Origin of the sequence: Streptococcus halichoeri (genome assembly GCF_009870755.1) — a bacterium.
GTDB classification, from domain to species: Bacteria; Bacillota; Bacilli; order Lactobacillales; family Streptococcaceae; genus Streptococcus; species Streptococcus halichoeri.
In genome coordinates this window covers 1-98261 of record NZ_WLZU01000004.1, presented here as the reverse complement: position 1 = coordinate 98261, position 98261 = coordinate 1, and the positions used below count along the sequence as shown (strand labels likewise).

Annotated in this window: 84 protein-coding genes, 3 tRNA genes, 1 other RNA gene, 3 pseudogenes and 1 riboswitch; of the genes and pseudogenes, 78 read left to right on the top strand and 13 right to left on the bottom strand. The window is 40.5% G+C overall.

Annotated elements, in window-relative coordinates:
- The 4 genes and pseudogenes from GWD08_RS02200 to GWD08_RS02185 all read left to right on the top strand — a co-directional run.
- Positions 1-176 (top strand): annotated as a pseudogene (locus tag GWD08_RS02200) (phosphopentomutase); the annotation flags it as partial.
- Between the two features lie 452 nt (positions 177-628).
- Positions 629-1441 (top strand): purine-nucleoside phosphorylase, encoded by an 813-nt coding sequence (locus GWD08_RS02195; RefSeq protein ID WP_159564038.1) that lies wholly within the window; start codon positions 629-631, stop codon positions 1439-1441.
- 464 nt (positions 1442-1905) lie between these two features.
- Positions 1906-2619: a purine-nucleoside phosphorylase gene (gene deoD / locus GWD08_RS02190; RefSeq protein WP_159564037.1), complete on the top strand. Its 714-nt coding sequence runs from the start codon at positions 1906-1908 to the stop codon at positions 2617-2619.
- Positions 2619-3384: pseudogene (locus tag GWD08_RS02185) on the top strand (LytR family transcriptional regulator). The gene deoD and the pseudogene GWD08_RS02185 overlap by 1 nt, the downstream one beginning before the upstream one ends.
- A 76-nt stretch (positions 3385-3460) precedes the next feature.
- On the opposite strand, the gene GWD08_RS02180 reads toward GWD08_RS02185, so the two are convergent.
- Positions 3461-4369 (bottom strand): LysR family transcriptional regulator, encoded by a 909-nt coding sequence (locus GWD08_RS02180; RefSeq protein ID WP_159564036.1) that lies wholly within the window; start codon positions 4367-4369, stop codon positions 3461-3463.
- 875 nt (positions 4370-5244) lie between these two features.
- Between GWD08_RS02180 and cps4B the strand changes: the two genes are divergently transcribed.
- From cps4B to GWD08_RS02125, 11 genes are all read left to right on the top strand, one after another.
- The gene (gene cps4B / locus GWD08_RS02175) at positions 5245-5991 is read left to right on the top strand and encodes a capsular polysaccharide biosynthesis protein Cps4B (protein WP_159564035.1); all 747 of its coding nucleotides are present in this window, start codon (positions 5245-5247) and stop codon (positions 5989-5991) included.
- Between the two features lie 263 nt (positions 5992-6254).
- On the top strand, positions 6255-6455 hold the full coding sequence (locus GWD08_RS02170) for a holin (RefSeq protein WP_159564034.1): 201 nt from the start codon (positions 6255-6257) through the stop codon (positions 6453-6455).
- 149 nt (positions 6456-6604) lie between these two features.
- Positions 6605-7150, top strand: a complete 546-nt coding sequence (locus GWD08_RS02165) for a hypothetical protein (protein ID WP_159564033.1) — start codon at positions 6605-6607, stop codon at positions 7148-7150.
- 320 nt (positions 7151-7470) lie between these two features.
- A complete protein-coding gene (gene pyrF / locus GWD08_RS02160; protein ID WP_159564032.1) occupies positions 7471-8163 on the top strand; it encodes an orotidine-5'-phosphate decarboxylase in 693 nt (230 codons plus the stop codon).
- Between the two features lie 36 nt (positions 8164-8199).
- Positions 8200-8829 (top strand): orotate phosphoribosyltransferase, encoded by a 630-nt coding sequence (gene pyrE / locus GWD08_RS02155; protein ID WP_159564031.1) that lies wholly within the window; start codon positions 8200-8202, stop codon positions 8827-8829.
- Positions 8830-8982: 153 nt separating this feature from the next.
- Positions 8983-10452: an amidase gene (locus GWD08_RS02150; RefSeq protein WP_159564030.1), complete on the top strand. Its 1470-nt coding sequence runs from the start codon at positions 8983-8985 to the stop codon at positions 10450-10452.
- 123 nt (positions 10453-10575) lie between these two features.
- Positions 10576-11442 (top strand): transporter substrate-binding domain-containing protein, encoded by an 867-nt coding sequence (locus GWD08_RS02145; RefSeq protein ID WP_159564029.1) that lies wholly within the window; start codon positions 10576-10578, stop codon positions 11440-11442.
- Between the two features lie 9 nt (positions 11443-11451).
- Entirely contained in the window at positions 11452-12132 is a 681-nt protein-coding gene (locus GWD08_RS02140; protein ID WP_159564028.1) for an amino acid ABC transporter permease, read from the top strand.
- 91 nt (positions 12133-12223) lie between these two features.
- A complete protein-coding gene (locus tag GWD08_RS02135) occupies positions 12224-12877 on the top strand; it encodes a uracil-DNA glycosylase (protein WP_159544096.1) in 654 nt (217 codons plus the stop codon).
- A gap of 76 nt (positions 12878-12953) precedes the next feature.
- Positions 12954-13337, top strand: coding sequence for a DUF1398 family protein (locus GWD08_RS02130; protein ID WP_231700349.1), 384 nt, complete (start codon positions 12954-12956; stop codon positions 13335-13337).
- Positions 13338-13358: 21 nt separating this feature from the next.
- Positions 13359-14627 (top strand): dihydroorotase, encoded by a 1269-nt coding sequence (locus GWD08_RS02125; RefSeq protein WP_159564027.1) that lies wholly within the window; start codon positions 13359-13361, stop codon positions 14625-14627.
- Between the two features lie 80 nt (positions 14628-14707).
- Here GWD08_RS02125 and plsY read toward each other — a convergent pair whose 3' ends face one another.
- Positions 14708-15352 (bottom strand): glycerol-3-phosphate 1-O-acyltransferase PlsY, encoded by a 645-nt coding sequence (gene plsY / locus GWD08_RS02120; RefSeq protein WP_159564026.1) that lies wholly within the window; start codon positions 15350-15352, stop codon positions 14708-14710.
- 136 nt (positions 15353-15488) lie between these two features.
- Here plsY and parE point away from each other — a divergent pair, with 136 nt between their 5' ends.
- From parE to GWD08_RS02035, 17 genes are all read left to right on the top strand, one after another.
- Positions 15489-17438: a DNA topoisomerase IV subunit B gene (parE, locus tag GWD08_RS02115; protein ID WP_159564025.1), complete on the top strand. Its 1950-nt coding sequence runs from the start codon at positions 15489-15491 to the stop codon at positions 17436-17438.
- Between the two features lie 183 nt (positions 17439-17621).
- A complete protein-coding gene (locus GWD08_RS02110; protein ID WP_159549174.1) occupies positions 17622-18428 on the top strand; it encodes a phosphate ABC transporter ATPase in 807 nt (268 codons plus the stop codon).
- Between the two features lie 222 nt (positions 18429-18650).
- Positions 18651-21113 (top strand): DNA topoisomerase IV subunit A, encoded by a 2463-nt coding sequence (gene parC, locus GWD08_RS02105; protein WP_159564024.1) that lies wholly within the window; start codon positions 18651-18653, stop codon positions 21111-21113.
- Positions 21114-21191: 78 nt separating this feature from the next.
- The gene (locus tag GWD08_RS02100; protein ID WP_159561532.1) at positions 21192-22214 is read left to right on the top strand and encodes a branched-chain amino acid aminotransferase; all 1023 of its coding nucleotides are present in this window, start codon (positions 21192-21194) and stop codon (positions 22212-22214) included.
- A gap of 63 nt (positions 22215-22277) precedes the next feature.
- The gene (locus GWD08_RS02095; RefSeq protein WP_159544086.1) at positions 22278-22508 is read left to right on the top strand and encodes a DUF2969 domain-containing protein; all 231 of its coding nucleotides are present in this window, start codon (positions 22278-22280) and stop codon (positions 22506-22508) included.
- A 60-nt stretch (positions 22509-22568) separates the two neighbouring features.
- Positions 22569-22649: transfer RNA gene (locus GWD08_RS02090), tRNA-Tyr, on the top strand.
- Positions 22650-22788: 139 nt separating this feature from the next.
- A tRNA-Gln gene (locus GWD08_RS02085) sits at positions 22789-22860 on the top strand.
- Between the two features lie 127 nt (positions 22861-22987).
- Positions 22988-24190: a 30S ribosomal protein S1 gene (rpsA, locus tag GWD08_RS02080; protein WP_159544084.1), complete on the top strand. Its 1203-nt coding sequence runs from the start codon at positions 22988-22990 to the stop codon at positions 24188-24190.
- 463 nt (positions 24191-24653) lie between these two features.
- Positions 24654-25460 (top strand): MurR/RpiR family transcriptional regulator, encoded by an 807-nt coding sequence (locus GWD08_RS02075; protein WP_159544081.1) that lies wholly within the window; start codon positions 24654-24656, stop codon positions 25458-25460.
- A 6-nt stretch (positions 25461-25466) separates the two neighbouring features.
- Complete coding sequence (locus GWD08_RS02070; protein ID WP_159544079.1) at positions 25467-26186, top strand: N-acetylmannosamine-6-phosphate 2-epimerase; 720 nt, start codon at positions 25467-25469, stop codon at positions 26184-26186.
- Positions 26187-26188: 2 nt separating this feature from the next.
- On the top strand, positions 26189-27106 hold the full coding sequence (locus tag GWD08_RS02065) for a dihydrodipicolinate synthase family protein (protein ID WP_159549183.1): 918 nt from the start codon (positions 26189-26191) through the stop codon (positions 27104-27106).
- Positions 27107-27154: 48 nt separating this feature from the next.
- A complete protein-coding gene (locus GWD08_RS02060; RefSeq protein WP_159549186.1) occupies positions 27155-28693 on the top strand; it encodes a sodium:solute symporter family protein in 1539 nt (512 codons plus the stop codon).
- A 19-nt stretch (positions 28694-28712) separates the two neighbouring features.
- Positions 28713-29183 (top strand): NanQ anomerase/TabA/YiaL family protein, encoded by a 471-nt coding sequence (locus GWD08_RS02055; protein ID WP_159544073.1) that lies wholly within the window; start codon positions 28713-28715, stop codon positions 29181-29183.
- Entirely contained in the window at positions 29173-31245 is a 2073-nt protein-coding gene (locus GWD08_RS02050) for a sialidase family protein (protein ID WP_159549189.1), read from the top strand. Before GWD08_RS02055 ends, GWD08_RS02050 begins: the two co-directional genes overlap by 11 nt.
- Before the next feature lie 27 nt (positions 31246-31272).
- Complete coding sequence (locus GWD08_RS02045; protein ID WP_159549192.1) at positions 31273-32382, top strand: Gfo/Idh/MocA family protein; 1110 nt, start codon at positions 31273-31275, stop codon at positions 32380-32382.
- Positions 32383-32677: 295 nt separating this feature from the next.
- A complete protein-coding gene (locus GWD08_RS02040; RefSeq protein ID WP_159564023.1) occupies positions 32678-33565 on the top strand; it encodes an ROK family protein in 888 nt (295 codons plus the stop codon).
- Between the two features lie 222 nt (positions 33566-33787).
- Positions 33788-33859 (top strand) — tRNA-Arg (locus tag GWD08_RS02035).
- 256 nt (positions 33860-34115) lie between these two features.
- On the opposite strand, the gene GWD08_RS02030 is transcribed toward GWD08_RS02035, so the two are convergent.
- Positions 34116-34736: a DUF3862 domain-containing protein gene (locus GWD08_RS02030; RefSeq protein ID WP_159544065.1), complete on the bottom strand. Its 621-nt coding sequence runs from the start codon at positions 34734-34736 to the stop codon at positions 34116-34118.
- Between the two features lie 207 nt (positions 34737-34943).
- Between GWD08_RS02030 and GWD08_RS02025 the strand changes: the two are divergent.
- A pseudogene (locus GWD08_RS02025) lies at positions 34944-35219 on the top strand (tyrosine decarboxylase); the annotation flags it as partial.
- 455 nt (positions 35220-35674) lie between these two features.
- Here the strand turns inward: GWD08_RS02025 and GWD08_RS02020 are convergent.
- Both GWD08_RS02020 and ssrA read right to left on the bottom strand, forming a co-directional pair.
- Complete coding sequence (locus GWD08_RS02020) at positions 35675-37057, bottom strand: MFS transporter (RefSeq protein WP_159549201.1); 1383 nt, start codon at positions 37055-37057, stop codon at positions 35675-35677.
- Between the two features lie 495 nt (positions 37058-37552).
- Positions 37553-37902, bottom strand: a transfer-messenger RNA (tmRNA) gene (gene ssrA, locus GWD08_RS02015).
- Positions 37903-37990: 88 nt separating this feature from the next.
- Here ssrA and GWD08_RS02010 point away from each other — a divergent pair.
- Positions 37991-38602: a TVP38/TMEM64 family protein gene (locus GWD08_RS02010; protein WP_159564022.1), complete on the top strand. Its 612-nt coding sequence runs from the start codon at positions 37991-37993 to the stop codon at positions 38600-38602.
- 31 nt (positions 38603-38633) lie between these two features.
- On the opposite strand, the gene GWD08_RS02005 is transcribed toward GWD08_RS02010, so the two are convergent.
- Genes GWD08_RS02005 through GWD08_RS01995 form a run of 3 tightly spaced genes read right to left on the bottom strand, consistent with a single transcriptional unit; the run spans position 38634 to position 40493 of the window.
- Entirely contained in the window at positions 38634-39416 is a 783-nt protein-coding gene (locus tag GWD08_RS02005; protein WP_159549204.1) for an ABC transporter permease, read from the bottom strand.
- 9 nt (positions 39417-39425) lie between these two features.
- Positions 39426-40124 carry an ATP-binding cassette domain-containing protein gene (locus tag GWD08_RS02000; RefSeq protein ID WP_159544055.1) on the bottom strand — a complete coding sequence of 233 codons (699 nt, stop codon included), beginning with the start codon at positions 40122-40124 and terminating at the stop codon, positions 39426-39428.
- The gene (locus GWD08_RS01995; RefSeq protein ID WP_159544053.1) at positions 40125-40493 is read right to left on the bottom strand and encodes a GntR family transcriptional regulator; all 369 of its coding nucleotides are present in this window, start codon (positions 40491-40493) and stop codon (positions 40125-40127) included. It lies immediately after the preceding gene.
- 180 nt (positions 40494-40673) lie between these two features.
- Between GWD08_RS01995 and GWD08_RS01990 the strand changes: the two genes are divergently transcribed.
- From GWD08_RS01990 to GWD08_RS01950, 9 genes are all read left to right on the top strand, one after another.
- Complete coding sequence (locus GWD08_RS01990) at positions 40674-43778, top strand: DNA polymerase III subunit alpha (RefSeq protein WP_159549207.1); 3105 nt, start codon at positions 40674-40676, stop codon at positions 43776-43778.
- Between the two features lie 78 nt (positions 43779-43856).
- Positions 43857-44870, top strand: a complete 1014-nt coding sequence (gene pfkA, locus GWD08_RS01985) for a 6-phosphofructokinase (protein ID WP_159544049.1) — start codon at positions 43857-43859, stop codon at positions 44868-44870.
- Between the two features lie 63 nt (positions 44871-44933).
- Complete coding sequence (gene pyk / locus GWD08_RS01980) at positions 44934-46436, top strand: pyruvate kinase (RefSeq protein WP_159544047.1); 1503 nt, start codon at positions 44934-44936, stop codon at positions 46434-46436.
- Positions 46437-46994: 558 nt separating this feature from the next.
- The gene (lepB, locus tag GWD08_RS01975; protein ID WP_159544043.1) at positions 46995-47552 is read left to right on the top strand and encodes a signal peptidase I; all 558 of its coding nucleotides are present in this window, start codon (positions 46995-46997) and stop codon (positions 47550-47552) included.
- A gap of 725 nt (positions 47553-48277) precedes the next feature.
- Positions 48278-50092: a glutamine--fructose-6-phosphate transaminase (isomerizing) gene (gene glmS, locus GWD08_RS01970; protein WP_159549210.1), complete on the top strand. Its 1815-nt coding sequence runs from the start codon at positions 48278-48280 to the stop codon at positions 50090-50092.
- 734 nt (positions 50093-50826) lie between these two features.
- Positions 50827-52605 (top strand): PTS mannitol transporter subunit IIBC, encoded by a 1779-nt coding sequence (locus GWD08_RS01965; RefSeq protein WP_159549213.1) that lies wholly within the window; start codon positions 50827-50829, stop codon positions 52603-52605.
- Positions 52606-52629: 24 nt separating this feature from the next.
- Positions 52630-54582: a BglG family transcription antiterminator gene (locus GWD08_RS01960; protein ID WP_159549216.1), complete on the top strand. Its 1953-nt coding sequence runs from the start codon at positions 52630-52632 to the stop codon at positions 54580-54582.
- Position 54583: 1 nt separating this feature from the next.
- Positions 54584-55024: a PTS mannitol transporter subunit IIA gene (locus GWD08_RS01955; RefSeq protein WP_159564021.1), complete on the top strand. Its 441-nt coding sequence runs from the start codon at positions 54584-54586 to the stop codon at positions 55022-55024.
- Positions 55025-55048: 24 nt separating this feature from the next.
- Positions 55049-56200, top strand: coding sequence for a mannitol-1-phosphate 5-dehydrogenase (locus GWD08_RS01950; protein ID WP_159564020.1), 1152 nt, complete (start codon positions 55049-55051; stop codon positions 56198-56200).
- Positions 56201-56473: 273 nt separating this feature from the next.
- On the opposite strand, the gene GWD08_RS01945 is transcribed toward GWD08_RS01950, so the two are convergent.
- Positions 56474-57718, bottom strand: coding sequence for a cation diffusion facilitator family transporter (locus GWD08_RS01945; RefSeq protein ID WP_159564019.1), 1245 nt, complete (start codon positions 57716-57718; stop codon positions 56474-56476).
- A 108-nt stretch (positions 57719-57826) separates the two neighbouring features.
- Positions 57827-59158, bottom strand: coding sequence for an alanine/glycine:cation symporter family protein (locus tag GWD08_RS01940; RefSeq protein ID WP_159564018.1), 1332 nt, complete (start codon positions 59156-59158; stop codon positions 57827-57829).
- A 110-nt stretch (positions 59159-59268) separates the two neighbouring features.
- Positions 59269-59357, bottom strand: a riboswitch (glycine riboswitch).
- Positions 59358-59844: 487 nt separating this feature from the next.
- Between GWD08_RS01940 and pcrA the strand changes: the two genes are divergently transcribed.
- The 28 genes from pcrA to GWD08_RS01800 all read left to right on the top strand — a co-directional run bounded on the left by pcrA (position 59845) and on the right by GWD08_RS01800 (position 86752).
- A complete protein-coding gene (gene pcrA / locus GWD08_RS01935) occupies positions 59845-62124 on the top strand; it encodes a DNA helicase PcrA (RefSeq protein WP_425280423.1) in 2280 nt (759 codons plus the stop codon).
- Between the two features lie 269 nt (positions 62125-62393).
- Positions 62394-62642: a GlsB/YeaQ/YmgE family stress response membrane protein gene (locus GWD08_RS01930; protein ID WP_159564017.1), complete on the top strand. Its 249-nt coding sequence runs from the start codon at positions 62394-62396 to the stop codon at positions 62640-62642.
- 238 nt (positions 62643-62880) lie between these two features.
- A complete protein-coding gene (locus GWD08_RS01925) occupies positions 62881-63126 on the top strand; it encodes a GlsB/YeaQ/YmgE family stress response membrane protein (protein WP_159564016.1) in 246 nt (81 codons plus the stop codon).
- Positions 63127-63177: 51 nt separating this feature from the next.
- Positions 63178-63759, top strand: a complete 582-nt coding sequence (gene amaP / locus GWD08_RS01920; RefSeq protein WP_159544020.1) for an alkaline shock response membrane anchor protein AmaP — start codon at positions 63178-63180, stop codon at positions 63757-63759.
- Positions 63760-63769: 10 nt separating this feature from the next.
- Positions 63770-63958, top strand: coding sequence for a DUF2273 domain-containing protein (locus GWD08_RS01915; protein ID WP_159544018.1), 189 nt, complete (start codon positions 63770-63772; stop codon positions 63956-63958).
- 44 nt (positions 63959-64002) lie between these two features.
- Positions 64003-64545, top strand: coding sequence for an Asp23/Gls24 family envelope stress response protein (locus GWD08_RS01910; RefSeq protein WP_159549530.1), 543 nt, complete (start codon positions 64003-64005; stop codon positions 64543-64545).
- A gap of 41 nt (positions 64546-64586) precedes the next feature.
- Positions 64587-64799: a CsbD family protein gene (locus GWD08_RS01905; RefSeq protein ID WP_159544014.1), complete on the top strand. Its 213-nt coding sequence runs from the start codon at positions 64587-64589 to the stop codon at positions 64797-64799.
- A gap of 1 nt (position 64800) precedes the next feature.
- Positions 64801-65289, top strand: a complete 489-nt coding sequence (locus GWD08_RS01900; RefSeq protein WP_159549524.1) for an Asp23/Gls24 family envelope stress response protein — start codon at positions 64801-64803, stop codon at positions 65287-65289.
- Between the two features lie 160 nt (positions 65290-65449).
- Positions 65450-66094, top strand: coding sequence for a GntR family transcriptional regulator (locus GWD08_RS01895; RefSeq protein ID WP_159544010.1), 645 nt, complete (start codon positions 65450-65452; stop codon positions 66092-66094).
- Positions 66095-66799: 705 nt separating this feature from the next.
- On the top strand, positions 66800-67501 hold the full coding sequence (locus GWD08_RS01890; RefSeq protein ID WP_167547761.1) for an ABC transporter ATP-binding protein: 702 nt from the start codon (positions 66800-66802) through the stop codon (positions 67499-67501).
- Positions 67502-67513: 12 nt separating this feature from the next.
- Positions 67514-70000, top strand: a complete 2487-nt coding sequence (locus tag GWD08_RS01885) for an ABC transporter permease (protein WP_159564015.1) — start codon at positions 67514-67516, stop codon at positions 69998-70000.
- Between the two features lie 119 nt (positions 70001-70119).
- Entirely contained in the window at positions 70120-70716 is a 597-nt protein-coding gene (locus tag GWD08_RS01880) for a restriction endonuclease subunit S domain-containing protein (protein WP_159549518.1), read from the top strand.
- Between the two features lie 27 nt (positions 70717-70743).
- A complete protein-coding gene (locus tag GWD08_RS01875; RefSeq protein ID WP_159564014.1) occupies positions 70744-72075 on the top strand; it encodes a DUF2130 domain-containing protein in 1332 nt (443 codons plus the stop codon).
- A gap of 132 nt (positions 72076-72207) precedes the next feature.
- Complete coding sequence (gene truB, locus GWD08_RS01870) at positions 72208-73092, top strand: tRNA pseudouridine(55) synthase TruB (protein ID WP_159544001.1); 885 nt, start codon at positions 72208-72210, stop codon at positions 73090-73092.
- 11 nt (positions 73093-73103) lie between these two features.
- Positions 73104-74036 (top strand): bifunctional riboflavin kinase/FAD synthetase, encoded by a 933-nt coding sequence (locus GWD08_RS01865; RefSeq protein ID WP_159564013.1) that lies wholly within the window; start codon positions 73104-73106, stop codon positions 74034-74036.
- Positions 74037-74078: 42 nt separating this feature from the next.
- Positions 74079-74483: a Spx/MgsR family RNA polymerase-binding regulatory protein gene (locus tag GWD08_RS01860; RefSeq protein WP_159543997.1), complete on the top strand. Its 405-nt coding sequence runs from the start codon at positions 74079-74081 to the stop codon at positions 74481-74483.
- Position 74484: 1 nt separating this feature from the next.
- Positions 74485-74763 (top strand): UPF0223 family protein, encoded by a 279-nt coding sequence (locus GWD08_RS01855; RefSeq protein ID WP_159543995.1) that lies wholly within the window; start codon positions 74485-74487, stop codon positions 74761-74763.
- Positions 74753-75523, top strand: coding sequence for an inositol monophosphatase family protein (locus tag GWD08_RS01850; RefSeq protein ID WP_159564012.1), 771 nt, complete (start codon positions 74753-74755; stop codon positions 75521-75523). The genes GWD08_RS01855 and GWD08_RS01850 overlap by 11 nt, the downstream gene beginning before the upstream one ends.
- A 5-nt stretch (positions 75524-75528) precedes the next feature.
- Entirely contained in the window at positions 75529-76833 is a 1305-nt protein-coding gene (locus tag GWD08_RS01845; RefSeq protein ID WP_159564011.1) for an RsmF rRNA methyltransferase first C-terminal domain-containing protein, read from the top strand.
- Positions 76834-76963: 130 nt separating this feature from the next.
- Positions 76964-77830: a phosphate ABC transporter substrate-binding protein PstS family protein gene (locus GWD08_RS01840; protein WP_159543989.1), complete on the top strand. Its 867-nt coding sequence runs from the start codon at positions 76964-76966 to the stop codon at positions 77828-77830.
- 10 nt (positions 77831-77840) lie between these two features.
- On the top strand, positions 77841-78776 hold the full coding sequence (gene pstC, locus GWD08_RS01835; protein ID WP_159543987.1) for a phosphate ABC transporter permease subunit PstC: 936 nt from the start codon (positions 77841-77843) through the stop codon (positions 78774-78776).
- Positions 78766-79653: a phosphate ABC transporter permease PstA gene (gene pstA / locus GWD08_RS01830; protein ID WP_159543985.1), complete on the top strand. Its 888-nt coding sequence runs from the start codon at positions 78766-78768 to the stop codon at positions 79651-79653. The genes pstC and pstA overlap by 11 nt, the downstream gene beginning before the upstream one ends.
- A gap of 16 nt (positions 79654-79669) precedes the next feature.
- A complete protein-coding gene (gene pstB, locus GWD08_RS01825) occupies positions 79670-80473 on the top strand; it encodes a phosphate ABC transporter ATP-binding protein PstB (protein WP_159543983.1) in 804 nt (267 codons plus the stop codon).
- A gap of 11 nt (positions 80474-80484) precedes the next feature.
- Positions 80485-81243, top strand: coding sequence for a phosphate ABC transporter ATP-binding protein PstB (gene pstB, locus GWD08_RS01820; protein WP_159544128.1), 759 nt, complete (start codon positions 80485-80487; stop codon positions 81241-81243).
- A 34-nt stretch (positions 81244-81277) separates the two neighbouring features.
- Complete coding sequence (gene phoU, locus GWD08_RS01815) at positions 81278-81931, top strand: phosphate signaling complex protein PhoU (RefSeq protein ID WP_159543981.1); 654 nt, start codon at positions 81278-81280, stop codon at positions 81929-81931.
- Between the two features lie 66 nt (positions 81932-81997).
- Positions 81998-84532: a M1 family metallopeptidase gene (locus GWD08_RS01810; protein ID WP_159564010.1), complete on the top strand. Its 2535-nt coding sequence runs from the start codon at positions 81998-82000 to the stop codon at positions 84530-84532.
- 248 nt (positions 84533-84780) lie between these two features.
- Positions 84781-85455: a response regulator transcription factor gene (locus GWD08_RS01805; RefSeq protein WP_159543977.1), complete on the top strand. Its 675-nt coding sequence runs from the start codon at positions 84781-84783 to the stop codon at positions 85453-85455.
- Complete coding sequence (locus GWD08_RS01800) at positions 85448-86752, top strand: sensor histidine kinase (protein WP_159543975.1); 1305 nt, start codon at positions 85448-85450, stop codon at positions 86750-86752. Before GWD08_RS01805 ends, GWD08_RS01800 begins: the two co-directional genes overlap by 8 nt.
- A gap of 465 nt (positions 86753-87217) precedes the next feature.
- On the opposite strand, the gene rpsT is transcribed toward GWD08_RS01800, so the two are convergent.
- Together rpsT and coaA are read right to left on the bottom strand one after the other, a co-directional pair.
- Complete coding sequence (gene rpsT / locus GWD08_RS01795) at positions 87218-87466, bottom strand: 30S ribosomal protein S20 (RefSeq protein ID WP_167547760.1); 249 nt, start codon at positions 87464-87466, stop codon at positions 87218-87220.
- 53 nt (positions 87467-87519) lie between these two features.
- Positions 87520-88440: a type I pantothenate kinase gene (gene coaA, locus GWD08_RS01790; protein ID WP_159543971.1), complete on the bottom strand. Its 921-nt coding sequence runs from the start codon at positions 88438-88440 to the stop codon at positions 87520-87522.
- A 295-nt stretch (positions 88441-88735) separates the two neighbouring features.
- Here coaA and GWD08_RS01785 point away from each other — a divergent pair, with 295 nt between their 5' ends.
- The 7 genes from GWD08_RS01785 to GWD08_RS01755 all read left to right on the top strand — a co-directional run bounded on the left by GWD08_RS01785 (position 88736) and on the right by GWD08_RS01755 (position 95857).
- A complete protein-coding gene (locus tag GWD08_RS01785) occupies positions 88736-89335 on the top strand; it encodes a class I SAM-dependent methyltransferase (protein ID WP_159564009.1) in 600 nt (199 codons plus the stop codon).
- A 525-nt stretch (positions 89336-89860) separates the two neighbouring features.
- A complete protein-coding gene (deoC, locus tag GWD08_RS01780; RefSeq protein WP_159564008.1) occupies positions 89861-90523 on the top strand; it encodes a deoxyribose-phosphate aldolase in 663 nt (220 codons plus the stop codon).
- Complete coding sequence (locus GWD08_RS01775; protein WP_159564007.1) at positions 90510-90899, top strand: cytidine deaminase; 390 nt, start codon at positions 90510-90512, stop codon at positions 90897-90899. Before deoC ends, GWD08_RS01775 begins: the two co-directional genes overlap by 14 nt.
- Positions 90900-90986: 87 nt before the next feature.
- The gene (locus tag GWD08_RS01770) at positions 90987-92039 is read left to right on the top strand and encodes a BMP family lipoprotein (protein WP_159564006.1); all 1053 of its coding nucleotides are present in this window, start codon (positions 90987-90989) and stop codon (positions 92037-92039) included.
- Between the two features lie 270 nt (positions 92040-92309).
- On the top strand, positions 92310-93842 hold the full coding sequence (locus GWD08_RS01765; RefSeq protein WP_159564005.1) for an ABC transporter ATP-binding protein: 1533 nt from the start codon (positions 92310-92312) through the stop codon (positions 93840-93842).
- Positions 93835-94899, top strand: a complete 1065-nt coding sequence (locus GWD08_RS01760; protein ID WP_159543957.1) for an ABC transporter permease — start codon at positions 93835-93837, stop codon at positions 94897-94899. The genes GWD08_RS01765 and GWD08_RS01760 overlap by 8 nt, the downstream gene beginning before the upstream one ends.
- A 1-nt stretch (position 94900) precedes the next feature.
- A complete protein-coding gene (locus tag GWD08_RS01755; protein WP_159543955.1) occupies positions 94901-95857 on the top strand; it encodes an ABC transporter permease in 957 nt (318 codons plus the stop codon).
- A 320-nt stretch (positions 95858-96177) separates the two neighbouring features.
- Here the strand turns inward: GWD08_RS01755 and GWD08_RS01750 are convergent, their stop codons facing one another.
- Positions 96178-97899 (bottom strand): phospho-sugar mutase, encoded by a 1722-nt coding sequence (locus tag GWD08_RS01750; RefSeq protein WP_159564004.1) that lies wholly within the window; start codon positions 97897-97899, stop codon positions 96178-96180.
- Positions 97900-98261: the final 362 nt, after the last annotated feature.

Sequence of the window (98261 nt, the reverse complement as noted above, 5' to 3'; positions counted from 1 at the left end):
ATGTTGGTACGGATCATACCCGTGAGTACATCCCTTTGTTGGCTTACAGTCCAGCATTTAAGGGCAATGGGGTATTGCCAGTTGGTCATTTTGCTGATATTTCTGCGACCATTGCTGAGAACTTTGGTGTGGAGACTGCCATGATTGGCCAGTCATTCTTAGCTGACTTAAACTAATGTCTGTAAGGTGTTTTCATAATGGAGACGGTTACGATTTATCATCTCAATCATGAGACATGGTAAACTGTTTTTACCCTTTTTGCGAGATGCAGGACTTACTATAAATGTTAGTGAATATTTAAAGCTTCTCCAAGTAAAACAAGTCTACTTCAACTGCTAGCAGAAATGGCTATGCTATACAATAGTAATCAAAAAATGTACTAGGACTATGCGCAGCCCGGTTTAGAAAATCTAACGAAAACGGTTGAGGACATGGTTGAGGAGATTAACGAAGCGATGAGGGTTGGTATCATTTTAATTCATCGTCGTTATATGAAAATACCTAAAAGCTTGGCTCTTTGTCGCCTTGTGGAGAGAGTTCTTATGATTTGGCCTGTGCCGCTTCCAAAACCTTTTGTCAAAGAGGTTGGCGAAGTGGTTAAGCCACTGGAATATAAAGGAGTGCGTGGATGTCATTGATGTCAAAAATAAAGGAAACTCAAGCCTTTTTAAATACCAAAGGAATTACAGAACCTGATTTTGGATTAATTTTGGGTTCAGGGTTGGGAGAATTAGCAAGTGAAATTGAAAATGCTGTTGTAGTGGACTATGCAGAAATCCCAAACTGGGGTCGCTCGACAGTTGTTGGGCATGCCGGTAAATTAGTATATGGTGATTTAGCAGGCCGTAAAGTGATGGCATTACAGGGCCGCTTTCATTTTTACGAAGGCAATCCAATGGAGGTTGTGACCTTTCCAGTTCGAGTGATGCGAGCCCTTGGTTGTAAAGGGGTTATTGTAACCAATGCAGCAGGAGGAATCGGTTATGGTCCAGGTACCTTGATGGCGATTACGGACCATATCAATCTAACGGGCCAAAATCCATTAATTGGCGAAAATCTAGAAGACTTTGGTCCGCGTTTTCCAGACATGTCGGATGCCTATACTGCAGATTACCGTCAAATCGCTAATAGGGTAGCAACATCATTGGGGATTAAGCTTGAAGGTGGTGTTTATCTAGGGGTAACTGGTCCTACCTATGAAACGCCAGCAGAGATTCGGGCATTTAAAACCATGGGAGCAGATGCAGTTGGGATGTCAACAGTACCAGAAGTGATTGTCGCTGCGCATTCTGGGATGAAGGTGCTAGGAATCTCAGCGATTACTAACTTTGCTGCTGGTTTTCAATCTGAGCTCAATCATGCAGAAGTAGTTGAAGTTACAGAACGCATCAAAGAGAACTTTAAAGGCTTGGTTAAGGCTATTTTGGCTGAACTACCCTAGTTTTCCTTATATTATTATTCGAAAAAATAAGAAATATTGTCTAAAAAATTAGGTTAAAGGGATTTTTTTCTGTGCCTCTTTGTCACCTAATGCTTAACTTAATCTCATAGCAAGGTTAGGAGTGAGAGTTCTGATGATTTGAACTGGGACTCTGGCTTTTCAACACTAACGTAATCAAAGGAAAGGAAGAGAGTTGGTTCTTTTTGATGGGAACTTGAACGAAAAACTTGGCAAAACGAGGAATTGTCTAAGAAATCAGGATTTCTTGTTAATTTCCTATTTTTCAGTTGTTTTTCTGGTCGCTCTCTCATTTTCTTCAAAACAAAACGAAAGGGAGGGTTAACTGTATTTTGAATTGAATACAGGCAAAGAACTGTGTAAAAAAGATAAACTGTCTAACATCTGAGATGCGTCATCAGTTTCCTCTTTTTACTTTGTTCTTTGTACCCTTTGTATCTTAACTAATGTCTATTCATATTTCCGCCGCTAAGGGTGATATAGCTGATAAAATTTTACTTCCGGGCGATCCCTTGCGTGCAAAATTCATTGCGGAGCATTTCTTAGAAGGTGCCAGCTGTTTTAATGATATTCGCAATATGTTGGGTTACACTGGAACTTATAAGGGCCAACGCGTTTCTGTCATGGGAACAGGTATGGGAATGCCATCGCTCTCCATCTATGCTCGCGAGTTGATTGTTGATTACGGCGTCAAAACACTCATCCGGGTTGGCACTGCAGGAGCAATTGACCCTAATGTTCATGTGCGTGACTTGGTATTGGCCCAAGCTGCAGCAACCAATTCTAATATTATCCGCAATGATTTCCCAGAGTTTGATTTTCCTCAAATTGCCGACTTTGGTTTGTTAGATAAGGCCTACCATATTGCTAAAGAGCTTGGCATGACAACACATGTCGGTAGTGTCTTATCTTCTGATGTCTTTTATTCCAATATGCCAGAACGGAATATGGCTCTGGGCAAACTTGGTGTGAAAGCCATTGAAATGGAGGCGGCAGCCCTTTATTATTTGGCTGCTCAGCATAAGGTTAAAGCTTTAGGAATTATGACGATTTCTGATAATCTTAATGATCCTAGCGAAGATACCAGCGCTCAGGAGCGTCAGACAACGTTTACTGACATGATGACAGTTGGCCTTGAAACATTGCTTGCAAATGATTAATGCGCCAGAAAACAATAGACATCCTTTTGGATGTCTATGTTTCTAATCATGCCTTGAAAATAGCTAAGCCCAAGCAGCATAAGATGCCTGCGGATGCTATTTTTCTTATTGAGGCAATGAAGGAAGGTAGAAGAGTTAAATGTGGCATTCCTATTTGAGCATGCACGGGAGTGTCAGCAGATTGAGACTAAATACGGTCTAGCCCTGCTAATGCACCAAGAGGAGAGGGCTGAGCAGTTGGCGAATGATATCCTTGATTTGCAAGTGAAGGTTAAGAATGCTGAAATGATTGATTTTGTGAGAGCTGTGTCGCCAATTCTCTATCATCTATATACACGGCTCATGCGAGAACAATTGCCGCAGCTGGATCATTTTATCACTAATGCTAAAAATGATCAGTATGATAGTTGGAATTTTCTAGCCATGCAAGCTAGCTCTGAGTCCCTAGTTAAAGCGTTTTTATCATCGCCGCGTGCAAAGAATGTGATAACAAGTAGTTTAGTTGAGTTTCTTGAGCTGACCTTGTGGCTGCAAGACATCAAAGCAAGTATCCGCCAATTGCGACAATTTGAAAAATCAGTCTGCAATCCCATTGCTCACCTCATTAAAGCATTTGATGAAGAAGAGCTGTATCGAACAACACGCTTTTCTTCGGAGCTTTTCTTAGAACAGATCATTGCCTTGGCCCAGTTTTTGAGTGTTCAGTATCCTAGTAGCCCCTTTTATTTTGATCAGATTGATGCTGTTATTAAGCAAATCGTATAAAAAAAGAAGCCCAATTTAAGCTTTGGCTTACTCCAACGGTTAGACATTATTCCTAACGATTGGGGTGTTCCTGCCTTTAAGCCTTAAATTGGACTTCTTTTTTGAGGTAACCGATGAATGCTTCGCCCATTTTAGAGAGGTTGGCTTTTTCATGCTTGAGGTAGACGATTTTGATGGTATCCTCAGTCTTTAGTGGGATGGCCACAATATGGGCATCATTTAGTTTAGCGTTTAACACCCCTGTAGCAACGGTATAGCCATTTAGGCCAATCATCAGGTTAAAGAGGGTCGCTCGGTCACTGACAACAATTGATTTGGGGTGATGTACCTGCGCCAGCATTTCTTCAGAAAAATAAAAGGAATTATGGAGACCCTGATCATAACTAAGATAAGGAAAAGCTTCTAAGTCCTTGAGCTCAAGCACAGACTCTTTTGCTAATGGATGGTCTTTACTGATAAAGACATGTGGTTTGGTAGTAAAGAGGGGGGTGGCTTGCAGATGATTTTCATCCAAGAGTTTGGTCAAGACATCACGATTGTAGTCATTGATAAAAAGGACACCGATTTCTGATCGGAAGTTTTTGACATCATCAATAATTTCCCAGGTCCTTGTCTCTCGAAGAAAGAGTTCGTATTGCGTCATGTCCGTATCTTCAAATAGCGCGACAAAGGCATTGACAACAAAAGCATAGTGCTGTGAGGAGACACTAAAAAGCTCCCGCTGGGTGTTTGGTGCTTTGTAACGTTCCTCAAGTAGGCTAGTTTGCTCAATGACCTGCCGTGCATAGGATAAAAACTCCATACCATCCTTGGTTAAGGTAATTCCTTTGGGATGCCGATTGAAGATTTGGATGCCCATTTCATTTTCTAGGTCCTTAACAGCATTTGATAAGCTAGGCTGGGTGATAAAGAGTTGCTTGGCTGCCACGTTGATGGAGCCAGACTCGACGATTTTGATAATGTAGCGCAATTGTTGTAATCTCATAAGCCCAGTTTATCTTATTAAGTCCGATTCTTCAAGTCTCTCCTCTTTTTCTGATTTGCTTTGTGGTCATTTTTGCTAGCATGTTCATTTAAAAAAGAAGTGTGGCATTGCTGATCTGCAGGTTAAGTTGGATTTAGCTAATGATAGAAGTTTAAGCATTGCGGAGACTGATTTGCTTGAAACGCCCAAGTAATGGACTCACTATTAAATAGGATATAAATTGAAATGGGGTTGTAAACATGCTATAATTGGAAAGGCAAATTTGACTAATATGCTGCTAAGCTAAGATAAATGCGATTAACCAGTAGTGTGTAAGACAAGAAATGTTCGGGCTTTTTAGGATTACGAGTGCTTGACTGATTTAAGCCTTGTAAACTATATTTACGTCTGACAGGGTATTTTTCATAACCATCTAGGCTCTTTACTGTAAGAGTGTGATTCCAGGTTCTACCATTTGGGAGATGATTTAACTTCTTGTTTTATGGCTTGCATGTGCTATTGCTAAGCGCCGGACATTACTGATCTTGTTTGTTGGCACTGTTTTAAACCTAGTATTGGGTTTTATTTTATTTTTGAGGAGCCAAAGGAGTCAAAGCAAGTCTTGGGCAATCATGTGGCTGGTTAATGAGTCACGTCGTTTTTGAGAAGAAGCACTGCTTTTTACATGCAGGCTGTTTTGGTGCTTTCACCAGCTCTGCGTGCTTGGCTTAGCTACTTATGTGCAGATAGAGCAGTCGCAGGCAGGTGGGCTAGCGTCTTGTCAGGCGGTACTTGAGTGATCTGGTATTTTGCTGCTGCCAGTTTACAGATAAAATAGATAATGATAGTGTTAAAAAGCTAACAAGGCCCTTAATGCTGTCTTGGAGGAAAATTAAATGATCGATATTCATTCACATATCGTATTTGATGTGGACGATGGACCGCTAACGATCAATGAAAGCTTAGCTTTAATTGCTGAAAGCTATCGTCAAGGAGTGCGAACAATTGTCTCAACCTCCCACCGACGTAAGGGCAAGTATGAAACACCAGAGCGTGATATTTATAATCATTTTTTACAGGTTAAGCGTGAAGCAGAAGGAAGATTTGCGGATTTAACCATCTTGTATGGAGGTGAGCTATTTTACACAAAGGATATGCTTTATAAATTAGAACACCATCAGTTGCCTCGCATGAACAACACTCGCTTTGCCTTGATTGCTTTTAGTATAAACACCACTTGGCCAGAGATGCGCTGGGCTTTGCAACAGGTGCTAAGGCTCGGTATAAGCCCAATTATTGCTCATATTGAATGCTATGATGAGCTCGCTTTTCAAAAAAACCGTGTGCAAGAGTTGATTGCAATGGGGTGCTATACTCAAATTAATAGTTCGCATGTACGAAAGCCAAAGCTCTTGGGAGATAAACTTAGAGAATTCAAAAAACGAACACAGTATCTTTTAGAGGAAGATTTAGTTCATTGTGTGGCTAGTGATATGCATCATCTTAGTAAACGTCCCCCCTGTATGCAGGAGGCCTACCGGATAATTGCTAAGACTTACGGACAAGCGCGAGCTGAAGATTTATTCCACAATAACCCTCAAGCACTCCTAAATAACGACAACTTGGAGCGCTATCTGTCATAAACGGCTGACTATTGTAGGAAGGGACCCGCAAGCCTGCGCTGATAGTGCGGGCTTTTCTCTTAAGCGCATTTAAAAGCACAAATAAACTCTGTCTTTTTTTCTAGAGTGGGTGAGGCCGCTGGGAATAGTATAGAGTTTTTTATGGTTTGATAATTCAAAACATTCGGAAAATACGGACAAATACTAGATTATTTTAATTTTTTGTTTTCTTTAGGGGATGATTATTATATAATTAAGATATCTTAATAAAAGGAGAAGAAATAATGTCTCAATTACAACAGCGTCTTTCACGTCAGTCATTTTGGATTGCTCTCATCTCATTAGTGATGATGTTAGTCGACAATATTGCGCATTCTTATTTCCGTGTTTGCATTAGTGATACTCTCAATATGCTTGAACAAACGTTCTGTATTGTTTTGACTATCTTACTCTTTTTAGGCTTTTTAACGAACAAGCCAGATTAAGCTTCCTCCTTGGAGAGTCAGCCTAAACCAGCGCGGCGCTAAGCAAAAAAGTTTTAAGAGATACAAGGGCCAGCGATTGCTCTTTTATAACCCATGTGTTATATTAATAGTATTGAAGGAATCGCGTGTTGAGTAAAGGTGGGGATCAGATGAGTACGAGTGAACAAACAAACCATAAGGTGTTAATTCAAAAATTATTGGTTAGTATTCATTATTTGACCCTCTTTAAGGATGAACTCCTCCTGGTAGAGCGAACGCCATCTATTTTGGGGGGCGAATTTTCATCTAGTGCTGTTCAGAGTGAGTTAGGTGATATTGTTAGAGCGATTAATGATTTGGACAAAAAGCAACGCTTGATTGAGTCTACTTTTTGGTATGAAGAGTCCGCTTTCAAATTAATGAATAAGACTTTAGATATTGTGGATAATTGGGTTAATGGCTTGGACCATTTAGTTACCCTCTGCCAGTCTAAAGAGGTCTTTCAGGCTATTTTGGGCGACAAACGGGTCCGGGTTTTCGGTGTTTTAATTGACGTGTTCTCATCACTTAAAATCATTGCCTTGTCCTTAAAAGAAGCTCCGGTTGCTCCAGTGGACTATGAGCACATCAAGATGGTGCACCTTGAGGAAGAGGCCTTTCTTAAACACTATCAAAGCCCCAAGTCAGCTCATGAACCTAATACTGTAATGGTGTAAATGATTAGCTTTTACCATAGGATGAAAACATTAATAATAAACAACCAGGGTAGAGTTCTATCAATAAGACCTCTACCTTGGTTGTTTTTATATCTGGGCTTGGATTTTTATTTGCGCCTCTTTTTGTGCTTCCTTTTTTGACAGCTTCTGTAAAATACGATATAATGTTAGAAAAATTACCTTTAATCAGGTCCAGAGAGGCTTACAAGGTTTATCAGTAAAAACAGATGTATTTGACATACTCTCATTTTCTGTCACCTTGTTTCCTGCTGGAGGCAAGGTTTTTAACTGCCAATATAGCAGGCCAAAGAAAGGAAGATATGCAAGAAGAACGTCCGATTATTGCTTTAGATTTTGCTACTTTTGAAGAGGTTAAGGATTTTTTAAATCACTTTCCAAAAGCGGAAATGCTCTATCTTAAAATTGGTATGGAGCTCTATTATGCCCACGGACCCCAAGTGGTTTCTTATGTAAAATCCCAAGGGCACAGTGTTTTTTTAGATCTGAAACTTCATGATATTCCAAATACTGTTCAAGCAACCATGGCGGTGCTAGCCAAATTAGGGGTCGATATGACGACCGTCCATGCAGCCGGCGGACTGGAGATGATGGCCGCAGCTCGCAAAGGATTAGGCTTTGGACCAAAGCTCATGGCGGTGACTCAGTTGACCTCTACTTCTGAGCAGCAAATGCAAAAGGAACAATTGATTCAGGCTAGCCTGGGAGAATCAGTGCAGCATTATGCACAACTGACGCAGCAAGCAGGCTTAGATGGTGTGGTCTGTTCGGCTCAAGAAGTTGGACTCATCAAAGAGGTGACACCTGAGGGATTCTTGTGTTTAACACCAGGGATTAGGCCCCAAGGGGTGGCTATTGGAGATCAAAAACGGGTGATGACACCAGCTCAGGCAAGAGCTATTGGCTCACATTTTATCGTGGTGGGCCGACCAATTACCCAGGCTAGTGATCCGCTAGCTGCTTATGAAATGATCAGAGCTGAATGGAATGCTTAAAGCCAGCTCAGCAATTTAGCCAAAAAGGAGAAAAACATGACTTTAGCCAAAACGATTGCTGCTGATTTGTTAGCCATTGAAGCAGTTTATGTAAAACCTGAGGCACCTTTTACCTGGGCTTCAGGGATAAAATCCCCGATTTATACTGACAATCGAGTGACTTTGTCTTATCCTAAGACTCGTACTTTGATTGAGGACGGCTTTGTATCAGTGATTTGCAGGTATTATCCTGAAGTTGAGGTCATCGCTGGGACAGCAACAGCAGGCATTGCGCACGGAGCGATTGTTGCAGATAAGATGAATTTACCTTTTGCCTATATTCGTAGTAAACCTAAGGACCACGGAGCAGGTAATCAGATTGAAGGCCGCGTCTTTGCCGGCCAGAAAATGGTTTTAATTGAAGATTTGGTTTCTACGGGTGGCTCTGTGCTAGCAGCGGCAGCGGCAGCACGTCAAGCAGGTATAGAGGTGTTAGGGATTGTAGCCATCTTCACTTATGAATTGCCAAGCGCTCAGAGCAATTTTCAAGCGGCGGGATTAAACCTGCATACCCTAACCAGCTACAGTCAATTGATTAGGGTTGCACAAGAAGAAGGCATTATCACAGAACAGGGGCTGGCTTTGATGCAAGCCTTTCAAAAAGATCCTAACCGTTGGCAAGGATGATGCCTTAAAAAAAGAAAACTAAAAAAGTAGAGCAGGAATTTTTCTGTTTTCTTTTTTATCCTAAAAGATGGTATCGTGCTAAAGAAAGTAAGCAAGGTGCTGAGCAAATAAGTAACCAGAAAAAAGCATGCCCTAACGAAGGAGGAGATAAGCATGACATTGACCGATTTTAATGATGCAACTGCGATGGCCTTAGCCATTCAGGCTAAGCACATTTCTCCCAAAGAATTGGTGACTTGGACCATTGAGCAAGCGCTAGCTATGAATCCCAAGATTAATGCCATCGTGGATCAGCGTTATGAAGCAGCCTTGGCAGAAGCGCAAAGCCGATCGTTTAAGGGGTTGCCCTTTGCAGGGGTACCGATTTTTCTCAAGGATTTGGGGCAAGATAAGGTTGGCCTGCGTGCGACCTCTGGCGCAAAACTTTTACAAAAGCACTACCCCAGACAAGATACGGCATATGTGCAAAGGTTGGAGGCCTTGGGCTTTATTATTCTTGGCACATCAAATACACCTGAGTATGGTTTTAAGAATATTAGTGATAGCCAAGCTAACGGTGCTGTTAACCTGCCAATGGATGTGTCGCGTAACGCTGGTGGCTCATCTGGCGGTGCTGCAGCATTGGTTTCTTCCGGCGTAACCAGTTTGTCACCAGCAAGCGATGGAGGAGGTTCCATTCGCATTCCTGCTTCTTTTAATGGCTTGATTGGCCTAAAACCTAGTCGTGGCCGAACGCCAGTCGGCCCAACCGTTTTTCGTTCTTGGCAAGGGGCCGCCGTTCATTTTGCTGTCACTAAAACGGTTCGAGACACCAAGCGGCTCTTATATTATCTGCAAACCTTGCAGATGGAAAGTCCCTTTCCCCTACCTTTATTAAGTGAACAAACGGTATTTGCTACTCCTCAGAAGAAATGGCGCATTGCTTTGTTTCAAAAGCAGCCAGATGGCCAGGCTTTGGGCCAAGAAGCAAATCAGGCACTCCTTAATGCCAGCCGCTTCTTAGCAAGTCAAGGTCACCAGATTGAAGAAATTAACCAATTGCCAATTGATATGGCCCAAATGACACGTAGCTATTACATTATGAATGGGGCAGAGACAGCCAATATGTTTAGCCAGCTGGCTGAGGCCATGGGCCGGGCTTTGACCAAAGATGATATGGAAATAATGACCTGGGCTATTTATCAAAGTGGTCGGCGTGTATTAGCTCAAGACTATGCTCGCTTGCTCTATGAGTGGGACGATTATAGTGCCCAGTTACATGCTTTTTTCCAAGATTATGATGTGCTTTTGCTGCCTTCAACACATGATATTGCTCCTAAACATGGGCAGTTAGATCCCTCGCCCGATTTGCTTGTGCGATTGGCTCATGCTGCAGAGTATAGTAATAAAGAGCAGCTGGAATTGGTGGAGCAGATGTTTGAGAAGGGGTTGGCGCTCAATCCTAATATGTCGATAGCTAATTTGACGGGAGCCACGGCCATCAGCCTGCCCACTCACATGACGACAGCTGGGCTACCACTTGGCATCCAACTTTTAGCAGCCAAAGGTCAAGAAGGACGCTTGTTAGAGCTTGCTCAGCAATTTGAAGAAGCTGGGCAATTTCGGCAAGTCCTGGCTCGGTAGGGTTAAAAAAGCGAGGAAGGTGGTTATAAGAAGGGGAGACTTTGCAAGGACGTAAGCGTTTTACATGCCAGCTACTAGTGTGAATGGTATACTTGTTTTTAGTAATAAAAGGAGAAGAGTAACATGCATAAATCCGTAAAATGGCTGTTAGTAAGCCTAAGTGCTTTGAGCTTAACTGCTTGTGCAACCACTCAGCAAAAGCAGGTGACAAGCTGGTCGAAGATTGAGAAAAAGGGTGTCTTGACGGTCGCCACTCCAACAACCTATCAACCAACATCCTATTATAATGATAAGAATCAGCTGGTTGGCTATGAAGTGGATATGATGAAGGAGATCGGAAAACGCCTCGGTGTCAAGGTAAAATTTGTAGAAACAGGTTTTGATCAGGCTTTTACGTCCATAGATAGTGGTCGAGCTGACCTTTCTATCAATAATTTTGACATTACAAATAAGCGCAAAGCCAAGTATAATATGTCCATTCCTTACAAATATGGTGTTGGTGGGATGATTGTCCGTGCAGATGGCTCTTCTCGTCTTGTTAAAAAAGACCTCAGCGATTGGAAAGGAAAGAAAGCTGCCGGTGCTGAAGGTACAGAATATATGAAAGTAGCCAAGAAACAAGGCGCTACACTAGTATCCTATGACAATGTGGCTAATGATGTCTACCTTAAGGACGTGGCTTTGGGGCGTACTGATTTTATTCCTAATGATTATCCTGCACAAAAGCTTTTTGTTGATTTTATGAAGCGGCAAAATCCCTCAATCAATGTCAAGATGAGTGATGTGCTCTATAATCCAACCAAACAAGGTATTGTGATGAGTAAAAAAGACCAATCGCTTTTACAAAAAATCAATCCTGTGATCAAAGCGATGATGTCAGATGGTAGCTTAAAAGCCATTTCTGAGAAATACTATGCTGGTCAAGATCTAACCAAGCCTTTTGATAAAGGGGCAAAGATTCCTGTTATTAAGACCAACGATGTAGAGTAAGGACCTTTTATGATTAATGTTGCCCTTATTCTCAAAAGCTTTCCCTTTGTGTTAAGAGGCTTGCCCTATACTTTAGGCATTTCAGCTGCTAGCTTTGCCACGGGATTAATTCTTGGTTTTGGCTTTGCTTTGATGCGGCAAAGTTCCAATTGGTTGCTGCCAAAACTGACCAAGGCTTATATTTCTTTTTTTCGTGGTGTTCCGATGATTGTGGTCCTCTTTGTGCTGTATTTTGGGCTACCTTATTATGGTTTGCAGTGGCCAGCTTTGCTTTGTGCTTATTTTGGTTTTTCCTTGGTTAGTGCAGCTTTTATTGCTGAAATTCTGCGTTCAGCTATGGCCGCTATTTCTCATGGACAATGGGAAGCTGCGCAAGCCTTGGGCTTACCTCAGCGAATTATTGTCAGCAAAATTATTGTACCACAGGCCTTACGCATTGCTGTTCCACCGTTGGGGAATGTGGTGATTGATATGGTCAAATCCTCCTCACTGGCTGCTATGATTACAGTCCCTGACATATTCCAAAATGCCAAAATTATTGGTGGCAGGGAGTGGGACTACATGTCCATGTATATCCTTGTGGCTGTGATTTATTGGCTCATTTCAGTTGGTTTGGAGAAGGCGCAGTACTGGCTGGAAGCGCAGTTGACTTATGACCATAAAAAGGTCACAAAAAGACTCACTTTTTAAGAAAAGTGGGCTTTTTTAGGGGTAATTATGATAAAATAAATAATAATTGACTGATTGGGGTCGCATTTTAGCAATGAAAGGATGATATTTAATGATTCACTCTACCTGGCATGACAAATTAAAAGCAGCACTGCCACAGGCTTATTTTGCTAGGATTAACCATTTTCTCGACCAGGTCTATCAAGCAGGAGTGGTTTATCCGCCACGAGAGAAAGTTTTTGCGGCGCTTAAGGCAACACCCTACGAAGAAACTAAGGTCATTCTCCTTGGTCAGGATCCTTACCATGGTCCTGGTCAGGCACAAGGCTTGTCATTTTCGGTTCCAGATCACATCCCAGCACCGCCTTCCTTACAAAATATTCTTAAGGAATTAGCAAGCGATATTGGTCAACGTAAGCACCATGATTTGCGTCCTTGGGCAGAGCAAGGAGTTCTTTTGTTAAACGCCTGCTTAACTGTGCCTGAGCATCAGGCCAATGGCCATGCCAATAGGATTTGGGAGCCTTTTACGGATGCGGTTATTAAGCTTGCCAATGATAAAACGAGTCCTGTTGTGTTTATCTTATGGGGTGGTTATGCCCGCAAAAAAAAGGCTCTGATTACCCAGCCGCACCACTATATTATTGAAAGTCCCCATCCAAGTCCGCTGTCCGCCCACCGTGGTTTTTTTGGCAGTAAGCCATTTTCGCGGACCAATACTTTTTTGCAACAAGCTGGGCTATCCCAAATTGATTGGTTGCGATGAGCCAGGAATCATCTCAAAAAATGCGCTAGCCATTGCTATGCTATGCAGTGCTTTTACTAAGAAAAAAGGAGACAAGGTGCTAAACAAAGCAGACATTCAAGCAGCTCATCAGCAATTTACTGGACCAGATTTTCCAAAATTAATCCAGGCCTTTAAAGCTATGGGCATGTTGCGCTATACAGTTTTCATTGATCGAGGAGAAGTTAGTTACCAGAGTGCGGATCAAGTGCTGATCACTAATGGCTATCAGGTCAGGTCGGAAATTGCTGCTAGGAGTAATCTTGCGGCAGCTCAGGCTGATTTGGCGCGCCACCAGGCTGGTCAAAGTAACTTTGAAGCCTTTTGTCAAGACATGGCAGCCGCTGGTATTTATAAATGGGTTAGTGATCTACAGGCGATGACATGCAGCTACTATGATCAAAGTGAAACTGCTTTGATTGTTGAACAGATACCACAATAAGATACACAAGCAGAGGTTTCTATGTTACTAATAAAAAATGGGCGTGTGCTTGATCCTGCTTCGGGTCTGGATCAAAAATTAGATGTGTTAATCAATGAGGGCCGGATTCGTGCCATGTCTGCCAAGATTGAAGAACCCGCAGCACAGGTGATTGATGCAACAGGGCTGGTCCTTGCACCAGGTTTGGTTGATATTCATGTGCACTTTCGTGAGCCAGGTCAAACGCACAAAGAAGACATCCATACAGGAGCTTTAGCAGCAGCGGCTGGCGGCTTCACATCAGTAGTTATGATGGCTAATACTCAGCCCACCATCTCTACTCGTGCAACCCTTGAAGCTGTTTTGACTAGCGCCCGTAAAGAACCCATTAACATTTATACCAACGCCAGTGTCACACACAACTTTGATGGGCAAACCTTAACGGATTTTGCTACACTTAAGCAAGCTGGGGCAGTCAGCTTTTCAGACGATGGCATGCCATTGACAGATGCTGGCCTTCTTCGGGACGCTTTGAAAGCGGCCAAGGCTTGTGGAACCTTTGTTGCAGTACATGAAGAAGACCCCACACTCAATGGTGTCTTAGGGCTCAATGAGCATATTGCCGTCCAGCATTTCCATTGCCAAGGCGCCACAGCGATGGCAGAATATAGCATGGTTGCCCGGGACGTGATGATTGCCTATGGCAGCCAAGCTCATCTCCATATTCAGCACTTATCCACTGCCCAAGCCGTTAAACTAGTGGCTTTCGCGCAAGAATTGGGGGCTCAGGTAACCGCTGAGGCAACGCCTCAGCATTTCTCAAAAACAGAAGACTTGCTGCTGATGGCTGGCGCTAATGCCAAGATGAATCCTCCATTACGAACAGAGGCTGATCGCTTAGCCGTCATTGAAGGTTTAAAGGCTAACACCATTTCCATTATTGCGACTGACCATGCTCCCCACCACAGAGAGGAAAAACAGGTTACAGATATTTGTCAGGCTCCTTCTGGTATGACTGGTCTAGAGACGGCCCTGTCACTTGGACTTACAGCCTTAGTTGAACCAGGTCATTTGACTTTAAGCGACTTGTTGGCTAAAATGACCATTAATCCTGCACGTTTGTACCAATTTGATGCAGGTTATCTCCAAGTTGGTGGACCTGCTGATGTCCTGATTTTTGATCCTGATGCCGATCGGATCGTAAGTTCGACATTTGCCTCTAAGGCTGCTAATTCCCCCTTTATTGGTGAACGCTTAAAAGGCAAGGTCCATTATACCATTTGCCGTGGGCAAATTGTGTTTGAAGCATAATCTCAAAGAAAAAGGAGCTGGACTGCTAAACAGTCTAAACTCCTTTTTATGATGGAAAATGTGTTTATGCAAAAAACCTGCTATTGCTGAGTGGGTTTTTGCTTACTAAGATTGAGCCCCCAGGGAACGACATTTTCTCGGTGCTCACGAATGCGTGTGATGTTGTCCTTGTGCCGATAAACAATCAGACTAGCCAGGATTCCAACGATGCTAATCAAAAATAAATCATAGCGAACTAAAATAAAGGAAAATCCCGGAAAAACACAGACACTTATTACTGCAAAAATAGCTAAACTGATGCTGGCCAAGGAAATCATGCTATAAAGATAGAGGATGACAACAAACAACAGGGCTAACAGTAAGAAATATAAGGGAGAATAGCCTAGGACCACCCCAGCACTGGTCGCTACGGCCTTGCCCCCTTTGAAATTTGCAAAAATGGGAAAAGTATGGCCAATGACCGCAAAAAAACCAAAAACAATCGGAGAAAGGCCAATAACGCCTAAAATACCAGGTAAGATAGTTGGAATAGTACCCTTAAGTATATCAATAAAAAGTGTAGCTAAGCCGGCCTTAAAGCCTAAGATACGAAAGGTATTGGTGGTGCCAGTATTACCAGAACCATGTTCGCGTAAGTTGGTCTGATAAAAGCCTTGACCGATCCATAGTCCCGTTGGTATGGAACCTAGCAAATAAGAAAAAATGATGAGTAAGGTTATTTTCATAGTTAGTATTATAGCACATCTTTAAATGAACCGACTAGAGTGCTAAACCGATTTTCTGGATAAATGATAGAAAAGATTTTGCAAATTTCTTAAAAAACTTGTAAGATAAAAAGGATGAAAAAACTGGAGGTCACTCTTGGCTAAAGAAGAAATAACAATTAATAATTATAATGATGATGCCATTCAGGTACTAGAAGGGTTGGATGCGGTCCGCAAACGTCCCGGCATGTATATTGGCTCAACAGACGCCACGGGTCTTCATCATTTGATTTGGGAAATCGTGGATAATGCTGTTGATGAAGCCCTATCAGGTTTTGGTGATGCGATTGATGTGACCTTAAATAAAGATGGCTCGGTGAGTGTTGCTGACTGTGGGCGGGGGATGCCTACTGGAACCCACAAAATGGGTATTCCCACAGTACAAGTCATTTTCACCGTTCTCCATGCCGGAGGAAAGTTCGGACAAGGGGGCTATAAGACCTCTGGAGGTCTGCATGGGGTTGGCTCATCGGTAGTGAATGCGCTTTCTAAATGGCTAGAAGTTGAAATTACTCGCGATGGTGCTGTGTATCGTCAGCGGTTTGAAAATGGTGGCAAACCGGTAACCACTTTAAAAAAAATTGCGAGTGCGCCCAAAACTAAAACAGGGACAAAAGTCACCTTCTTGCCAGATGATACCATTTTTTCAACTACTGATTTTAAGACCAACACGATTGCTGAGCGCTTAAAAGAGTCCGCCTTCTTGTTAAAAAATGTCAAAATGACATTGACTGATTTGCGAGGGGCTGAGCCACTAGTGCAAGAATTTCACTATGAAAATGGTGTGCAAGATTTTGTCGAATATTTAAATGAAGATAAAGAAACCCTGACCCCAGTTATTTATATTGAGGGGCAAGAGCAAGACTTTCAGGTCCAAGTAGCCATTCAATATAATGATGGTTTTTCTGATAATATTCTCTCCTTTGTGAATAATGTTCGCACACGAGATGGTGGGACCCATGAAACAGGTCTCAAATCAGCGATAACAAAAGTCATGAACGACTATGCCCGAAAGACCAACCTGCTTAAAGAAAAAGATAAAAACTTAGAAGGTTCTGACTACCGTGAAGGCTTATCAGCAGTCCTTTCCATCTTAGTTCCTGAACAACATTTACAATTTGAAGGCCAAACCAAGGACAAGCTTGGAAGCCCCCTTGCGCGTCCAGTAGTTGATGGGATTGTATCGGAAAAGCTAACCTATTTTCTCTTAGAAAATGGTGAATTGGCGACTAATTTGATTCGTAAGGCGATCAAGGCGCGTGATGCACGTGAGGCTGCGCGTAAGGCCCGTGATGACTCCCGCAATGGTAAGAAGTCTAAGAAAGATAAGGGGCTCTTATCGGGCAAACTCACCCCTGCTCAGTCGAAAAATCCTAGGAAAAATGAATTATACCTGGTCGAAGGGGATTCCGCGGGTGGCTCAGCCAAACAAGGCCGCGACCGCAAATTTCAGGCAATCTTACCTTTACGTGGTAAGGTCCTCAATACTGAGAAGGCTAAGATGGCTGATATTCTCAAAAACGAAGAAATCAACACCATGGTCTATACGATTGGTGCAGGTGTTGGGGCTGACTTCACCATTGAGGACATCAATTATGACAAGATCATCATCATGACCGATGCTGATACAGATGGGGCCCACATTCAAACTTTGCTGTTGACCTTTTTTTACCGCTATATGCGCCCCTTAGTTGAAGAAGGCCATGTGTATATTGCCCTGCCACCACTCTATAAAATGTCTAAAGGTAAGGGAAAAACGGCGAAAGTGGCTTATGCTTGGACGGATGGGGAATTGGAAGATCTGCGCAAGTCATTTGGCAAAGGAGCCAGTCTGCAGCGGTACAAAGGGCTTGGAGAGATGAATGCTGATCAATTATGGGAAACCACTATGGATCCTGATAGTCGCACACTGATTCGTGTAACGATTGATGATTTGGCCCGAGCAGAGCGCCGCGTCTCCATTTTGATGGGTGACAAACCAGCTCCTAGACGCCAATGGATTGAAGATAATGTCACCTTTACCCTAGAAGAAAATACTGTTTTTTAATAATGAAGGCTGACTTGATACTTTTTGAAATCTGCCAGGCTCTTCCTATCTAAGTTTAAAAGTAGTACCAGTTTTATTTTTGCAGATACAAGTCATCAGTGTAAGATTAATTTTTGGTGAGAGAATCGCTTATTCTTCATCAGCTGCCCACTAGCAATGATTTCCTTAGGAAAGGAGGGCTTTGTGAAGTTAGTTATTTGGCAAAACAATTATAGCCTTCAATGGGAAGGAACCTATTATTTGGCCTTAGAGACCTATCCTTTCATCCAAGCCTGGGAGTTAGAAAAGATAGCTGCTTTTTGTGCTTATGAAAAAATGCATCACAGGCAAACTCAAATAATCTGTCAAGATAAGGTGATTTTAAGAGCAATCAATCAGTACCTACAAGATTATTCAGGCCAGTTTCCTTTCACTCCTAGCCAGCCAAAGGTAGCATCTACCTATGCTATTTCTGGTCAGGCAGTCTATAGTAATTGGCTTAGTCATGTGTGTACAGTAGATACAGCCGTAGCAATCTTTAAATCAGGAAAACTACTATCAGCAGTCAAGGCCTTCCAACTTACTGCTAAGGAGTTGGTTTGCGACCCACGAAATGCTGCTGGTGATCCTGCAGATTATTTTGAATACGTGATGTTAGGCTGGTCAAATACTAGTTCTGGTTATCGTTTAGCTATGGAAAGATTGCTTGGTCATTTACCCAATGATAGAGAGCTAAACGAAGCCTTTATTCCAGGTGTGAGCTTTCACTTTGATTATGAGGAGGTGACATCATTAGATCATTACCTTTTTGATGGCTATCATCCTGCAAAAGTGAAAGATGAGCTGCCATTGACTTATTTAAAAGCGTGTATTATTCCTCAAGAGCAGGCCTCCTTGTTTGAGGGAATTATTCCTGAAACATTTAAAACAAGATGCTTTTACTTACCTTATAACAAAGAGGGATTAGTAGGATGGAGTGAAACAGTCTATCGCTTTTTAGTGCGAATTTAGGTGACTTATTGCTTTTTTCTACATCATTTTAGGGGGAATTGCCTTTTTAGGGAGTCTCGGTTTTCTAGTGATTTCCTAGTTTTTTCTTACGTTAACTTTAAGAAAGGATTTGAGCATAGGTGGAAAAGTTAGTCAAAAACAAATCGGCTGATAATAAAATAAGGCTGTCACCGATTTTTCTAGTTTTAGACGCTTTTTCAAAATCCTTTGCCTCTTAAACTTATGTCAAACATTCAAAACATGTCGCTTGAAGACATTATGGGAGAACGTTTTGGACGTTATTCCAAGTACATCATCCAAGAGCGGGCCTTGCCTGATATTCGTGATGGTTTAAAACCAGTTCAGCGGCGAATTCTTTATTCCATGAATAAAGATGGGAATACCTTTGATAAGGGCTATCGCAAATCAGCCAAGTCTGTTGGTAATATCATGGGGAATTTCCATCCTCATGGGGATTCGTCTATTTATGATGCCATGGTGCGGATGTCGCAGGATTGGAAAAATCGGGAAATCCTGGTGGAAATGCACGGAAATAATGGTTCAATGGATGGCGATCCACCAGCAGCAATGCGGTATACTGAAGCCCGTCTTTCAGAAATTGCCGATTATTTGCTACAAGATATTCAAAAAAACACCGTTCCCTTTGCTTGGAACTTTGATGATACGGAAAAAGAACCTACTGTTCTTCCGGCAGCCTTTCCCAACTTACTAGTTAATGGGGCAACTGGTATCTCAGCCGGCTACGCTACAGACATTCCGCCACATAATCTGGCTGAGGTTATTGATGCAGTGGTTTATTTGATCGATCATCCTAAAGCCACGGTTGATAAATTGATGACTTTCTTACCGGGTCCTGATTTTCCAACTGGCGCTATCATTCAAGGCACTGCTGATATTCAAAAAGCCTACGAAACAGGTAAGGGCCGTGTTGTGGTGCGCTCGAAAACGGAAATCGAAACACTAAAAGGTGGAAGGCAACAAATTATTGTTACTGAAATCCCCTATGAAATCAATAAATCTGTTTTAGTGAAAAAGATTGATGATGTCAGAGTCAACAATAAGGTCCCAGGCATTGCGGAAGTGCGAGATGAATCAGACCGAACAGGCTTACGGATTGCAATCGAACTGAAAAAAGACGCCGATTGTCAAACTGTCTTGAATTATCTTTTAAAGTATACCGATCTCCAAATCAATTATAATTTCAACATGGTAGCCATTGATCATTATACACCCAAGCAAGTCGGCTTGATCAAGATGCTCACCAGCTACATTGCCCACCGTAGATCGATTATCATTCAACGGTCTAAATATGATAAAGACAAAGCTGAAAAACGCTTACATATTGTTGACGGGCTGATTCGTGTTCTCTCAATTTTGGATGAGGTCATTGCGTTAATTCGGGCTTCTGATAATAAGGCTGATGCTAAAGAAAACTTAAAGGTCAGCTATGACTTCTCAGAAGAACAAGCAGAAGCCATTGTTACCTTGCAATTGTATCGTTTAACGAACACCGACATTGTTACCTTGCAAGATGAAGAAAAAGAGCTGCGCGAGCTCATTACCACTTTAGCTGCTATTATTGCCGATGAAACGACCATGTATCACGTCATGAAAAAAGAGCTGCGCGAAGTCAAAAAGCGCTTTGCCAATCCGCGGCGCTCCGAATTGCAAAAAGAAGCACAAACGATCGAAATTGATACAGCTAGCTTAATTGTTGAGGAAGAAACCTTTGTCAGTGTTACTAAAGATGGCTATCTTAAGCGGACGAGTCCGCGTTCTTTTAACGCCTCAACGCTGGAAGAAATTGGTAAACGTGAAGATGATTGTATTGTGTTAGTGCAAGCAGCTAAGACCACACAACACTTGTTACTTTTTACCAATCTGGGCAATGTCATTTACCGGCCGGTCCATGAATTGCAAGACATCAAGTGGAAAGACATTGGAGAACATCTGTCGCAGACCCTTACGAACTTTGCTAATAATGAAGTTATCGTATATGCTGAGATAGTTGATCATTTTGATGCAGGGATTTATTATTGTGTCACAAAACTTGGACAAGTCAAACGTTTTGAGCGCACAGAACTGCAACCATGGCGCACCTATCGCTCTAAATCAACAAAATATGCCAAATTAAAAGGTGACCAAGATGCTGTTATCACCATCCAACCAAGTGCTGGCGAGGCACTGATGCTTGTGTCTTATCTGGGGTATGCCCTTCGTTTTAGTATTGATGAAGTGCCGATTCAAGGTCTGAAGTCTGCAGGAGTCAAGGCTATGAATCTAAAAAAAGAAGATGTCATCAGGGCAGCTTTCAAAACAACAACGGATAGCTTTTATCTCTTAACCCAACGTGGTAGCCTCAAGCGGACAGCTCAAACAGCCATCCCTGTAACTAGCCGCGCCAATCGAGGTTTGCAAGTGTTACGAGAGCTAAAAACAAAACCTCACCGTGTCTTTACTGCCGGCCCTGTTTTTGCTGCAAAAGAGCCAGGGGCCATTGATTTGTTCCAACCAGTTGAGGACAAACCGCAAGCCACCAGCCAAATCTTGCAGGTCATCAGTAAGACTGGACAACACTATGAACAAGATTTAACAGAGCTTGGCTTATCTGATCGCACAAGCAATGGTTCTTTCCTCTCAGAAACAATTTCAGAACAAGAAGTCTTTGCTGCCTATTTTAAATAATAAAACAGGCGTGTTGATGGATTTGTTAGAGAAGCAGAACCAGTAGGACCATTACCATATAAAAGAAAGTGAATGATTATGTCTGTATCTATTCAGTGGGAAAACTTAGGCTTTGATTATATGAAACTTCCATTTCGGTTTATTTCATATTATAAAGACGGTCAATGGGATGAGGGTTGTTTAACAAAAGACGCCACTCTCCACATTTCAGAAAGCTCAACAGCTTTGCATTATGGCCAGCAGGCCTTTGAAGGCTTAAAAGCCTATCGGACAAAGGAAGGCACCATTCAATTATTTCGGCCAGATCGAAATGCTGCGCGGTTCCAAGCTACAGCTGATCGTCTATTGATGCCCCAAGTTCCCACAAACAAATTCATTGATGCTGTTAAGCAAGTTGTAGTGGCAAACAAGGACTATGTTCCACCTTACGGGACTGGAGCAACTCTGTACCTTCGGCCATTGCTAATTGGCGTTGGGGACGTCATTGGTGTTAGACCAGCAACAGAATATATTTTTACGGTTTTTGCCATGCCAGTAGGCAATTACTTTAAAGGTGGACTGGCTCCAACTAATTTTTTAGTGTCAGAAGAATTTGACCGAGCAGCACCTTACGGCACAGGTGCGGCCAAGGTTGGTGGTAACTATGCTGGTAGTTTGTTGCCTGGCAAATATGCTAAGACCCATGGCTATTCAGATGTTATTTATTTGGACCCGGCAACGCACACCAAAATCGAAGAAGTCGGAGCGGCTAACTTTTTTGGCATTACAGCTGATAATGAATTTATTACACCTTTAAGCCCCTCTATTTTACCATCTATTACTAAATACTCTTTACTTGAACTCGCAGAAACACGCCTGGGAATGAAAGTTATTGAAGGCGATGTCTTCATTGATCAATTAGAGCGCTTTGTCGAAGCGGGTGCATGTGGAACGGCTGCCGTCATCTCGCCTATTGGTGGTATTCAGTACAAAAATAATCTCCATGTTTTTTACAGTCAAACCGAGGTTGGGCCTGTGACGAGGCGCTTGTATGATGAGCTAGTTGGCATTCAGTTTGGAGATATTAAAGCCCCTGAGGGCTGGATTGTGAAAGTTGACTAAATCATTAGCTTGCTCTTGCCAGCTGCCTTGATTTTGTGTAAAATGATGAAAGTGAGGTAGGAAATGAGTAAAAAAGATAAAAAAATTGAGATCCAACTTGTGGACCATACAGTTACTGTGGCAAAGGCACAGGTTGATGGTTATCAATTGTTGATTGGCAAGCGCTTAGTTGGTGAAGTTGCCGAGCTTGACGACAAATTTGCTATTATCTCAAATGGAACGGTAGAAGCTTTTTATAAAAATTTGGAACAAGCAGTTGAAAAAGTTATTGAAAACTACAATTTGAATCATTAAAAATAGGCAAAAAGACTTGCCAGTGACCAAAAACTATGATAGAATAGTTTTTGTTGTTACGGAAAGATAGCGAAGAGGCTAAACGCGGCGGACTGTAAATCCGCTCCTTCGGGTTCGGGGGTTCGAATCCCTCTCTTTCCATGTTCAGGATATAGGGCCTTGACAGTCTATATGAAATGGAGAAGCTGCTGCAGTGTCCCAGGACACTAGGAAGTTTGACTCTTTCACTAGGATTTTGGTCCATGCTTAGCTTAGTAGGCATCCTGAAGTAAACCTATCTTGGGGTATAGCCAAGCGGTAAGGCAAGGGACTTTGACTCCCTCATGCGTTGGTTCGAATCCAGCTACCCCAGTCAGAGGTATCAGATTTTTATTTGAGACCGTCAAAGATAAAAGTTGTTGTCGTTGCGGGTTACCTTGAGAAAATATATTGTTATCAAAAGCTAGCAGGAGCTAGCTTTTGTTGGAGGATTTTTTAGAATGAATGAATTTGAAGATTTGCTAAACAGTGTTAGCGAAGTAAATCCCGGTGATGTAGTCACTGCGGAAGTTTTAACTGTTGATAACGGTCAAGCAAACGTTGTTATCGAAGGCACAGGTGTTGAAGGCGTATTAACTCTTCGTGAATTGACTAACGACCGTGATGCTGACATCAACGACTATGTTAAAGCTGGCGACACAGTTGAAGTGCTTGTTCTTCGTCAAGTAGTAGGTAAAGATACTGATACTGTAACTTTCCTTGTATCTAAAAAACGTTTAGAAGCTCGCAAAGCATGGGACAAACTTATTGGTCGTGAAGGTGAAGTTGTTACCGTTAAAGGTACACGCGCTGTTAAAGGCGGACTTTCAGTAGAATTTGAAGGGTTACGTGGTTTTATCCCCGCTTCAATGATTGACACACGTTTTGTCCGCAACACTGAAAAATTTGTTGGTCAAGAATTTGATGCTAAAATTAAAGAAGTTGATCCATCAGAAAACCGCTTTATCTTATCACGCCGCGATGTCATCGAAGAAGCTGCTGCAGAAGCACGCAAAGAAGTTTTCTCTAAATTGACAGAAGGTTCAATTGTGACTGGGACAGTTGCTCGTTTAACTAGCTTTGGTGCCTTTGTAGACCTTGGTGGAGTAGATGGACTTGTTCACGTTACTGAACTATCACATGAACGCAATGTTTCACCAAAATCTGTTGTCTCAGTTGGTGAAGAAGTTGAAGTTAAAGTACTCTCCATTGATGAAGAAGCTGGCCGAGTATCCTTATCAATTAAGGCGACTCAACCTGGACCATGGGATGGTGTTGAGCAAAAACTAGCAGCTGGTGATGTTATTGAAGGCAAGGTAAAACGTTTAGCTGATTTTGGTGCTTTTGTCGAAGTATTACCAGGTATTGATGGTTTGGTTCACATTTCACAAATTTCACATAAACGTGTGGAAAATCCAAAAGATGTTCTTTCAGTTGGTCAAGATGTCACTGTAAAAGTACTTGAAGTTAATGCAGCAGACGAACGTGTCTCGCTTTCTATCAAGGCACTTGAAGAACGCCCTGCACATAGCGAAGGTGACAAAGAAGAAAAACGTCAATCACGTCCGCGTCGTCCAAAACGCGAAGCTAAACGTGATTACGAATTGCCAGAAACACAAACTGGTTTCTCAATGGCAGATTTATTCGGCGATATTGAATTATAAACAATCAGACTTTATAGCAGGTCTGAGAAGAGCAAAAAGCAACGACCTAAAAATCGTTGCTTTTTGCTTGCTTGTAAAAGGCTCTATAAGCTGTAGTGGCTAAGTCCCTACCACAGCTTATAGAGCTTTTTTGAGGTGAGGTTGTTCATGGATAATTTTTTGTACCTAACTAGTGTCGTCAACTAAAAAAGACAGAAATGTTGGAAATAAGGAACAAAAATCAAGTTGGGAGATTGTGCAATTAAAATGCGGTTATCCGAATTTTTAATCTCAGATTTGCTGAATCTCTTGCCTAATTTGATACTTTTGGGGAAGCAAAGTAAAACTAAATGCCTCAACAGTTAGGCTTCACTTGCTGTTAGCTTTGTTGAAACGCGTTTCTATTTTTAGCAAGTGATTGAAATAAAAAACAAAAAGTAATAAAATGACACTGTAAACGTTTACTTTACATAGGAGGAGCTCCATGGTATTACAAAAAGAACTAGTTCCAATCATTGAATCTAATCTTAATAAAATGACAGCCACAGAGAAGGATGTAGCCAGTTATTTTTTGAAAAATAGGAAAATGGATTATTTAACAACGGAATATTTTTGTAAGCAACTGCATGTCTCTAAAGCAACCTTGACACGTTTTTCTCAAAAATGTGGCTACAGTGGCTTTAGAGAATTCCTTTTCCAATATAAGGAAATGATTAAGGGACAAGCTGAAGTCACTATTTATAAAAATTGGACGCAAAATGTCTTGTCTGACTATGAAGAAATGCTGCGAAAAAATTATTCTGTCCTAGATGAAGCAAGATTAGAGAGGATTCAACAGTTAATAGAGTCCTCTTCTCGCATTTATTTTTATGCTAAGGGGAGTTCAGCCTTTGCTTTAAATGAAATGAAAGTTCGTTTCATGAGAATGGGAATCATGGGAGAAGTTATGGATGACGACGACATGATTTTATGGAATAGTCTTTTGGTTGATGAGTCTTGCTTAGTGATTGCTGCTTCAATATCGGGCAAAACCAAAACCATTATTGAAGCATTAGCAACTGCTAAAAGAAATGGTGCAAGGACTGTATTGATGACAACACGAAATTTTGATGATTATGATTTTTGCGATGAGTTATTGCTGTTAGCTTCCACGCAAAATCTTTCCTATGGCAATAGAATATCACCACAATTTCCCATCTTACTGATGACTGATTGCTTATTCTCTTATTTTTTAGATAGCAAGGAAAGAAGATCTTATTACGACCAAACCATCATTCATAAGGAGGAATAATATAATATGCGACAAGGTTGGACAAGGGATACATTTTTAAAACAAATCCAGGGCGGGATGATTGTTTCTTGTCAAGCGCTGCCTGGTGAGCCTTTATATGAGCAGGCATTCAGCCTCATGCCCTATATGGCCAAAGCAGCCAAAGAGGCTGGGGCAGTGGGCATTCGTGCTAATTCTGTTCGAGATATTACAGCTATTCAACAAGTCACGGATTTACCAATTATTGGTTTGATTAAGCGAAATTATCCTCCACAGGCTCCTTATATCACACCAACAATGAGAGAAGTTGATGAGCTTGTTGCCTGTAATACAACAGTTATTGCCTTTGATGCCACCCAACGTCCACGCTATGATGGTCTTGAAGTAGCAGATTTCATCCAAAAGATTAAGACAAACTATCCGAATCAGTTACTGATGGCCGATATTAGTACCTTACAAGAAGGACTGATAGCTAGCGCAGCTGGTGCTGATTTTGTTGGAACAACCTTATCAGGTTACACTTCAGACAGTCCAAAATTAGACGGACCTGATTTTAATTTGATTCAAGAATTAGTTGAAGCCAACTTAACGGTCATTGCTGAGGGAAGAATCCATACTCCTCAACAATTACAAAAAGTTTATGCATTGGGAGTCACCAGTGCAGTTATTGGCGGGGCAATAACACGACCAAAAGAAATTGCCGAGCGGTTTATTAAGGTACTCAATCACAATAAAGGAGAGGTGTAATAATGAGAGATTTATCTAAATATGAAGGAATTATTCCAGCATTTTATGCTTGTTATGATGATAAGGGTGAGGTGAGTAAAGAACGGGTCCAAGATCTTGTTCGCTACTATATTAAAAAAGGCGTAAAGGGAATCTATGTCAATGGATCCTCAGGTGAATGTATCTACCAAAGTGTTGAGGATCGTAAACAGATTATTGAAGCCGTGATGGAAGTGGCAAAAGGACAACTCACCGTGATTAACCATGTGGCTTGTAATAATACTAAAGATAGTATCGTATTGGCACAGCACTCTGAAGCAGTTGGAGTAGATGCGATTGCAGCCATTCCTCCTATTTACTTTAAGCTTCCTGACTATTCAATAGCTGCTTACTGGAATGCTATGAGTCAAGCAGCACCTAAGACTGATTTTATTATTTACAATATTCCACAGTTAGCAGGAGTAGCCTTGACAGAAGCATTGTATAGCCAAATGCGCCAAAATCCGCGGGTTATTGGTGTGAAGAATTCCTCAATGCCTGTTCAGGATATTCAAACTTTTGTGGCAGCTGCGGGCGATGATTATATTGTGTTTAATGGGCCGGACGAACAATTCTTAGGTGGGCGAATCATGGGAGCAAGAGCTGGTATTGGTGGAACATATGGTGTGATGCCCGACCTTTATTTGAAGCTGAACCAATTATTTGAAGAAAAGAAACTTGCAAGGGCTAAAGAGCTGCAATATGCTATTAATGAAATTATTGCCAAAATGGTCTCTGGTCGAGCTAATATGTATGCCATTGCCAAAGAAATCCTACGGCTAAATGAAAATCTGGATCTAGGTTCAGTGCGTGCGCCGCTTGAAGCTTTAGGTGATGAAGATCAATCGATTGCTCAGGCAGCAGCAGAGCAGATTAATCAAGTTAGAAAAGCATTCTTATAATGTTAGGTCACTGTGTGGTATACATTCATTAACGAATGGAGGGTTAATATGAATAAAACAGGGTTTACCTCAATTGACCTCATTATTTTGATTGCCTACTTGGCTATCGTGCTTTTAGCTGGCCTGTATTTCTCAAAGAAAGAGATGAAGGGCAAGGAATTTTTTAAGGGTGATGGCTCAGTGCCTTGGTATGTGACATCGGTTTCACTGTTTGCAACGATGTTAAGTCCGATTTCTTTCCTAGGCTTAGCAGGTAATTCTTATGCAGGAAGCTGGATTTTATGGTTTGCTCAATTGGGAATGCTCATTGCTATTCCTTTAGCTATCAAATTTGTGCTCCCCATTTTTGCTCGTATGGATATTGATACGGCCTACGATTATTTGGAACGCCGCTTTGAGACGAAATCCCTACGGGTTATCTCAGCAGTTTTATTTATTGTTTATCAATTAGGTCGGATGTCAATTATTATGTATTTACCATCGTTTGGTTTAGCAGCCTTGACTGGGATTGATATTAATATCCTAATAATATTAATGGGCGTTATCGCCATTATCTACTCTTATACAGGGGGGATAAAATCCGTATTATGGACTGACTTTATACAGGGTGTGGTGCTCATTGGTGGGGTAGTAATTGCATTATTTGTCCTGCTAAGAGATATTAATGGTGGGCTAGAAACAATTATGCACCATTTAGCTCATGGTAAATTTCTAAGTCCGACTGAAAAATTGTTTGACCCCAATATTTTAGCAAGCTCAGTCTTTTTGATTGTGGTTGGATCAGGCTTGACCATTTTTTCGTCCTATGCGTCTTCGCAGGACTTGGTGCAGCGGTTTACAACCACGCAAAATATTAAGAAATTAAATAAAATGATGTTCACTAATGGTGCCTTATCACTTGGGGTTGCAACGGTCTTTTATTTGATTGGGACAGGACTATATGTCTTTTATAAAGTTCAACATAGTGGCTCAGTAGATGCTATTGCGCAGGATCAAATTTTTATGTATTTTATTGCCTATCAATTGCCAGTAGGCATTACTGGGATTATTTTAGCAGCTATTTATGCTGCTGCCCAATCCACCATCTCCACTGGGCTTAATTCGGTAGCAACGTCCTGGACACTTGATATTCAAGAAGTGTTTTCAAAAAATATGTCTGATAAACACCGGACGCGCTTTGCTCAAATGGTCTCACTGCTAGTGGGAATTTTCTCTATTGTGGTTTCTATCATCATGGCTCATTCTGATATTAAATCAGCCTATGAGTGGTTCAATGGATTTATGGGGCTTGTACTTGGGCTTTTAGGTGGGGTGTTTGTGCTTGGTTTTGTATCAAAAAAAGCTAATAAATATGGAGCCTACGCTGCCCTTATTGTTTCAACCATTGTTATGGTTTGTATTAAATATATCTTGCCACCAGAAGCGGTTAACTACTGGGCTTATTCCCTCATTTCAATTACGGTGTCCTTGGTCAGTGGCTACATCGTTTCTCTATTAACAGGTAATAAAGCAGTGGCTCCTAAATACACAACCATCTATGATATTTCAGAAATTTTAGCTGATAGTAGCTGGGAACAACGTCATTAATAGAAAAGAGGGCAATCTTATGATTATTGCAGAACGATCCGACTTTAAAACCTACATTCCACTAAATCCCCACTTTGCAACTGTCTGGGATTTTCTTACTAAAACAGATTTGACCACCTTAGAAGATGGTAAAATCGACATTGATGGTGCGAACGTTTTTGCGAATTGTATGACTTATGTCGCAGATGGCACTGCAGGTCAAGTGTTTGAAACCCATAAGCAATACTTAGACATTCATCTGGTGTTGACAAATACGGAGAAAATAGCAGTGGCTGCCCCAGCCAGCTCACAACTGAAAGTAGCATTTGATGACGCGCAAGATTTTGCCTTGTATGAAAGCGAACAGTACCAGCTGCTTGAATTGACAACCAGCAATTTATTGGTAGCATTTGCAGCAGATTTTCATCAACCAAAAATCCGCATCAATGATCAACCTGTTAAGAAATTAGTTATTAAAGTATTGAACCAAGAGGTAAACCATGAAGCTTAACAAATCTTTGATCGGTTGCCTGGTTGCAAGCTTATTGGCCTTTACTTTGACGAATGTTATTTCAGCCGCATCCAAAGCTTCCCTAGTACCTATTTTTGAAGCATCTCAGCTGACCTTGAATGGTCAAGCAGCAGAATTTAGCGAGCAAATCGGTGATAAGCTCAAAGGAAATGATTTTACTCTTATCATTTCCTATTCTCAAACAGAAAATAAAGGGGATCAAGCCTTATTTGGCATGTCTAATCCAGCACCTGGTAACCAAAATAGCTACATTGATCTTTTTATCCGAGAAAATGGGGAATTGGGTATGGAAGCCCGTGATACCTCTACTCAGACTAATCATTTAGTGGCTCGTCCAGCTGCTGTCTGGGGACGGTTTAAGCATAAGCCGGTCACAAATGATGTGGCACTGGTCGGGGATTCCACGCATAGCACTTATACTCTATATGCAAATGGGACAAAACTAGTAGAAACCAAGGTTGCACATTATTTGGGGCCAAAAAACATACAAGGACTTAGTGCTTTTGTCCTAGGTGGGGTTAAACGTGCCCAAAAGATGGCTTATGGTTTTAAAGGGACTATTGAAAGTGCTAAAGTTTATGATCAGGCACTTGATGCGACTAGCCTAGAAAACATAACAACAAATCAGATCACAGACCATCTTATTTACACTGCAAATGATACCACAGGTTCCAATTACTTCAGGATTCCTGTGCTCTACACTCTAAGCAATGGTCGCATCCTCTCAAGTATTGATGCCCGATATGGTGGAACCCATGATTTTTTAAATAAAATCAATATTGCGACTAGTTACAGTGATGATAATGGAGCGACATGGCAAAAGCCCCAATTAGCACTTGCATTTGATGACTTTGCTAATGCTCCCTTGGAGTGGCCGCGTGAGCCTGGCTTGCGCGATCTACAAATTAGTGGCGGTGCCACTTACATTGATTCTGTTATGGTAGAAAAACCCAATCATCAAGTAGTCCTGTTTGCTGATGTCATGCCTGCGGGCGTTAGTTTTCGTGAAGCACAGCGAGACGATTCTGGCTATAAAGACATTAATGGCAAAGTTTACCTCAAATTGAAAAAAAGGGGTGAGTCAGGCTATGATTACACTGTCCGCGAGCAGGGGCGGATTTTTGATGATCGGACAAACCAGCCAACTGCCTATAGTCTTGCTAAGGATTTTTCTCTAATGGAAAATGGAAAGACTTTAACCGTGGAACAATACTCGGTCGCTTTTGACAACAATAAAAAGTCGGAGTACCGCAACGGCAAACAGGTAAATATGACAGTTTTCTATAAAGATTCCTTGTTTACTGTCGTTCCAACAAACTACATCGCTTATGCTACCAGTGATGATTCGGGAAAAACCTGGTCCCATCCTAGTCTCCTTTCACCGCTTATGGGATTAAAAAGAAATGCACCTTATCTGAGTCCAGGTCGTGGTATCGTTGATTCTAAGACGGGACGAATCCTCCTTACGGCTTATACAGGTAAAGAATCAGTCGTTATCTACAGTGATGATAATGGGGCGAGCTGGCAAGCTAAGACTGTGCCGCTACCGGATAACTGGTCTGCCGAAGCGCAGGTGGTGGAATTAAGTCCCGGTGTGCTTCAGGCCTATATGCGTACCAACAACGGCAAGATTGCTTATCTCACTAGTAAGGATTCTGGTAATACCTGGGGAGCCCCGCAGTACCTGGATTTTGTCACTAATCCTAAGTACGGCACTGAACTGTCGATTATAAATTATAGTCAAAAAATTGATGGCAAGAAGGCTCTGATTTTAAGTACGCCTAATTCTCCAAACGGAAGAAGGCATGGACAAGTGTCGATTGGTTTAATCAATGATGATCATAGCATTGAATGGCGGTATCATCACGACATTGATTTTGCACAATATGGTTTTTCTTACTCAAGTTTAACAGAATTACCCAACCATGACATTGGCCTTATGTTTGAAAAGTTTGATTCCTGGTCACGCAATGAGCTTCACATGAAAAATGTGGTTCCCTATGTCAGTTTGACCATCGATGACCTTAAGACGCATCAATAGGTCATAAAAAGCAAGCAAAGGAGTATTATGATTAATTATGGAATTGTCGGAGTAGGCTATTTCGGTGCTGATTTAGCTCGCTCACTAAATAACATTGCAGATGCAAAAGTTGTAGCGATTTTTGATCCCAATCATGGCCAAGAAATAGCTGAAGAATTAGGCGCAGCTGTTTGCTTGAGCCTGGATGCATTGGTCGAACGCGCTGATGTTGATTGTGTCATTGTAGCTTCGCCGAGCTATTTGCATCGTGAACCTGTTGTCAAAGCAGCTGAGCATGGCAAACATGTTTTTTGTGAAAAACCAATTGCTTTGAACTATGAGGATTGTAAAGCCATGGTTACTGCTTGCAAAGAGCATCAGGTTATCTTTATGGCAGGGCACATTATGAATTTCTTTAATGGAGTTCATCATGCTAAGGAGTTGATTACACAAGGAAAAATTGGTAAGGTGCTTTATTGCCATGCTACACGCACCGGCTGGGAGGAACAACAAGCAACCGTTTCTTGGAAAAAGCAACGTTCCCAATCAGGCGGACACTTGTATCACCACATTCACGAGCTTGATTGTATTCAATTTATTATGGGCGGCTTACCCGAAAAAGCAACAATGGTAGGTGGGAATGTGTATCATAAGGGCGAGCATTTTGGCGATGAAGATGACATGCTCCTTATTAACCTAGAATATTCTGATGATCGTTATGCTCTACTAGAATACGGCAATGCCTTTCGTTGGGGAGAACACTATGTTCTGATTGAAGGCACAAAAGGGGCCATTAAGCTTGATTTATATCATACCGGCGGAACCCTCCGTGTTAAAGGAGAAGGCGAATCCCATTTCTTAATCCATGAAAGCCAAGCAGAAGATGATGATCGAACAGCTATTTACACTGGAAGAGGGATGGATGGTGCTATTGCCTATGGTAAGCCGGGTGTGCGGTCGCCATTGTGGCTGCAAACATGTATTGATAAAGAAATGGCTTACTTGCATCATATTCTTAAGGGCGGTGAGATCACAGATGAATATGCTAAACTGTTGAATGGCGTTGCTGCCTTGGAATCCATTGCTACAGCTGATGCTTGCACCTTATCTGTCACAGAAGATCGCAAGGTATTTCTCTCTGAAATTACTAATGGCTAAATGCCTAATCTAAAGGGAAAAGCTAGGCTAATACTTAAGTGTGTAGTAGTGAATAAGCCTCAGTACAAAAAAGATAAGGATTTGGGAGTGAAGGCATTCCCAAATCCTGTTTTTAATGAGGTATTGCTAATGGTAATGTTGTAGGTAAATGGCTGAGCTTGAGAGAATTGATAGGATGTCTTTTCGTGTTTACCAATCAGCCACACGCTATAGCAGAGGGCGGAGCTTTTGAAATTTGTGCTCAGATGTCAGTACTAACAAAAAGGGAGAAGTTGTAAAGGGAGAGAGAAAAACGATGAAAAAAATTATTGGAATTGATATTGGTGGGACAACAATAAAGGCTGATCTCTATGATTTAGAAGGACGCAGTTTAAAACACTACAAAGAAGTTAGCACTTCCATTGACTATGAACGTCAGTCTAATCATATTTTAGAGCAGGTTTGTTGTTTAATTGAGGAATATAACCAAGATAACACGATTTATGGTGTGGGAATTGCTACAGCTGGAGTTGTGAATAGTCAAACGGGAGAAGTCGTTTATGCCGGTTATACGATTCCTGGCTATTGTGGTACAAATTTTAAGCAAACAATCCTAGAGCGATTTCAATTGCCCGTTGCAGTCGAAAATGACGTGAACTGTGCTGCTTTAGGCGAAGCCTGGCTTGGCAATGCCAGAGGCTTATCAAATCTTGTTATGCTTACAGTGGGCACTGGTATCGGCGGGAGTGTTATTATCAACAATCAGATTCTAAATGGTCATCAGTTTACAGCGGGTGAAGTGGGTTATTTACCGGTTAAGGGTCAAGATTGGCAAAATCTTGCCTCAGCAAAAGCCTTGATGGAGTTGTATAAGGAAAAAAGTGGAATCGCTGACCCTACTGGTCCTGAGTTTTTTGCAGATATAAAAGCAGACAATCCGATTGCACAAGAAACCTTAGCTACCTTTATTGACCATTTTACAGAAGGCATTTTGACCATTTCTTATCTCCTGAATCCAGAAGTCATTATTATCGGAGGAGGGATTTTTTCTGAATCAGCTTTGCTATTATCAAAAATACGCGCTTCCTTAGCTCAAAAAGTAAAGAATGCACGCTTTTTACCAAGGCACATTATTGCAGCATCCCTAGGCAATGAAGCCGGTCGTGTCGGTGCCGTAAAGCATTTTTTAAATACGCACCAGTAAACCAGTATTTTCCTAAGTGTTTCTGGAAAAAACAAATGGTGGTCTATAGTGATAGTGGCCGCAGAGGTGAGAAAAGAGATCCCAAAATGCAAATCTAGGGACATATTTGTGAAAAGGCATGTCATTACCACCTTATTACCTGCTTTTTCTTTCTGCCTACGTGCGGATTCTTCTTTTTTTCATTGTCAACCTATCCTTTTTATGGTATATTAGAAGGGTAGCCCACCTTTAGTGTAATGGATATCACGTAAGATTCCGGTTCTTGAGATGGGGGTTCGATTCCCTCAAGGTGGATAGAAAGTAGATAAAAAAGCCTGGTAAATAAGGCTTTTTTGTTACTTGTCCAAAATTTGTCCAAAAAACTATGCTCCCCTTTTACTGGTTTAATCAGGTGAAAGGGTTTTTGCATGAAATATAATGATACACTTAAATTAAGCGCAGTAGAAATGTATTGATCTGGTCAGTGGATGTAGACACCAGAAAGAGTCTGGACAAAAAACGTTAGAAAAAGAATGGTACAATGGTCAAAAAAGCTGACAGGTGCGCGTGCTTACCTGTCTTTTAAGCCCATTTCTGAAATGTCGACTAAATGATCATTTTCAAAAAATAAAGTAAGGTGTGCTTGAGCCTCTTTAGCCTTAAGCCCGCTAACCCAAATTGCTTGTAATTGGGTGTGATTACTAGAACTTGCTAGAGTATAGTCATCTGGTTCGGTCAACCGCTTAACAACTTCAGCATAGGTCATGCCTTTTTTGAGTTGACTGACTTTTGCATGGTCAATCGTTTTTTCACGATTAAAATAAAAATTAGCGATGGATTTGACAATGGTCGAGTCCTCAAATAAGTTAGCTTGGATAGTCACTTGACCAAATTTCCAGCTATAAACATCTAGCTTGGCATTCCCGGCAGTCTTGGTTTCATGACTGCTAGGCTGTCCATAAAGTTGGGTTAAATCAGCTAATGAACTACCACCTTTGAATTCGGTAGTGGCACTGGCAACCTTAATATTTTCAAAAGCTGCTCGCTTGTCTTGTTGTTCTGCAGGTCGGGCTTCTTTTTTTTCTGAAGAACGAGGGGTATTTTCGACTTGCTTAGGGGAATGGCCACAGGCTGCTAAGCTAAAACCCACTAGAAATAACATGCCCAGTTGTATGTATTTGTTGAATGTCATGACAGATCCTTAGAAATTATTGATTCTTTTTATTATATCATAATGTAAGCATGATATGAGCAAGAAGAAATTTAGCATGGGCTTGTTTCCCGACTTTATCAGTTAATTGACTTCGCACACGTTGTTTTTGCGATAACAGCGGTATTTCTTTATTTACAATTTATTTCAACGAAAGAAGTAAAAGCTTTAAGCAAAGAAAGAAGGAGAATGATAGTAACCAATAATGAGATGAATGTACATGCCCTTTTTATAGGTGACAAAGCTGAGAATGGTAATTTGTATAAAAATATGTTAAATCAACTTGTGGATGAGCATTTAGGGTGGCACCAAAATGATATGCCTCAAGATGAACCTTTTATGACTGCCTCAGTGCGAAACTCTAGTTCATTTAAGCATACTGTTGCTAAGGTAAAAGATGTCTTAGAGGAAATATCTGGTCGGCTGCGGACAACCTCGGTACCATGGCACAGTGCTGGTCATTTTTAGGGGCATATAAATGCTGAAACCTTTTTATCAACCGTTTATCCTATCAGATTGGTGATAGGGAAATAGAAGTTCATGCCTTAACCTATCCGGAGTGGCAATGCTAAAAGTTAATAAAGGCACCAAGTTAGCTGTAATGGAGAGGCCAAACAATGAGCTTAAGAGCAAAGTTAATTTGCATTACTTTTAGGCAGTAGCTAAATGCTAAATAATGAGGTACTCATGTCTACGATTAGAGAGCCACAATAAAAAGAACCGGCGTCCTAAATAGTTAAGTCTCCGGTTTTTTGATGACTTATGAAGAATCTTTTGAGTCTTTTGTTCATTTAACTGTTTTGTTTGATAAGAAGTAGGGTAAACAGTAACAGACTCATTTTTGACACGTTAAAAGAGGAGGAGATTAGTTTTCTCCTCCTCTAGCTAGCTGGCTTGTTAAGCCTTTAACTTATCTGTTGTTAGCCCTTTTCTTCCCAGTATTCCAAACTCTTATCACGAGAGAGCAGAGTACAGATAATGGCAGCAACTCCAGAAATGCCAAAGATGACAAAGGCAACGCCCCAACCAAAGTTATCAATGATAATACCAATGGCTAAGGTTGCAATAGTTGCCCCTCCAACATAACTAAAGGTACCAGTGAGACCTGAAGCGGCGCCGGCTGCTACTTTAGGCACCAGCTCCATTGCATATAAACCAACCATCATGACAGGGCCATAGATTGCGGCACCTAGACCGATTAAAATGATAAAGTCTAACATCATGTATTGTGGACCTGCTGGAACAAACCAATAAGCAATTAGTAATAAGATGGCAATAATTAAAAAGGCAACGTTAGTCAATGGTTTAGAATTTTTAAATAGCTTAGCTGACAGATAGCCTGCTGTTAACATTCCGATGATACCACCGATTTCAAAAAGTGAGAAGCCGCCCATACCCGCAGTAGCAGTAATTCCCTTACCACCTTGTTCAACACTTGTAGCTAGGAATTTAGGTGTCCAAGAAACAATACCATAGCGTAGAATATACACAAAGATGGAATATAAGGAAGCCCACATTAGTTTAGTATTGGGCAAAATATAGTTTTTAATAATTTTACCCATGCTTAAATCTTCAGTGGTTGCTTGGGAAGATTCAGTGGCTTCGTCATTAGGGTATTGATTGTGGTATTCTTCAATTGGAGGTAGACCAACAGATTCGGGTGTATCTTCTTGAAGAAAATAAACGACAACTGCTAAGAGACAGGCAATAGCACCTGGGAACCAGTAGGCTGCACGGGCTTGGTCAAGAGCGTTGTTTCCAGCAAGTGCTAAACCAATACCAGTTAAGATTGGTGCGATCGCTCCCCCAACATTATGGGATAAGTTCCAGATGGTCGCAAATTTGATCCTCTCTTTATTATCGTACCAGTAAACTAGCGTACGTGCTCCAGGCGGGTAGCCCATACCTTGTAACCATCCATTAATCAGATACATGATGGTGAAAAGCCAGATACTAGTAATGACAGAAGGAATAACCCCAATCAAGACATTGACCAAACCTGTAAGGAAAAGGCCAATGGGCAAAAAGACCTTAGAATTTGATTCATCTGAGATTAAACCTGAGATAAATTTAGAGAGACCGTAGGCAATATAACTAGCACACGTGATAATTCCGATTTCCGTTGCAGACATATTAAGAATGCCTGATAGAATTGAAGTTGTATTGCGCACGAAATAGTATCCCATATATCCAATGAATATAGAAATGAGAACTTGAATACGATACCGAGGATACTTACGTTTGATTTCGGCTTCAGATAAACGTGGCCGTTTTTCTGGCGGCGCTAGTAATTTTTTTAACATAAAGTTAACCTTTCTAATTTTAATCGTGTTAATTATATATCAGAAAGACATAGCTGTCAATTAATAATTAAGTATAAGTTAAAATATACCACACTTAATTCCAATTATACCCTTTTATTATTAGCGTATTCCTATTCTTATGGGTGCTATGAGATGATAAGATTAAATTTAATGAAACTTTTTCCTAGAAACTTTTTTCTTTACAGAAAATAGGAGGTAAAGCTCCGAGATAAAACAAAACCGCTCAGATTAATTTCTGGGCGTTTTTTGTGTTTTACTTTATTATGATACAGTCAATGGAAGTTGTGGAAGAGGTTTTGAGAGAATTGAGCTGTATTAAATGAAAAAAGATTTTAAAAAGTTTTAAAAATAGTTTTTGGGTCTCAATTTGGGTCTCAATAATATAGAAAGTTACGGTAACTCATGAACAAGCCAAAAAGAAAAAACCTTGATTTAACAAGGTTTTAAGAACTTATAGAAAGTTACGGTAAGTATTGATGGAGCTGGTGGGAGTCGAACCCACGTCCAAACATCTGCCAACATATTTGTCTACAACCATAGGTTATGTCTTAGTTTAACAACGAGGTGGACACATAACTCAAATCAACCACGTGCGAGTCTATCAATCTCTTGTTAAGAAACTAGACAATTCCTTAACCGTAGCTTGCTGATTTAAGACGCTTAGCAAAACACAAGCAATTTTGTAAGCGTCACGCTAGCTGGTTTTTAGGCAGCTAATGCGTAAGTGTTTGTATTTTTTGCAGTTATATTTAACTGGCACTTTTACATCTGCCGATGAGTCGCAAAATATGTCTCATAATGCCTGTCGAATCCGTAACAACCCCATAAAATAAAGAGTTCTCTCTCCATCTGTAATTATACCAGTTTTTATTTTAAATAGCAAAAAAAGCTTTCTTGTGCTATGATAACAGTATGAATAATGACAATTCAAGATACTATGTTTTCTTTCAGAAAACTTTCAAACTTCTAGGCATTCTTGCCCTGATTGCTTCTTTTATTACAGCTTTTTGGCTTTATAAAAAAGGCTTACTGAGTGATACGAATGCTTTAAAGCACTTTATTCTTCGCTACCATTTCTGGGGACCATTTATTTTTATTGTTGTCCAAATTTTTCAAATCATCTTCCCTGTTATACCTGGTGGCCTGACCACGGTCGCTGGTTTTGTTATCTTTGGCCCAGTTGAAGGGTTTATTTACAATTATGTGGGGATTATTGTAGGTAGTATTATTCTATTTGAACTTGTTCGTGTCTACGGAGTCAAGTTTATTCTATTATTTGTTGATCAAAAGACGTTTCAGAAATACGAACAAAGGCTTGACACTAAGGGTTATGAAAGATTCTTCATATTTTGTATGGCTTCGCCCGTATCACCGGCCGATTTGATGGTCATGTTGACAGGTTTGACGCGAATGAGCTTTAAGCGTTTTTTGATTATTATTTTACTTTCAAAACCAATTTCAATTATTAGTTATAGTTACCTACTGATTTTTGGTGGGGACTTACTTAAATGGCTACATCATTAAAAAGCTTGGCACATTGTCCAAGCTTTTTAAATTATTGCAAATTAAGTTTATTTTTAAGGATGAAGTGGGTACTGAAATAGACAATCCCTATTAAAATCGCTTGCTCAATAATGGTAATCCAATAGAAATTGCTTTCCAAGAGATAATCAACTTCATGACCATTAAAGTGGAAAACGTTGGTATTTAAATAAGACAACAAAGCACTAGTAGCAATGCTGATGGCGGCATAAGCGATAATGCCTTTGAGTCCTCTGTGATTAGCAAAAAGTTGCCCGATGGAAATGGCTAAGTAAATTAACAAAATCGCATAGATACTACCAATTAGGAAGTAGAGCAATAAACCAAGGACGACATCATAATGACTGGCAACCTGAGACATCAGCTGGTTGAACTGTTTGAGAAAGCTGTTCCAGCTGACTTGAGGAATGATCAGGATAAAGATTGCTAAGCATAAGACGATGCTGTTAAACAGACTGCATACAAAAGATGTGATGAATTTTGAGAGAATTAATTGATGCTCAGATACCGGTAGGGTCATGGTCAAATACCCTTCACGACCAAAGAGATTTTTATTGAAGCGATTGATAATGATTAATAAGGTAGCCAGTAATGAGCCAGCAATTAAGGCACCAAAGGTTAAAATCAGCGTGAAAGGAATAATTTTAGTAAAAATATTGTCACCTGAGAAGGTTGAAGCAGCTGAGATTTTAATGGTGAAAGATAAGATAGCCGCAATAGCAATCACTCCGGCGTTTAAGGCAAAGTACCATTTACCAATTGACTTAAATTCATACTTTAATAATTTTCCAAACATAACTTCCTCCTAAATCCGACATTTTTCTCTAAATAAGGCATCAATGGATAAATGATATTCTTGGCGTAAATCATCTGTACCGCCTTGAAGGAGAATTTTGCCATCTTTTAGGAAAATAACTTCATCTAAGATGGGTTCAATATCAGTGATCAAGTGGGTGGAAATTAAAACAGAAGATTCCTCACAGTAATTATTAATAATTGTTCGTAAAATATAATCACGTGCGGCTGGATCAACCCCACCGATTGGCTCATCAAGGACATAAAGTTTAGCTTTACGACTCATTACTAAGATGAGTTGTACCTTTTCTTTGTTACCTTTTGAGAGATTCTTTAGATAGTCGTTTAAATCAAGATTTAAGTCACGCAGTAAACTATGAGCACGGGTGCGGTCGAAATCTTCATAAAAATCATCGAAAAATTCAATAATATCTGAAAGCTTCATTTCTTCACGCAAGTAACTGGTATCAGGTAAATAAGAGACGATTTTTTTGGTATCAATGGAAGGACGAAAACCATCAATGACAATGTCTCCTTTATTAGGTTGGAGGAGGCCGTTAATCATTTTGATGAGGGTTGTTTTACCACTTCCGTTTGGGCCTAATAAACCGATAATCTTTCCTGAAGGAATCGTCAGAGTCAGGTCATCAATCACCGGTTTTTTATGATACGTTTTGGAAATGTGGTGGAGCTGCAATAAGTTTGACATTTAGTTAACCTCCTTTAAATAGGATTCAAGAACTGGTAGTATTTGCATTTTTTCGTAGCCCATGCGGATCATGTTCTTTGTAAAAGTTTCCAATTCTTGATGGGCTAGCTCTCGGCGCTTACTAGCAATAAGATCTTGGTTATCTGTTACAAAGCGCCCGGCGGTGCGCTGAGAATAGACAATGCCTTGGCGTTCAAGTTCGGTGAAAGCACGTTGCATGGTATTAGGATTGACACCGGCTGTTTCTGCATATTCGCGAACAGTTGGCAGTTGATCTCCACTTTGAATTTCCTGGCTAACAATTTGCATTAAAATGTGGTTTGCAATTTGCGCATAAATGGGAGATTTTTCATCAAATTTCCAAGCCATCTGGACTCCTTTCAAAAAGATTTGATTGTACTATGTAAATGATACAGAACAAAAGTCTAATTGTCAAGAAAAAGGCTGATAAGTTTTTGACTCCATTTTGGAAGAGCATAAAAAACGCCCAGGTCAAAGCATTTCATAGTATAATAGAGAAAACAGTTTTTTTAGTGGGAGGAGCATCTAGTGTTTGCACAACTAAATACAAAAACCGTCTATACGTTTATGGATAGTTTGATTGACCTACGTACTTATATTTTGCAGGCAAAGGCCTTAGGCTATCAAACACTTGGCATTATGGACAAAGACAATCTTTATGGTGCTTACCACTTCATTCAGGCCTGTCTAAAAGCTCAGCTGCGCCCTGTTCTCGGGCTAGAAGTAACCTTGGTTGAGCAGGATGCTTCTTTTAATTTGCAAATGATTGCTAAGAATAGTCGTGGTTATAAAAATTTACTGAAGCTTTCAACTTTGCGGCTATCTGATCGTTTGTCAGTAGCAGATGTTGTTAATTATCAAGAGGGTCTCGCTTTCATTATTTCGGCTAACCAGTATCAACAGGCGTCAGCCTTTCCTTTGCCTTATTATCTGGGTGTTACCCCCAAAACAGTGGTAGATGACTATCAAGGGCCACTCATTGCCCTCCAAGAGGTCCGTTATTTTCAAGAGGAAGAGCGAGAAACCTTGCAGGTTTTGCAAGCAATCAAAGAAAACATTTCCTTAAAGGATGTGCCTTTGATTGAGCAAGGACTTGAGTTGAAAAGTTGCCACGATATGACAGCAGCCTTTGCGGCAACTTATCCAGAGGCTTTGGCCAATCTAGAAGCATTAGTGTCAGATATTCATTATGAATTTGACCAGCAATTGAAACTGCCGCGGTTTAATATGGAAAAACCAGCCCAGCAGGAATTACTGGAGCTGACTACGCAAGGCTTGCAAGACAAAAAACTGTGGACAAAACCTTATCAAGACCGTTTAACTAACGAACTGCAGGTGATTTCAGAAATGGGATTTGATGACTATTTCTTAATTGTCTGGGATTTGCTTCGCTTTGGTCGTAGCAAGGGCTATTATATGGGGATGGGGCGTGGTTCTGCCGCAGGGAGTTTGGTAGCCTATGCGCTTGACATTACAGGAATTGATCCGGTTAAAAATAATCTGCTCTTTGAGCGTTTTTTAAATAAAGAACGTTTTAGCATGCCAGATATTGATATTGATTTACCAGATGTTTATCGCGCCGAGTTTCTTCATTATGTGCGCAATCGTTATGGTATGGAGCATTCAGCACAAATTGTGACCTTTTCAACCTTTGGCCCCAAGCAAGCAATTCGCGATGTGTTTAAACGCTTTGGTGTGCCTGAATATGAACTTACCCAATTAACGAAAAAAATAGGGTTTAAAGAAAGTCTAGCTTCTGTGTTTGAGAGCAATATTAGTTTTCGACAGGTCATTAATAGTAAGCTAGAATATCAAAAAGCTTTTGCGATTGCCAAGCGAATTGAAGGTAATCCGCGTCAGACTTCAATTCATGCAGCTGGTATTGTGATGAGTGATCAACTTCTAACAGATTATATTCCACTTAAGCGTGGCGAAGATATGATGATTACCCAGTATGATGCAGCTGCGGTGGAAGCAAACGGCCTCTTAAAAATGGATTTTTTGGGTCTGCGCAATTTGACCTTTGTCCAGCGGATGCAAGAAAAGGTTGCCAAAGACTACGGTCAAGAGCTTAAGATTGAAGCGATTGATCTGGAGGATCAAAAGACTCTGGCTTTGTTTGCACGAGGAGATACCAAGGGAATCTTTCAGTTTGAACAAACAGGAGCGATTCATTTATTGCGCAGAATTAAACCTCATCGTTTTGAGGATGTTGTCGCTACTACCAGTCTGAATCGACCAGGAGCAAGTGATTACACTTCCAATTTCATTAAGCGGCGAAATGGACAAGAAGCAGTTGATTTGATTGATCCTGCTGTCGCGGCTATTTTAGAGCCGACTTATGGGATCATGCTCTATCAGGAGCAGGTCATGCAGATTGCTCAAGTCTTTGCTGGCTTTACCTTGGGTCACGCGGATTTGTTACGCAGGGCCATGTCTAAAAAAAATGTGGTGGAGATGCAAAAGATGCAAGAGGCTTTTGTTCAAGGAGCTCTGCAATTGGGCCACTCAGAACAAACGGCACATTTTTTGTTTGACCGGATGGTAAAGTTTGCCGGATATGGCTTTAATCGAAGCCATGCCTTTGCCTATTCAGCTTTAGCCTTTCAGATGGCTTATTTTAAGGCTCATTATCCAGCCGTTTTTTATGATGTGATGATGAACTATTCTAATAGTGATTATATTGCTGATGCTTTAGAGAATGGATTTAAGGTTGGTCGTCTGTCAATTAATACTATTCCTTATCATGATATGTTCAAGCAAGATACGATCCTTTTAGGAATGAAACATATCAAAGCTATTCCGCGTGATTTAACTTATTGGATTATTGAGCACAGACCTTTTGACTCGCTTGAGTCGTTTTTGTCTGCTTTGCCAGAGCATTACCGTGTTCGCTCTATCTTGGAGCCTTTGATTAAAGCAGGACTTTTTGATTGCTTTGAAGCCAATCGCCATAAAATGTTAAGTAATTTAGATGGACTGTTAATTTTTATAAATGAATTGGGCTCATTGTTTGCGGATTCTTCCTTTAGCTGGACTGAGACTGAGGATTATTCGGCAACAGAAAAATATCAGATGGAACAAGAAGTGATTGGGATTGGCTTAAGTGATCATCCTTTATTAGCAATTGCAAAGCGTAGCAACAAGCCATTTCAAATGATTGGCCAGTTGAGCAAAGACCAGCAAGCTACCCTTTTGGTCCAGATCGAATTCATTCGGATTATTCGCACAAAATCAAGCGGCCAACAAATGGCATTTCTACGAGTCTTTGATACCCAACACAAGATGGATGTGACCGTTTTTCCTGATACCTATATGCAGGTCAAGGACCTTCTTAAAGAAGGGGGATTCTATTATTTAAGCGGTCGTGTTAAAGAACGGGACCAAAAACTGCAGCTTGTCTTACAAGGAATAGAAGTTGTACAGGAAAAAGCATTGTGGATTTTGCTAGAAGATCACTCAAACGATACGGCTATTTCTCAACTACTTGCCTTACACAAAGGAAATGTTCCTGTCATCTTGCACTATAAAAAAACAAAAGAAACCCTTCAATTATCAGGGCAGGGTTTGGCCCTCACTCCAGAGGTTGAGCAGGCCCTCCAAAAGCTAGCAGTGAAAACGGTTTATCAATAAAAATGGCCGATTAGTGAAGCTATTTGCAAACTATTATGCTATAATAAGAACGTTAAATTAATAGAAGGAGTACCAAAAATGAAACGTATTGCTGTTTTAACCAGTGGTGGTGATGCCCCTGGTATGAACGCTGCTATTCGTGCAGTTGTTCGAAAAGCAATTTCAGAAGGAATGGAAGTTTATGGTATCAATCGTGGCTATGCTGGCATGGTTGATGGCGATATTTTTCCAATTGGTTCAAAAGGTGTAGGTGATAAGATTTCTCGCGGGGGAACTTTCCTTTACTCTGCACGCTATCCTGAATTTGCTACACTTGAAGGTCAATTAGCTGGTATTGATCAGTTGAAAAAACATGGAATTGAAGGTGTTGTTGTCATTGGGGGAGACGGGTCTTATCACGGAGCGATGAGATTAACTGAACATGGGTTCCCAGCAATCGGTATTCCAGGCACTATTGATAATGATATTGCTGGAACAGACTACACTATTGGTTTTGATACTGCAGTTAATACTGCCGTTGAAGCAATTGATAAACTTCGCGATACGTCTTCAAGTCATGGTCGGACCTTCGTTATTGAAGTTATGGGGCGTAATGCTGGTGATATTGCACTTTGGTCAGGAATTGCTAGCGGAGCCGACCAAATCATTGTCCCAGAAGAAGAATTTGACATTCATAAAGTAGTGGCAACGATTAATGATGACTTTACTAATAAAGGTAAAAACCATCATATTATTGTGCTTGCTGAAGGTGTCATGAGTGGCGACCAATTTGCTAAGCAACTAAAAGAAGCTGGCGACACAAGCGATCTTCGTGTAACAAACTTGGGACATATCTTACGTGGTGGTTCTCCAACTGCACGTGATCGTGTGATTGCTTCATGGATGGGTGCCCATGCTGTGGAACTTCTTAAAGAAGGTCGTGGCGGTTTAGCCGTTGGTATTCATAATGAAGAGTTGGTTGAAAGCCCAATCCTTGGAACAGCTGAAGAAGGAGCCTTGTTCTCCTTAGCTGAAGATGGCAAAATCATTGTGAATAATCCTCACAATGCCCGATTGGATTTTGCAGCATTAAATCGTTCACTATCACGCTAAGAGCAGTTATCTTTGTTGAAAACTTATAACAATTGACTATTAATAAGGGAGTGTCATTTATCTATGAATAAACGCGTAAAAATCGTTGCTACACTTGGTCCTGCGGTTGAGATCCGTGGGGGTAAAAAATATGGTGAAGACGGCTATTGGGCTGGCAAATTAGATGTTGAAGCATCTGCAAAGAAAATTGCTGAACTAATCGAAGCTGGTGCTAATGTCTTTCGTTTTAACTTCTCACATGGTGATCATCAAGAACAAGGAGAACGTATGGCAACCGTTCGTCTTGCAGAAGAAATGGCACGTCAAAAAGTTGGCTTCCTTTTGGATACCAAAGGCCCAGAAATGCGTACAGAACTCTTTAGCGATGATGCTAAAGAATATAGCTATGTTACTGATGAAGTCATCCGTGTTGCCACCAAGCAAGGTATTCAATCAACTCGTGACGTCATTGCTTTGAACGTTGCTGGAGCACTTGATATTTATGATGAAGTTGCTGTTGGTCAAACGATTCTCATTGACGATGGGAAACTCGGCTTGACAGTGATTGAAAAAGACATTTCTAATCGTGAATTTGTCGTAAAAGTGGAAAATGATGGCATCATCGCCAAACAAAAAGGTGTCAATATTCCTAATACTAAGATTCCTTTCCCAGCACTTGCAGAACGTGACAACGATGATATTCGCTTTGGTTTGAAACAAGGTTTGAACTTCATTGCTATTTCTTTTGTACGTACAGCAAAAGACGTTGAAGAAGTCCGTGCTATTTGTCGTGAAACAGGCAATGAACATGTCCAGTTGTTTGCTAAGATTGAAAATCAACAAGGGATTGATAATCTTGATGAAATCATCGAAGCGGCAGATGGTATCATGATTGCCCGTGGTGATATGGGAATCGAAGTACCATTTGAAATGGTACCAGTTTTCCAAAAAATGATTATTACCAAAGTAAATGCTGCTGGAAAACAAGTTATTACAGCCACAAACATGTTAGAAACCATGACTGAAAAACCTCGTGCTACTCGCTCTGAAGTTTCTGATGTCTTCAACGCTGTTATTGACGGAACCGATGCCACCATGCTTTCTGGGGAATCAGCTAATGGTAAATACCCAGTCGAAGCAGTTCGCACTATGGCAACCATTGACAAGAATGCGCAAACATTGCTATCAGAATATGGTCGTTTAGACTCTTCTAAATTGTCCCGTGATAGCAAAACAGACGTTGTGGCTTCTGCTGTGACTGACGCTACGCATTCAATGGACATCAAACTGGTTGTAACAATTACTGAAACTGGTCATACAGCTCGTGCCATTTCTAAATTCCGTCCAGATGCTGATATTTTAGCTGTAACCTTTGATGAAAAAGTTCAAAAATCATTGATGGTTACTTGGGGTGTTATTCCAGTTGTTGCTGAAAAACCATCTTCAACAGATGACATGTTCGAAGTTGCTGAAAAAGTTGCTTTGGAATCTGGACTTGTGCAATCTGGTGATAATATTGTTATTGTTGCAGGTGTCCCAGTTGGTTCAGGTGGTACTAACACCATGCGTATTCGCACTGTTAAATAAGATGCGAAATGCTAGTTTTTCGCCTATTGACTCAAGAGTCAGCTAATGGCAGCATTTGGCAGCTTTGTCCTTGGTAGATCCTTTTCAGACAAGGATTGAGGGGGAAAATTGGCCTCTTGTTTTTAGAGATTCTGTTGTTTATGAGTTATAGAAATACTAGCGGTGATGTGGCAGCAGTGTGAGTTTATGCATTGAATGGACTTAGCTTCTTACTAAAAATATCAAAGTGGGTAAAGTTACTATGCTATATAGCACCTTTACCCACTTTTTAGCATATTCTCACTTCTAATAGCAGGTGAAAGCATTAGAGGCTAACAATAGCCACTTAACCTTTTCTAAGCTAAAGAGAAGCTTGGTGGTAGAGGTAAACAACTACCTGCTTACTCTGTAAGCTGTAAGCAAGGAGAAGTGTCAAGTCCTTGTTTGATCTTGGGTATGATTTCTTGATGTATAGGCTGTCTAGTGCTAAGCTCAGATTAAACCCACTATTTTTGAAATCTTCTTACCTTTTGTTATTTTTTATATCATGCTATAATAGAGCTAAGATTAGGAGTACTTATGGTAAAAAGAGATTTTATACGGAATATCTTGCTGGCTTTGCTAGTGATTATTATACTGATCCTTTTGCGCATATTTGTGTTTTCGTGCTATCGTGTTAAGCAAGATACAGCCAATAGCTATTTACACAAAGGGGATCTGATTGTTTTAAAACGGACGATTGAACCCAAATATAAGGATTTTGTTGTTTACAAGTTTCATAAAAAAACCTATATTAGCCGTGTTATTGCTACAGAGGGTGAAGCGGTGACTTATATGGATGATATTTTCTATCTTAATGGTAAAGTTGAGAATCAAGCATATATCAATGCGATGAAGCACAAGTATCTAAGTACAGCTCCGATGGGGAGTCTTTATACGGATGATTTTACCATTGATACCTTAACCCGTGGGAAGGCGCAAAAAATTCCTAAAGACTATTTTTTAGTTTTAAATGATAATCGTCTCAATAGGAAGGACAGCCGAAGTTTTGGACTCATCAAGCGCAGTCAGATTAAAGGTGTAGCGACCTTTAGGGTTTTACCACTGAGCAACTTTGGCTTTATAGAAGTCGAGTAGGACACGAGCAACTCTAACTATATTGGTGGTAGATCAATCTACACCGCTCATTCAAAGCCCAATGGGCTCCAATGGGCTTAAATGTTGGGCTTTTTTGAGCCGTGCAAATGGCAAGTGTTTATTTGTTAGGGCAGATGATGCAGCTAGGCTGTTTAAAAAACTTTTTAGCTAAATTTTTGGTTTCGATAATTGCTACAGCGATCTGATCCGCTATAGCGCTTATCGCGACCATTTTTATTTGAGCAGGGTGAGACGAAAAAGCAACCCTGATCATGTACTCTTGAAAAAGGGTTTGATGTTTTCTTTATAAAGTCTCCTTTTTCTAGAAAATGTTTCCTGCTTTGCTTGGCTTTTTTCACTAAGGATGCATTTAGTTAACCTGGTTGTACAAGATTGCAGCTCAAAAAATAATAAAAGAAACGCAAATGCTCTAGGCAAGGTTTACTATTTTTGTAGTAAAAGATGGTAAAAAATGAGCAATAAGAAGATGAACTGTCGTAATTGACAAGAGAAGGTATCGATTTTTAAGAACACTTAGGCGGGCAGTTAGATTCTTCTTGCTGCTAAAGGAAGTGTTCCCTTCGTTCAGGACTATACCAATTTAATTATTGACAAGAAAAAATCAAAATTATATACTTTAAACATAGTTTTTTTGTTAGTTTTTATAGACTATACCAATTTAATATAAATAGAAAGTCGCAAGCTCTCTTGCGAAGGTTTACATTATGTGTGGAATTGTTGGCGTTGTAGGTAATCGAAATGCTACCGATATTTTGATGCAAGGTTTGGAAAAGCTGGAGTACCGTGGCTATGATTCAGCCGGTATTTTTGTTTTGAATGATCAAAAAGGGCATCTGGTAAAATCAATTGGCCGCATTGCTGATTTACATGAAAAAATCGGTATGGATGTAGCTGGCAGCACAGGTATCGGCCATACACGGTGGGCTACCCATGGACAAGCCACAGAAGAAAACGCTCACCCGCATACATCAGCATCAGGTCGCTTTGTCTTGGTGCATAATGGTGTTATTGAAAATTACCTCCATATCAAGGAAACTTACCTAGCAGGCGATCACTTTAAAGGGCAAACAGACACTGAGATTGCGGCTCATTTGATAGGCAAATTTGCAGAGGATGAGAAGCTATCAGTACTAGATGCTTTCAAAAAGGCCTTGGCAGTGATTGAAGGCTCCTATGCTTTTGCCTTAATTGATAGTTTAGATCCTGATACTATTTATGTGGCTAAAAATAAATCCCCATTGTTAATCGGTCTTGGTGAGGGTTACAACATGGTCTGTTCTGATGCTATGGCCATGATCCGTGAAACAAGTGAATTCATGGAAATTCATGATAAAGAATTGGTTATGTTAACTAAAGATGCGGTAACTGTGACAGATTATGATGGCAAGGTGATGGAGCGTCAATCTTATACGGCTGAACTGGACCTTTCTGATATTGGTAAGGGGACTTATCCTTTTTACATGTTGAAAGAAATTGATGAACAACCAACGGTGATGCGACAATTAATATCTACCTATTCTGATGCTCAAGGACGGATGGTCATTGACCCGGCAATTGTTAAGTCTGTGCAAGAAGCAGATCGTATTTACATCCTTGCTGCAGGAACCTCCTACAACGCTGGTTTTGCATCAAAGGCGATGATTGAACAATTGACGGACACACCAGTTGAGATGGGAGTGGCTTCAGAATGGGGTTACCATATGCCATTATTGAGCAAAAAACCAATGTTCATCTTACTTAGTCAATCAGGTGAAACAGCAGATAGCCGTCAAGTTTTGGTTAAAGCTAATCAAATGGGGATTCCAAGCTTGACCATTACGAATGTACCTGGTTCAACGCTTTCTCGAGAAGCAAGCTATACCATGTTATTGCATGCTGGACCTGAAATTGCTGTAGCGTCAACGAAAGCCTATACTGCGCAAGTTGCAGCCTTAGCTTTCTTATCAAAAGCTGTTGGTGAGGCAAATGGTAAAAAAGAAGCACTTGCATTTGACCTTGTGCATGAATTGTCACTAGTGGCACAATCCATTGAGGCAACCCTCTCTGAAAAAGACCTCATCGCAGAAAAAGTTGAAAATCTTTTGGCGACAACGCGTAATGCATTCTATATTGGTCGGGGAAATGATTACTATGTTGCAATGGAAGCTTCGCTTAAATTAAAAGAAACTTCTTACATTCAATGTGAAGGTTTTGCTGCGGGTGAATTAAAACATGGAACTATTTCACTAATTGAAGAAGGAACACCAGTGATTGGCCTGATTTCTTCTAGTGAGTTAGTGGCGGCTCACACGCGTGGTAATATTCAAGAAGTGGCAGCACGAGGGGCACATGTCTTAACAGTGGTTGAAGAAGGACTAGAACGTGAGGGTGATGATATTATTGTCAATAAGGTGCACCCATTCCTTGCGACTATTGCAATGGTTATTCCAACACAGTTGATTGCCTATTATGCTTCATTACAGCGTGGACTTGATGTTGACAAGCCACGTAATCTAGCTAAAGCAGTGACTGTTGAATAGTGTTTTCATTAAAAGGCCCTCTCATCTTAGTTAAGGCTGGTGAAAAAACTCCTTTTTTGGAGAATGGGGTGCCACCTTATCTCGTTTTTTTTGGCATAAGGTATTATCTAGGGTAATGGGATATTATCAAACGTCATTGACATTTGGCTAAAGGATAGTTGTATGGTTTGTTATGCGTAGCGAGATAGGGTACGTTTTGATGTGATGATGTCTAGAGATAATCGGATGTGGCTTTGTTAGAGTCATCTGCGATTGTCTTTTTTGTTTTGTGCCCATTTTTTCGGCAAAAAAGGGTGATGTACTTGCTAACTTCTGTAAAATCAGGATTATGGTGGGATTGCATAGTGGTCTCCAAAAAAGATAACAATTATCACTTCATCCTTTTAAAGGGAATGGTTTACGATGGCGGTTTGTTTTCATCGTTTCATTCCTTTTTTTGATGGTCTTTTTGATGGTTTTTAGATAGTTGGCTTTGAGTGTTCTGAGTCAGGTTCTTTGGTTTTGTTTTAGGGATAGATTGGGGTGTTGTCATTACAGTGCGGCTCACTGCCGCGATATGAAAGATAGTTATTGAAAATCTTAACCAAGCAGCTTATTGCATAAAGAAATTGCTAAGGGGAGTAGCTCTCTTATTTGCCATCTTTTTTGTCACAAATACTGTGCCAAAGTTTGAGTTTTCTGGCTTATAGCCTGATGTTACCATTAAAGAGTAATATCACTAGGAGGGTTTTCTAATGGAACAAAAATCTTCATTAAAAGTTAGAGTACAAAAGCTTGGTACAGCTTTATCTAACATGGTTATGCCCAATATAGGGGCTTTTATTGCTTGGGGAGTACTGACAGCCCTCTTTATTCCCACGGGTTGGCTGCCTAATAAGCAGTTTGCCATGGCGGTGGGGCCAATGATTTCCTACTTGTTGCCTACTTTAATTGGTTACACAGGAGGTCATGCTGTTTATGGTCAACGAGGAGCAGTTGTAGGAGCAATTGCCACTTTTGGTGCCATTGCTGGTACAAGTTCGCCCATGTTTATCGGTGCAATGGTGATGGGGCCGCTAGGAGCGTGGTGCATCAAAACATTTGATCGACGCTACCAAGAAAAGATTCGGCCTGGTTTTGAAATGTTGGTCAATAACTTTTCTGCGGGGCTTATTGGCTTTGCCTTGTTGTTGCTGTCTTTCAAAATTATTGGGCCAATTGTGGCAACTTTGACTGAAACAATTGGTAAAGGTGTCCAAGCTTTGGTAGACATGCACCTTTTGCCACTAGCAAATATTTTGATTGAGCCAGCAAAGATTCTCTTTTTAAACAATGCTCTGAATCATGGTATTTTTACGCCACTTGGGACAGAACAAGTGCTTAAGGTTGGGAAATCAGTGCTTTTCTTGTTAGAAGCCAACCCTGGTCCTGGTTTGGGGATTTTGGTAGCTTATGCTTTATTTGGCAAAGGCTCTGCTAAGGCCTCATCTTGGGGAGCAATGATTATTCATTTCTTTGGTGGAATTCATGAGATTTATTTCCCCTATGTGATGATGAAACCAGCCCTTTTCCTTGCTGTTATTGGCGGTGGTGTAACAGGGACCTTTACAAATGTTCTTTTAGGTTCAGGGCTTACAGGAGCTGCATCGCCTGGATCAATTATCGCTATTGAGCTCATGGCCCCCAAAGGTCTCTGGCCACATGTGAATGTTTTACTAGGTGTCTTAGCTGGTGCAGCTATTTCCTTCCTAATTGCTAGCTTAATCCTAAAAGCTGATAAATCAGTAGAAGATGAAAGTGCCCTTGAGCAAGCACAAATCGCTTCGCAAGCTGCCAAAGCACAATCAAAAGGGCAGCTCATAGCTACTGACAGTAAGGAAGCTGATTTTTCTGCTGATACTATTGAGCATATTATCTTTGCTTGTGATGCTGGAATGGGAAGCTCAGCTATGGGGGCTTCAATTCTACGAGACAAAGTAAAAAAAGCTGGTTTGACAATTCCTGTTAGTAATAAAGCTATTTCAAATTTAACAGATGTTACCAATACCTTGATTGTCACGCAGCAAGAACTAGCGGCGCGTGCTGCTCAAAAGACGCCTCGTGCTGTTCATATTTCTGTTGATAATTTTTTAGCAACGCCAAAATATGATGAGATTGTCGCGCAGCTTAGCGCAACCCCGATAGCAAACCAAGAGCAAAAGGCATCAAAAACAGCAAAAGAGCAGACAGAAACAGTGATTGATCTGGATTACATTGATGAAGTTGTTTTTGCTTATGACAAGGGGCAAGGTTCTGCAACGATGGGACAGGCAACTCTGGCAGCGATTTTTAAGCATCAGCAGATTGATATTCCCGTTTCAAAGGCTACTAATGGAGAGTTGCAGCGCTTTGATGCCAAAAATATTCTGATTATAACCACCATAGCCAATCAATCCTTAGCACAATCTATGGCACCCAATGCGCAATTCTTAGTTGTTGATAGTTTGGTGACAACTGCTGAGTATGATAAAATGGTTGCTCGTATGCACAAATAAAACAAGGAAATACATGATAAAAGGATGCTATTAACAAAACGAGAAGAACAATTATTGCAAGCATTTCTTCGTTATGGGAAGCTTTCAATGGATAATATTGCTGCTATTTTGAAAGTGTCCAAGCGGACAGCCTATCGTGTCCTTAATGACTTGACGGTTAGTTTGAACCCTCTAGCTGTTGGCATTGTTAAAGAAAACCACAAGTATTTGCTGACAGGACAATTATCTCGTATTGCAGATTACAGGAGTCAAGCTAGCTTTTCAAAAATGGAGCGTCTTAATCGTATTACTTATCACTTGCTTATAGCCGATCAAGAAATAACGAATGATGAACTTCAAAGCCTATTAGGTGTTAGTAATGTGACGATCATACAAGATGTTGCAGAAGTAGAAGAACGTTTAGCTAGTTTTGGCATGACACTAAAGCGATTAAAGGGCTACGCCTTGACAGGCTCAGCCCTTATGCGTCGTCGCTTGTTAGCCGTTTTACTATCTAATAATATTAGTCTATCAGATTTTTGGCAGGGGCAAATGGGATATTTCAAGCCCATGCAAACAGAGCATTTACTGATTGCCCTGGATATTTTTCAGCGCTATCAGCAGCAACTACCTGAGATGGATGCTAAACTGGTCCAGTATTTTGTCTTTAATCTGGTCTTAAGCAATTGGTACGCGGTGGAAGATCAACCACAGGCGGTGAGTAAGACAGCACTTGATTTTGCTAAGAAAGTCTATGCTGATTTTTCAGCACAAACTCAGACCTTTTATCCCATTCAGGAAATATTAACATTTGCTGCGCTCTTAGATACGGCTCTTTTAAAGCGGCAGGAAACTCCTCTATACCAGGAAAATTTTGATAGCGAATTTTTCTATAGTGTATCTAATTTAATTGATAAGGTAGCCCTTTACACAAAAATTGCCTTTACCAAGGATCAGACCTTGTTTAAATTCTTGTTCAATCATCTGCGTTTGACCTTAGCAGTGCCGATTCTCTTTGCCAAGACCAGTGTTGCTAGCTTGGCACATGATGCATTTGAGCAAAATGAGTATTTGCACCGTGTTATCAAATTGTTAATGATGGAAATCTTTCCCTTATACATTCAAACAGAGTCAGAATGGGAGTTGGTTACCCTACATTTTGCCTCGAGTCTTCGGCGCAGCCCCCACATTTATCCGGTTCAGGTTTTATTACTGACGGATGAACGACCACTGGCCACTGAATTATTAGTTTCACGGATGAAAAATATCGCTCCCTTTATTGCTTCTATCAGGACTAAAAGCACGCGTCAGTTAGGTGAAAATGACTTTAAAGAGTATGATGCCATCTTGGCGACAAAGCCCATGGCTGACCAGCGCATTCGCATCGTATCAACCTTTCCCGCTGCTAATGAAATGGTATCTTTAGAGCAGTTTTTACAGGAGATACAGATTAACCGCGAGGTCAAGTTTCGCGAAGATACTGTGTTTCCCATGCATCTGAATTTGCAGTCTTATTTGACTGCCAGCCAAGCGATTTTACAAACGTTTACTTTAAAACAATTGCATAATCAAGCTTCCTTTCAGCAAACGATTTATGATTTGGTTGCTCAATTGTCTGTGGTTGATGATCAGCCTTACTTGGCTGATAAGCTCATTCGGCGTTTTCAAGAGAGTCCGCTGGCAATTCCAGAAACTAACCTAGCCTTGATTCACACTCAGTCGCATCAGGTCAAGCAATCCATTTTTATGATTTTTGAGCTAGAGCATCCTGTTAAGGCTAAATCAATGAATGGCGAAGACGAGATGGTCTCACGTATTTTGGTGATGTTAACCAAGCATGATGAGGTTGATGAAGTCCGAGAACTAATGACGGCTATCAGTCAATCAATTATTGAAAATCATCTTTATACGGAGATTTATAAAAAGGGCAATGCTGACATCATTTATCATCTGTTAAATCACATTTTTACCGATAAAATTAAGAAAATGGAGAACTAATATGGAATTTCAAAAGCAGTTGATTGCCTTAAATCAAAGCTTTGCAAGCAAAGAAGAAGCGATTCGTTATTGTGGAAACCTGCTTTACGAAAATGGCTATGTTGATCAAGATTACATTCAAGCTATGCTTGATCGTGATAAGGAATTATCAGTGTATATGGGCAATTTTATTGCCATTCCGCATGGGACGGATGCAGCTAAAAAGAGTGTCCACAAGTCTGGATTAGCTGTGGTGCAAGTACCTGGCGGTGTGAATTTTGGGACACAAGCAGCTCCGCAAATTGCGACGGTTCTCTTTGGTATTGCTGGCATTGGTGATGACCATTTGGCCTTGATTCAAAAAATTTCGATTTTTTGTGCTGATGTCGATAATGTGGTTAAGTTGGCAGATGCCCAATCAGTCGAGCAAGTCATTCATTTATTAACCACTGTTGATGAGTAACCAAAGCAAAAAAAGGAGCTAAACATGAAAAAAGCAGTACACTTTGGAGCAGGTAATATTGGCCGTGGTTTTGTTGGAGAGGTTTTAGCAGCAAATGGCTTTGCTATTGAGTTTGTTGATGTTAATGAAACCATTATTGAGGCTTTAAATCAGCACCATTCTTATACAATTGAAATTGCAGAAGATGGCAAACGTCAGGTATGTGTGAATAATGTGTCTGGTATAAATAGCCGTCTCCATCCAGAAGCCGTTGTGAACGCGATTGTAGAAGCAACAATCATCACAACAGCTATAGGGCCCAATATTTTGCCCTTTATTGCGCAGCTGATTGCCCAAGGTATCCAAAAACGCCGTCTCGCTGGTGTGACAGAACCAATTGATGTTTTAGCCTGTGAAAATATGATTGGTGGGTCACAGTTTTTGTTGAGTGAGGTCGCAAAATACTTAGAACCTGCAGATCAAGCCTATGTTGAACAATATGTCGGCTTTCCCAATGCTGCGGTTGATCGCATTGTACCTGCCCAATCGCATGAGGATCCCTTATTTGTGGTCGTTGAGCCTTTTAAAGAGTGGGTCGTAGAGACTAGCAAAATGAAAAATGCAAGCCTCAAACTAGCCGGTGTTCACTATGAAGAAAACCTGGAGCCTTTTATTGAACGAAAATTGTTCTCGGTGAATTCTGGTCACGCAACAGCAGCATACAGCGGGGCACATGCGGGTGTCAAAACCATCTTGCAAGCACTTAGCATCCCCGAGGTCAAAACTCAATTAGCTGCTGTTTTTGGGGAAATGAGACAACTCCTGATTGCCAAATGGGATTTTACTGAGGATGCCTTGAAGGCTTATCATGCTGTTATTATCAGTCGATTTAAAAACCCTTACATAGTTGATGATGTTAGTCGGGTGGCGCGGACGCCGCTTCGCAAATTAGGCTACGATGAACGCTTTATTCGTCCAATCAGAGAATTGAAAGAGCGCAGCTTACCTTATGATAATCTCCTTAAAACGGTAGCTTACGTCTTTACTTATCGTGATGACAATGACGAACAAAGTCAGCAATTGCAACAGATGCTTTCTGAAACTGACCTACCACAAGTGGTGAGAGAGGTTACCGGCTTAGAAGACCAGGACTTAATTGCTGAAATTGTGGCTGCTATTGAGCAGGTTAGAGCTTAAGCAAACTGTCCTTAGACAAGCTTGCTGACTACTAGCTTGCTGAAGATAGACACTGTAAAAATCGGGTTGGCACTGAGACTTAAAAAGCATGAGAACTTGGTCTTAAGACCGTTGTTTCGGGAGTGCTAGTCATGAATCATGGATTAGTTGATATTATCTATGACTACAGTCTCGCACTAACGTGTCTAATGACCTCAGAAAGTCTTGTAAAAAAAGTAAGAACTAACACATATGGTTGCATAACAATCAGATATGTTAGTTCTTGCTTTTGATTTAGGTTATTTTGCTAATGTGATAGTGTTTGTGTTTAACTGACGCGATTTTCTTTTGAATGGGGGTTACTTGGTGATGACGTAAGTACCACGTCTCCTTTCGCCGCCAGAGACTGGTGTGCAGGTAGCCATCTAACTCATAAGAAAGCAGCTTTGTTTTTTGACTGAGTGAAACAAAAGAGATGTTTTTAATCTCGGTTCGTTGGGAGTAAACGTGGCTATCTAGTTGCTCCTTGGTTAAACTTTTGCCACTAGAATCAATAAGCAAAAAGTCGTCTGAGAGCAGCTCTTGGTACTGGGGAATTTTTGCCAAGATCATTTTTTCCTGACGCAGGAGCTTTGCTTGCACATTTGCTGGAATCTCATCTTCAGGGATGCGAGAAGGCTCAACATGAATATCAATATCATAAACAGCAAAGCGTTCGCTGAGCATTTGCTCAACTTGTTCGGTAATAGCATGGCTTTCATAAACAGATAAATCAGGATGCATTTCTAAGACAATATCCAGATAAACATTACTGCCATAAGTCCGTCCGCGTTGCGATTTAACGGCATTAACCTTGGGAATTTCTAAAATAGCTTGCTCATATTTTTTTAAATGCCGGTTATCAAAACCGTCCGACAAACTAAAGGCACTTTGCATAAAAATATCAAAGGCTGTCTTTAAAATGAAGAAGGTAATGATAATCGCGGCAATTCTATCAATAATGGTTAAATGCAGCGAAGCAGCCAAAATAGCAACCGCTGTGCCGATCGAAGTGACCGCATCTGATAAGTTATCTTTAGAAGCGGCGACCAATGCACTGGATTTGACGCGCTTAGATAAGCGCTTATTGTAGGTATAGACAAAAAACATTATTAGGGCGGATACCAGCCCAACAATGGCTCCAAGGGGGTCAACAGCAGTTTGATCATTTGCGATAATCGCCTCAATCGTTTGAGTGAGCACTTGAAATCCGACAAAAAACATCATAAAAGAAGTTATCAAACTGGAGATGTCTTCAAACTTCCAATGGCCAAAGCGGTGATTGTTATCAGCAGGCTGGCTAGCTAAATGAAGACCAATCAAGAGGGCTACATTTCCGACAATATCGGATAAGTTATTAAAACCATCAGCTATCAGAGAGTTGGAGTGCCACAGGGTCCCCATGACGAGTTTTGCAATACTAATCACTAAGTATGCACAAATACTAACAAGGGGACCACGTTTAGCCATTTTTACATTATCAATTGGATCTTGCTTCATCTTATCTCCTCTATACAATCCCCATTATATCATATGGCGTTCGTTTTTTTCAGCTGACTAGTAGGTCTTACGCCTGGTAAGAATATAACAAACGAGGTTTGTCAGCTGTCACTGGCTGTGATTATGAAAATAAGCTTGTGTTTCTTGGATGACTACTGGAGCAAGGGCCAACAAAGCAATTAGATTAGGAATCGCCATGAGGCCATTGACAATATCAGCCAGTATCCAAACAAAGTCTAACTTTAGATAGCCACCAAGTGCGACCATAGTGACAAATAGCAGCCGAAAATAATTCAGGTGGGCAGAACCCGCTAAAAAGGCGAAGCACCTTTCACCATAGTAGCTCCAACCAAGGATGGTGGTAAAGGCAAATAAAATCAAGGAAATCATAAAGGCAATCTGACCTAAATGGCCAAAAATAGAGGCAAAAGCAGCTTGCGTCAAAGGTGCCCCTTCAAGAGAAGAGGTCCATTGGCCAGAAACTAAAATAGCTAAGCCTGTTAAGGTACAGATAATGATGCTGTCAATAAATGTTCCTGTCATAGAGACTAAACCTTGCTCGACAGGTTGTTTTGTTTTAGCAGCAGCAGCTGCAATCGGAGCTGACCCAAGTCCGGCTTCATTGGAAAAGACCCCTCGAGCAATTCCTTTTTGGATAGCTTCTTTGACTAGGGCTCCGCCAAAGCCGCCCATGGCAGCAAGGGGAGTGAAAGCTGATTTAAAGACCAGTCCTAACATTGGCAGTAATTGGGTGTAGTGGCTACAAATAACCATTAATGTTGCTAGGATATAGGTAATAGCCATGAAGGGTACTAATTTTTCTGCGACTTTGGAAATACTCTGGATACCTCCAAAAATGATGAGAGCTACCAGAAGAGCTAGGAGGATGCTCAGCCATTTTGGTGATAAGCCAAAGCTATGATTGACTGCTGAAGTGATGGCATTGACTTGGGCGAATGTTCCAATCCCAAATAGGGCAACCAGAGTGCCAAAAAAGGCAAAGCAAGTGGCCAGTGGCCGCCATTTTTTGCCCATGCCTTGGGTGATGTAATACATCGGGCCTCCAGCCACCTGCCCCTTGTTATCAAGCGTACGGTATTTGATAGCTAATACGCCTTCGGCATATTTAGTGGCCATTCCCAGAAACGCCGCAACCCACATCCAAAAAAGGGCACCTGGTCCACCGGTTTTAATGGCTGTCGCCACCCCGACCATGTTACCGGTACCTACGGTGGCTGCAAGCGCCGTTGCTAAAGCAGCAAAACTCGAAATGTCCCCCTTGCCGTCGCTTTTTCTAAGAATCAGTGTCAAGGCAAAGCCTAATTTTTTGATTTGTAAGAAACCCAAGCGGATACTATAATAAAGCCCTGTACCCACTAGCAAAATCAGTAAGGGCGGTCCCCAGACGAGATTGTCAAGTTGGTTTGCTAAAGATGTCATCCTCTTCTCCTTTGTCAAAATGCCCATAACATCAAAAAAAGAAGTTATCCAAGGATAACTTCTGGTATGTAAAGACAAAAAGATACAAAAATAGAGATGTTTTGCATGCTTGTTTATCTTCTGTCCTTTTGCCTGAGAGATTGAGCAGGATTGCCTTGCCCCTTCGGCGCCATTGACTGGTCTCTCCAGAAGTTCGTCCATCAAGCAGTCCCGTTCTACAAGAGAACACCTGAGAGTATTAATCCTTCGGCGAAATGCTTTTCTTCTCCTGCTTGACATCATTCGATATTATGAAATTTACATCTATTTTACAAAAAGCGACAAAGAAAGTCAAATCTTATACCTGACTCATCAGGTGCTACTTAATGCTCACTAGCAAGCGTCCTTTTATCACGTATTACCTGGTCTGGGTCCTGGGCAAGCAGTAAGCTATCAAGCCTTACAGGCCGTCTTTTGGATGATAGTTTCTATTATCTTCAAGCAAAATGTCAGCAGCAGTTTATATCAAATAGCAATGCCTTAAAAAGGTATTAAAACAAGGCATGGAGCTAAAAAGCGTACATGTTTTTTCATGCCTATGGCGGGGGCAAATCTGTCAAATGGTTTAGTTTTTAGCTGTCTCATGTTATAATTGTAACGTTATAGGTCTGCCATTGACAGACCAAGTTAGGATAATTTTGGGAGATATGATGAATCCTTTATTGAATGGAATGAATGACAAACAGGCCTTGGCTGTGCAGACCACAGAAGGTCCCCTCTTAATTATGGCTGGTGCAGGTTCTGGTAAGACACGGGTCTTGACCCATCGCATTGCTTATTTGATTGATGAAAAATGTGTTAACCCCTGGAATATTTTAGCTATCACTTTTACCAATAAAGCGGCGCGTGAGATGAAAGAGCGGGCTTTGGTCCTTAATCCCGCTACACAAGATACCTTAATTGCTACTTTTCATAGCATGTGTGTTCGCATTTTACGGCGTGAGGCAGACCGGATTGGCTATAATCGCAATTTTACGATTGTTGATCCGGGTGAGCAGCGCACATTGATGAAGCGTATCCTTAAACAGCTCAATATTGATCCCAAAAAATGGAATGAGCGCACCATCTTGGCCACTATTTCCAATGCAAAAAATGATTTATTAGACGAAGTTGCTTATGAAGCGCAAGCTAGTGATCTTTATAGCCAGATTGTGGCCAAGTGCTATCGCTTATATCAAGAAGAGTTGCAGCGCAGCGAAGCGATGGACTTTGATGATTTGATTATGATGACCCTACGTCTTTTTGATCACCATCAGGACGTGTTGGCTTACTATCAACAACGCTATCAGTATATCCACGTTGATGAGTACCAAGATACAAACCACGCTCAATATCAATTAGTCAAATTACTGGCCTCTCGTTTTAAAAATATCTGTGTTGTAGGTGACGCCGATCAGTCTATTTATGGCTGGCGCGGCGCGGATATGCAAAATATACTTGATTTTGAAAAAGATTATCCCGATGCAAAGGTTGTCCTATTAGAAGAAAACTATCGCTCTTCTAAAAAAATTCTAAAGGCTGCTAATGATGTGATTGCTAATAATGCCAATCGCAGGCCCAAGGAATTATGGACGCAAAATCCCGAAGGTGAACAGCTCGTTTATTACCGGGCCCATGATGAGCAAGACGAAGCTGTCTTTGTAGCCTCGACTATCAGTAACATGGCACAAGAACTGGGCAAAGCCTTTAAAGAATTTGCAGTTTTGTACAGGACCAATGCACAATCTCGAACGATTGAAGAAGCTTTGTTAAAGTCAAATATTCCTTATACAATGGTTGGAGGAACGAAATTCTATAGCCGCAAAGAAATTCGTGATGTTATTGCCTATTTGACAGTCATCGCCAACCCAGCAGATAATCTATCATTTGAGCGAATTGTCAATCAACCCAAACGAGGTGTAGGACCAGGTACCTTGGAAAAATTACGGCAGTTTGCCCAAGGCAGTCAATTATCATTACTAGAAGCCTCATCTAATCTGCTCATGTCGCCTTTAAAGGGCAAAGCTGCCCAAGCAATGATGGAACTTTCTTCTATATTATATGAGTTGCGAGGAACGATGGACCGCTTGAGCGTCACCGAATTGACTGAGCAGTTATTAGAGAAGACCCATTATTTAGAAGCATTAAAGGTCGAAAACACCTTAGAGAGTCATGCCCGCATTGAAAACATTGAGGAATTCTTAACTGTTACCAAGCATTTTGATGAACAAGAAAAGCTCGAAGCAGATGAGAGCGGTCTTGATCGATTAGGACGTTTTCTAAATGATTTGGCTTTAATCGCTGATACTGATGATGGTCAAACTGAAGCAGCCCAAGTAACGTTAATGACGCTACATGCTGCTAAGGGACTAGAGTTTCCAGTGGTCTTTTTAATCGGAATGGAAGAAGGTGTCTTTCCCTTGTCGCGTGCCAGTGAAGATCCTGATGAATTAGAAGAAGAGCGGCGCTTAGCCTATGTTGGCATCACACGTGCAGAACAACACCTCTTTTTAACCAATGCAAATACGAGAACTCTTTTTGGTAAGACTAGTTATAACCGCCCGACACGCTTTTTGCATGAAATATCCGAAGATTTGTTAGCTTATCAAGGCTTAGCTCGTCCAGCAAATAGTTCCTTTGGTGTTCGCTATAGCCAAGCGCAGATCCAGCAATTTGGTCAAGGGATGAGCTTATCCCAAGCTATTCAAGCGCGCAAAGCTCAAGAACAAGCTCGCTTGCAAGCGTCAGCTATTTCCCAAAAGCAAACCTCACAAGGGCTTGTTCCGGCGTGGGAGATTGGCGATATTGCCCACCATAAAAAATGGGGAGATGGTACAGTTCTTGAGGTCTCAGGAAGTGGCCCAACGATGGAATTAAAGATAAAATTTCCCCAAGTGGGTTTAAAGAAACTCTTAGCCAGTGTAGCCCCGCTTGAAAAACGTTCCTAAACATGTTTAACCTAGGTCTTTGGCCTAGGTTTTTTGTGAAAAAAGCTGAGCATAATGCTTGCCATCTCACTTCGAAGTTGTATAATTACAATATAAATTAAATAAAGAGTGGTCACTTTTTAGAAAGCTTTAAATATAAGCTTTTTAACATTAGTGATAAAAGGTTTATTCTAGCTATTTGCTAAATGACACTTATTGATTTAATTCATATAGTCACTTTTAAGAATAATAATATTCTTAAAAGATAACTTACATAAAGGAGAATGGTTATGGGAACTATTTGGTCGCTAATTGTAGGTGGACTCATCGGCCTTGTTGCTGGTGCGATTACTAAAAAAGGTGGCTCTATGGGCTGGATTGCCAACATTGTAGGTGGACTTGTTGGGGCTTATGTTGGTCAAGCATTATTAGGTACGTGGGGACCATCACTTGCGGGGATGGCACTGATTCCCTCTATTATCGGTGCCGTTATTGTTGTTATCGTTACTTCGCTGATTCTTAATCGGATGCCTAAATAGGCGTAGTGAAAAAAACTTTGCAAAATCAAGTCATATTACTTGCTATTATTTTCTGAGGGTGTATAATAACAATATAAACAATAAATAGTGTGGTCACTTAATAAAGTTTAAGTTTTAAGCAATAATTTCCTAGAGATAGGGCTTAAAAAATTTTACATTTTAAAATAACAACACTAAAATGAATTTGAGTAGTCACATTTTCGGGCTGACTCAAATTGTAAGAAAAAGGAGAAACATCATGGGAGTTATTTGGACATTAATCGTTGGCGGAATCATCGGCCTTGTTGCTGGTGCGATTACTAAAAAAGGTGGCTCTATGGGCTGGATTGCTAACATTGTAGCTGGTCTTGTTGGAGCCTATGTTGGCCAAGCATTGTTGGGTTCTTGGGGACCATCACTTGCTGGGATGGCACTGATTCCCTCTATTATTGGTGCAGTCATTGTTGTTGCCGTTACTTCGTTTGTTCTTAGTAAGCTTCGCTAATAGGTCATAGCCTAGTTAGTGGAAGTTCTTCCATAGAGAAAAGAGGTAAATATGGCAAAGTCTTTGAAAATTATTTTCAGTCTTATTAGTCTGGTACTCTTATCTATTTTGCTGCTGGTGATTACAGCTACAGCGGGATATGTGAATTTACCAGCTAGTTATGATTGGCTCAGTTGGGATACTAACCAAGTCCCCTATTATCTAAATCCTGGTTTGTACTATTATTTCTTCTGGGCTGCTGTTGTGTTGGCAATAGTGGTTGTAATCGGATTGTTAGTGGTGATTTTCTATCCACGTACCTATACCGAAATTAAGCTTGCTAAAGATAATGGCACCTTAATGTTGAAGAAAACGGCTATTGAAGGTTATGTTCGCTCGGCTGTGCAAGAAACTGGCTTAATGAAACGTCCCAATGTGAACATCTCAATGTATAAGCGTAAGTTTAAAGTGGATGTTGCTGGTCAGTTAGCCTCACGAGTAGGAGCAGCAGAGCAAATCAGCGGACTTAAAAAAGGCATTGAGACTGGTTTAAGTCAATTTCTTGGCCTTAATCGCCCAGTAAACTTTACTGTCCGTGTCAAAGATATTAAATCTACTGACCTCAGAACGGTTGACCATGATCGTGTAGAATAGGAGCATTCAGATGACATTTTTTGAAAAATATAAATATCCCATCATTGGTGCTGGAATTGGACTAATTTTAGCTATCTCATTTATTTCCTTTGGGTTTTGGAAAACCATTCTTGCATTAGTGTTTACTGCCCTAGGTGCCTATTTAGGATTGTATTTAAAGAAAACAGGCTTGTTGGAACAATTTCGTAACCGCAGATAATTAAGCAAAAATTAGTCCCAATCATATCAAAAAGGAGAATTACCATGACTGAAACTTACATTAAAAACACAACAAAAACAAACACTCATTTGGATGCTTCTGGTATCCGCGGCCAACTCACTTATGAAGATAAAGTTATCGAAAAGATTGTTGGGCTAGCCCTTGAAAATATTGATGGTTTACTAGCTGTTAATGGTGGCTTTTTCTCAAATCTTAAAGGAAAATTAGTTAACTCTGATTCCGTAAGAGATGGTGTTAATGTCGAGGTTGGTAAAAAACAAGTCGCAGTTGACTTAGATATTATTGCTGAATATCAAAAGCATGTGCCAACTATCTTCAAGCAAATTAAAGAAGTGGTTGAACAAGAAGTTAAAAAAATGACTGATCTTGATGTTATTGAAGTAAATGTCAATGTTACTGACATTAAAACACGTGCCCAATACGAAGCTGATCAAGTATCACTCCAAGATAAAATGAGCGATGCTGCCCAAGCTACTAGCCAATTTACCAGTAAACAAGTAAATAACGTCAAATCTTCTGTCAATAATGGAGTTGATAATATGCAAACGGAACCTCGTGTGCAATAATAACTGATTTTTGAGATTTAATTTAAGAAAGGTGGCCTATCATGTCTGAAGAAAAATGGAATGCAAAAGTTGATCAAGCAGGTGGTAAAATCAAAGAAGGTCTAGGAAAAGTGACCGGTGACAAATCATTAGAATCAGAAGGAAAAGTTGAAAAAGTTTCTGGTAAATTTGATGAATTTGTGGCTAATGCTAAAGATACATTAGAAGGTCTTTCTAAAGGGTTGAAAAAAGACAAAGATGAAGAAAGGAAATAAGATGGCAGAAAATACAATTAAAACAAAACTAACTTATGATGATAAGGTTATTGAAAAAATTGTGGGTCATGCCCTTGAAAATGTTGATGGCTTACTAGCTGTTAGTGGTGGCTTTTTCTCTAACATTAAAAACAACATGGTCAATTCTGACTCTGTCACCGATGGGGTGAATGTTGAGGTAGGTAGCAAAGAAGTAGCTGTTGATTTGGATGCTATTGTTGAGTACGGTAAGGATATTCCAAAAGTCGTTGAAGGCTTAAAACAAATCGTTGCCCAAAATGTTGATGTTATGACACACTTAAAAGTTGTTGAAGTTAATGTCAATGTGGTGGATATTCGGACCAAGGAAGAGCAAAAAGAAGCTGAAGTAACTGTTCAAGATCGTGTATCAAGTGCTGCAAGCTCAACTTCCAATTATGTCAGTGAAAAAACTGATCAAATCAAAACATCAGTTGCTGAAAAGTCTAATACCCATTCATCAACTAACTAGATTTGTTTTAAATACTCATTTTGATAAGACAAAGGGCTGGTTGACTAACCAGCCTTTATTTTAAACTGGATTAAAATGAGTTAAGATTGAAATTGCAATGTGATAAAAAAGATAGTAAAATGTAATAAACACTGCGATATTCAAAAGAAAGGAGTGGAAAATGACGAAAGCGAATCAAAAGGAGCTGACCAGCTCAAAATATCAACAAATCGCCATCTCTGTGGCCGGGCGAATTGCCAATGGAGAATATGAAGTTGGGGAAAAGCTAAAATCACGGACTACTATAGCTTCAACCTTTAATGTATCGCCAGAGACAGCACGTAAGGGTTTGAATATCTTAGCGGATTTGAAAATTTTAACTCTCAAACACGGTAGCGGGGCCATTGTCTTATCAAAGGAGAAGGCGATTGAATTTATAAAGCAGTATGAAACGACCCATTCTATTGCTGTTATCAAAGAAAAGATTCGGCAAAATATTGCTGCTCAGCAAAATGATATGGATCAGCTGAATGTGTTAGTAAATGACTTTTTAATGCAAAGTCAGTCGATTAGTAAGCAATATCCTTTGGCACCTTATGAAATTATAGTAAGCCGTGATACAGAACACTTTGGTAAATCGATTGGTGTGCTTAATCTTTGGCATCAAACAGGTGCAACAGTAGTTGCAATAGAGCATGATGGCAAGTTTCTAATCTCGCCAGGCCCGTATGCAGTTATTGAAAAAGGTGATCATATCTACTTTGTTGGAGATGATACGGTTTATTCTCGAATGAAAAATTTCTTCAATCTTTCTATGGGATTATAGCATCCTTACCTGATATCGTTTAGATTGAAGAAAAGGGTCATTACCAACAATTTTCTTCAATCTTTTTTTAAAGCAAAACCATACTCAAAAAGTAGCAGCGCTGCTTAGTCAAAAAACGCAAGGAAATGTTACCATTTCACGGTTTTTCTTTTGATGGTGGTTGGCAACGTTATTGCTATTGTGAGCTAGAGTGTTTCTAGCTTTTTATTTTTAGAAAGAAATCCATCGCTCTGCTATAGAAGAGAGCAAGCAGAATAGGGAGGACAATCAAATGCCATTAGTTAAAGGACAAAGCTGTAGACTTAGCTGGGCCACCACTACTGTTGTAAGTTGGTGATGTTGTACCTGATGTCAAGCAATTTAGCAAATGCCCCCTTAAACTAAAAGCTGCGAGGTCAGACTGCTAGAAATGCAAAGCCAGAAGACTATTCTAAAACGAATGAGGGAAATCAAGTGCCAGTCAAAAAGATTGGGCACTAACTTCATTCGTTTTTTGTCATCCTTGAATGCCTTCACAGTTTTGGTTTTAGACTAAATCAACTTCTGTTTACTTTATGATTAAAAACACGTGCCAGGTTTCTTGAAAAATGGTTCGCGCTTCTTTAAACACTTGTGAAAGCTCTTTCATAATCATATAATAGACTTAGAACATAAAAAAGCTTTTTTGACAAAGCTTTATGGCACAGGTAACAGGGGAGGCTGATTTTGTCCTATATCTCATTAGATGAAGTATCACGGTTTTATAAGATGGGGGATCATACGATTTATGCGAATAAAGACATCACCTTTACAATAGAAAAAGGCGAGCTAGTGGTTATCCTAGGTGCTTCTGGTGCAGGAAAATCTACTTTATTAAATATTTTAGGTGGAATGGATCAAGCTGATCAGGGGCAGGTTCTGATTGATGGGCAAGATATTACCCATTTTAATAGCAAGCAATTGACGGCTTACCGCCGTGAGAATGTCGGCTTTGTATTTCAATTTTATAATTTAGTTCCCAATCTTACTGCTAAGGAAAATGTTGAATTGGCAGTTGAGCTTGTCCGGCATCATCGTGATCCTAGTGAGGCATTGGCGGATGTTGGCCTTAAGGAAAGGCAAAATCATTTTCCCAGTCAGTTATCAGGCGGGGAGCAGCAGCGCGTTTCGATTGCTCGCGCCTTGGCTAAGTCGCCTAAGCTATTGCTTTGTGATGAACCTACGGGAGCTTTAGATTATCAAACTGGTAAGCAAGTTTTGACATTATTGCAAGACCTCGCACACACCCAAGCTACCACGGTCATTATTGTTACGCACAATAGTGCTTTAGCTTCGATGGCTGATCGAGTGATTCGTTTGCATGATGCTAAAGTCGAGTCTATCACGGTTAACGCCCAGCCAGTTCCTATCGCTAATATTGACTATTAAAAGGAGCAGTAAATGCATACGCTATGGAAATCGCTTTTTCGATTGATTAGGGAAACCAAGGCACGTTTTATCTCACTCTTTTTATTAATGACTTTGGGTTCGTTTGCTTTAGTTGGTTTAAAAGCAGCAGGACCTGACTTAGAGCAAACAGGAAATGCCTTTATTAGACGCCACCGGGTGGCTGATGTGATGGTACTAGCAAATCAAGGCTTTTCAGAGCGGGAAAAAGAGCGATTGGCTCACCTAGACAAGGTTGATATGAGTTATAGCCGAGTGTTAGAAGCAACTATGGGTCACAAAGGAAAGCAGGCTATCCGTTTGTTTCAAAAACCGAGCCAGCAGTCCTTATTTCAGCTTACAGCAGGGCGCTTGCCTCAAATGAAGACCGAGGTTGCACTAGCTCCCTGGTTAGAAAAGCAATATCCTTTAGGTAGCTCGATTAGCTTAAAGCCGCAAAATCACGGCACTTTAAGATATAGAGATTATAAGGTGGTAGGCTTTGCCTATTCTTCAGAAATTTGGTCAAAGACCAACCTTGGTGCTTCTACACAAGGTGATGGGAATCTTAAGGCCTATGCGGTACTCTCAAAAGAAGCTTTTCAAATGCCTGAGAATATGGCCCGCATCTTTTATCAGGATTTAGCTCCTCTTGGTGGCTTTACTAAGGCCTATAAAATGCAACTTCAAAAGTATCAAGCAGCCCTTGATCAAAAACTAAAAACGCTGACACAAGAAGCTAAGCAGCGCCAGCAAAAAGTCCTCCAACAGACCAAGGACAACAAAAAGATAGGGAAAGAAAGGTTTCTAGAGTCACCTAGGTTTACAAGCTTTAATCGGATGACTCTAGCTGGGTCAGAAGGTTATCAGTCGTATGATACTGCTATTAGGTCCATTCAGATGATTGGTCAAATCTTCCCCCTTGTTTTATACATAGTGGCTGCCCTAGTGACCTTTACTACGATTTCACGCTATGTTGATGAAGAGCGGCTCAATTTAGGTTTATTGTTAGCTATGGGCTACTCTAAACAGGCCACTGGAATGACGGTAATAACCTATGGCTTTTTGGCTAGCTTTTGGGGCAGCTTATTGGGAATTATTGGTGGAACCTATTATCTAGCTGATTTGATTGCAGGTATTATTGTTAAGCCACTGGGCCTTGGACAAGTTAGTCTTGTTTTTGATGTATCATCTGCAGCCTTGGCCCTTGTTTTTGCTATGGTTGCGGCAGTTTTACCAGCCTTTTTGGTCGTTCGACAGACCCTTTTGGCTCGTCCAGCGCAGCTATTGGTGCCAAAACCACCCACTAAGGGGGCAAAGGTATTTTTAGAATATTGGCCTTGGCTTTGGGGTAAGCTATCGTTTACGCAAAAGGTCACTACCCGTAATATGTTACGCTCCAAAAAAAGGATGATGATGACCTTGCTTGGGGTGGCAGGTTCTGTGACTTTAATGTATGCTGGCCTTGGGCTTCAAGCTTCTTTGTCGTCTATGGTAAAACAACAGTTTCATCAATTGACGCCTTATGATTTACTGGTTTTTGTGAAAAAGCAAAGGCAAACAAGAGATTTTAAACGGTTAGAGCATACTTTGGAAAGCTCTGCTATTGCTGATAAGCAAGAGGTCCGGATTAGTCAGCTGCAGGTCACTATTGACGGCCAGACGAATAAGCAAGCTGTTACGATCTTAGTGAGCCCAAATGCCAGCCTACACCCTTTTATTGGGCTATATGACGCTCGTTTTGGCCAGCGCCTTCGGGTGCCTGAGCGAGGAATCCTTTTATCCGATCTTTTAGCCAAAGCCTATCAGGTCAAAGAGGGGCAGATGCTAACGATTACAGACGATCAAGGTCAAACCTATCAAGCACGCGTTGCGGGTATTATTGATATGAAGGTTGGGCATTACATAGTGGTTTCACAGGGTTATTATCAACATGTCTTTGCTCAGCTTCCTGTAGAAGATGGCTATTTTCTTCAATTACAGTCTAGGCGAGCAAGTGCGATTAAAGCAGCAGCAAGTACCATTTTAAAGGAGCCAGCAGTTAGCCATGTCAGTCAACAATTGACACTGCGCCATTCTGTAGAAGCTACTGTTCGCTCCTTACGTCATATCATGATTCTTTTGGTGGTTTTAGCTACGGTTTTAGCTTTGGTGATTCTGTATAATTTAACAGCTATCAACATGGCTGAGCGGGCACGAGAACTCTCAACCCTAAAAGTCTTAGGTTTTTATGATGGAGAAGTTACCTTTTATATCTATCGTGAAACGCTTGTTTTGACAGGGCTTGGTATCTTACTTGGTTTGCTTGGGGGATGGGGCCTTCACCGATTGATCATGGCACAGTTAGTAACGGAGTCCATGCAATTTGGCCATGCTATTGCGTGCTATGTGCTGGCTCTACCTATTTTTACCATTTGTTTGGTCGTTGCCAGCTTAGCTTTTTGGGTTCATTATCAGCTTAAGCGCATGGATATGCTTGAAGCCTTGAAGTCGGTTGACTAAAGTCAGAAAAAAGGCAGTAGTGGGATATATCAGCCCTTGTTTTTCATTTTTCACTTGAGGAATTAGGAGAAATGTAGTAGTATTTAAATACTATATTTTAATAGAAGGATACTAGAGTAATGCAAGAGCAGATTAGGGCTTATTTGGAAGATGGCCGTCCTAAGATTCGTTTAGCTGAGGTGACAGAATGCTTTAAAGGGAAAGCGATCGCTAAGCAGCTGCCACCAGGTGACTTTCGCCTTATTAATTTATCAGATATGGGCAATGAAGGCATTCATTATGAGAGCCTGCGCTCTTTTCAACAGGATCGCAGGCAACTCCTGCGCTATATTCTAGAAGATGGTGATGTGCTGATTGCTTCTAAGGGTACCGTCAAAAAGGTCTGTGTCTTCCATCAACAAGACCATGAAACGCTTGCTTCTTCCAATATAACGGTGCTACGTCCCACATCACATGTGCGTGGTTACTACATTAAATTTTTCCTAGATTCGATGATTGGCCAGGCATTTTTGGAGGCAGTTGACCATGGTAAAAATGTGATGAACCTCTCAACAAAAGAATTACTGGAAATTCCGATTCCAGAATTACCTCTAGTCAAACAAGATTATCTCATTAGCCGTTATCTTAGAGGCTATAATGATTACCAACGCAAGATGCTGCGGGCCAAGCAGGAGTGGGATCACCTTCGTGCTGAAATTGAACGCCATCTTAATTAACATAATTCCATTAAAAAGAGAAAGAAAATGAAAGAAATAAAATGTCCGCATTGCCAGACTGTTTTTACGATTGATGAGTCTGAGTACAGTCAACTCCTGGCTCAAGTACGAGGAGAGGCGTTTGACAACGAGCTGACTGATCGCTTACACAAAGAGGTCCAGCTCCTTGAGGAACGTTCGCAGTCGCAACTGCAAAAAGCTATCTCAGAAAAGGAACAAGAGATTTTAGGATTACAAAGTCAGCTTGAGCAGCTTGCAAAAGAGCAAAACTTTAAACAAAACCAGCTTTTGGCTGACAAAGAAAAAGAGATCTTGACACTAGAGAGTAAGCTATCTCAGCTCAGCTCCCAAAACGCATTGGACTTGGCCAAAGGCTTAGCAGCTAAAGAAAAAGAAGTCTCCCAGTTACAACATCAACTAGATAAACTCTCACTTGAGCAAGCGCGTGCTTACCAGGAGCAATTAGTGAAAATCGAAAAAGAACGGGATCAGGCGCAAAGCCAGCTGGCTCTGCAAGAAAAAGAAAGTCAATTATCAGTTAATGCATTGAAATCTTACTATGATGCTCAATTAACCGCTGCAAATGAACAAGTTGCTTTTTATAAAAATTTTAAAGCGCAGCAATCCACTAAAGCCATTGGCGAGAGTCTGGAAAACTATGCTGAAACCGAATTTAATAAGGTGCGTAGCTATGCTTTTCCCAATGCAACTTTCACCAAGGATAATACCCTATCAGCACGTGGATCCAAGGGAGACTTTATTTACCGCGAAACAGATGAAAATGGCGTCGAGCTGCTTTCGATTATGTTTGAGATGAAAAACGAAGCTGATACGACCAAAACCAAGCATAAAAACAGTGATTTTTTCAAGGAATTGGATAAAGATCGCACTGAAAAAGAATGTGAATATGCTGTACTTGTGTCCATGCTTGAGGCAGACAATGACTATTATAATACAGGGATTGTTGATGTTAGTCATGAATTCCCCAAGATGTATGTTGTTCGTCCGCAATTATTCATCCAGTTGATTGGCTTATTGCGTAATGCCGCTTTAAATGCTCTTCACTACAAGCAGGAACTAGCTCTTGTAAGGGAACAGCATATTGACATTACCCATTTTGAAGAAGATCTGGATCACTTCAAGACTGCTTTTGCTAAAAACTATAATTCTGCCAGCCAAAACTTTAAAAAGGCGATTGACGAAATTGACAAATCAATCAAACGCATGGAGGAAGTCAAGCGTTTCTTAACGACCAGCGAAAACCAGTTGCGTCTAGCTAACAATAAACTAGAGGATGTGTCTGTGAAAAAATTAACGCGACACAATCCAACGATGCGAGCCAAATTTGATGAGCTCTAGATAATCGGATAAGAACACTCAGTGTACGCTTGATACTTTGACATTGCAAGTTGGTGACGACTAAGACTGATTGCTTGTCAAAGTTCTTTCAATGGCGTTATAATAAATAAGTTATAAGAAAGAATAAAGTAGATGAAATCGGGAATTATCAATGTCAAAAAAGACGCAGGTATGACTTCGCATGATGTTGTATTTAAGCTGCGACGGATGCTTCATGAGAAAAAAATTGGACATGGAGGGACCCTGGACCCGGATGTAGTGGGAGTATTACCGATTGCAGTTGGACGAGCAACGCGGGTCATTGAATACATGAGCGATGCTGGTAAGAGCTACCAAGGTCAAATCACCCTGGGTTATGCCACATCAACAGAAGATGCTAGTGGTGAGATTGTTCAGAGGACGCCAGTGTCTTCTGATCTGACCGAAGCAATGGTTGATCAGGCTATGACTAGTTTTTTAGGTGAAATTGAACAAATTCCTCCGATGTATTCTGCAGTAAAAGTCAAGGGACGTAAGCTGTACGAATATGCCCGTGCTGGCCAATCAGTAGAGCGTCCGAAGCGCCAGGTTCAGATTAAAAGCTTTGAACGCACAACGCCGCTTGTCTTTGAAAAAGACTTATGCCGTTTTGGTTTTAAGGTCACCTGTGGCAAAGGGACTTATGTGCGAACACTGGCTGTAGATTTGGGGCAAAAACTAGGTTACGCCAGCCATATGTCTTATTTACAACGAACGGCTGCTGCCGGCTTAGCTATTGATTCAGCACTTAGCCTAGAAGAAATTTCGTCTAAGCTAAAAGCCAACGATTGGTCCTTCTTATTGCCCATCGAAGCAGGAGTAGCAGATTTGCCACAGGTTCAACTTAGTCAAGCTGCCTATACTGATATTAGCTTTGGTCGACAGGTCATCTTAGCCGTAGAGGCGCCATTAGTGGCTGCTTTTTATAAACAAAAATTGGTTGCCATTTTAGAGCGTAGATCAAAAGCTTACAAACCCAAAAAAGTATTAATAGAATAAATAGGAATATTATGGACATTCAACAGATTGAAACCTATCAAGACATTCATGAATCCAAGCCGACAGTGCTTGTTTTAGGCTACTTTGATGGCTTACACCGAGGACATAAGTCCTTGTTTGATAAAGCGCAGACTCTAGCCCAGGCAGAAGGACTTGATGTGGTTAGTTTCACCTTTAATGAAAGTCCCAAGCTTGCTTTTGTTAAATATCAACCAGATCTTCTCTTACATATTACACGCCCTGATTTACGTTACCAAAAATTTGCCGAATATGGTGTTAAGCGTTTGTATTTAACAGATTTTACCACAACCTTTTCAAAAATTTCCTCGGATGACTTTATTGAATCGTTTATCGGAAAACTTAACCCTAAGTATATCGTGGTGGGCTTTGATTATAAATTTGGTCATAATCGCACCGATAGTGATTATTTGCGACGTAATTTTGCAGGTACTGTCTATACCATGCCAAAATTGCAAGAAGCTGGTCGGAAAATTTCCTCCACCTGGATACGAGAGGCTATCTATGCTGGCGAAGTTGCCCAGGCTAATCGCTTGCTAGGTTATCAATTTTCTACACGAGGTATGGTTGTTCATGGTGATGCTCGTGGTCGGACCATTGGTTTTCCTACAGCAAATTTAGCACCGATTGACCGCACTTTTATCCCAGCCGATGGGGTCTATGTGACTGATGTCGTGGTCCGGGGGAATCGCTACCGCTCTATGACCAGTATTGGTAAGAATGTCACTTTTGGTGGAAAAGAGATGCGCTTAGAAGTTAATATTTTTGGTTTTGATGGTGAACTTTATGGTGAGTCTTTAGAAATTATCTGGCTTGATAAGATTCGTAATATGGAAAAATTTGAGGGCATTGAAGAACTAGTGGACCAACTTAACCATGATAAAGAAATTGCATTAAATTGGAAAAAAGATAGCCAATTTAATTAAATTTTTGTATAATGAGGTAAGCAAAAACAATTGAGGAATGATATGGTTACCTTATTTTTATCACCAAGTTGTACTTCTTGTCGTAAAGCAAGAACATGGCTCTTAAAGCATGAAGTTGATTTTGAAGAACATAATATTATAACAAGCCCCTTGAATCACGATGAATTGATGACCATTTTGTCGTTTACAGAAAATGGAACAGAAGATATTATCTCTACACGGTCTAAAGTCTTTCAGAAACTGGACATTGATGTTGAAGATTTGTCGATTTCGGATTTGATTGAATTGATTGCTACCAATCCAAGTTTGCTGCGCCGGCCAATCATCATGGATGATAAGCGGATGCAGATAGGTTTCAATGAAGATGAAATTCGTGCCTTTCTTCCTAGAGACTATCGCAAACAAGAACTACGCGAAGCCACAATTCGTGCAGAAATCGAGGGATAAGATGACTACCAATTATCACTATCCTCTCGATGCAAGTTGGAGCACTGATGAAATTGTCTCAGTGCTTCATTTTTTGAATCAGGTCGAATTAGCCTATGAGTCAAAAGCTGATGCAACGACAGTACTACAAGCATATCATGCCTTTAAACAAGTTGTTAAAAGCAAGGCGCAAGAAAAACAAATTGATAAGCAATTTGGTAAAAGCAGTGGCTATTCTACCTATAAAACAGTCCAAAAGGCTAAGGAACTTAAAAAAGGATTTTTTACAGTTGAAAAATAAGTTTGAATTTGCAAAAACAATGATTAATCAGGCTGCTGACTATCTCAAAGTCCATCAGCAAGGACAACTAGATGTCCACGTCAAGTCTAAGGCCGATGATTTGGTTACAAATCTAGACAAGGAAATTCAGAACTTTCTTATTGAGGCCATTCACGAGCGCTATCCAGATGATCACATTCTAGCAGAAGAAGACAATGTTCGCCATGATATAACAGATGGTTCTGTTTGGGTTTTAGATCCCATTGATGGCACGCTGAATTTTGTTGTTCAAAAGGATAACTATGCCATCATGGTTGCCTATTATGAGAATGGTCATGGTCAGTTTGGCTTAATCTATGATGTGGTACAAGACTTATTATTAGCTGGTGGCGGTCAATTTCCGATCACTGTGAATGACCGCAGTGTCGAACCACTTCAAGAGGTCAACTTGGAGCGCTCACTTGTTGCCTGTAATGCAGGACTTTTATTGGCTAATGACCATAATATTCAAGCGTTTATCAATCAGACCTTAGGAGTCCGAATATATGGTAGCGCGGGCATTTCGATGATGCGGGTTATGCGCCAGCAATTGCTTGCCTATTTTTCCTATATCCAACCATGGGACTATGCAGCTGCTAAGATTTTAGGCGAAGCCTTGGGTTATCAGACTCTAACTATTGATGGACAGGAACCAGATTTTATGAGTCCCCAGAAAATTATGTTTGTGCCGAAATCACTCGTACCGGCCATCTTAGCAATTACACAAAAGGGTGAACAGTAAGCAATATGAATCTACCGACTGATTTTATGAATAAATACAAAGCAATACTTGGCTTAGAAGCTGAAGTATTCTTTTCTTCTTTTGATGAAAGTGCAGTTAGTGCTTTTCGAGTTAACCCACTAAAGCCAGTTGTTAAAACCTATGAAAACCCAATTCCCAAGACACCATGGGGGTATTATGGAAAGATTTCAGGGAGAAGTATTGATCATGTGACTGGTCTGGTCTACTCACAAGAACCGGCAGCGCAAATGGTCGGCCAAGTCGCTCAGCCCTCACCTGGGATGAAAGTATTAGATTTAGCAGCAGCACCAGGCGGCAAATCAACTCATTTACTTGCTTACTTGAATAATACAGGTTTGCTTGTCAGTAATGACATTTCCAAAAAGCGAAGTCAGACTCTGGTTGAGAATATCGAACGTTTCGGTGCTCGTAATGTGATTGTCACTAATGAATCTGCTCAGCGGCTTGCGAACGTTTTTCGAGACTATTTTGATATGATTGTTTTAGATGCGCCTTGTTCTGGCGAAGGAATGTTTCGTAAAGATCCAGCAGCGATGGCTTATTGGCACCCGAATTATCCTAAGGAATGTGCTGAACTGCAAAAAGAAATCCTACAGGATGCTTTAAAAATGTTAAAACCAGGTGGTGTTTTGGTTTACTCAACGTGTACCTGGTCGCCTGAAGAAAATGAAGAAGTTGTCCAGTGGTTGTTAGACGATTACCCACTAGAACTTGAGGAACTGCCACTACTTAATGGAATGACTCCTGGCCTAGGCCTTTCTCAGGTGGCGCGCATGTATCCCCATCACTTTGTGGGTGAAGGCCAGTTTGTCGCGAGATTGCGTGATACGAGGCCAATTGGTAAAGAACCAAGGCGTAAAAGCTCGAGAAGCAACCTGACACAAGAGCAAAAGCAGCTCTGGCATGCATTTGCAAAGCACCACTTGACCACTTCTTTAGATGGTATTTTGCAGACCTTTGGTGATCACCTCTACTTGCTACCTAGTGATTTACCTGACCTACGTGGCATTCGTATCGCTAGAAACGGCCTAGAACTTGGCACTTTTAAGAAAAAACGCTTTGAGCCGTCCTTTGCTTTGGGCTTAGCACTTGGCCCCAAGGACGTCAACCTAAGCCTAGCTATTGATGAAGAGGCTTTTAGAAAATATGTTGCCGGGCATTCCCTAAAACTAAGCCAGACTTTGCCTACTGACTGGTATTTAGTGACTGTCCAGGGGCTAGGAATTGGTTTTTCAAAGGTAGTCGGAGATACCTTAAAAAACAGTTTTCCAAAGGGGTTACGTTTTTAGTAACCTTACTTTTGCGACATTAATTTTAAGTCGAAATGACTTTTAAAGGTTTAATAGATATGGTACTATAGTTTTTGAGCTAAAATTAGCATATTATCTCATTTTTTAGTCTAACGTTAGGAAAATAATCATGCATATGAAAAAGAAATTCTTTTTAGTCAGCTTGTTAGCAGTATCAAGTTTCTTGTTAACAGCTTGTTCTAGCTGGATTCAAAAAGGCGAGTCCATTACGGCGGTGGGCTCAACAGCGCTCCAACCCTTGGTAGAGGCGGTTGCAGACGAATTTGGTCATCACCACTTAGGAAAGACGATCAATGTCCAAGGGGGCGGCTCTGGTACCGGACTGTCACAAGTTCAGTCAAAGTCAGTCCAGATTGGGAACAGTGATTTGTTTGCTGAAGAAAAAGAAGGGATTAATGCAACAAAACTAGTTGATCATCAAGTGGCTGTAGCAGGCTTAGCTGTGATTGCCAACTCCAAAGTCAAGGTCTCTAATTTAACTACTGAGCAGTTGCGCAAGATTTTTGCTGGTGAGTATACCAACTGGAAGCAAGTTGGTGGCCAGAATTTAGAGATTTCTGTAATCAACCGCGCAGCAAGTTCAGGTTCACGTGCGACTTTTGATACGGTGATCATGGGCAATACCCATGCCAAACAAGCACAAGAACAAGATTCCAATGGCATGGTTAAATCCATTGTTTCTCAAACGCCTGGAGCCATCTCCTATCTAGCTTTCTCCTATGTTGATGATTCTGTTAAATCCTTAACATTGAACGGTTTTGAACCCAATGCAAAAAATGTTGCAACCAATGACTGGCCACTCTGGTCTTACGAACATATGTATACCAATGGTCAAGCAGAGGGGCTTACCAAAGAATTTCTTGACTTCATGCGCTCAGAAGAAGTTCAAACAAAGATTGTGAAGCACATGGGATATATCTCTATCTCAGATATGAAAGTCGTTAAAAGCTATGACGGCACAGTATCTAAAAAGTAGTGGGGGAATTATGAAAAATCAGGATTTGGCTAAGACATTAGCATCACCTTCAAAAAATTCGCGCTTAGAAAAATTTGGTCGCACAATTACCTTTTTATGTTTAGCATTAATTGTTTTTATCGTGGCAATGATTTTAATCTTTGTGGCCCAAAAAGGCCTGTCAACATTTTTTGTTAATCATATTAACTTATTTGATTTCCTGTTTGGTAAAGAATGGCAACCCAGTGTAAAAGATAGCAGGGGTCTTCCTTATTTGGGAGCTTTACCAATGATTTCTGGTTCCTTTTTGGTGACCATATTATCGGCTTTGATTGCCACACCTTTTGCCATTGGCGCAGCTGTTTTTATGACGGAAATTTCACCAAAGTACGGTGCTAAATTGCTACAACCAGCAGTAGAATTACTGGTTGGCATTCCTTCGGTTGTGTATGGGTTTATTGGTTTGCAGATTGTTGTCCCATTTGTCCGTTCCATTTTTGGTGGTACCGGCTTTGGGATCCTCTCAGGTGTATTTGTCCTCTTTGTTATGATTTTACCAACCGTTACATTTATGACAACAGATAGCTTACGAGCAGTGCCTAGGCATTATCGCGAAGCGAGTATGGCAATGGGAGCTACTCGCTGGCAGACTATTTGGCGTGTTGTCTTAAATGCTGCTCGCCCGGGTATCTTTACGGCGATTATCTTTGGGATGGCTAGAGCTTTTGGTGAGGCGCTAGCGATTCAAATGGTTGTCGGCAACTCAGCTGTCATGCCAACTTCTTTGACTACACCAGCGGCCACTCTAACGTCTGTACTTACAATGGGAATTGGTAATACTGTAATGGGTACGGTTCAAAACAATGTTCTATGGTCCTTGGCCCTTGTGCTTTTATTAATGAGTCTTGCCTTTAATACCTTAGTCAAATTAATTACGAAAGAGAGAAAGAGAAACTATGAACGCTAAAAAGCTCGATAAATTAGCAACAGGTATTCTTTATAGTATTGCTGGAATTATTGTAGCTATCTTGGCTTCACTAATTCTCTTTATCTTACTGCGTGGTTTACCACACATTAGCTGGCATTTTCTGACAGGACAATCTTCCTCTTACGAAGCTGGCGGTGGGATTGGGATTCAATTGTATAACTCCTTTTTTCTATTAGTTATTACCTTATTAATTTCCATTCCCTTGTCAACAGGTGCTGGAATATATTTAGCAGAATATGCTAAAAAAGGCCCATTGACTAATTTTATTCGCACTTGTATTGAAATTTTGTCTTCCTTACCATCAGTGGTTGTTGGTTTATTTGGTTACTTGATTTTTGTGGTCCAATTTCAATATGGTTTTTCCATTATTTCTGGTGCCTTAGCTCTTACAGTATTTAATTTACCCCAGATGACCCGAAATGTTGAGGACAGTTTACTGCACGTACACCATACGCAGCGGGAAGCAGGGCTTGCTTTAGGCCTTTCTCGTTGGGAGACAGTCTTTTATGTTGTCGTACCAGAGGCACTACCTAGTATCGTAACGGGTATTGTGCTTGCTTCAGGCCGTATTTTTGGTGAAGCAGCAGCCCTCATTTATACAGCTGGTCAATCTGCACCAGCGCTTGATTGGCATAATTGGAACCCTCTAAGCGTCACGAGCCCCATCTCTATCTTTCGTCAATCAGAAACCTTAGCTGTGCATATTTGGAAGGTTAATAGTGAAGGGACTATTCCAGATGCCACCTTAGTTTCTGCTGGTAGCGCAGCAGTCTTACTAGTCTTTATACTATTATTTAATCTATCAGCTCGTTTTATTGGTAAGAGACTGCATTCTCGATTAACAGCAGCAAAATAAGTCAGAAGGAGAAAAGATGACTGAATATAATTGGAACGAACGCCATATCGTTACGTTCCCTGAAGAATCAATCGCCCTATCCACAAAGGACTTACATGTATATTATGGCAATAAAGAAGCTATCAAAGGCATTGATATGCAGTTTGAAAAAAATAAAATCACCGCTTTGATTGGTCCATCTGGTTGTGGTAAATCAACTTATTTGCGTAGCTTAAATCGCATGAATGACACCATTGATATAGCTAAGGTTACTGGCGAAATCCTATATCAAGGAATAGATGTCAATCGTAAGGACATGAATGTGTATGAAATACGCAAACATATTGGTATGGTTTTCCAGCGCCCGAATCCCTTTGCTAAATCCATTTATCGTAATATTACTTTTGCCCATGAGCGTGCTGGTGTTAAAGACAAACAAGTCCTAGATGAAATTGTCGAAACTTCCTTGAAACAAGCTGCCCTTTGGGAGCAGGTCAAGGATGATTTGCATAAGTCTGCCTTTACCTTATCAGGTGGTCAGCAACAACGCCTCTGTATTGCTCGGGCGATTTCTGTTAAACCAGATATTTTGCTCATGGATGAGCCAGCATCAGCTTTAGATCCAATTGCCACCATGCAATTAGAAGAGACCATGTTTGAATTGAAGAAAGATTATACGATTATCATCGTTACCCACAATATGCAGCAAGCAGCGCGTGCTAGTGATTATACCGCTTTCTTTTATTTGGGGGATGTTATCGAATACGATAAAACACGAAATATCTTCCAAAATGCAAAATGTCAATCGACCAATGATTATGTATCAGGTCATTTTGGATAGAAAGGAATATGATGGCAGAACCTATATTAACCGTCAATGATTTATCGGTTTACTATAACAAAAAGAAAACCTTAAACAATGTTAGTCTTGAACTCTATCCAAATGAAATTACCGCTTTTATTGGCCCGTCAGGCTCTGGAAAGTCTACCTTACTACGAGCTATCAACCGGATGAGTGATTTAAATCCGGAAGTAACAGTGACCGGTTCTATCGTCTATAATGGGCATAACATTTATAGTCCACGCACGGATACTGTTGATTTGCGTAAAGAAATTGGCATGGTTTTCCAACAACCCAATCCTTTTCCTATGTCTATTTATGAAAATGTCGTGTATGGGCTGCGCTTAAAAGGCATACGTGATAAGCAGATGCTTGACCAAGTTGTTGAATCCGCTTTAAAGGGGGCATCTATCTGGGATGAAGTAAAAGATCGCTTACACGATTCAGCCTTAGGCTTATCAGGCGGCCAGCAACAGCGTGTTTGCGTTGCGCGTGTTTTAGCAACTAGCCCTAAAATCATTTTATTGGATGAGCCAACTTCAGCCTTGGACCCTATATCCGCTGGAAAAATCGAAGAAACCTTATTTGCCTTGAAAAAAGAATACACCCTAGTTATTGTTACACGCTCAATGCAGCAAGCTTCGCGTCTATCTGATCGAACTGGTTTCTTCTTAGCGGGTGATTTACTTGAATTTGGTAATACCAAAGCCATGTTTATGAATCCTAAACGAAAAGAAACAGAAGACTATATTTCTGGTAAATTTGGCTAATTAGGATTTGTTAGAAAAGAAGGAAAACAAATGTATGTTAAGAACAAAATTTGAAGAAGAATTAGATAAATTACATAATCAATTCTACTCAATGGGGACTGAAGTGCTAGCACAGCTTAACAAAACAGTTCGTGCTTTTGTGAGTCATGACCGCGACTTAGCAAAAGAAGTCATTGAGGATGATGAACTTATCAATGAATTTGAAGCAAAACTCGAAAAGAAATCGTTGGAGATTATTGCTTTGCAACAACCCGTTTCCAATGATTTACGAACAGTTATTACGGTTTTAAAGGCTTCTAGTGATATTGAACGAATCGGTGACCACGCTGCTTCCATTGCGAAGGCTACTATCCGGATGAAGGGTGAGGAACGTATCCCGATTGTTGAAGAAAAAATTAACCAGATGGGAAAAGAAGTTAAGTATATGGTTGAGGATGCTTTGAATGCCTATATCAATTCCGATGACAAAAAGGCTTACGAAATTGCAGCTCATGATGAAATCATTGACAACTATTTCCGAGATATTCAAGCCTTAGCGGTTGAAGAGGTTCGTAAAACGCCAGATGCAGTCTTTGCTGGTAAAGAATATTTTCAAGTTTTGATGTTTTTAGAGCGCATTGGAGATTATGCTCGCAATATTTGTGAGTGGGTAGTTTACCTTAAAACCGGTAAAATTATTGAATTATAACAAAATGTGCTATAATAGTGATTAAGTATTATCTAATCACTATTTTTAGTTATCATAAGGAGATTTATGAAAGCAGTAGAACATTTGATTAAAAAATTTGTTCCAGAAAACTATAATATCTTTTTAGATATTAATCGTAAGGAAAAGACATTTTCCGGAAATGTTGCCATTACTGGCGAAGCCTTGGATAATGTTATTTTGTTGCACCAAAAAGATTTAGCTATTCACTCAATTTTGTTAGATAACGAAGCTGTCCCTTACCAAGTTGATGCAGATAATGAGACAGTACGCATTGAGTTACCTATCACTGGTGTGATGACTTTAGTTATTGAGTTTTCCGGTCAGATTACAGATAACATGACGGGAATCTACCCATCTTACTACACCCGCGAAGGCCTCAAAAAAGAAGTCATTTCCACACAGTTTGAGAGTCACTTTGCACGTGAAGCTTTTCCATGTATTGATGAACCCGAAGCAAAAGCAACTTTTGATTTAAGTATTAAGTTTGATCAAGAGTCCGATGAAATCGTTTTGTCAAACATGCCAGAGATTAATATTGATTTGCGACAAGAAACAGGGATTTGGACTTTTGATACGACACCGAGAATGTCCTCTTACTTGCTTGCTTTTGCCTTAGGTGATTTGCACGGCTTAACAGCAAAAACCGCTAATGGAACTGAAGTTGGTATTTTTGCCACTAAAGCACATCCAAGTTCTTCATTAGAATTTGCTTTGGATATTGCTGTGCGCGCAATTGAATTTTATGAGAATTACTTTGGCGTCAAATACCCAATTCCGCAATCTTACCATATTGGTCTACCTGATTTTTCAAGTGGCGCAATGGAAAACTGGGGACTGGTGACCTACCGCGAGATTTATTTGTTAGTTGACCAAAACTCTACAGCAGAGAGTCGCCAACAGGTTGCACTGGTTATTGCTCACGAGTTAGCTCACCAATGGTTTGGTAACTTGGTCACCATGAAATGGTGGGATGACCTATGGCTCAATGAAAGCTTTGCCAATATGATGGAATATGTCTGTGTTGATGCCCTTGAGCCTGAGTGGAATATCTTTGAAGATTTCCAAACAGTCGGTGTACCAAATGCGCTTAAACGTGATGCTACAGATGGCGTCCAATCTGTGCATGTTGAGGTGAATCATCCAGATGAAATTAACACCTTATTTGATCCAGCCATTGTGTATGCAAAAGGTAGCCGTTTAATGCATATGTTGCGTCGTTGGCTAGGTGATGAAGCTTTCAGAGAAGGCCTTAGAGCTTACTTTGAGAAACATCAATATTCCAATACCGTCGGACGTGATTTATGGGACGCTCTTTCAGAGGCATCTGGTAAGGATGTAGCTGGCTTTATGGATGCTTGGTTAGAACAGCCCGGTTATCCTGTTTTGCATGCGCGTTTAGTGGATGACCAGTTAATTCTTAGTCAAGAGCAATTCTTTATTGGAGAAGCAAGTGATAAAGAACGCCTTTGGCCAATTCCTTTAAATGCTAATTGGTCAGGTCTGCCTGAGATTTTAAATGAAAAAGAACTCGTTATTGAGCATTATTCACAACTTGCTCAAGCTAATGAAGGGGCTCTGCGGTTTAATACCGAAAATACGGCTCACTACATTACCTTCTATGACGACCAGTTGTTCGCTGATTTGGTAGCGCAAGTCCAAGAGCTTGATAACACATCGCTCTTGCAGCTCCTCCAAGAACGTCGCCTTCTGGCAGAAAGCGGCCAGCTTGCCTACGCTGAATTACTACCATTGATCAGCAAGTTTACTGGTAAAAAATCATTCATGGTTGCTGAGGCGATTCGCCAAATCGTTATGGGCTTGAAGCGCTTTGTGGAGGAAGAATCTCCTGAGAATGCAGCCTTTAAGCGTAGTGTGATTGCTATTTTCCATGAAGACTTTAGCCACCTTGGTTTTGAAAAAACTGCTTTTGAAACGGACCAAGATGAAATGGTGCGGCAAATTGCTCTGACGCAGTTGATTACTATGGGTAGTTCAGATGTCATCGAACAAGCGCATGCGATTTTCCAAAATCATCGATCTGATATTTCAGGGCTTCCTGCAGCGATTCGCCGCTCGATCCTCTTGAATGAGATGATGTATTTTGAATCTCAAGAATTGGTTGAGCTCTTCTTTGAGACTTATATTCATACACGCGATAACAATTTACGCTCTGAGCTGGCCTTTGCCTTGTCGCATACGACCCAAGAAGATACGCTCGCACGCATTTTTGATAGTTTCACAAACAAAGATATTATCAAACCGCAAGACCTTTCGATGTGGTACCGTTTCTTGCTTGCTCGTCCTTTTACTCAAACAGCTGTTTGGGCCTGGGCGCGTGACAATTGGTCTTGGATTAAAGGAGCGCTTGGTGGTGATATGAGTTTTGATAAATTTGTTATCTATCCAGCAAATGAATTCCGCACATCACAACTGCTACAAGAATATAAGGCATTCTTTGAACCGCAATTAACTGATATGGCGATTAGTCGCAATATTGCAATGGGAATTAATGAAATTCAAGCGCGTCTAACCTTGATTGAAGCGCAAAAACCAGCTGTTTTGGCTCAATTAAAAGCCTAAGCAGTTGATGAAAGGGTGCTAGTACCAGTACCCTTTTGTTACCCATTTTATGCTAGCAAAGTTGCCTTGCACAGCTATTTGAGAAGGTTTAATGAAACAATAAAACAGTGATGAACATTGTTTTACTAAGAGGAGGTTGGGACAGTGTTCCAGCCTTCTTTTGCAAGGTGCTTTAGAATTGCTTAAGAAAACTATGTTAAGCTAACTCTTAATAATATAGCACTGTGCTAAATGAGACGAGGTATGTAATGATTAAGCTCTTACTGGTAGAAGATGACTTGAGTTTATCAAATTCCATTTTTGATTTTTTAGATGATTTTGCCGATGTCATGCAGGTTTTTGATGGAGAAGAAGGTATTTTTGAAGCTGAAAGTGGTGTTTATGATCTGATTTTGCTTGATTTAATGTTACCTGGAAAAAATGGTTTTCAGGTATTAAAAGAACTACGAGAGCACGGCATTAATACACCAGTTTTGATTATGACGGCTAAAGAAAGCCTTGATGATAAGGGACACGGCTTTGAACTTGGGGCCGATGATTATCTGACCAAGCCTTTTTACTTGGAAGAATTAAAAATGCGCATCCAGGCCTTGTTAAAACGCTCGGGTAAAATGAGTGATAATCATATGACCTATGGTGATATTGTGGTTGATTTAGAGCGAAATCATGTCGAAGCAAAAGGCCAAGAGGTCGAATTACTGGGAAAAGAATTTGATTTACTAGTGTATTTTTTACAAAATCAAAATGTTATCTTGCCAAAATCACAGATTTTTGATCGCCTTTGGGGGTTTGATAGTGATACAACTTTATCAGTTGTTGAAGTATATGTCTCCAAGGTCAGAAAGAAGCTCAAGGGCACAGATTTTTCGACTAATTTACAAACGTTACGGAGTGTAGGATATATTTTAAAGGCCGATGATTAAATTAAAAAAGTTTTACCAATCAGACCACTTTAACCATTTTTTTCATTTTTTTGCTGTATTCACGGGTATTTTTGTGGTTATGACGATTATTATCCTGCAAATCATGCGTTTTGGTGTCTATTCATCAGTAGATAGTAGCCTAGAGACCGTTTCAAAGCAGTCCAATCTCTATGCCAGTCGTACCATGGAACGGATTACTTCCTTTTATTTTTATAATGATAGTGCCCTAATCAATCCTAGTGAATTTAAGGCAAAATTAGCTAACCAACCCGTGACAAATACAGATATTATCCTTTTTAGTAGTAATGGGACGGTAATTAATGCTATGGATACTTTTTCTAATTTCCATCACTTTACCTTGGATAAAAGCCAACTCAATGAAATTGTAACGAAAAATCTAGAAAATTTTTATGGGCGACAGGAAAAATTCCATACCATTACAGTTCCAGTCCATTCTAAAAATTATCCAGCTGTGGCTTACATGATGGCAGTAGCCAATGTTCAGCAATTGGAAATTGCTAATGAACGTTATGAGCAAATCATTATTATTGTGATGGTTCTCTTTTGGACTATTTCAGTGTTTGCTAGTATCTATCTGGCTAATTGGTCGCGCAAGCCAATCTTGGAAAGCTATGAAAAACAAAAAATGTTTGTTGAAAATGCTAGTCATGAATTACGGACACCACTTGCTGTCTTGCAAAACCGGCTTGAAACCTTATTTCGAAAGCCAAATGAAAGCATTCTTGCTAATAGTGAAGCCATTGCTTCTAGCCTTGAAGAAGTTCGCAATATGCGCATATTGACCACAAACTTATTAAATCTAGCACGGCGAGATGATGGGATTGCACCTCGCTATGAGCCAATTGACCAAGCCTACTTTGAGACTATTTTTAATAATTACCACTTGATAGCAGAAGAATATGGCAAGACCTTCTCTGCTAAAGTGGAAATGTTGCACCCTTTTAAAGGAGATAAGGCACTTTTGAAGCAGCTAGTGACTATTTTGTTTGACAATGCGATGAAATACACTGATAAAGACGGGCAGGTGATGATTAGCATACGCAGTAGTGAAAAAAATCTTTTTATCCAGGTAGCTGATAATGGTCCAGGCATTCGCGATGAGGATAAGGAAAAGATTTTTGATCGGTTTTATCGTGTTGATAAGGCAAGGACCCGGCAAAAAGGAGGCTTTGGCCTTGGCTTGGCTCTAGCAAAACAGATTGTCACCGCCTTAAAAGGTAGCATTAAGGTTCGAGACAACCAGCCCCAAGGCACGGTATTTGATGTAAGAGTTTAACTAACTTTTGTTAGGCTTAGGCGCCCAAACAGCAAGCAGATTAAAAAACCAAGCTATCACTGAGCTGCCTCCCATTGGAATGCTGTTCAATTTAGCTTGTTTTTTATGCTTAATTTTCAGTGACTACTTTAACAAAAAAGCTGTGCAATTTACCAATGTGACCCTAAATAGTCGCAACATAAGGATTAGCTAGCTCCACTATAGGCACAGCCTTTAAGATAAGGGACAAGAGTTTGTGTAGATGAGGTGAGTTGAAAAATGCGTGATAGCCTTTTGCATGTTATCTGCTTGCCTAGCTGATATTTTTTTAGAAGGGTAGGTAGATTTAACAACCGGCAAAATAAAACTGACTCAAGGTATACTCTACTAACTTCCTGATTAAAAGTCATGACGTAGGTTCGCGAATGCCATCAGTACTAGTGACTAAAAGAAAAAACTCCTAGAGGAGTTTTCATTGGTTTATTATTAGCCAAGTTTAGCAGCAAGGCGTGCTTTATCGCGGCTTGCTTTATTTGCATGAATCAAACCTTTTGATTGTGCTTTATCGATGCTTGAAGAAGCAGCACGGAAAAGCTCTTCAGATGGGTTAGCTTCGAATGCTTTGATAGCCGTACGCATAGCTGACTTTTGTGCTGAATTTTTTTCGTTTGCTTTAACGTTAAGTTCAGCGCGTTTGATAGCTGATTTAATATTTGCCAATGTTTTCACCTCCAAATTAATCTAACTACACTATTATATAGAATTTGTCCCTGTTTGGCAAGCCTTTATCATTTTTTCAAATAAATTTCATCGATTTTGTGATCTTTTGCTTTATGGAGAATTAATTCGGCTCGGTTGCGAGTTGGCTCAATGTATTTTTCAAGATTGACCAAGTTAATAGTTGTCCAAACTTCCTTTGCAAAGCTCATCGCCTCAGTCTGAGAAAGAGAGGTAAAGCGGGCATAATAGTTGTTGTGATCATGCCTTGCCAAATCAAGTAAACTGGCAAAGCGTTCTAAGTACCAATTTTCAATGTGACGCCGATCGGCATCAATATAAATAGAAAAATCAAAATAATCACTCATATAGAGACGGTTATTTTGTTGGTTCTGGAAAACATTAATCCCCTCTACAATGAGAAAGTCAGGCGCAGCGATAGTTTGCCACTTGTTGGGCACAATATCGTAGATTTCATGGGAATAGACCGGGATAGCTGCCTTCTGGCCATTTTTCATAGTATCTAAAAAGTTTAATAGCTGCTCCATATTATAAGACTCAGGAAAACCTTTACGATTGAGAATGTTTTTAGCCATTAGCTCCTGGTTTGGGTAGATAAAGCCATCTGTTGTGACGAGCTGAACGTGGCTATTAGGATAGGTTCTGGTGAGTAGGAGTTGTAGTAAGCGGCTCGTCGTTGATTTACCGACAGCAACAGAGCCTGAGATTCCGATAATAAAAGGACGCTTATGCGCTTCTTTTTTGAGAAATAGGCTTTTAGAAAATGTCAGATTTTCTTGGTTAATCTGGTATATTTGAATTAAATTGATTAGAGGCAGGTAAACTTCGATAACGTCATTTAAATCAATTTTATCATTAAGACTAGTAATTGTTTGAAGTTCATCAGGTGTTAAAGGTAATTTCGTTTCTTTGTGGAGATTTTTCCACGCAGAGCGGGTTAATCGTTCAAAGTTTACAAATTCACTTGTCATAATTCTCTCCTAGCTGAACACTGTTTTTATTATAACATTAAAGTAGCAAAAGAGGTTAAAAGTGGTATTTGCAAATGACAAAAGAAAGAAAAGCAGTTACTCTTGATAGGAGTTAATGAAAATAAATGAAAACAAATGAAAATAAACGAAAATAACCTAAAATGGATGTGGCCAAGGGGAAATAGCAGAGCAAAAAAACGAACATTATCTCGTGTTCCCTTTGCCAACAAGCGCCTTGTAAACCGTTACAAAGTGTGATAGAATGTATAATAATCTGGTAACGATAGGAAATTCAATGACAAACATGTATTATGATGAAAACCCTGAAAGTAAGCATGATTTGCATACCTTACAGGTCCGTTTATTAGAGCAACCCTTGTGTTTTAAGACAGATGCCGGGGTTTTTTCAAAAAAAATGATCGACTATGGGAGTCAAGTGTTGTTACATACGCTTGACTTTTCAAAAGGCAGCACCGTCTTAGATGTAGGGTGTGGCTATGGTCCCATGGGGATTGCATTAGCAAAGGCCTACCAAGTCAAAGCCACCTTAGTTGATATTAACAATCGCGCTCTTGCTTTAGCTAAGGAGAATGCAAGAGCCAATCACGTTGATGTGACTATTTTTCAGTCAAATATTTATGATTCCGTGGAGGGTAGTTTTCAACATATTATCAGCAATCCACCTATTCGCGCTGGAAAGCAGGTTGTCCATGCGATAATTGAAGATAGCTTGAAATATTTAGAAGACCAAGGTGACTTGACTATTGTTATTCAAAAAAAACAGGGTGCACCGAGTGCTAAAGAAAAAATGCAGTCGGTCTTTGGCAATGTTACCACTCTAAAAAAAGATAAAGGCTATTATATTTTAAGAAGTATCAAAACTGCAAAAAGTTAACGGTCATTCCTTCTTAAAAATAGCACAGCTTTAAGCTGATTGCCTATGGGAATAACTTGCTTAACGTATATCATTAGTATCATCTGGCCTTATCTAAACGCCTCTGATGAGCCGTCACAAGTGCCAGTTAGGGCTTATAGATTTTACTAACTCAGGCGAGCTGATAGCTAAACAAGCTCCCTTGAAAAAAGGATTAGTCTCAGAATGTGCTAACCCATAAAGTAAAAAGTGTTTTTGAAAGTCTGACTGCTTCACCTGGTGTCCTAAGCAGCATTCTAGAGCCTATCTTGGGAAGACTCGGTAGGATTAAAGAGGTCAAAACAGCGCTGTTTGATGGGAAAAATAGCCTTAGAGCTGACAAAAAACAAAAAAACTTGCCACAAACCATGTGGTGTAAACTGATTTTTTTCACAAGAAGAAATCACTGAAAAACAGGCTTACAGAATCTGAAAAAATGGTAAAATAGGGGATGAACAATTTACCCCTAAAAAATTGGAAAAAAAGTATTTCCTAAGGAGGAAAACAGTGGAAATTAATCAGTATATTGACCATACTCTTTTAAAGGCTGACAGTGTTAAAGTGCAAATTGACCAACTCATTGCAGAAGCAAAAGACTATCATTTTGCAAGTGTCTGTATTAATCCCACATGGGTTGCTTATGCTGCTAAAGCCTTAAAAGATAGCGATGTAAAAGTTTGTACCGTTGTTGGCTTCCCCTTAGGCGCAACAAGCTCAGCAACAAAAGCTTTTGAAACTCAAACAGCTCTTGCTGATGGAGCAGATGAAATTGATATGGTGATCAATATCGGTGCCCTAAAAGATGGCGACAACCAGGCCGTTGAAAAGGACATTAGAGGAGTGGTCAAAGCTAGCGGCGACAAATTGGTCAAAGTTATCATTGAAACCTGTCTATTGACTGATGAGGAGAAGGTCAGAGCCTGCCAATTAGCTGTCAAAGCAGGAGCAGATTTTGTTAAGACTTCAACCGGTTTTTCAACAGGAGGTGCAACGTTTGCTGATGTTAAGTTGATGCGCGAAACGGTCGGACCTGATTTTGGAGTCAAGGCATCAGGAGGAGCTCGCTCGTTTGAGGATGCCAAAGCATTTATTGAGGCTGGGGCAACGCGGATTGGTACCTCTGCTGGCGTTGCAATTATGAAAGGTGACATTGCAAATGGCGGATACTAATCTTGTAGATTTGGCAGTTACAGCAAGCAAGCAGGCCTATGTTCCTTACTCGCATTTTCCCGTAGGAGCTGCAATTGTAACCGCAGATGGGACAGTATATACTGGCTGTAATATTGAAAATGCTAGCTTTGGGTTAACCAATTGTGCTGAACGTACAGCTATCTTTAAAGCGGTGTCTGAAGGTCACAAAGAATTTTCAGAAATTGCCATATACGCTCAGACAGAAAAACCTGTTTCCCCCTGTGGTGCTTGTCGTCAAGTGATAACGGAGTTTTTTCCAAAAGACGCTAAGGTTACTTTAATTGCTAAAGATCAGTCAACACTTGAGACAACGATTGGTGAGTTACTTCCCTATTCCTTTACAGATTTACATTAAATCTGCTTTATTATGTTATTGAGCCATAATGGCAAAATAAGTTTTCAGCAAGCAATTGCTAGATGTTTTTTAGGAGGGTTCATCTTCATGAACAAAAAATTTATTGGCCTTGGATTAGCATCTGTTGCTCTTCTAAGTTTAGCTGCATGTGGCAACCGTGGTGCTTCTAAATCTGGTGAAAAAGGAAAGACAGATTTGAAAGCTGCTATCGTGACTGATACGGGTGGTGTGGATGACAAGTCCTTTAACCAATCAGCTTGGGAAGGCTTGAAAGCTTGGGGTAAAGAAAACGACCTCAAAAAGGGCGCTGGCTTTGATTACTTCCAATCTACTAGTGAATCCGAATATGCTACCAACCTAGATACTGCTGTATCAAGTGGTTACAAACTTATCTATGGTATTGGTTTTGCACTTAAAGATGCCATTGTCAAAGCAGCAGGTGATAACTCAGAGGTCAACTTCGTTATTATTGATGATGTTATCAAAGGCAAGAACAATGTTGCTAGTGTTACATTTGCTGATAACGAAGCGGCTTATTTGGCAGGAATTGCTGCCGCTAAAACAACAAAAACCAAAGTAGTTGGTTTTGTCGGTGGTATGGAAGGCACTGTTATCACACGTTTTGAAAAGGGCTTTGAAGAAGGCGTTAAATCTGTTGATAAAGACATCAAGATTAAAGTCGACTATGCTGGTTCCTTTGGGGATGCCGCTAAAGGAAAAACCATTGCCGCAGCCCAATATGCTGCCGGTGCCGATATTATTTACCAAGCAGCAGGCGGAACAGGAGCTGGTGTCTTCAATGAAGCAAAAGCTGAAAACGAAAGAAAAAATGAAGCCGATAAAGTTTGGGTACTTGGTGTTGACCGTGACCAAAAAGACGAAGGAAACTATACATCAAAAGATGGTAAAAAATCAAACTTTGTCTTAGCCTCTTCTATTAAAAAAGTTGGCCATGCGGTTCAATTGATCAACAAAAAAGTTGTTGATGGCAAATTCCCAGGTGGTAAAACAACGGTTTATGGCTTGAAAGATGGTGGGGTTGATATTGCCACTACAAACCTTTCTGAAGATGCTGTTGCTGCAATCAAAGAAGCAAAAGCTAAAATTATTGCCGGCGACATTAAGGTCCCAGAAAAATAAAAGCTATTTGAAAACAAACTAGGGCAAACCTAGTTTTGCTTCTGCTAGTTAGTCTTACTCTTAATAACGCAGCCGTCTCATATCAGCCAAGAGATTATCTGATAACTTGCTTGGTATGTGCCGCTGCCGGAGTGGTACGACGAACTCTTTAGTCTTATCGAGTTTTCGTATCACTCCCTTTTTCAACTGAGATTACTTTTATCTCAGTAAAGCTTAAGGTTTGTGGCAAGCTTTATTGAAATAAAAGATTGCATTGAAAGGAATACTTTTATGACGGAACATGTCATTGAAATGAAGGAAATCACGAAGACCTTTGGTGATTTTGTTGCCAATGATCACATCAACCTGTCTGTTCGCAAAGGCGAAATTCATGCTCTTTTAGGAGAAAATGGAGCTGGAAAATCAACTTTGATGAATATGCTGGCTGGTTTGTTAGAGCCAACAGATGGTGAGATTGTTATTAATGGAAAAACAGAAGTTATTGATTCACCATCAAAATCTTCCAATCTGGGAATCGGGATGGTTCATCAACATTTTATGTTGGTAGAAGCTTTTACGGTTGCTGAAAACATTATTTTAGGAAATGAAGTGGTCAAAAATGGCATCATTGATTTGAAAGAAGCAAGCAAAGAAATTAAAGAACTTTCAAATAAGTATGGCCTTTCTGTTGATCCAAATGCAAAAATTGCCGATATCTCAGTCGGAGCACAACAACGTGTTGAAATCTTAAAAACCCTCTACCGTGGTGCTGATATTTTGATTTTTGATGAACCGACTGCAGTTCTTACACCAGCAGAAATCAAAGAATTGATGATTATCATGAAAAATCTGGTTAAAGAAGGCAAATCCATTATTCTTATTACGCATAAATTAGATGAAATTCGTGCAGTGGCAGACCGAGTGACCGTCATTCGGCGTGGTAAAAGTATCCAAACGGTTGATGTTGCTGGTACAACCTCACATGATCTTGCAGAAATGATGGTCGGTCGGTCAGTATCCTTTACGACAAATAAAATCAGTGCCCAGCCTAAAGAAGTTGTACTGTCAATTAAAGATTTAGAGGTTGATGAGAATCGTGGCGTTTTAGCTGTTAAAGGCCTGTCATTAGCTGTTAAAGCAGGTGAAATAGTTGGTATTGCTGGTATTGATGGTAATGGACAAAGCGAATTAATCCAAGCTATTACAGGTTTACGCAAAGCCAAAAACGGTTCTATTACTATTAAGGGTAAAGAGGTGACACATTTAACCTCTCGAAAAATCACTGAACTATCCGTTGGTCATGTTCCAGAAGACCGGCACCGTGATGGCTTAATCCTTGACATGTCTATGGCAGAAAATATAGCTATCCAGACCTACTACAAAGAACCTTTAAGTAAAAATGGTATTTTAAATTACCGTAAAATTAATGAGTATGCACGTTACTTGATGAAAGAGTTTGACGTGCGCGGAGCTAGTGAACTTGTGCCAGCCCGTGGCTTTTCGGGAGGGAATCAACAAAAAGCAATTATTGCCCGTGAAATAGATCGCGATCCGGATTTATTGATTGTTAGCCAACCAACACGTGGTCTTGATGTCGGCGCTATTGAATACATTCACCGTCGTTTGATTGAAGAACGTGATAAAGGCAAAGCCGTACTGGTGGTTAGTTTTGAACTAGACGAGATTTTGAATCTATCTGATCGCATTGCTGTTATTCACGATGGTAAAATTCAAGGGATTGTCTCACCTGAGCACACAAATAAGAAAGAATTGGGTATCTTAATGGCTGGTGGCTCAATTGACAAGGAGGAAAAGCATGCCTAAAAAAGCACAAAAAATAGCAGTTCCAGTGATTTCTGTTTTGCTAGGATTTCTACTTGGTGCTATTATTATGTTTATATTTGGTTATGATCCCGTTTGGGGTTATGAAGGCTTGTTTCACATTGCCTTTGGCAGTGTGAGGAATATTGGTGAAATTTTCCGGGCAATGGGGCCACTAATTCTGATTGCGCTTGGCTTTACAGTTGCTAGTCGTGCTGGGTTTTTCAATATTGGTTTATCAGGTCAAGCATTAGCGGGTTGGTTAGCTTCGACCTGGTTTGCCTTGGCGCATCCTCAGATGTCTCGTCCCTTGCTTATTCTAATTACAGTGCTTATTGGGATGATTGCAGGAGGAATTGCTGGCGCTATTCCAGGGATTCTTCGTGCCTTTCTTGGAACTAGTGAAGTTATTGTAACGATTATGATGAACTACATTATTTTATACGTTGCAAATTTTATCGTCCAAAAAGGCTTACCGCAAGCTTATAAACAAAGTATTGACTCGACCATCCAGGTTAGTAAAAATGCTAGTTACCAAACAGAATGGCTTTCAGCTTTAACCAATCACTCACGGATGAATATCGGAATTTTCTTTGCTATTATTGCCATTGGTCTGATTTGGTTCTTACTGAACAAAACGACACTAGGTTTTGAGATTCGCTCAGTCGGACTTAATCCTCATGCTAGCGAATATGCTGGAATGTCTGCTAAGCGAACAATCATCTTATCTATGGTTATTTCAGGAGCTCTAGCTGGACTTGGTGGTGTTGTTGAGGGTCTTGGAACTTTCCAAAATGTCTTTGTTCAAGGAGCTTCATTAGCCGTTGGTTTTGATGGAATGGCTGTTAGTTTACTAGCTGCCAATTCACCAGTTGGCATTGCCTTTTCAGCATTCTTGTTTGCCGTTTTAAATGTTGGGGCACCAGGGATGAATATTGCAGGGATTCCACCTGAATTGGTGAAAGTTGTGACAGCTTCCATTATCTTCTTTGTTGGTTCTCATTATTTAATTGAAAAATATATGTCTAAATCTAAAAAATCTGTAAAGGGAGGCAATTAAGATGTCAGTTATCACTATCTTATCGCTCCTTGTATCATCCATGCTTATCTACGCAACACCGCTCATATTTACAAGTATTGGTGGAACCTACTCTGAGCGTGCTGGCGTGGTTAACGTTGGCTTAGAGGGAATCATGGTTATGGGGGCTTTTTCAGGAATTGTCTTTAACCTTGAATTTGCAGAAACATTTGGCAAAGCTACTCCTTGGCTAGCTGTTTTAGTCGGTGGACTTGTTGGTTTGGTCTTTTCCTTGCTTCATGCAGTAGCAACGGTTAACTTTCATGCTGATCATATTGTATCTGGTACCGTCTTGAACTTATTGGCACCTTCTTTAGCGATCTTTTTGGTTAAGGTCATGTACAACAAAGGACAAACAGATAATATTCAACGTTCATTTGGGAAGTTTGATTTTCCGATTCTATCGAAAATACCGGTAATTGGTGACATTTTCTTTTCAAATACGACTTTGATAGGTTATCTTGCTATTCTCTTTTCGATTTTAGCTTGGTTTGTTTTGTATAATACACGTTTTGGTTTACGTCTAAGATCTGTGGGAGAACATCCACAAGCAGCTGATACTTTAGGTATTAATGTTTACCTAATGAAATATTATGGTGTAATGATTTCTGGTTTTCTTGGTGGTGTTGGAGGAGCAGTCTATGCGCAATCTATCTCGGTTAACTTTGCCGTAACCACGATCTTAGGACCGGGCTTTATTTCCTTAGCGGCAATGATTTTTGGGAAATGGAATCCAATTGGGGCGATGTTATCCAGTCTGTTCTTTGGTTTATCACAAAGTTTGGCCGTTATTGGCAGCCAATTACCATTATTAGAAAGCATCCCAAAGGTTTATCTCCAAATTGCCCCTTACTTGCTAACCATCATTATCTTAGCAGCCTTCTTTGGCCAAGCGGTTGCGCCTAAGGCGGATGGGATTAACTACATTAAAACAAAATAGGCAGTGGCAAACACTGTTTAGTAACGGTTATCGTTGGTCCAAATCCCAGCGGTGGGAGGCAGAAAGTCACTCTTTACCCCAGCTGACAGTCCTCACTTGTTTAAAAAATTTACCGACTTCTAATCATTAGATTTTCATCTAATGATTAGAAGTCATTTTTTTGAGGACTTATAATCAGCTGTGCTTGACCTGTCTTATTAGCAAAATTAGTAGAAAAAACAGTCTATCTGCTAGCCTTGGAAAAGCTGTTAGATAAACTGTTGAAGTGTCTAGAAGACTATGTTTAAATTGATAATTACAAGTAAGGATGGTGTCTTATGTTAATTATCAATAAAGGTATTGATTTCCGTTTCAATAGCGGCGATTTTTTGTTCTGCATCAGCAAAAGAATGCCCTACCGTAGCAATGTAAAATTTAATTTTAGGTTCAGTACCTGAAGGACGAACAGCAAACCAAGAATCATCACTTAAGGAATACTTCAAAACATTGCTTGGTGGCGTTGTGAGAGGTGAGACGGTCCCATCAGCCGCTGTTGCTGTTTGGGCTTGGAAATCTTCTAAAAGTTGAACAGCCGTGCTGTTAAATTGTTTTGGTGCCTTTTCACGGAACTTAGTCATAATTTTTTGAATTTCAGCAGCCCCATCCATACCAGATAAGGTCACAGAAATGGTTTTTTCGGCAAAATAGCCGTATTCTTTATAAATCTCATCAATACCATCGGCCAAGGTTAGACCACGCGAGCGGTAATAAGCAGCAATTTCAGCTACAATTAAGACAGCTTGAATGGCGTCTTTGTCACGCACAAAAGGTTTAAGCAGATAACCAAAGCTTTCTTCAAAGCCAAACATATAGGTATAATTGTGCTTTTCTTCAAATTCCTGGATTTTCTCTGCGATGAATTTGAAACCAGTTAGCACATTAAACATGGTTGCACCATAACTCTCAGCAATCTTAGTGACTAATTCAGTTGAGACAATTGATTTTGCTAAGGCTGCATTTGCTGGAAGGGTACCAGCAGTTTTATGTGCTTCTAAGATGTACTTGGCGATAATAGCACCAATTTGGTTTCCTGATAAGTTGCGGTAGGACCCGTCTTCTTGACGAATTTCCACACCCAGACGGTCAGCATCTGGATCGGTGGCAACTAGGACGTCGGCATTAACAGCTCGGCCTAATTCTTCAGCTAAGGCAAAAGCAGCTTGGTTTTCGGGATTAGGTGAATCAACGGTTGAAAACTCAGGGTCAGGTTTAGCTTGGGCTTCAACAACTTGGACAGAATCAAAGCCAGCTTGCGCTAAGGCTCTGCGTGTTAGCATTTCTCCTGTACCATGTAGTGGAGTATAAACAATTTTCATATCCTTGCCAAATTGCTCAATTAAGTCGTGATTAATAGTGACTTCCTTGACTTCTTTTAGGTATGCTGCATCTACAGCTTCGCCAATAACTTCAATGAGTCCATTTTCTTTAGCGACTTCTAGATCGGCTAGCTCAATGGCAAAAGGATTATCAATGGAACGAATATAAGTGGTTAAGGCATCAGCATCAACGGGTGGCATTTGTCCGCCATCGGCACCATAAACTTTGTAGCCATTAAAGGGAGCGGGATTATGGCTTGCTGTAATCATAATCCCAGCAAATGTCTTGAGATGGCGCACTGCAAAAGATAATTCTGGGGTTGGTCGTAAACTTTCAAAGACATAGGCCTTGATGCCATGCGCAGCTAGGACTTGGGCTGATTCAAAGGCAAATTCTTGGGAAAAATGACGTGAATCATATGCAATGGCGACACCAGCTTTTTTGGCAAGGTCTCCCTTGGTTTCAACCAATTTGGCTAGGCCTTTGGTTGCTTGGCGAACAACGTAAATATTGATACGATTAGTCCCTGCGCCGATGTAGCCCCGCATGCCAGCTGTGCCAAATTCTAGATTAGTGTAAAAGGCATCTTCTTTTGTTTTTTCATCCATAGCTTTTAGTTCATCATGCAGATAAATTGGTAAGCCTGGATGGTTGACCCACTTGTCATAATTGTCTTTATAAGTCATTTCGGTTCTCCTTTGTATTATTAAACGCTTTCATTATACCATTTTGAAAAGAAAAAAGCACTAACTTTTAGATTGGTTTGCAGTCTTTTTCTGTAACGTTACAATAGATGTGAGACCATTGTATAAAAAAAGAAGAAACCTGATATGATAAGTTTTGAACCCAACCATCAAAAAGGAGTCTTCTCATGACTAGTATACCACAAAATGTTCGCTACTTGCCACACACATTAAATACGAATCATTCCCGTAGTTAATATTGTTGTCCAATTTGTTATAGTCCAAAGGGAGATAATAATGACTTTCCTTGTCTTAACAATTGGTCAACAATATTCACTGATGCCCTTTCTTCCAATTAAATGCAA

Excerpts from the sequence above, each read along its gene's own strand:
- GWD08_RS02055 (WP_159544073.1), top strand. The coding sequence starts at position 28,713 with ATGATTATTGCAGAACGATCCGACTTTAAAACCTACATTCCACTAAAT.
- GWD08_RS01950 (WP_159564020.1), top strand. The coding sequence starts at position 55,049 with ATGAAAAAAGCAGTACACTTTGGAGCAGGTAATATTGGCCGTGGTTTT.
- GWD08_RS01760 (WP_159543957.1), top strand. The coding sequence starts at position 93,835 with ATGCCTAAAAAAGCACAAAAAATAGCAGTTCCAGTGATTTCTGTTTTG.
- GWD08_RS02100 (WP_159561532.1), top strand. The coding sequence starts at position 21,192 with ATGTCTGTATCTATTCAGTGGGAAAACTTAGGCTTTGATTATATGAAA.
- GWD08_RS01955 (WP_159564021.1), top strand. The coding sequence starts at position 54,584 with ATGGAATTTCAAAAGCAGTTGATTGCCTTAAATCAAAGCTTTGCAAGC.
- GWD08_RS01845 (WP_159564011.1), top strand. The coding sequence starts at position 75,529 with ATGAATCTACCGACTGATTTTATGAATAAATACAAAGCAATACTTGGC.
- GWD08_RS01880 (WP_159549518.1), top strand. The coding sequence starts at position 70,120 with ATGCAAGAGCAGATTAGGGCTTATTTGGAAGATGGCCGTCCTAAGATT.
- GWD08_RS02075 (WP_159544081.1), top strand. The coding sequence starts at position 24,654 with ATGGTATTACAAAAAGAACTAGTTCCAATCATTGAATCTAATCTTAAT.
- GWD08_RS01960 (WP_159549216.1), top strand. The coding sequence starts at position 52,630 with ATGCTATTAACAAAACGAGAAGAACAATTATTGCAAGCATTTCTTCGT.
- GWD08_RS02140 (WP_159564028.1), top strand. The coding sequence starts at position 11,452 with ATGATTAATGTTGCCCTTATTCTCAAAAGCTTTCCCTTTGTGTTAAGA.
- GWD08_RS01800 (WP_159543975.1), top strand. The coding sequence starts at position 85,448 with ATGATTAAATTAAAAAAGTTTTACCAATCAGACCACTTTAACCATTTT.
- GWD08_RS02065 (WP_159549183.1), top strand. The coding sequence starts at position 26,189 with ATGAGAGATTTATCTAAATATGAAGGAATTATTCCAGCATTTTATGCT.
- pstB (WP_159543983.1), top strand. The coding sequence starts at position 79,670 with ATGACTGAATATAATTGGAACGAACGCCATATCGTTACGTTCCCTGAA.
- coaA (WP_159543971.1), bottom strand. The coding sequence starts at position 88,440 with ATGACAAGTGAATTTGTAAACTTTGAACGATTAACCCGCTCTGCGTGG.
- GWD08_RS01915 (WP_159544018.1), top strand. The coding sequence starts at position 63,770 with ATGACATTTTTTGAAAAATATAAATATCCCATCATTGGTGCTGGAATT.
- GWD08_RS01940 (WP_159564018.1), bottom strand. The coding sequence starts at position 59,158 with ATGACATCTTTAGCAAACCAACTTGACAATCTCGTCTGGGGACCGCCC.
- GWD08_RS02125 (WP_159564027.1), top strand. The coding sequence starts at position 13,359 with ATGTTACTAATAAAAAATGGGCGTGTGCTTGATCCTGCTTCGGGTCTG.
- parC (WP_159564024.1), top strand. The coding sequence starts at position 18,651 with ATGTCAAACATTCAAAACATGTCGCTTGAAGACATTATGGGAGAACGT.
- plsY (WP_159564026.1), bottom strand. The coding sequence starts at position 15,352 with ATGAAAATAACCTTACTCATCATTTTTTCTTATTTGCTAGGTTCCATA.
- pfkA (WP_159544049.1), top strand. The coding sequence starts at position 43,857 with ATGAAACGTATTGCTGTTTTAACCAGTGGTGGTGATGCCCCTGGTATG.
- phoU (WP_159543981.1), top strand. The coding sequence starts at position 81,278 with ATGTTAAGAACAAAATTTGAAGAAGAATTAGATAAATTACATAATCAA.
- GWD08_RS02135 (WP_159544096.1), top strand. The coding sequence starts at position 12,224 with ATGATTCACTCTACCTGGCATGACAAATTAAAAGCAGCACTGCCACAG.
- GWD08_RS01805 (WP_159543977.1), top strand. The coding sequence starts at position 84,781 with ATGATTAAGCTCTTACTGGTAGAAGATGACTTGAGTTTATCAAATTCC.
- pcrA (WP_425280423.1), top strand. The coding sequence starts at position 59,845 with ATGATGAATCCTTTATTGAATGGAATGAATGACAAACAGGCCTTGGCT.
- GWD08_RS01930 (WP_159564017.1), top strand. The coding sequence starts at position 62,394 with ATGGGAACTATTTGGTCGCTAATTGTAGGTGGACTCATCGGCCTTGTT.
- GWD08_RS02000 (WP_159544055.1), bottom strand. The coding sequence starts at position 40,124 with ATGTCAAACTTATTGCAGCTCCACCACATTTCCAAAACGTATCATAAA.
- truB (WP_159544001.1), top strand. The coding sequence starts at position 72,208 with ATGAAATCGGGAATTATCAATGTCAAAAAAGACGCAGGTATGACTTCG.
- GWD08_RS02150 (WP_159564030.1), top strand. The coding sequence starts at position 8,983 with ATGACATTGACCGATTTTAATGATGCAACTGCGATGGCCTTAGCCATT.
- GWD08_RS01755 (WP_159543955.1), top strand. The coding sequence starts at position 94,901 with ATGTCAGTTATCACTATCTTATCGCTCCTTGTATCATCCATGCTTATC.
- pyrF (WP_159564032.1), top strand. The coding sequence starts at position 7,471 with ATGCAAGAAGAACGTCCGATTATTGCTTTAGATTTTGCTACTTTTGAA.
- GWD08_RS02020 (WP_159549201.1), bottom strand. The coding sequence starts at position 37,057 with ATGTTAAAAAAATTACTAGCGCCGCCAGAAAAACGGCCACGTTTATCT.
- GWD08_RS02180 (WP_159564036.1), bottom strand. The coding sequence starts at position 4,369 with ATGAGATTACAACAATTGCGCTACATTATCAAAATCGTCGAGTCTGGC.
- GWD08_RS01925 (WP_159564016.1), top strand. The coding sequence starts at position 62,881 with ATGGGAGTTATTTGGACATTAATCGTTGGCGGAATCATCGGCCTTGTT.
- GWD08_RS02095 (WP_159544086.1), top strand. The coding sequence starts at position 22,278 with ATGAGTAAAAAAGATAAAAAAATTGAGATCCAACTTGTGGACCATACA.
- GWD08_RS02170 (WP_159564034.1), top strand. The coding sequence starts at position 6,255 with ATGTCTCAATTACAACAGCGTCTTTCACGTCAGTCATTTTGGATTGCT.
- GWD08_RS01810 (WP_159564010.1), top strand. The coding sequence starts at position 81,998 with ATGAAAGCAGTAGAACATTTGATTAAAAAATTTGTTCCAGAAAACTAT.
- GWD08_RS02060 (WP_159549186.1), top strand. The coding sequence starts at position 27,155 with ATGAATAAAACAGGGTTTACCTCAATTGACCTCATTATTTTGATTGCC.
- GWD08_RS01860 (WP_159543997.1), top strand. The coding sequence starts at position 74,079 with ATGGTTACCTTATTTTTATCACCAAGTTGTACTTCTTGTCGTAAAGCA.
- pstC (WP_159543987.1), top strand. The coding sequence starts at position 77,841 with ATGAAAAATCAGGATTTGGCTAAGACATTAGCATCACCTTCAAAAAAT.
- GWD08_RS01855 (WP_159543995.1), top strand. The coding sequence starts at position 74,485 with ATGACTACCAATTATCACTATCCTCTCGATGCAAGTTGGAGCACTGAT.
- GWD08_RS02165 (WP_159564033.1), top strand. The coding sequence starts at position 6,605 with ATGAGTACGAGTGAACAAACAAACCATAAGGTGTTAATTCAAAAATTA.
- cps4B (WP_159564035.1), top strand. The coding sequence starts at position 5,245 with ATGATCGATATTCATTCACATATCGTATTTGATGTGGACGATGGACCG.
- GWD08_RS01895 (WP_159544010.1), top strand. The coding sequence starts at position 65,450 with ATGACGAAAGCGAATCAAAAGGAGCTGACCAGCTCAAAATATCAACAA.
- pstB (WP_159544128.1), top strand. The coding sequence starts at position 80,485 with ATGGCAGAACCTATATTAACCGTCAATGATTTATCGGTTTACTATAAC.
- GWD08_RS01965 (WP_159549213.1), top strand. The coding sequence starts at position 50,827 with ATGGAACAAAAATCTTCATTAAAAGTTAGAGTACAAAAGCTTGGTACA.
- GWD08_RS01840 (WP_159543989.1), top strand. The coding sequence starts at position 76,964 with ATGCATATGAAAAAGAAATTCTTTTTAGTCAGCTTGTTAGCAGTATCA.
- deoD (WP_159564037.1), top strand. The coding sequence starts at position 1,906 with ATGTCTATTCATATTTCCGCCGCTAAGGGTGATATAGCTGATAAAATT.
- GWD08_RS02030 (WP_159544065.1), bottom strand. The coding sequence starts at position 34,736 with ATGACATTCAACAAATACATACAACTGGGCATGTTATTTCTAGTGGGT.
- GWD08_RS01750 (WP_159564004.1), bottom strand. The coding sequence starts at position 97,899 with ATGACTTATAAAGACAATTATGACAAGTGGGTCAACCATCCAGGCTTA.
- GWD08_RS01865 (WP_159564013.1), top strand. The coding sequence starts at position 73,104 with ATGGACATTCAACAGATTGAAACCTATCAAGACATTCATGAATCCAAG.
- GWD08_RS01770 (WP_159564006.1), top strand. The coding sequence starts at position 90,987 with ATGAACAAAAAATTTATTGGCCTTGGATTAGCATCTGTTGCTCTTCTA.
- glmS (WP_159549210.1), top strand. The coding sequence starts at position 48,278 with ATGTGTGGAATTGTTGGCGTTGTAGGTAATCGAAATGCTACCGATATT.
- GWD08_RS01775 (WP_159564007.1), top strand. The coding sequence starts at position 90,510 with ATGGCGGATACTAATCTTGTAGATTTGGCAGTTACAGCAAGCAAGCAG.
- GWD08_RS02045 (WP_159549192.1), top strand. The coding sequence starts at position 31,273 with ATGATTAATTATGGAATTGTCGGAGTAGGCTATTTCGGTGCTGATTTA.
- GWD08_RS01765 (WP_159564005.1), top strand. The coding sequence starts at position 92,310 with ATGACGGAACATGTCATTGAAATGAAGGAAATCACGAAGACCTTTGGT.
- pyrE (WP_159564031.1), top strand. The coding sequence starts at position 8,200 with ATGACTTTAGCCAAAACGATTGCTGCTGATTTGTTAGCCATTGAAGCA.
- GWD08_RS01785 (WP_159564009.1), top strand. The coding sequence starts at position 88,736 with ATGACAAACATGTATTATGATGAAAACCCTGAAAGTAAGCATGATTTG.
- GWD08_RS02005 (WP_159549204.1), bottom strand. The coding sequence starts at position 39,416 with ATGTTTGGAAAATTATTAAAGTATGAATTTAAGTCAATTGGTAAATGG.
- GWD08_RS01875 (WP_159564014.1), top strand. The coding sequence starts at position 70,744 with ATGAAAGAAATAAAATGTCCGCATTGCCAGACTGTTTTTACGATTGAT.
- GWD08_RS02145 (WP_159564029.1), top strand. The coding sequence starts at position 10,576 with ATGCATAAATCCGTAAAATGGCTGTTAGTAAGCCTAAGTGCTTTGAGC.
- GWD08_RS01995 (WP_159544053.1), bottom strand. The coding sequence starts at position 40,493 with ATGGCTTGGAAATTTGATGAAAAATCTCCCATTTATGCGCAAATTGCA.
- GWD08_RS01900 (WP_159549524.1), top strand. The coding sequence starts at position 64,801 with ATGGCAGAAAATACAATTAAAACAAAACTAACTTATGATGATAAGGTT.
- GWD08_RS02050 (WP_159549189.1), top strand. The coding sequence starts at position 29,173 with ATGAAGCTTAACAAATCTTTGATCGGTTGCCTGGTTGCAAGCTTATTG.
- GWD08_RS01905 (WP_159544014.1), top strand. The coding sequence starts at position 64,587 with ATGTCTGAAGAAAAATGGAATGCAAAAGTTGATCAAGCAGGTGGTAAA.
- lepB (WP_159544043.1), top strand. The coding sequence starts at position 46,995 with ATGGTAAAAAGAGATTTTATACGGAATATCTTGCTGGCTTTGCTAGTG.
- GWD08_RS02040 (WP_159564023.1), top strand. The coding sequence starts at position 32,678 with ATGAAAAAAATTATTGGAATTGATATTGGTGGGACAACAATAAAGGCT.
- pstA (WP_159543985.1), top strand. The coding sequence starts at position 78,766 with ATGAACGCTAAAAAGCTCGATAAATTAGCAACAGGTATTCTTTATAGT.
- rpsA (WP_159544084.1), top strand. The coding sequence starts at position 22,988 with ATGAATGAATTTGAAGATTTGCTAAACAGTGTTAGCGAAGTAAATCCC.
- GWD08_RS02195 (WP_159564038.1), top strand. The coding sequence starts at position 629 with ATGTCATTGATGTCAAAAATAAAGGAAACTCAAGCCTTTTTAAATACC.
- GWD08_RS01885 (WP_159564015.1), top strand. The coding sequence starts at position 67,514 with ATGCATACGCTATGGAAATCGCTTTTTCGATTGATTAGGGAAACCAAG.
- pyk (WP_159544047.1), top strand. The coding sequence starts at position 44,934 with ATGAATAAACGCGTAAAAATCGTTGCTACACTTGGTCCTGCGGTTGAG.
- amaP (WP_159544020.1), top strand. The coding sequence starts at position 63,178 with ATGGCAAAGTCTTTGAAAATTATTTTCAGTCTTATTAGTCTGGTACTC.
- GWD08_RS01910 (WP_159549530.1), top strand. The coding sequence starts at position 64,003 with ATGACTGAAACTTACATTAAAAACACAACAAAAACAAACACTCATTTG.
- GWD08_RS01945 (WP_159564019.1), bottom strand. The coding sequence starts at position 57,718 with ATGAAGCAAGATCCAATTGATAATGTAAAAATGGCTAAACGTGGTCCC.
- GWD08_RS02070 (WP_159544079.1), top strand. The coding sequence starts at position 25,467 with ATGCGACAAGGTTGGACAAGGGATACATTTTTAAAACAAATCCAGGGC.
- GWD08_RS02010 (WP_159564022.1), top strand. The coding sequence starts at position 37,991 with ATGAATAATGACAATTCAAGATACTATGTTTTCTTTCAGAAAACTTTC.